This window comes from Arthrobacter sp. 135MFCol5.1 (genome assembly GCF_000374865.1).
In the GTDB taxonomy this organism is placed as follows: Bacteria; Actinomycetota; Actinomycetes; order Actinomycetales; family Micrococcaceae; genus Arthrobacter.
In genome coordinates, this window is the sequence record NZ_KB895462.1 from 1 (window position 1) to 115343 (window position 115343).

General features: G+C 67.4%; 81 protein-coding genes and 1 tRNA gene (1 of these 82 running past the window's edge). 45 read left to right on the forward strand and 37 right to left on the reverse strand.

Going from position 1 to position 115343, the window contains the following annotated elements:
• The first annotated feature begins 147 nt into the window (after window positions 1-147).
• The 3 genes from C563_RS23050 to C563_RS0115205 all read left to right on the forward strand — a co-directional run bounded on the left by C563_RS23050 (window position 148) and on the right by C563_RS0115205 (window position 3298).
• A complete protein-coding gene (locus C563_RS23050) occupies window positions 148-552 on the forward strand; it encodes a helix-turn-helix domain-containing protein (protein ID WP_442852938.1) in 405 nt (134 codons plus the stop codon).
• Window positions 549-1403, forward strand: coding sequence for an IS3 family transposase (locus C563_RS22640; protein ID WP_018761876.1), 855 nt, complete (start codon window positions 549-551; stop codon window positions 1401-1403). Before C563_RS23050 ends, C563_RS22640 begins: the two co-directional genes overlap by 4 nt.
• 851 nt (window positions 1404-2254) lie before the next feature.
• Window positions 2255-3298: a lipid II:glycine glycyltransferase FemX gene (locus C563_RS0115205; protein WP_018762927.1), complete on the forward strand. Its 1044-nt coding sequence runs from the start codon at window positions 2255-2257 to the stop codon at window positions 3296-3298.
• Here C563_RS0115205 and manA read toward each other — a convergent pair.
• The 4 genes from manA to C563_RS0115225 are packed head-to-tail and all read right to left on the reverse strand — an operon-like array spanning window position 3295 to window position 8004.
• Window positions 3295-4539, reverse strand: coding sequence for a mannose-6-phosphate isomerase, class I (gene manA / locus C563_RS0115210; protein WP_018762928.1), 1245 nt, complete (start codon window positions 4537-4539; stop codon window positions 3295-3297). The genes C563_RS0115205 and manA overlap by 4 nt on opposite strands.
• 33 nt (window positions 4540-4572) lie before the next feature.
• The gene (locus tag C563_RS0115215; RefSeq protein WP_018762929.1) at window positions 4573-6216 is read right to left on the reverse strand and encodes an LCP family protein; all 1644 of its coding nucleotides are present in this window, start codon (window positions 6214-6216) and stop codon (window positions 4573-4575) included.
• Window positions 6217-6226: 10 nt separating this feature from the next.
• Window positions 6227-6811, reverse strand: a complete 585-nt coding sequence (gene purE, locus C563_RS0115220; RefSeq protein WP_018762930.1) for a 5-(carboxyamino)imidazole ribonucleotide mutase — start codon at window positions 6809-6811, stop codon at window positions 6227-6229.
• Window positions 6808-8004, reverse strand: a complete 1197-nt coding sequence (locus C563_RS0115225; RefSeq protein ID WP_081624193.1) for a 5-(carboxyamino)imidazole ribonucleotide synthase — start codon at window positions 8002-8004, stop codon at window positions 6808-6810. Before C563_RS0115225 ends, purE begins: the two co-directional genes overlap by 4 nt.
• A gap of 171 nt (window positions 8005-8175) precedes the next feature.
• Here C563_RS0115225 and C563_RS0115230 point away from each other — a divergent pair, with 171 nt between their 5' ends.
• Window positions 8176-8733 (forward strand): GtrA family protein, encoded by a 558-nt coding sequence (locus C563_RS0115230; protein WP_018762932.1) that lies wholly within the window; start codon window positions 8176-8178, stop codon window positions 8731-8733.
• A gap of 12 nt (window positions 8734-8745) precedes the next feature.
• Here the strand turns inward: C563_RS0115230 and C563_RS0115235 are convergent, their stop codons facing one another.
• Entirely contained in the window at window positions 8746-9447 is a 702-nt protein-coding gene (locus C563_RS0115235) for a TIGR03089 family protein (protein ID WP_018762933.1), read from the reverse strand.
• A 390-nt stretch (window positions 9448-9837) separates the two neighbouring features.
• Between C563_RS0115235 and C563_RS22260 the strand changes: the two genes are divergently transcribed.
• Genes C563_RS22260 through C563_RS0115250 form a run of 3 tightly spaced genes read left to right on the forward strand, consistent with a single transcriptional unit; the run spans window position 9838 to window position 15441 of the window.
• Window positions 9838-10368: a WhiB family transcriptional regulator gene (locus C563_RS22260; RefSeq protein WP_018762934.1), complete on the forward strand. Its 531-nt coding sequence runs from the start codon at window positions 9838-9840 to the stop codon at window positions 10366-10368.
• 29 nt (window positions 10369-10397) lie between these two features.
• On the forward strand, window positions 10398-13754 hold the full coding sequence (locus C563_RS0115245; protein WP_018762935.1) for a glycosyltransferase: 3357 nt from the start codon (window positions 10398-10400) through the stop codon (window positions 13752-13754).
• On the forward strand, window positions 13747-15441 hold the full coding sequence (locus tag C563_RS0115250; RefSeq protein WP_018762936.1) for a DUF5719 family protein: 1695 nt from the start codon (window positions 13747-13749) through the stop codon (window positions 15439-15441). Before C563_RS0115245 ends, C563_RS0115250 begins: the two co-directional genes overlap by 8 nt.
• Before the next feature lie 68 nt (window positions 15442-15509).
• Here C563_RS0115250 and C563_RS0115255 read toward each other — a convergent pair whose 3' ends face one another.
• Window positions 15510-16022: a metallopeptidase family protein gene (locus tag C563_RS0115255; protein ID WP_026264921.1), complete on the reverse strand. Its 513-nt coding sequence runs from the start codon at window positions 16020-16022 to the stop codon at window positions 15510-15512.
• Between the two features lie 118 nt (window positions 16023-16140).
• Here C563_RS0115255 and C563_RS0115260 point away from each other — a divergent pair, with 118 nt between their 5' ends.
• The 4 genes from C563_RS0115260 to C563_RS0115275 all read left to right on the forward strand — a co-directional run bounded on the left by C563_RS0115260 (window position 16141) and on the right by C563_RS0115275 (window position 19679).
• Complete coding sequence (locus C563_RS0115260) at window positions 16141-16527, forward strand: DUF3499 domain-containing protein (RefSeq protein WP_026264922.1); 387 nt, start codon at window positions 16141-16143, stop codon at window positions 16525-16527.
• A 79-nt stretch (window positions 16528-16606) separates the two neighbouring features.
• Window positions 16607-16834, forward strand: coding sequence for a Trm112 family protein (locus tag C563_RS0115265; protein ID WP_026264923.1), 228 nt, complete (start codon window positions 16607-16609; stop codon window positions 16832-16834).
• Between the two features lie 75 nt (window positions 16835-16909).
• Window positions 16910-18376 (forward strand): adenosylhomocysteinase, encoded by a 1467-nt coding sequence (gene ahcY / locus C563_RS0115270; protein ID WP_018762939.1) that lies wholly within the window; start codon window positions 16910-16912, stop codon window positions 18374-18376.
• Window positions 18377-18440: 64 nt separating this feature from the next.
• On the forward strand, window positions 18441-19679 hold the full coding sequence (locus C563_RS0115275; protein WP_018762940.1) for a L,D-transpeptidase: 1239 nt from the start codon (window positions 18441-18443) through the stop codon (window positions 19677-19679).
• A 1-nt stretch (window position 19680) separates the two neighbouring features.
• Here C563_RS0115275 and C563_RS0115280 read toward each other — a convergent pair whose 3' ends face one another.
• Window positions 19681-20481: an RDD family protein gene (locus C563_RS0115280; protein ID WP_018762941.1), complete on the reverse strand. Its 801-nt coding sequence runs from the start codon at window positions 20479-20481 to the stop codon at window positions 19681-19683.
• Between the two features lie 87 nt (window positions 20482-20568).
• Here C563_RS0115280 and C563_RS0115285 point away from each other — a divergent pair, with 87 nt between their 5' ends.
• Both C563_RS0115285 and C563_RS21455 read left to right on the forward strand, forming a co-directional pair.
• The gene (locus C563_RS0115285) at window positions 20569-21561 is read left to right on the forward strand and encodes a stage II sporulation protein M (RefSeq protein WP_026264925.1); all 993 of its coding nucleotides are present in this window, start codon (window positions 20569-20571) and stop codon (window positions 21559-21561) included.
• 124 nt (window positions 21562-21685) lie between these two features.
• On the forward strand, window positions 21686-22798 hold the full coding sequence (locus C563_RS21455) for a TIGR01906 family membrane protein (protein WP_018762943.1): 1113 nt from the start codon (window positions 21686-21688) through the stop codon (window positions 22796-22798).
• Here C563_RS21455 and C563_RS0115295 read toward each other — a convergent pair.
• Together C563_RS0115295 and C563_RS0115300 are read right to left on the reverse strand one after the other, a co-directional pair.
• Complete coding sequence (locus tag C563_RS0115295) at window positions 22789-24618, reverse strand: AMP-dependent synthetase/ligase (RefSeq protein WP_018762944.1); 1830 nt, start codon at window positions 24616-24618, stop codon at window positions 22789-22791. The genes C563_RS21455 and C563_RS0115295 overlap by 10 nt on opposite strands.
• Window positions 24619-24685: 67 nt before the next feature.
• Window positions 24686-26410: a dolichyl-phosphate-mannose--protein mannosyltransferase gene (locus tag C563_RS0115300; protein ID WP_018762945.1), complete on the reverse strand. Its 1725-nt coding sequence runs from the start codon at window positions 26408-26410 to the stop codon at window positions 24686-24688.
• A gap of 45 nt (window positions 26411-26455) precedes the next feature.
• Between C563_RS0115300 and rsmI the strand changes: the two genes are divergently transcribed.
• Both rsmI and C563_RS0115310 read left to right on the forward strand, forming a co-directional pair.
• Window positions 26456-27331 (forward strand): 16S rRNA (cytidine(1402)-2'-O)-methyltransferase, encoded by an 876-nt coding sequence (rsmI, locus tag C563_RS0115305; protein ID WP_018762946.1) that lies wholly within the window; start codon window positions 26456-26458, stop codon window positions 27329-27331.
• Window positions 27332-27514: 183 nt separating this feature from the next.
• The gene (locus C563_RS0115310; protein WP_018762947.1) at window positions 27515-29014 is read left to right on the forward strand and encodes an NAD-dependent succinate-semialdehyde dehydrogenase; all 1500 of its coding nucleotides are present in this window, start codon (window positions 27515-27517) and stop codon (window positions 29012-29014) included.
• Window positions 29015-29075: 61 nt separating this feature from the next.
• On the opposite strand, the gene C563_RS0115315 is transcribed toward C563_RS0115310, so the two are convergent.
• The 3 genes from C563_RS0115315 to C563_RS0115325 are packed head-to-tail and all read right to left on the reverse strand — an operon-like array spanning window position 29076 to window position 34189.
• Complete coding sequence (locus C563_RS0115315) at window positions 29076-31619, reverse strand: transglutaminase family protein (RefSeq protein ID WP_018762948.1); 2544 nt, start codon at window positions 31617-31619, stop codon at window positions 29076-29078.
• Window positions 31616-33079: a DUF58 domain-containing protein gene (locus C563_RS0115320; protein WP_018762949.1), complete on the reverse strand. Its 1464-nt coding sequence runs from the start codon at window positions 33077-33079 to the stop codon at window positions 31616-31618. Before C563_RS0115320 ends, C563_RS0115315 begins: the two co-directional genes overlap by 4 nt.
• A gap of 9 nt (window positions 33080-33088) precedes the next feature.
• Window positions 33089-34189, reverse strand: coding sequence for an AAA family ATPase (locus C563_RS0115325; RefSeq protein WP_018762950.1), 1101 nt, complete (start codon window positions 34187-34189; stop codon window positions 33089-33091).
• Window positions 34190-34352: 163 nt separating this feature from the next.
• Between C563_RS0115325 and C563_RS0115330 the strand changes: the two genes are divergently transcribed.
• From C563_RS0115330 to C563_RS0115350, 5 genes are all read left to right on the forward strand, one after another.
• Window positions 34353-35255, forward strand: a complete 903-nt coding sequence (locus C563_RS0115330) for a TatD family hydrolase (RefSeq protein WP_026264927.1) — start codon at window positions 34353-34355, stop codon at window positions 35253-35255.
• A gap of 280 nt (window positions 35256-35535) precedes the next feature.
• Complete coding sequence (locus C563_RS0115335) at window positions 35536-36702, forward strand: resuscitation-promoting factor (RefSeq protein ID WP_018762952.1); 1167 nt, start codon at window positions 35536-35538, stop codon at window positions 36700-36702.
• 109 nt (window positions 36703-36811) lie between these two features.
• Entirely contained in the window at window positions 36812-37684 is an 873-nt protein-coding gene (gene rsmA, locus C563_RS0115340; RefSeq protein ID WP_018762953.1) for a 16S rRNA (adenine(1518)-N(6)/adenine(1519)-N(6))-dimethyltransferase RsmA, read from the forward strand.
• Window positions 37681-38643 carry a 4-(cytidine 5'-diphospho)-2-C-methyl-D-erythritol kinase gene (locus C563_RS0115345; RefSeq protein ID WP_018762954.1) on the forward strand — a complete coding sequence of 321 codons (963 nt, stop codon included), beginning with the start codon at window positions 37681-37683 and terminating at the stop codon, window positions 38641-38643. Before rsmA ends, C563_RS0115345 begins: the two co-directional genes overlap by 4 nt.
• A 35-nt stretch (window positions 38644-38678) precedes the next feature.
• Complete coding sequence (locus tag C563_RS0115350; protein ID WP_018762955.1) at window positions 38679-40511, forward strand: ABC-F family ATP-binding cassette domain-containing protein; 1833 nt, start codon at window positions 38679-38681, stop codon at window positions 40509-40511.
• 171 nt (window positions 40512-40682) lie between these two features.
• Here C563_RS0115350 and C563_RS0115355 read toward each other — a convergent pair whose 3' ends face one another.
• On the reverse strand, window positions 40683-41309 hold the full coding sequence (locus C563_RS0115355; protein WP_018762956.1) for a TetR/AcrR family transcriptional regulator: 627 nt from the start codon (window positions 41307-41309) through the stop codon (window positions 40683-40685).
• 134 nt (window positions 41310-41443) lie between these two features.
• Between C563_RS0115355 and C563_RS0115360 the strand changes: the two genes are divergently transcribed.
• From C563_RS0115360 to sufU, 9 genes are all read left to right on the forward strand, one after another.
• A tRNA-Gln gene (locus C563_RS0115360) sits at window positions 41444-41515 on the forward strand.
• 103 nt (window positions 41516-41618) lie between these two features.
• Entirely contained in the window at window positions 41619-43097 is a 1479-nt protein-coding gene (gene glmU / locus C563_RS0115365; protein WP_018762957.1) for a bifunctional UDP-N-acetylglucosamine diphosphorylase/glucosamine-1-phosphate N-acetyltransferase GlmU, read from the forward strand.
• A gap of 2 nt (window positions 43098-43099) precedes the next feature.
• Window positions 43100-44080 (forward strand): ribose-phosphate diphosphokinase, encoded by a 981-nt coding sequence (locus C563_RS0115370; protein WP_018762958.1) that lies wholly within the window; start codon window positions 43100-43102, stop codon window positions 44078-44080.
• A gap of 268 nt (window positions 44081-44348) precedes the next feature.
• Window positions 44349-44972: a 50S ribosomal protein L25/general stress protein Ctc gene (locus C563_RS0115375; protein WP_018762959.1), complete on the forward strand. Its 624-nt coding sequence runs from the start codon at window positions 44349-44351 to the stop codon at window positions 44970-44972.
• Between the two features lie 103 nt (window positions 44973-45075).
• The gene (gene pth, locus C563_RS0115380; protein ID WP_018762960.1) at window positions 45076-45681 is read left to right on the forward strand and encodes an aminoacyl-tRNA hydrolase; all 606 of its coding nucleotides are present in this window, start codon (window positions 45076-45078) and stop codon (window positions 45679-45681) included.
• 109 nt (window positions 45682-45790) lie between these two features.
• The gene (locus C563_RS0115385; protein ID WP_026264928.1) at window positions 45791-48526 is read left to right on the forward strand and encodes a helix-turn-helix transcriptional regulator; all 2736 of its coding nucleotides are present in this window, start codon (window positions 45791-45793) and stop codon (window positions 48524-48526) included.
• A gap of 52 nt (window positions 48527-48578) precedes the next feature.
• Window positions 48579-51170 (forward strand): LuxR family transcriptional regulator, encoded by a 2592-nt coding sequence (locus tag C563_RS22940; protein WP_018762962.1) that lies wholly within the window; start codon window positions 48579-48581, stop codon window positions 51168-51170.
• 535 nt (window positions 51171-51705) lie between these two features.
• Window positions 51706-53031: a SufS family cysteine desulfurase gene (locus tag C563_RS0115395; RefSeq protein WP_018762963.1), complete on the forward strand. Its 1326-nt coding sequence runs from the start codon at window positions 51706-51708 to the stop codon at window positions 53029-53031.
• 23 nt (window positions 53032-53054) lie between these two features.
• Entirely contained in the window at window positions 53055-53504 is a 450-nt protein-coding gene (gene sufU, locus C563_RS0115400) for a Fe-S cluster assembly sulfur transfer protein SufU (protein WP_018762964.1), read from the forward strand.
• An 89-nt stretch (window positions 53505-53593) separates the two neighbouring features.
• Here the strand turns inward: sufU and C563_RS0115405 are convergent, their stop codons facing one another.
• The 3 genes from C563_RS0115405 to C563_RS0115415 are packed head-to-tail and all read right to left on the reverse strand — an operon-like array spanning window position 53594 to window position 55866.
• Entirely contained in the window at window positions 53594-53815 is a 222-nt protein-coding gene (locus C563_RS0115405; RefSeq protein WP_018762965.1) for an SCO4848 family membrane protein, read from the reverse strand.
• A 3-nt stretch (window positions 53816-53818) separates the two neighbouring features.
• A complete protein-coding gene (locus C563_RS0115410; protein ID WP_018762966.1) occupies window positions 53819-54316 on the reverse strand; it encodes a DUF2505 domain-containing protein in 498 nt (165 codons plus the stop codon).
• A gap of 44 nt (window positions 54317-54360) precedes the next feature.
• On the reverse strand, window positions 54361-55866 hold the full coding sequence (locus C563_RS0115415) for an SDR family oxidoreductase (protein ID WP_018762967.1): 1506 nt from the start codon (window positions 55864-55866) through the stop codon (window positions 54361-54363).
• Between the two features lie 213 nt (window positions 55867-56079).
• On the opposite strand from C563_RS0115415, the gene mfd reads away from it, so the two are divergent.
• A complete protein-coding gene (mfd, locus tag C563_RS0115420; RefSeq protein WP_018762968.1) occupies window positions 56080-59775 on the forward strand; it encodes a transcription-repair coupling factor in 3696 nt (1231 codons plus the stop codon).
• A gap of 3 nt (window positions 59776-59778) precedes the next feature.
• Complete coding sequence (locus tag C563_RS0115425; RefSeq protein WP_018762969.1) at window positions 59779-60594, forward strand: metal-dependent hydrolase; 816 nt, start codon at window positions 59779-59781, stop codon at window positions 60592-60594.
• A 78-nt stretch (window positions 60595-60672) separates the two neighbouring features.
• Here C563_RS0115425 and C563_RS0115430 read toward each other — a convergent pair whose 3' ends face one another.
• The 6 genes from C563_RS0115430 to nirB form a co-directional block, all read right to left on the reverse strand.
• Entirely contained in the window at window positions 60673-60936 is a 264-nt protein-coding gene (locus tag C563_RS0115430; RefSeq protein WP_018762970.1) for a hypothetical protein, read from the reverse strand.
• Between the two features lie 53 nt (window positions 60937-60989).
• Entirely contained in the window at window positions 60990-61709 is a 720-nt protein-coding gene (gene deoC, locus C563_RS0115435; RefSeq protein ID WP_018762971.1) for a deoxyribose-phosphate aldolase, read from the reverse strand.
• 133 nt (window positions 61710-61842) lie between these two features.
• Window positions 61843-62736, reverse strand: a complete 894-nt coding sequence (locus tag C563_RS0115440) for an FAD-dependent oxidoreductase (RefSeq protein ID WP_018762972.1) — start codon at window positions 62734-62736, stop codon at window positions 61843-61845.
• A 201-nt stretch (window positions 62737-62937) separates the two neighbouring features.
• Window positions 62938-64086 (reverse strand): uroporphyrinogen-III synthase, encoded by a 1149-nt coding sequence (locus C563_RS0115445; RefSeq protein WP_018762973.1) that lies wholly within the window; start codon window positions 64084-64086, stop codon window positions 62938-62940.
• A 14-nt stretch (window positions 64087-64100) separates the two neighbouring features.
• Window positions 64101-65132: a uroporphyrinogen-III C-methyltransferase gene (gene cobA / locus C563_RS0115450; RefSeq protein ID WP_018762974.1), complete on the reverse strand. Its 1032-nt coding sequence runs from the start codon at window positions 65130-65132 to the stop codon at window positions 64101-64103.
• Window positions 65133-65134: 2 nt separating this feature from the next.
• Window positions 65135-67777, reverse strand: coding sequence for a nitrite reductase large subunit NirB (nirB, locus tag C563_RS0115455; RefSeq protein ID WP_018762975.1), 2643 nt, complete (start codon window positions 67775-67777; stop codon window positions 65135-65137).
• 258 nt (window positions 67778-68035) lie between these two features.
• Between nirB and nirD the strand changes: the two genes are divergently transcribed.
• Entirely contained in the window at window positions 68036-68416 is a 381-nt protein-coding gene (nirD, locus tag C563_RS0115460; protein WP_018762976.1) for a nitrite reductase small subunit NirD, read from the forward strand.
• Between the two features lie 49 nt (window positions 68417-68465).
• Here nirD and C563_RS0115465 read toward each other — a convergent pair whose 3' ends face one another.
• On the reverse strand, window positions 68466-70208 hold the full coding sequence (locus C563_RS0115465; protein WP_018762977.1) for a phospho-sugar mutase: 1743 nt from the start codon (window positions 70206-70208) through the stop codon (window positions 68466-68468).
• A gap of 58 nt (window positions 70209-70266) precedes the next feature.
• Complete coding sequence (locus C563_RS0115470) at window positions 70267-71085, reverse strand: purine-nucleoside phosphorylase (protein WP_018762978.1); 819 nt, start codon at window positions 71083-71085, stop codon at window positions 70267-70269.
• 104 nt (window positions 71086-71189) lie between these two features.
• On the opposite strand from C563_RS0115470, the gene C563_RS0115475 reads away from it, so the two are divergent.
• Window positions 71190-72605 carry an NAD(P)H-quinone dehydrogenase gene (locus C563_RS0115475; protein ID WP_026264929.1) on the forward strand — a complete coding sequence of 472 codons (1416 nt, stop codon included), beginning with the start codon at window positions 71190-71192 and terminating at the stop codon, window positions 72603-72605.
• A 33-nt stretch (window positions 72606-72638) separates the two neighbouring features.
• Here C563_RS0115475 and C563_RS0115480 read toward each other — a convergent pair whose 3' ends face one another.
• Genes C563_RS0115480 through C563_RS0115490 form a run of 3 tightly spaced genes read right to left on the reverse strand, consistent with a single transcriptional unit; the run spans window position 72639 to window position 77873 of the window.
• Complete coding sequence (locus tag C563_RS0115480) at window positions 72639-74192, reverse strand: FAD-dependent oxidoreductase (protein WP_018762980.1); 1554 nt, start codon at window positions 74190-74192, stop codon at window positions 72639-72641.
• Window positions 74189-76396, reverse strand: a complete 2208-nt coding sequence (locus C563_RS0115485; protein WP_018762981.1) for a molybdopterin oxidoreductase family protein — start codon at window positions 76394-76396, stop codon at window positions 74189-74191. Before C563_RS0115485 ends, C563_RS0115480 begins: the two co-directional genes overlap by 4 nt.
• A 1-nt stretch (window position 76397) precedes the next feature.
• Entirely contained in the window at window positions 76398-77873 is a 1476-nt protein-coding gene (locus C563_RS0115490) for an MFS transporter (RefSeq protein WP_018762982.1), read from the reverse strand.
• Between the two features lie 279 nt (window positions 77874-78152).
• Here C563_RS0115490 and C563_RS0115495 point away from each other — a divergent pair, with 279 nt between their 5' ends.
• Window positions 78153-79562, forward strand: a complete 1410-nt coding sequence (locus tag C563_RS0115495) for an MFS transporter (RefSeq protein WP_018762983.1) — start codon at window positions 78153-78155, stop codon at window positions 79560-79562.
• 57 nt (window positions 79563-79619) lie between these two features.
• On the opposite strand, the gene C563_RS0115500 is transcribed toward C563_RS0115495, so the two are convergent.
• From C563_RS0115500 to C563_RS0115525, 6 genes are all read right to left on the reverse strand, one after another.
• The gene (locus C563_RS0115500) at window positions 79620-80351 is read right to left on the reverse strand and encodes a glutamine amidotransferase (RefSeq protein WP_018762984.1); all 732 of its coding nucleotides are present in this window, start codon (window positions 80349-80351) and stop codon (window positions 79620-79622) included.
• A gap of 77 nt (window positions 80352-80428) precedes the next feature.
• On the reverse strand, window positions 80429-80866 hold the full coding sequence (locus tag C563_RS0115505; RefSeq protein ID WP_018762985.1) for a YybH family protein: 438 nt from the start codon (window positions 80864-80866) through the stop codon (window positions 80429-80431).
• 17 nt (window positions 80867-80883) lie between these two features.
• Window positions 80884-82704 (reverse strand): acetyl/propionyl/methylcrotonyl-CoA carboxylase subunit alpha, encoded by a 1821-nt coding sequence (locus C563_RS0115510; RefSeq protein WP_051083546.1) that lies wholly within the window; start codon window positions 82702-82704, stop codon window positions 80884-80886.
• A 129-nt stretch (window positions 82705-82833) separates the two neighbouring features.
• Complete coding sequence (locus C563_RS0115515; RefSeq protein WP_018762987.1) at window positions 82834-83478, reverse strand: Maf family protein; 645 nt, start codon at window positions 83476-83478, stop codon at window positions 82834-82836.
• 9 nt (window positions 83479-83487) lie between these two features.
• Window positions 83488-86010, reverse strand: coding sequence for an MMPL family transporter (locus C563_RS0115520; protein WP_018762988.1), 2523 nt, complete (start codon window positions 86008-86010; stop codon window positions 83488-83490).
• A 16-nt stretch (window positions 86011-86026) separates the two neighbouring features.
• Complete coding sequence (locus C563_RS0115525; RefSeq protein WP_018762989.1) at window positions 86027-86698, reverse strand: TetR/AcrR family transcriptional regulator; 672 nt, start codon at window positions 86696-86698, stop codon at window positions 86027-86029.
• Between the two features lie 175 nt (window positions 86699-86873).
• Here C563_RS0115525 and C563_RS0115530 point away from each other — a divergent pair, with 175 nt between their 5' ends.
• Entirely contained in the window at window positions 86874-87434 is a 561-nt protein-coding gene (locus C563_RS0115530) for a hypothetical protein (protein ID WP_018762990.1), read from the forward strand.
• Between the two features lie 145 nt (window positions 87435-87579).
• Here C563_RS0115530 and C563_RS0115535 read toward each other — a convergent pair whose 3' ends face one another.
• The 4 genes from C563_RS0115535 to C563_RS0115550 all read right to left on the reverse strand — a co-directional run bounded on the left by C563_RS0115535 (window position 87580) and on the right by C563_RS0115550 (window position 92874).
• Window positions 87580-89019: a dicarboxylate/amino acid:cation symporter gene (locus tag C563_RS0115535; RefSeq protein ID WP_026264930.1), complete on the reverse strand. Its 1440-nt coding sequence runs from the start codon at window positions 89017-89019 to the stop codon at window positions 87580-87582.
• Between the two features lie 251 nt (window positions 89020-89270).
• The gene (locus tag C563_RS0115540) at window positions 89271-90956 is read right to left on the reverse strand and encodes a DUF885 domain-containing protein (RefSeq protein WP_018762992.1); all 1686 of its coding nucleotides are present in this window, start codon (window positions 90954-90956) and stop codon (window positions 89271-89273) included.
• A gap of 95 nt (window positions 90957-91051) precedes the next feature.
• On the reverse strand, window positions 91052-91279 hold the full coding sequence (locus C563_RS0115545) for an acyl-CoA carboxylase epsilon subunit (RefSeq protein ID WP_043424302.1): 228 nt from the start codon (window positions 91277-91279) through the stop codon (window positions 91052-91054).
• Window positions 91280-91290: 11 nt separating this feature from the next.
• Window positions 91291-92874, reverse strand: coding sequence for an acyl-CoA carboxylase subunit beta (locus C563_RS0115550; protein WP_018762994.1), 1584 nt, complete (start codon window positions 92872-92874; stop codon window positions 91291-91293).
• Window positions 92875-93089: 215 nt separating this feature from the next.
• Here C563_RS0115550 and C563_RS0115555 point away from each other — a divergent pair, with 215 nt between their 5' ends.
• The 10 genes from C563_RS0115555 to C563_RS0115600 all read left to right on the forward strand — a co-directional run.
• Window positions 93090-93977: an SDR family oxidoreductase gene (locus C563_RS0115555; protein WP_026264931.1), complete on the forward strand. Its 888-nt coding sequence runs from the start codon at window positions 93090-93092 to the stop codon at window positions 93975-93977.
• A 119-nt stretch (window positions 93978-94096) separates the two neighbouring features.
• Window positions 94097-95005 (forward strand): biotin--[acetyl-CoA-carboxylase] ligase, encoded by a 909-nt coding sequence (locus tag C563_RS0115560; protein WP_018762996.1) that lies wholly within the window; start codon window positions 94097-94099, stop codon window positions 95003-95005.
• Window positions 94998-95594: a PH domain-containing protein gene (locus C563_RS0115565; RefSeq protein ID WP_018762997.1), complete on the forward strand. Its 597-nt coding sequence runs from the start codon at window positions 94998-95000 to the stop codon at window positions 95592-95594. Before C563_RS0115560 ends, C563_RS0115565 begins: the two co-directional genes overlap by 8 nt.
• Window positions 95584-96786 (forward strand): adenylate/guanylate cyclase domain-containing protein, encoded by a 1203-nt coding sequence (locus C563_RS0115570; protein WP_026264932.1) that lies wholly within the window; start codon window positions 95584-95586, stop codon window positions 96784-96786. The genes C563_RS0115565 and C563_RS0115570 overlap by 11 nt, the downstream gene beginning before the upstream one ends.
• Window positions 96787-96975: 189 nt before the next feature.
• Window positions 96976-103104, forward strand: coding sequence for an Ig-like domain-containing protein (locus C563_RS0115575; protein ID WP_051083548.1), 6129 nt, complete (start codon window positions 96976-96978; stop codon window positions 103102-103104).
• Window positions 103105-103273: 169 nt separating this feature from the next.
• Window positions 103274-109384, forward strand: a complete 6111-nt coding sequence (locus tag C563_RS0115580) for an Ig-like domain-containing protein (RefSeq protein ID WP_018763001.1) — start codon at window positions 103274-103276, stop codon at window positions 109382-109384.
• A 78-nt stretch (window positions 109385-109462) separates the two neighbouring features.
• Window positions 109463-110434 (forward strand): AAA family ATPase, encoded by a 972-nt coding sequence (locus tag C563_RS0115585; RefSeq protein ID WP_018763002.1) that lies wholly within the window; start codon window positions 109463-109465, stop codon window positions 110432-110434.
• Window positions 110435-110508: 74 nt separating this feature from the next.
• On the forward strand, window positions 110509-111852 hold the full coding sequence (locus C563_RS0115590) for a DUF58 domain-containing protein (protein WP_018763003.1): 1344 nt from the start codon (window positions 110509-110511) through the stop codon (window positions 111850-111852).
• Window positions 111849-114509 (forward strand): transglutaminase-like domain-containing protein, encoded by a 2661-nt coding sequence (locus C563_RS0115595; protein WP_018763004.1) that lies wholly within the window; start codon window positions 111849-111851, stop codon window positions 114507-114509. Before C563_RS0115590 ends, C563_RS0115595 begins: the two co-directional genes overlap by 4 nt.
• Window positions 114506-115343: the 5' portion of an RDD family protein gene (locus tag C563_RS0115600; RefSeq protein WP_331271253.1), read on the forward strand. It continues 1001 nt past the right edge of the window; the window shows 838 of its 1839 coding nt (coding positions 1-838); its start codon is at window positions 114506-114508; the stop codon falls past the right edge of the window. The genes C563_RS0115595 and C563_RS0115600 overlap by 4 nt, the downstream gene beginning before the upstream one ends.

Consider the following 115343-nt stretch of genomic DNA (forward strand, 5'->3'; position numbering starts at 1 on the left):
TGAACTGCTCCCCGAAAGTTGGACTGAAAATTCAGTTTCGACTTCCGGGGAGCAGTTTTGCGTTCAAGTAGTTCTTTGTCAGCCGATCAGCGCGCAACGGCTGTAGCGTGGTTTGAGAAGGGCCTTGCTTACACGGCGACCGCCACCATGCTCGGTGTGTCTCGTGACTCTCGTGGGCCTGTTAAGAGGCTGTATCGGCGGTGGAGGATCCATGGTCAAGGTGCGCTGGTGACGAAGCCTGCTCAGTCGTACACGTTCGAATTCAAGCTCGCCCTGGTGCAACGGTTCCTCGCGGGTGAGACTGCACCGGCCTTGGCTGAAGAGGCCGGCTTATCTTCGGCCCTGCTACTCAAGTCGTGGGTGCGTACCTACCGTCGTGAAGGCGTGGACGCCTTACGCCCCAAGCCCAAGGGCAGACCCCGGAAGCCTGACTCCCCACCGCCTGCCGAAGTATCCGAGCTAGAACGGCTACGGCGGGAGAACGAACGCCTGCGGGCCCAAGTCGCGTATCTGGGAAAATTGCGAGCCTTGAGGGCTCCAAAACAAAGGTGAAGGTCCAGGCCCTCATCGCCCTCAAGGCTGACTTCCCGCTGCCGCTTCTTCTTCAGGTCTCGGGCCTGGCACGATCCACGTTTTTCTACCACCAGGCGCGCCTTCAAGCCGCTGACCCGCAAGAGGAACTCAAGGCGTCCATCAGCGACATCTTTAAGAAGAACCATGGGCGGTACGGGCACCGGCGGGTGCACAGTGAACTGCTCAATCTTGGCTGGACGGTTGCCAAAAAGACCGTGCTGAAGTTGATGCGGACACTCGGCCTGCTCTGCAAGGTGCGGCGCAGGAAACGCTACAACTCATACCAAGGCGAGGCGGGCATGATCGCGCCGAACCTCCTGAACAGGAAGTTCGATGCCACTGCCCCAAACCAGAAGTGGGTCACGGACGTGACCGAGTTCAGCGTTGGAGACCGTAAGCTCTACCTCTCGCCTGTCATGGACCTCTTCGACCGGCAAATCATCTCCCACAGCATCAGCACATCCCCGAACCTGGATCTGACTAACAACTCGTTGCGTGGCGCCTTTGAACGCCTGGAGCCTGGGCAGCAGCCGCTCGTGCATTCCGACCAGGGGTTCCAGTACCAGCACATCTCGTGGCGCACTCTCTTGGGGCAGGCCGGTGCGGTCCAATCCATGTCCCGCAAAGCCAACTGCTACGACAACGCGGTGATGGAAAACTTCTTTGGGCACCTCAAGGAGGAACTCTTCCACCGTGTCCGCTTCCTCAGTACCGACGCACTCACCACGGCGCTGAACGAATACATCCACTGGTACAACACCGAAAGAATCTCCACCACGCTCAAAGGGAGGAGCCCGGTTCAGTACCGGGCTCAGATGCTTGCGTCATAGGTCCACTCGCAGCCATCGCTGACCCGACACTGACAGAATCGCTAAGCCCTGCAAACGCTTAGCCTGCTCTGGCTACTCTCTCCGACAGTGAGACCTTGCGTCACGGCTTCGGAGGGAGGAGGATCGCACCAGTGTCAGGATAGAGGCCTTCTGGGGAGGGGCACATGGATATTCCGCACGTCCGCGTTGCGCTGGTTACTGCTAGATGAACAGGTCAAAGCTCGTCCTCGGTCTTGCAGGACTGGTTACAACACTGAGCGGCCTTGGGCTGGTCTCGTGCTCATTAGTCGATACGACACCATCAAATGCCCCTGAGGTCTCCACTGATCAACAAGCGCAGGTGTGGCTTTGTGGCGAGGTCATCAGCAGAGGACGAGCAGTTCCCTCCATCCACCATGCCGAGCTCCCGGGCACCAAGCCTGTGGAGCACACCAGCATGTCGGGGAATGTCTATCTCCTGTTGACTGACGACTGCCGAAAGGGCACGGACTTTTCCGTAACTCCCTCGGAATCTGCAGCTGTTATTCAACAGGTCAATGACTCGTCGGGCGCTGCGGTGCTCGTGGTGCTAAAGCCTCTCGCTAAGGATTTCGACGTCAACTTTGGGGCCTCCACAGGTCGTCCCAGAACTGCCCTGGTCCGCCTCAGCGGTGATGACTCTGCCTGAGTCACGGCGGGCATGACTTTGACGACGAAGAAGTCCCCGTCCCGAGTGGGACGGGGACTTCCGTGAAAAGCCGACACTAGCCGCTAACGTGGAGTTCGCACATTTACGAGTCCAACTTTCGGGGACCAGTTCAATGCGCGCTGCCGGGGCTTTGGCGTTAACGCCTTGGTATAGGGTTTAAGCCATGATTCCTGCCGTTGTGCCCTGTATTGACCGCGCCCTCTGGGACGAATATGTCGACCGGTTCCAGGGCCACCCGCAGCAGCTGTGGGGCTGGGGAGAGACCAAGGCGATGCACGGCTGGTCCGTGGACCGGGTCCTCGTCAAGGCCGGTGACGAAACCATTGGCTGTGCCCAGCTCCTGGTCCGGAAGCTGCCTGCACCCTTCCGAGCCCTGGTCTACATCCCGCGCGGTCCGATGTGCACCGTGGAGAATGCGCAGGAGGTGCTCAACCGGCTGGCCGAGCACGCAGCCCTTCGGCACCGCGGCGTTGCCCTCAGCATCGAACCCGACTGGGACCGCGGCTCTGCCTTCGCCGGTGCCGTCGCCGCGGCCGGCTTCCGGGAATCGGCAAACACCGTCCTGATCCCCAGGACATTGATCCTGGACCTTACCCGGTCAGACGATGAACTGATGGCGGAGATGTCCAAGTCAACGCGGGCCAACATCCGCAAGGCGATGCGCAGCGACGTGGAATTCCGCAAGGTCAAGAACGACTCCGAGCTGGAGCAGGTGCTTGCGATCTACCACGACACGGCGGAACGTGCCGGGTTCGGCATCCACGAGGACCAGTACTATCGCGACATCTTCCGGAACCTGGGGGACGCCTCGCCCATCGTCGCAGCCTTCGACGGCGAACAGATGCTTGCGTTCACGTGGCTTTCCCGCAGCGGCACCACCGCGTTCGAACTTTATGGCGGCGTGTCCGCCGAGGGCCAGAAGCAGCGCGTGAACTACGGGGTCAAGTGGGCGGCATTGCAGTTGATGCGGGAAGACGGCTGCAGCCGGTATGACTTCAACGGCCTCCTCAACGACGGCATCTCCGACTTCAAGAAGCAGTTCGCCAAGCATGAGGACATGCTCCTGGGGACCTGGGAAAAGCCGTTGTCGCCGTTCTACCCCGCGTACTCCACAGCCATGCCGCTGGCCCGCAAAGGCCTCCAGGCGGCCCGCCGGCTGGTCAAGGGCGCGGCGGGCCGGGCGAAGGGGCTGATGAAGCGGCGCTAGAGTCCGGTAGTCACGGCGAAGGCCAGGGCAGGCTCGCTGCTGCCTGCTGCCCGGTGGACGTTGACCGGGGCCTCGGCAGCGGCCACGAACGCGCTGGAACCGCGGGACAGCTCCAGGTCGCCCTTGGGTGAGTCCAGGTAGACGGCACCGGCCACCACTATGACCACGGCGGCGCCGGACTGGGCCAACGGGACGGGGCCGGAGTCCGGGCCCAACTCGATGCGCTGAAGCTGAAACTCTCCGAACGGCGGCCGGTACACCTCCTGGTCCATCATGGTCCTCCCGGCGTGCAGCATCGGAACGGCCACCGGGTGGAAGTCGATGGTCTTCAGGAGCTCCGGCACATCGATGTGCTTGGGGGTCAGGCCGCCGCGCAGGACGTTGTCCGAGGACGCCATGACCTCCACGCCGAGGCCATGGAGGTACGCGTGGACGTTTCCTGCCGGCAGGTAGACGGCCTCGCCGGGCTGCAGGGAGATCCTGTTCAACAGCAGCGAGATCAGGACTCCGGGATCGCCGGGGTACTTCTCATTGAGGCTGATGACGGTTCCGAGCTCGGCCTCGTACGGCGCCAGGGGAGCTCCTGAAAGCAATGCTGCCACCACCAGGGCCGTAGCCTCGGCCGCGGCCTGCCCGCCGGTGATGAGCCGTTCGAATGCATCGTGCAGGCCGGCGCCTTCATCTTCCGCGGAGAGGTCGGACAAGAGGTCCTGCACCAGGACAGGGCACTCATCCGGTGACGGGAAGGTCCCGGCAACGTGGTCCAGGATCTTCCGGGTCTCGGCCGCCGGGCGGAACCCGCACAACGCCTCGAACGGCGTGAGGGCGAAGATCATTTCCGGCTTGTGGTTGTCGTCCTTGTAGTTCCGGTTGGCGGCATGGGGGTCGAGCCCTGCATCCTTTTCCCGCGCGAACCCGGCCCTTGCCTGCTCCAGGCTCGGATGGACCTGGAGGGACAGCGGCTGGGCTGCTGCCAGGATCTTGGCCAGGAAAGGCAGCCGCGGGCCAAATGCGGCCACTGATTCCGCACCGAGGAAATGCTCAGGGTCGGTGGCGATCAGGTCGTCGAGCGGGCGTCGTCCGCCGTCCTCGGAAATGTGGGCCACCGACGGCGAATCAGGGTGCGCGCCGATCCACAGTTCGGCCTCGGGCCGCCCGGATTCGGGGCGGCCGAGCAGCGAGGCGATCGCCGTCGTCGAGCCCCATGCGTAATCCCGAAGGACGTTCTCGATCTCGTACAAGGATGTTCCGTTTCCCTAGGTGTGATGGGACGGCTACAGTGCGGCGCACTGGCCGTTGGTGGCCACGAGGTTGCGGATGGCCTGCTCGTTGCCCTGGCGCTTGAAATCGTCCAGCATCTGCTCCGTGATCGGCTCGCCGTCGGGGGTGGTGGTCACCGGTGTGAAGTCCGACGGCGCCGTGGACTCCTGCGGCAGTCCTCCGGTCATGGCCCGGGAAAGCCCGGCCGGTCCTGCCGCCTGGACGTGCCCGGCACCGGCTGCCGGTGCGTTGATCGTGTCGTCGGACGCCCCTGTTGCCTGGGCTCCTGACGCCGACGCCAGCAGCTGGTCCACACGGTCGTGGATCTGGTCGAAATCGGGGTTGGTGGAGAATGCGGGGTCGAAGTCCGGCGGCCCGATGGTGAGCCGCTTGACCTCCTTGCCCTTGGCCTTGATGGCCAGGTCCACAAAACTGCCCAGCTGGGTGGAGGAAATGTTGGACTCCACAACCTTGGTGCCGGCGTTGGCAATGTCCTCGAATTTGGACAGCAGGGTGGCCGGGTCCAGCTGCTTGAGCATGGCCTGCTGCACGCACTGTTGGCGGGCGATGCGGGCGTAGTCGTCCACGAACTCGCGTGAGCGCCCGTACCAGAGGGCGTGGTAGCCGTCCAGGGTGTTGTCGCCGGCCGGTATCCAGCCCAAGGGCATGCCGTGGATACCGTTGGCTTCATCGATGGTTTCACCGCTGATGGGCACCCAGCCGCCCGCCTTGATCCTGATGCCGCCCATGGCATCGATCAACTTGGAAAAGCCGTCCATGTCCACCAGGACGTAAGCCTGGATGTCCATGCCAAGCGTGCCGGATACTGCCTCCAGGGTGGCCTGCGCCCCAGGGTCCGCCACGCCCGGGTAGAGATTGGCGTGCTCGTTGGTGACCTCGGTGTTGATGGCGTTGATCAGGCATTCGTCCCCGCAGTCGTAGCCGTCGGGGTAGATGGCGCGCATGGGCGAGTTTGCGCTGAATTGGGCGTTCTGGAAGTTCCGGGGGATGGAAATGATGGCTGTCTGGCCGGTCTTGGCGTCAACGCTCAGCACGGAAAGGCTGTCGGGGCGGCGACCGGTGCGGTCGTCTCCGGCGTCGCCGCCCATCATCAGGAAGTTGTACCTGCCGTCCACTGGCTCAATGGCGGGCCCGGACGAGAAAATGCTGCCGATCGCATTACGGCCCACGTTCAGAAGGTAGGCGGCGTAGCCCAGGGACCCGCTGCCAAGGACCAAGGCCAGCACCAGGGCGATCCCGACGGCGGGGCGGGCCGGCGGTGCCAGCAGGACCGGGCGGATGATTCGCAGGGTGTTGACGAACAGCAGGGCCCAGCCAACAGCCAGGGCCGTCAGCAGGATCACCAGGACCAGTGACGTGACGGGGTTGGTGAACACGTTGATCACCAGCGTCCGGTCCAGCATTAGGAGGACCACTGCCAGGACCAGGAGTGCCCAGACGCAGAGCGTGGTGCGCAGCGCGATCCTGCCCAGCTTCCGGTCGCCGGCCACGAGCTGGGCGCTCCCCGGTACCAGCAGCGTCAGGAGGACCAACACGAAGGCCCGTTTGGTGCGGACTGCCGGGGAAGCGCCGGCCGGGTAACGGACCGGATCAGTCAAAATCGCTCCGGTGCCCGGCTGCTGCGTGCTGCTGGCCATTCCCGCCGCCCTAACGGCTGCCCCGAAGTGAGCCGGACACGTCAGGGAAGACTTCGCTGACTTTCTGCCGCAGGTTGGCGCCCTTGCGCGAGGCGACGGCGTTGAGGTCGGCAGCGAAATCCAGGAGGTCGGCGCGCAGTGACGCAGCGAGTTCGTCCGTACCGGAGGCAAGCATCCGCACGGCCAGGAGGCCCGCGTTGCGTGCACCGCCGATGGATACCGTTGCCACCGGCACACCCGCGGGCATCTGGACGATGGACAGCAGGGAGTCCATGCCGTCAAGGGTCTTGAGCGGGACGGGGACGCCGATGACCGGCAGGGGAGTAACGCTGGCCAGCATGCCCGGCAGGTGCGCGGCGCCGCCGGCCCCGGCGATGATGACGCGCAGCCCCCGCTCGTGAGCCGTCTGGCCGTAGCGGATCATCTCGGTCGGCATCCGGTGGGCGGAGACGACGTCAGCTTCGAACGGGATGCCGAATTCGGCGAGGGCCTCGGCCGCCGCCTCCATGACGGGCCAGTCCGAGTCGGAGCCCATGACCAGGCCCACCAGGGGGCTGGCACCGGGACCGGCGGCTGGGGTGGCTTCGGCGCTCATGCGTTCTCCTCGAAGATAGGGGATGGTTCCTCGGCGCCGGCACGTCCATCACGGATGATGGCCGCCACCGCCGTTGCCCGGCGCCTGACCGAGTCAACGTCCGTCGTCGAACTTCCCACCAGGTTGACATGGCCGATCTTACGTCCGGGCCGCACGGATTTGCCGTAGCAATGGACCTTGGCGGCCGGCTCGCTGGCCAGGGCCATCGGGTAGGCGGAGAAGAGGTCCTGGTTTTCCCCGCCCAGGAAATTCTTCATCACGGTGACGGGGGCCAATGCGTCGGTGGCGCCGAGTGGAAGGTTGAGGACGGCGCGCAGATGCTGTTCGAACTGGCTGGTGATGGAGCCATCCTGGGTCCAGTGGCCGGTGTTGTGTGGCCTCATGGCCAGTTCGTTGACCAGGAAGCCGGCGCCCGAGCCCGGCGTCTCGAAAAGTTCAACAGCGAGGACGCCGGTGACGTTGAGCTCCGCTGCGATACGCAATGCGGCGTCCTCGGCGGCTGCGGCCACCTCCAGCGGGATGTCCAGCGCGGGTGCGATCACCTCGTCACAGACACCATCCACCTGGATGGTGTGGACCACCGGCCAGGCCCGGGCTTCGCCATCAGGTGTCCGCGCCACCAGGGCGGACAGTTCGCGGGTGAACTCCACCTTCGCTTCGGCCAGCAAGGGGCTCATGGCGTCGAACCATTCGGCGGCGCCGGCAGCTTCCTCTGCGGAGGCAATAATCCGGACGCCCTTGCCGTCGTAGCCTCCGCGCGGCATCTTCAGTACCACGGGCCAGCCCGTTTCCTCGCCGAAGCTGACCAGGTCTGCGACATTGGCCACTGACGCCCAGGCGGGGTTGGGCAGTTCCAACCGGTCGATGGCTGCGCGCATGACCAGTTTGTCCTGTGCATGGACCAAGGCGTCCGGTCCGGGCTGGACATTGACCCCCGCTTCCTGGAGCGCCCTGAGGTGCGCCGTGGGCACGTGCTCGTGGTCAAACGTCATCACGTCCAGGCCCCGGGAAAATTCCAGGAGGGTCTGCAGGTCCTTGTAATCGCCCACCGGCGTGGCCGGTACGGCAGAGACCGCGGAAACGTCCTCGCCTTCGGCGAGGACACGGAGTTCGAAGCCGAGTGCTGTAGCGGCAGGGGCCATCATTCGCGCAAGCTGGCCGCCGCCAACTACACCTATTACTGGAAAAGTCACGTATGCCAGCCTACCGAAGACGCACCGTATCGCGCTTTTACGGCCCGGCGGGAGCGTGACATTTTCTGCTGCGGGCCGGCAGCGGGGGCAGTCCGGGGCCAGTCCAAAGCTTTGGGGGCTAAAATGGGTCCTTGGCCGAGTGGCCCACAGTTCGGACGGCCATGGAGGGTCATGTTTAGCGCACTTGCAGATCGTATCCGGGGGCTTGCCTCGCTCTTCTGGCGGGAAGTGGCCAAATTCGGGGCCGTGGGCGGTGTGGCATTCGTCATCGACAACGGGCTGACGTACTACCTGATGCACGGCCCGATGTCGGACAGCGAAGCGAAGGCGCGCTTCGTGGGCGCCACCGTGGCCACGGTCTTCTCGTGGATCGCAAACCGTTTTTGGACTTTCCGGCACCGGCGCCAGGCCAATGTTCTTCGCGAGTTCGTCATGTTCGTCATCATCAATGGCATCGGGATCGGGATCTCCACCGGATTCACCGCGCTGGCCAAGTACGGGATGGGTATCGACGACAAGAACCTGCTCTTCCTGGCAGGGGTCGCGGGCATCCTCGTCGCCACTGTTGTCCGGTTCTTCGCGTACCGCTTCCTGGTGTTCAACCAGGAGCTGGACCAGGAGCCGGAGTTCTCGCACGACCACGAACTCATCGAAGCGCACCCGCACCGGGAGTCCGCGCGCGCCGAACGTCCCGCTTCCGCCCCTGTCGACGGTGGCCCGAAGGCCTAGGACCCGCGCCTGCTAGCTGCCGTGGATGCGTTCGTCGGCCAGCAGTTTGTCCGTGAGTTCAACATCCGGGTGGGTCAGGACCACGGAGCCGCCGTGCTGCCAGGCGCCCAGCGCGTTGGACAGCGCTGACTCGAGGCCGTTGCCCGCTGGAATGTGGAGGCGGACGCCCTCCCCATGGGATGCACCAAAGTCCGTGAGCAGGTCCTTGTGCTCCACCGGGCGCCCGTCGCCCGTCACGAGCGCGCGGGCTGAGGGATCAGGATCCGTGTGCGGCATGAACACGTCCGCGTGGGACCGTACCTCTGCCGCGTAGTCGATGCAGCCACCCGGAAGTTCCCCTGGCCAGCGCATGGCGAGGGCGGGCAGCGCGACGGCGATCACGGCGCCGTGCCCGATTGTCGCCTCACCAGGGGCGGCTGTCACCGTAAAGTCCACCGGTCCGCCGTCGAACACTGCTTCCAGGCCAAGCTGCCAGCCGGCCAGCGCCCAGACCAAGGCCTTCCAGTGCGCCGGCAGCGCAAGTCCGAGGCGCATGCCCGGCTCCGCGTCGAGCTCGTCCTGAAGCAGGTTGCTGGTCTTGGCCACCCAGTTGTCCAGGACCCGGCCCGACAATTCAACCCGTTCCGAATCCGGCCCGTACCAGGTCAGGCGCGGTGCCGTGGAGTTGCCGGAACGGAGGTTGCCCATCAGGGTGATGGCGGGGATCGATGTCATGGCTTCATCCTGCCATCCTGGCATCCCCTGGTCACCAGCAGCTGGACGCTGCGTCCCCAGTCCGCCGGCAGGAGTGATGTTTATCACGTGGCCTACTAAGGGTGCTTGCTATTTTGGCACTTAGCGGGTATTTTCCCCGTCGTGGCGCTGTTTTTGCGGCTTTCACGGCCGGAATATGCTGCTTCCGGCCCGCGCCACGCCGAAGCCGGCAAAAAACCCGGGCGTGGCGTGCGCAAAGTTCTTAGGTTTCACTGTCTATTATCCCGGCTACGGCTTGACTCACCCTAGTTACACGCGTGTAATTAGGTATCTAAAGCAATTGCGTAAATACCGGCACACAACCGAGTGTCCACGTATCAAGGCAGTGGCTGCAACGTCAGGAGGGTCGCCGTGGGGCAAGCAGAGCGTATCCAGGAAGATGCCGTCGTAGCCGGCCAGGCAACGGCAAAGTACCGTGCGCGGGGGGTGCCAAGCGATTGGTACGTTGACCCCGCCGATCCTGATGCTGCGGAACGGTACAAAAGGAACTCCGGCAGTGTCCTCGAGGATCAGGCCACGGCGTTCCTCGCGGCGCACGAGGCCCTGCTGGACGGCGCGGAACCGGAGGACGACCTGGATCCGCCCATGGAGTTGGCCGCCGGCGGAAGCGTGCAACCGGTGTGGATCGGACTGCCGCTCCAACAGGACTTCGATGACGAAGGCGAACTGGGCTGGCAGACTGACGCTTTGTGCGCCCAGACTGACCCGGAGGCGTTCTTCCCGGAAAAGGGCGGTTCCACCCGCGACGCCAAGAAGGTGTGCGGCGCCTGCAACGTACGGTCGCAATGCCTGGAGTACGCGCTGGCCAACGACGAACGGTTCGGCATCTGGGGAGGCCTTTCCGAGCGTGAGCGCCGGCGGCTTAGGAAGCGAGCGATCTAATTCTTCAGGATGTCCATGTCACTGCCGTTGTGGTCGCCCACAACGGCAGTGCCTATCTGCCCACAACCCTGTCAGCCCTGGCTGGCCAGACCCGGCCTGTCGACCGTGCCATCGGCGTTGATGCCGGTTCTGCCGACGACTCCCACAGCCTGCTTCGGGAATCCCTGGGCGACGCCAGCGTCCTGGCCTACCCCCGGACCAAGGGCGGTATGGGTGCGGCCATCTCCGCAGGCCTCGCCGGTTTGGTTCCTAAAGCCGGGTCGGGCGGCGACAGGACGGAATGGATCTGGCTGCTGCACGACGACGCGGCCCCGGCCCCGGATGCCCTCGCTGAACTCCTCGGCGCCGTGGAGCGTGCGCCTTCCGTGACCGTGGCCGGCTGCAAGCAGCTCGACTGGCACTCGCCGCGCCGGCTGATCGACGTCGGGCTTTCCACCAGCCGGTGGGCTGAGCGGCTCACCCTGATCGACGCCGATGAGCTGGACCAAGGCCAGTACGACGGCCGCACCGACACTTTCGCCGTCAATTCCGCGGGCATGCTGGTCCGCCGGGACGTTTGGGAGCAACTGGGCGGTTTCGATCCCGCCCTGCCTGGCAGCGGCGACGACGTTGACTTCTGCTGGCGGAACCGGCTGGCCGGCCACCGCGTCGTGGTAGTCCCCGCGGCCCGCATGTTCCACGTCGCGCACCGGCCCCACGCGTTGGGCAACCCCGCAGCAGCCCGCAAGGCACAGGTACACCTGCGGCTCAAGCACAGCCCCCTCTGGATGGTGCCGGTCCACGGCCTTGGAGCGTTGCTGGGCAGCCTCTTCAAACTAGTCCTGAGCATCGTGGTCAAGGATCCCGGCCACGGCATTTCACAGCTCCTGGCCACCTGTGCGGCCCTGGGCCGTCCACGGTCGGTGGCAAAAGCCCGAAGGGCGGCCAAACGGACCCGGCGGATCCGACGCTCGGTGATCCGCAAGCTGCAAACACCACGCCGTGAAGTGTGGAGCCACCGCCGGTCCCTGATGGAGGCGCTGGGATCGGACGGATCCGGCGCTGACCACCTGGTGCAGGATCCGCTCGCCCACCAGCCCACCGGTGACGCCGCTGATGACTTCGCCGCCCTCGCCACCGCCAAGAGGGGATGGGTGGGCAACGGCGCCCTCGCTGCCGTCATCATTGCGTCAATCGCCTCGCTCCTCGCCCTCACCGGATTGTTCCGGGCCAATGCCATCACCGGCGGCGGCCTGATCCCGGTATCGGCGGGTTTGGGCGACATCTGGCACAACGCCTCCGGCTGGTGGATCAGCCTGGGAGCCGGACTTCCCGGCCATGGCGACCCCTTTGACTATGTGCTGTGGATTATCGGTGTCCTGGGTGGCGGCGATGCCAACCCGGCCATGGCGTGGCTCCTCCTCCTGGGCGCCCCGCTCTCCGGCCTTACCGCCTGGTTTGCGGCAGGCGGCCTGACGGCCCGGCGCCGGCTCCGGCTCGCAGCCGCCATTTTCTGGGCGGCTGCCCCGGCACTGCAGGTTGCCCTCAACCAAGGCCGCGCCGGCGCACTCATAGCGCACATGATGATTCCGCTGGTGGTCCTGGGCCTGCTGCGGGCTACTGGTTCAGCCGTGGGCCATGGCAGCTTCAGCCTGGAATCCCCCGCTGATGCACGTCCGGCCGACCAAGCGCCTGCCAAACCCGGCGTCAACGGCATGCCATCCTGGACTGCCTCCGCCGCAGCCGGCCTGGCGCTGGCCGTCACGACGGCCTCCGCCCCTTCCCTGCTTGTCCCGGCCGTTGTGCTCATAGTCCTCTGCGGCGTCCTGTTGGGCCGGCGGGGGAGGACCGTGTGGTGGGCCCTGCTGCCCAGTGCGGCCCTGTTCGTGCCGTTCGGCCTTTCCACCATCGACCGGCCGCGCGCACTCCTGGCCGACCCCGGACTCCCGCTTGGCTTCGATGCCGCGCCTCTGTGGCAGCAAATTATCGGACAGCCCCTGGCGTTTGACCCTGCGGGCGGGCTGCAGGGGCTTGGACTGTTCTCCGGCGGACCGGTGCCGTGGGCGCTGCTGATGGCACTCCTGATCTCGGTCCCGGTCGTGGCCCTGGCCATCGTTGGCCTCTTCGTCGCGGGACGCCCGGTCCGGGCCGTTCGCTGGTTCTGGATCGTGGCACTGGTGTCACTGGCCAGCGGATGGCTGACCAGCCACGTGGCCACGGGCATCAACGCCGAGTCCCTGGTAACCCCCTTCCCGGGACCGGCGGTTTCGGCTGCCTCCTTCGCCCTGCTGTCCGCGGCAATCCTGGGCGCCGGCCAGGTCATGTCTGCCGTTGACCGCAGATCCGCTGCCGGGTCCAAGGCCACCACTGCGGCACGCGCCGGGCTGGCAGTGGGCCTGGTGATGCTTCTGGCCGGACCTTTGGCCGGGATGGCTGCGTGGTCCGCCCAAAACCTCCTGCGTCCGGCCGCCGCCCCCGCGCCTGCAGCACCGGCCGGCACTCCCGGCCCATCCGGCTCCGGGACCGACCGAGCACTGGGCTCCGCCCGGCTGGTGGAGGCCGCGAACGCACGGTCCCTGCCTGCTACGGCGATCGACCGCGGTACCGGACCCGAACAGACCCGCACCCTGATCATCAGCACCAATGAGGACGGCACCTATAAGGCTTCCCTGATGCGGGGGGCCGGTACCACCCTGGACAACCTCTCGGCCATTGCCTCCGCCCGCACCATCATCGGCGCCCCGGGCGCGGAAGAGGTCCGCGACGACGACGACGTCACCGGCTCCGTCCGCCGTGTCGTCGCCACGCTGGTTGCCGGCCAGGGAGTGGATCCCCGTGCCGACCTCGAACAACTGGGCGTCGGCTTCGTGGTGCTGCGGGCCGCAGACACGGCAGCCCAACTGACGGCCAGCCGCATGGATGCCGTACCCGGCCTGGTGGCAGTGGGTCAGACGGACGTCGGCTGGCTCTGGCGCATCAGCCCATCGAACCAGGCGGTCCTGCAGGCCGCGGACGTCGCCCACCGCGTCCGTATCGTGGATCCGCGCGGTGCCACCACAACCTCCGTCCCCTCCAACAAGGACGGCGTTGACGCTGCCGTCCCAACCGGTCCGGAGGGCCGTCTGGTGGTGCTTGCCGAGCGGGCGGACCCGGGCTGGAGCGCCTGGCTCGACGGCCGCAAGCTGACCTCCACCACGTCCGGCTGGGCCCAGGCCTTCACCCTTCCGGCCTCGGCCGGCCAGCTCACGGTCCGCTACGACAACCCGTGGGCTTTCTGGGCCGCTGCAGGCCAAATCACGGTGATCGGCCTGACCGTCATCCTCGCTGTCCCGATGCCGACGCAACGGCCGCGGACCGGCCTCTCACGCGACGAGGGCTCCCTGCGTAAGGAACACCAAAATGCATGAGCACACCCCGCCGGCGGATTCCGGGGCTCCCGCGCCGGTCCAGGCACCGGCTCCAGTCCAAAGCGAAAACGGTGGTAACGCCAAACGGACCGGCCGCGGTTCCACCCGGGTGCCTCGCGTCAGCGGGCGGGCAGCGGCGGTAGCCGGAGCAGCCGCAGGGGTGCTCATCCTCGCGGGTGGTGGAGCCGTAGTGGCTGCGGGGTCGCTGGTGCAGGGGCCGGCATCGAGCCGTGTCCTTCCGGTGGTGCGGGCAGCTGTTCCGGCAGGAGCCAGTGTTGGCGTGTGCCCGGGCCCGGCGAGGCTGCTGGAGGGTACGGGCACAGGCACCGACGCCCAGTTCCGGCCGGAGTCGGCCACCGCCGCAACCAAGGTCACCGCGGCCGTGCTGGGCGCCGGCGGCGTTCTGCCTGCGAGCCGCCTGACCCGCCTGGACGGGACGGCCGTCGTTGAGATCGCCAAGGACGCCGGGAAGCCTCCGGCGGCCGGCGCACCACAGGAGCTCCTCGCCGGAGTGGTGGCGGACCGGGCCGCAGACCAGGTCAACGTCCTCAGCGCCAACGCCGTGGCCAACCAGAACGCGTCCGCGGCCGGTGCCATGAAATACACCGCCACCGACGGCGACTTGCAGGGGAGTGCGGCAGCCACCTGCGGACAACCTTCCAACGACCAGTGGCTGGGAGGTGCCAGCACCACAGTGGGCCGCACTTCCGTCCTGGCATTGACCAACGCTTCCAGCACCCCTGCCACGGTAAGCCTGGAACTGTACGGTGGCGCAGGGCAGATCCAGGCGCCGGGCAGCCGAGGCCTGCTGGTGGCTCCCGGCACCACCCGCAGCGTCGTCCTTGCCGGCCTGGCCCCCAACGTTCCCCAGCTCAGCGTGCGCGTACGCAGCGCCGGCGGACCCGTGGCCGCCTCGATCCAGCAAAGCGTCCTGCGCGGCCTGACCCCGGGCGGCGTGGACTTCATTGCGCCCGGGGCGGCACCGGCCGTCCGCCAGGTCGTGCCAGGAGTGGATATCCAGGATCCGGCCGGGCTTGCCGCGCTGACGTCCCGCAACGGTTACGGGGATGCCGCCCCGGCGCTCCAACTGACGGTTCCGGGCGCTTCGGACGCCGTGGTGGAGATCAAGCTGTATGGACGGGACGGCCAAACCGCGCTCCCAGCCGGCGGAGTGGTCACCGCCAAGGCCGGCTCCGTCACGGAAGTGTCCCTGGCCGGGGTTCCGGCGGGCCAGTACACCATTGCCGCCTCATCGGACGTTTCCTTCGTGGCGGCCGCCCGAATGAGCCGCGGCCTTCAAGCCGGGCAACCCTCGGATGTGGCATGGGCGGGATCCGCCGTGCGGCTGGGCAGCCAGCATGTTGTTCCCGTCCCCAAGGGCGGCTTGCGCCAGCTGGTGTTCGGGGCCCTGGACACGCGGGCCACCATTACCTACGCGCCAATCACCGCCGATGGCAAGGTCAGGCCGGCCGCCACCGCGGACATCGCCGGCGGAACCACCGCCACCATTACCGTTCCGGACCAGGCTGACGGTGCCGACGTCGTCGGGTATGTGGTGTCGGCGTCGGGGGATGCCGCCTACGGTTCCGTGCTGTTGGGCCAGGACGGTCGCAACGACGTCTCAACCCTGGCTTTCCTGCCGGCTGCCGCCGGACAGGAAAGCGTCCCGGTTACCCTGGGCTACTAGGATTCCTGACAGCCGGCACGCCCGGTCAAAACCCGGGGCCTGCCGCGCGGCTGCCCCGGGTGGCGGGCTCAGTAGCGGCGGCGGTAGACCGGGTCCAGGGTCTCCGGGGCTACGCCGAGCATCTCCGCGGTGTGCTCCACCACGACATCGTGGACCAGGTCCTGGAGCTCCTCCACGCTGGAGCAGGCGTTCTCAACCACGCGGCGGTACACCGTAATCATGGGCCCCTCGCCACCAGCGGCGGGCGTATAGGCCCCCATGGGGGCAGTGCTGCCCTTGGCGGCCAACTGTTCGAGGTCCGGCGGGATTTCGTCGACGCCGAACCGGACGCCGTCAAGGGTCTTGCCCCAAATGTCATGGAGCCGCTGCGCTGAGTCCAGGACCAGATCGTCGAAGCGGTCGCCGCGGGTCCGGTAGCCGGGGTGGGTGGGGAGCATTACTTCGCCGCGAAGGCCGCGTCCGTGGCGGTTCCGGCGCCGCCGCAGGAAGCTCCTGCCGGTGGTTTCCACGCCCGGCGCAGCCGAGGCGTCCGGGTCAGCCAACCGGACCGAAAAACCTGATTCATGGTTCGATGACTGCATATACCGACTCTAAACCCGGGGGCGGATTTACGCGATATATTCCCCGGGCGGCCCGTCCGCGTCGGGGACCGCAGCCAATGCACGGCTTTCGAGGGATATAAGGGTAGTCTGTGATGTCGTGGGAGCTATCCGTCAATGTTCAAGGTCCGCCTGCCGCCAGTCGGCGGTAGCCACCCTGACGTACGTCTATGCGGACTCCACGGCCGTCCTCGGTCCACTGGCCACCTACGCCGAGCCGCACTGCTACGACCTCTGTGAACAGCATGCGGGCTCGTTGACCGTTCCGCGCGGTTGGGAAGTTTTGCGGCTGGCTATGCCGTCCACCCCACAGCAGCCCGGCCCGGACGACCTCCTGGCACTCGCCAACGCCGTCCGTGATGCCGCGGCGCGCCCGTCGGAGCCACAGCCGCCCACCCAGCGAGGGCACCATTCCGCCCTCGAAGCGCCGGCCGGAACCGAAGGAACCCGGCGGGGGCACCTGCGCGTCCTTCGGGAACCTTCCTGACCTGGATCTGGCGGTAGGCTGGTTGCTGCACATCTTTTCCGCTACCGGCGCGAGCGCGCCCGCCAGGGAGCAAGAACACATGCCAAAGATCAGTCCCGAGCTGTTGTCCGTCCTGCGCTGCCCCGTGACCGGCTCGCCCTTGGTCCAGGAAGGCGAAGAACTGGTGGCCACCACGGCAGATGAAGCAGGCGTCAAGAACCGGTACGCCATCGAAGACGGTATTCCGTTGCTCCTTCCGCCGGAACTGCTGGCGGCAGCGGCAACGGCGGGCTCGGACCAGCACGATCCTGCCGCGGCAGGGCAATAAGATCCACCTGCACCAGCCCGCACCGAGAAACAGCAGAACGGGGACCAGGACCCCGCCTCAAGCAAAGGACCATTCATGACTTTTGAGTACAAAGTTGCCGATATCTCCCTGGCGGAAGCCGGGCGGCACCAGATCCGCCTGGCGGAGCACGAAATGCCCGGCCTGATGTCCCTGCGCGAAGAATTCGGGTCAACGCAGCCGCTCAAGGGCGCCCGGATCGCAGGCTCCCTGCACATGACGGTGCAGACCGCGGTGCTGATCGAAACCCTCACCGCGCTGGGCGCCGAGGTCCGCTGGGCCTCCTGCAACATCTTCTCCACCCAGGACGAGGCCGCAGCGGCAGTTGTCGTGGGCAAGGGAACCGTCGAGGATCCGCAGGGCGTGCCCGTTTTCGCCTGGAAGGGCGAGACCCTCGAAGAATACTGGTGGACAGCCGAACAGATCCTCACCTGGCCCGGTGCCGAGTCCAACCCCGAACTGGGTCCCAACATGATCCTGGATGACGGCGGCGACGCCACCATGCTGGTCCACAAGGGTGTCGAGTTCGAGGCCGCGGGCAACGTCCCCTCCGCCGACCCCGAAGATTCCGAGGAGTACGGTATCTTCCTCGAGGTGCTCCGCCGCTCCCTCGCCGCGGACCCGCAGAAGTGGACCCGCACGGCGGCCACCATCAAGGGTGTCAGCGAAGAGACCACCACCGGTGTCCACCGCCTGTACCAGCTCGCGGACCAGGGCAAGCTGCTGTTCCCGGCCATCAACGTCAATGACTCCGTCACCAAGAGCAAGTTCGATAACAAGTACGGCATCCGACACTCCCTGCCCGACGGCATCAACCGTGCCACCGACGTGCTCATGGGCGGCAAGGTCGCCGTCGTCTGCGGGTACGGCGACGTCGGCAAGGGTGCCGCAGAGGCCCTCCGCGGCCAAGGCTCACGGGTGATCGTCACCGAGATCGATCCCATCTGCGCGCTTCAGGCAGCCATGGACGGCTACCAGGTGGCCAAGCTGGAATCAGTCCTGGCACAGGGCGACATCTTCATCACCACCACGGGCAACAAGGATGTCATCATGGCCGAGCACATGGCGGGCATGAAGAACAAGGCCATCGTGGGCAACATCGGCCACTTCGACAACGAAATCGACATTGCCGGCCTTGCCCGCGTTCCCGGCGTGAAGAAGGTTGAGATCAAGCCGCAGGTCCACGAGTGGGTCTTCGACGCCGGCAGCGACGCCGAGCGCTCCATCATCGTGCTGTCCGAGGGCCGGCTCCTCAACCTGGGCAACGCCACGGGCCACCCGTCCTTCGTGATGAGCAACTCGTTCGCGAACCAGACCATCGCGCAGATCGAGCTGTGGACCAAGAAGGACCAGGACGAGTACGAAAACAAGGTGTACGTCCTGCCCAAGGTCCTGGACGAAAAGGTCGCCCGCCTGCACCTGGACGCTCTGGGCGTGGAGCTCACCGAGCTGACCAAGGACCAGGCTGAATACCTGGACATCGACGCGGCCGGCCCCTACAAGCCTGAGCACTATCGTTACTGACACGTGAGGGCCCGGGCGCAGCAACGCGCCCGGGCCGTTATTTTCTGCACGTAGGATCGACACTATGGAGCCTGAGGAAAAGCCCCGCCGCCGGGGGAGCGTAAAGAAGATTCTCGCCGTAGCAGCCGTCTGTGTCCTGGCTGCCGTGGGCGGGGTTTTCGCCGCCGTCGCACCGGGCCTTGCTGGGGGTCCGCTCGAATCTGAAGCCTCCTCCGCACTGCGGACGTCCCCCGGAATCGCTTCCCCCATCGTGCCCCCGGTGACCCTGGATGCATCGCCGGCCAACGGCGCCAAGCAGGTCAACCCCGCGGCGCCGGTTTCCCTGAAAGTGGCCAACGGGACCATCCAGCGCGTCACCCTTACCAGTACTGCCGGGAAAATCGTCGAAGGCAGCATCGACCCCAACGGGACGGCATGGTCCGCCTCCGGCCCCCTGGAGTTCAACACGGACTACAGCTACACGTACGTGGTCAAGGACTCGGCCGGACGCGAAACCAGCACCACCCAGGCCTTCAACACAGTGTCCAGCTCGCATGAGGCAGATGCCGCCATCTACCCGCTCAACGGCATGAAGGTGGGCGTCGGGCAGCCCTTGCAGATCATCTTCAGCGAGCCGGTAGTCAACCGCGACGCCGTCGAAAAGGCCATCAAGGTCACCACCACGGCAGGCCAGAGTGGTGCGTTCCACTGGTACAGCGACACCATGGTCCGGTACCGGCCGGAAAACTTCTGGGCAGCCAATTCCACCATCACCATGGACATGCAGCTCTTTGGTGTCGACCTGGGCAACGGCCAGATCGCGAACTTCAACAAGAAGGTCAACGTCTCGATCGGAGACAAGAAGGTGGCGGTCGCGGATGCTACCGCGCACACGTTCACGCTCAGCGTCAACGACCAGCCGGTCAAGACGCTGCCGGTCAGCATGGGGGACAAACGGTTCCCTTCGGCCAAGGGATACGCGGTGCTGATGGAGAAGAACAGGTTTGACCATTTCCGGGCCTCGACCATCGGGCTGAAACCCGGTGACCCCGCCTACTACGGTGAAGCCGACGTCGAATACACCATCCGCCTCACCCTGAGCGGCGCCTACATCCACCAGGCGCTCGAATCCGCCTACCCTTACATCGGGAACACCAACGTCTCGCACGGCTGCATCGGATTCCTGCCCGATGGCGCAGCCTGGGTGTTCGACAACATGGGAACCGGAGACGTGGTCCAGATCATCAACACCGAGGGCGACTACGCGGCCAACACTGACGGCTACGGCGACTGGAACATCCCGTGGAACGAGTACGCCAACTGAGTCAGCCGTTGAACGGCAGCCGCTGGAGCCGTTGACCCACCGAGGAATTCCGGCGGCGCGATTCAGAAAGCCTGGTGAACTCCCGGTTCCGGCGCTCGGCGACGACGGCGGCCAGGAAGTGGTCAGGGCCGGTCCCCGGGGGCGGCGCGGGGGATACGTGCGACGACAGTTCGGAGGCGATCGCCGCGGCCATCTGCGCCCTGGACTGCGGCGCCATCCGGCCGGCCTGGCGAATGAACTGCGCCGCCCTGCGGGCCGTGGCGTCCGGAATCCGGCCGATGTCCGCGGCCGCTGCCCAGGGCTGCAGGTGCGGCGGCACGAACACGCGGATTGCTGCGTCGGCAGGCACCCGGCTGCGGACCGCGTAGGTGCCGGCCAACATATCGCCCAGGCGGCGGGATTTGTCGTTGAAGAGCGCCACCGCGCATGCCAGGCCGCCGAACGTCAGGTAGATTTCGAGGAATCCCGTCAGTCCCCGGATCAGCGCGTGCCGGAACCTGATACTGCCGCCGTCTTCGCGGACAACCCGGAGGCCGGTGGCTAACTTGCCCAGCGACCTGCCCCGGCTCAGGGTCTCGACCCCCACCGGGACGACGACGAGGCAGAACACCGCGGCGGTCAGGGCCAGCGCACGCGCGGCGGCCTCATCCAGGTCCCTGCCGGCGGCGGCCAGGCCAAACATGAATCCCACCAGCAGGACCACATGGAAGACGACGTCGATGACGAGGCCCAGAGCGCGGGCGGCGAAGGTGGCCGGCCGAAGTTCGAGGACGACTGCTTCGCCGGTGATGATTGGACTCACTGCGTCCCTGCCCTTCGCAGCTGGTGATGCGGACGACCGCATGGGTGCGGACGGTCAAAGTCTAATGCCGGGCGCTAGGCTGTAGCCGTGGATATGGACGCCTTCTCCGCCGTGAACGCGGACAAGTGGTCGCGGCTGAAGGAGCTCGCTGCCAAACGCAGGCTCACGGGTGCCGAGGCCGATGAACTGCTGGCCCTGTACCAATCCGTGTCCGGGCACCTGTCACTGGTTCGTTCCATTGCACCCGAGAGTGCATTGTCGGCCTCGCTCTCCGCCACGCTCGCCTCGGCCAGGACCCGCTTCACCGGTGCCCGGTCCAACGCGATGGCAGACCTTGCGAGGTTCTTCGTGGCGGCCCTGCCGGCTGCGCTGTACCGGCTGAGGTGGCTCACGATGGCCTGCGGGGCAGTCTTCGTCCTCGTCGCTGCCGCCTACGCGGCGTGGATCGGAACGTCCCCGGATGCCCTCCGTGCGGTGGCATCCGAATCCGCCGCCGCGCAGTATGTCGACCAGGACTTCATCAACTATTACTCGGAAAATCCGGCAGCATCCTTCGCCGGGGCTGTGTGGACCAACAACGCCTGGATCTGCGCCCAGGCGGTGGCCCTCGGAATTACCGGCGTCTGGGTGCCGATGATCCTGTTCAACAACGCACAGGGCGTGGGAATTGCGGCCGGGATCTTCGCATCTGCCGGCAAATCCGATGTTTTCTTCAGCTACATCCTGCCGCACGGCCTGATGGAGCTCACCGCCGTCTTTGTGGCCTCCGCTGCCGGCCTGCGCATCTTTTGGGCTATGGTCTCACCGGGTCCGCGGACCAGGAGCCGCGCCGTGGCGGAAGAGGGCAGGTCGCTGGTTACGGTGGCCCTGGGGTTGGTCCTGGTGCTGTTCGTCTCGGGCCTCGTGGAAGGTTTCGTGACGCCCAGCCCGCTGCCGGCTTGGGCCAGGATTGGCATCGGCGCGGCGGTTCTTGCTGCGTACTGGCTTTATGTCCTGGTGTGGGGCCGTCGGGCCTACCTGGCAGGGGAACGCTGCGACCTTCGCAGCGAAGACGCGGGCTATACGGAAATCGCTGCCTGAATCGTTGTAATCCAGACGGGGTGGTTCCTCGCCCAGCCGAAGTTCCGGACGGTAGGCTCGAGGGCAGAATGAATCGCGCCGGCAGACTTGGACCGGTGCGGAACCTGACGGAAGTGACGCTGCTGTGAACGACGAAACACCGGCCCGCGCCAAAAGCGAAGCGCCGCAGCCGGAACCGATCCTGGACACCTCCGGGGATTCCGACGAGCCCGCGTTTTCCTGGCTGACACCTGCCGGTGGTAAGACTTCCGGCCGGGAAGACGCTGTACAGGAAACCAAAGCACCGCAGGCGGACAGCAGGGCGGGCCGCCGGGCGGCGGAATCCGCCGTCGGCTCCTCCGGCACGGGATCTTCGGCCGACGGGTCCTCGCAGGCGGCGGCCGGGACATCCGTTAAGGAGCCCCGCGGCTCAGCCGGCCAGGTCTTCAAGGAACCGCTTCCCACCTCCGCCCTGCACGTCCGGCCGCCCGAGGAAGAAGTGGAGCGCCGCAACGCCCAGCGCGAAAGCGCCGCGAACGCCAAACCGGTTGCCCCCCGCGTCATGCAGGTCCTGCTGGCCGTCATCTACCCCTTCATCCTCCTCATCCTGGCCGTCCGGGCAGTGACCAGCCCGCTCTTCCTCTGGGTGGAATACAACCGTCCCGGTTTCCCCGGCGACGGATACGGCTTCAGCACTGACGACAGGATGACCTACGGCTCCTACGCCGTTGACTACCTGAGTAACTGGGCCGGCCCGCGGTACCTGGGAGACCTGGTGCAGCGCGGCGGCGAAAAGCTCTTCAAGGACGGCGAGGTCAGCCACATGGCTGACGTCAAGACGGTCATCCTCTCCACCTTCGGCGCCGGCACCGCGCTGCTCATCCTCGCCCTGATCGCCCTCGTGTACCTCCGCAGGCGCAGCACCGGCGGAATCCGGCGCGCCCTCTTCGCCGGTTCGATCATTACCCTCGTCCTGATCCTGGGCCTGGGCACGCTGGCAGCCTTGGGCTGGCAGCAGTTCTTCACCGAATTCCACCGGATCTTCTTTGCCGACGGGTCCTGGACCTTCAGCCTGGATGACACCCTGATCCGGCTGTTCCCGAGCCAGTTCTGGATCGACGCCGGCATCGGCATCGGCGGCATGGTGCTCCTGGCATCCATCATCACGCTGGTGCTCACCTGGCCCACGCGTCGCCGGCGCGGTATTGTCCGGGAGGACACGGACGCCGAGGAGCCGGTGCCGGCGGATCAGCCGTAAATCCTGGCGATCTCCGCCTCATACTGCTGGACCACGGCGGCCCGCTTGAGTTTCAGTGATGGCGTCAGGTGTCCTGACTCCACCGTGAACTCGGTGTTGAGAAGCGTAAAGGTGCGCACTGACTCGGCTTTGGACACCAGCTGGTTGGCCAGGTCCACCGCTTCCTGGACGGCGGCGAGGACCTGGGGATCGCTGGTTGCCTCGCTGAGGGGGAGCGGCGGGAGGCCACGCTCCTCCCGCCAGTTGGCCACGCCTTCCGGGTCAAGGGTAAGCAAAGCGGACACGAACGGCTTCCCGTCTCCCACCAGCACCGCATGCCCCACCAGCTGATGGGTCCGGATCTTCTCTTCCAGCGGGCCAGGCGCCACATTCTTGCCGCCCGCGGTGACCAGCAGGTCCTTTTTCCGGCCGGTGACGGTGAGGAAACCGTCCTTATCCAGCACACCAAGGTCCCCGGTCCGGAAGAAATTATCCACGAACGCCTCCGCGTTCGCGGCCGGGTTTGCGTGATAGCCACGGAAGACGCCAATTCCCTTGACCAGGATCTCTCCGTCTTCGGCCACCCGGATGGTGGTACCGGGAACGGGGATCCCCACCGTTCCCACCTTGGTGCGGGTCGGCGTGTTGGCCGTGCACGGTGCCGTGGTTTCGGTCAGCCCGTAGCCTTCCAGGACGGGAATGCCCACGCCCCGGAAGAAGTGTGCGTCCTCCAAAGCCAGGGGACTGGCCCCCGACACCGTGTATCCCACCTCGCCGCCCAGCGCCTGCCGCAGCCGGGGATAGACCAGCCGGTCAAACAGTCCGTGCCGCACGCGGTTGAGCAGGCCAGGGCCCGGTCCCTCGCCCCGGTTCTGCCGGTCTTGCTCCTTTGAGTATTCGATTGCTGCCGCCGAGGCCGCGTCGAACAGCCGGCCCTTGCCCGCAACCGCGGCCTTATGGGCCGCCGTTGCCCGGACCTTCTCGAAGATCCGCGGCACCACCAAAAGGAACGTCGGCCGGAACGAACCCAAGTCCTCCAGCAGCTGCGCCGCGCCCGGGGTGTGCCCCAGGGTTGCCCCTGCGGTGAGGCACACCACCTGCACAGCCCGAGCCAGCACATGGGCCAACGGAAGGAACATCAGTGTGCGAGGCTGGCCTTGCTGCAGGACTTCCGGCAGGAAAGCGACGATGTTCTTGGCCACCAGCGCGAAGTTCCCATGCGTGATCTCACATCCTTTGGGCTTGCCGGTGGTGCCCGACGTGTACACCAGGGACGCGAGATCGGCCAGGCCGGCATGGCTGCGCTGCCTTTCCAGCTCGGTGTCGCTGACGCCGGTACCGGCCGCGGCAAGGCTGGCAAGGTCCGGGGCCTCGCCGTCGTAATCCATCCGCACCACGTTGACCAGGCGGTCCCTGAGGACGTCGGAACCTGCCAGGACTCCGGCCACGAGCTGCACCGTCGCACGGTCGCCGGCGAACACGCGGCGGACCCCTGCGTCCTGGATGATCCACTCCACCTGGCTGGCGGATGACGTTTCGTAGATCGGCACCGTAACGCCGCCGGCGAACCAGATGGCGAAATCCACCAGGGTCCACTCGTAGGAGGTGCGGGCCATCACTGCCACCGTGTCGCCGGGTTCAAGGCCGCCGGCGATGAGCCCCTTGGCCAGCGCGCTGACGTCCTGGAGGAACTTCTGCGCGGAAACGTCCACCCAACCGTTTGGGCCCTTGCGCCGGTACAGCGCGTGGGCGGGGTTTGCGGCATGCTGCTCCAGCAGCAGGTCAGTCACGTTGCTGTTGGCATCAAGCTCAACCAGCAGTTCCGTGCTCGCTTCTCTCACAGCAGGTCTCCGTTTCCGCTGCCACGCCGCGGCGGCGGCTCCAACAGGTCTCTAGTGCCATCCTGCCCTAGATCCAGGACGGCATCCACATCCGGACTTTCCAGTCGACATAGGGGATGACCTCGGCGGTCCAGATCGGGTAGAAGAACGCCGACAGCAGGATTGCGGCGGCCAGGTAGAGCGCCACCAGGTACAGGCCCGAGCGCCGCCGCCAGGGCGGGTCCGTGGCGCGGCCCAGCACCAAGCCCAGGCAATACACCAGGGCAAGGATCAGGAACGGCTCAAAGGACACCGCGTAGAAGTAGAACATGGTGCGCTCGGGGTACATGAACCACGGCAGGTATCCGGCTGCCACGCCCGCCAGTACTGCGCCCGCGCGCCAGTCCCGGCGGCCCGCCCACCAGAACAGCAGGACCACCAGCGAGATGGCCGCCGCCCACCAGATCAGGGGGTTGCCCACAGACAGGATGGCCGAGGTGCATTTTTCCACAGTGCAGCCCGGGGTGCCCTGTGGCGGGGATTCATAGAAGAACGACGTCGGCCGTCCCATCACCAGCCAGCTCCAGGGACTCGCCTGGTACGGGTGCTCGGAGCTCAGGCCCTGATGGAACTTGTACGCTTCGAGGTGGTAGTGGATGAGGGACCTGACGGAGTCCGGGAGCCAGCCCCATTCGGTGGAAGGGTTGCTCTCGGCCCAATGGCGGAAGTAGGCGTTGTCCGAGAGGAACCAGCCCGTCCACGTGGCCGAGTAGACGATGCCGGCAACGGGTACCAACGCGCCGAAGGCCGGAATGCCGTCCCGGATGACACCGCCACTGATCCAGCCGCGGATGCCCGCGACCCGGCGTGCGTTCAGGTCCCACAGCACCGTGAGGATGCCGAACCCTGCGAGGAAGAAGAGGCCGGACCACTTGGTGCCCACTGCCAGGCCAAGGCAGATCCCGGCGGCGATCCGCCACCAGCGGACGCCAAGCCATGGCCCGGCCAGCAGTGCCCCGCCCGGCGGCTGTCCGCCGTGCGCGGCAGCAATCCGCGCCAGCCGGGCCGCCAGCCGGCGGCGCCCGTCGTCCCGGTCCATGAGCAGGGCGCCGAATGCTGCAAGGATCCAGAACGCCAGGAAGACGTCCAGCAGCGATGTGCGGGACATGACAAGGTGGTGGCCGTCGACGGCGAGGAGCAGTCCGGCCGCGCCCGCCAGCGGAAGCGAACGGAACAGTTTCAAGGCGATCAGCGAGACGAGCAACACCGTGAGGGTTCCCGTGAGCGCCGCGGCGAAGCGCCAGCCGAACGGATTCTCCGGCCCGAAGAGCCACATACCTGCCGCGATCATCCACTTGCCCACCGGCGGGTGCACCACGTATTCGGGCGTATTCAGCAGGACGTCCGGATTGCCGGTATTGAACGAGTCGTTGGCTTTGTCCGGCCAGCTGCGCTCATAGCCGCTGATGAGGTAGGAGTAGGCGTCCTTGACGTAGTAGGTCTCGTCGAAGACCAGCTTGTGCGGTACCTCGAGCCGCACGAACCGGAGGACCCCGCCGATGAGCGCCGTCAGGACCGGAACCAGGATGAACCACAGTCGCAGGGACGCCGGGTGGTCCCGCCAGGATGCGTGTGCGCCCAGGAGCCGTGCCGTCAGGGCCTGGACGGTGAACGCCTCCTCCGGCCGGCTGACCCACCGAAGGGCGTGTTCCCCGCGCTCCGTAACAGTTACCGCGGCTGCGGCCGGGGAGGGCGGCGGGGTGGGTTCACCGGCGCCGGCCGGCCGCGTCGAGGTCTGCGTCACGAGCCCCATGCTACCTTTTGGGGCTGGAAGACCCGGCAGCAGTAGGCTTGACGGGTGGACCCGAACCCCAGCCCCCTTCCTGATCCAGGCCCGTCAACGACGGGACGGATCGTCCTTGCCGCCACCCCGATCGGGAATACCGGTGATGCCTCTGCCCGGCTCGTGGAACTGCTGGGTACCGCCGACATCGTGGCGGCAGAGGACACCCGGCGCTTGCACCGCCTGGTCCAGAGCCTGGGCGTGGAAGTGTCCGGCCGCGTCATCAGCTACCACGAACACAATGAGGCGACCAGGACGGCAGAGCTCCTTGACCAGGTGCGAGCTGGCAGCACGCTGGTCATGGTGACCGACGCAGGCATGCCGGCCGTCTCGGACCCCGGCTTCCGGCTGGTGGAGGGCGCCATCGCGGCCGGGCTTCCAGTCACCGCCGTCCCGGGTCCCTCCGCGGTCCTCACGGCACTGGCCCTGTCCGGCCTGCCCACGGACAGGTTCTGCTTTGAAGGTTTCCTCCCACGTAAGGCCGGCGAACGCGCGTCGCGCCTGGCCGACCTCGCCGCGGAACGCCGCACCATGGTGTTCTTCGAAGCTCCGCACCGCCTCGAATCCATGCTCCGGGCGCTGCGCGAACGGTTCGGTCCGGACCGGCCCATCGCGGTGTGCCGGGAACTGACCAAGACGTACGAGGAAGTGATCCGGGGAACCACCGGCGAACTGCTCCAGTGGGCCGAAGAGAACGAGGTCCGCGGCGAGATCGCCGTTGTCCTCGGCGGGGCTCCGGAACAGGCGGCGGGCAAGCCGGAGGACCATGTGGCCGCCGTCAACGAGCTAGTGGCCCAAGGCATCAGGTTGAAGGAAGCGGTTGCCGCCGTGGCCGAGGACGTCCGGGTCAGCAAGCGCGAGCTCTACTCGGCAGTGCTCGCCGCCCGGTAGCAGCCTCTCCCGGCATGCCTTCGAATCTGTGCAGATGCACAGCGTGGGGCTGATGTGGCAGTGCGCAACGGCGTAGACCGGGGGAGGGGCCCGCAGTAGTCTGGCTGTTAATCAGCCCAATGATCCCGGTCACTCCGGCCGCGGCGCGGGGCTGCCAGAAACCCTACTGACGAGGGAGTCATCGTGACTGTCACTGCACAGCCGGCCGTTACCGCCGAGCGCGAAACCCGGCTTTTGGCCTCTGTTCCCACCGGGCTGCTTATCAACGGTGAGTGGCGCGACGCCGCCTCAGGCAAGACGTTCGACGTAGAGGATCCCGCCACCGGCAAGGTGCTGCTGAGCATTGCCGACGCCGGCGCGGACGATGCCGCTGCGGCCTTGGACGCTGCCGCTGCGGCCCAGGAATCCTGGGCCAAGGTGCCCCCGCGTGAACGCGGTGAAATCCTCCGCCGCGCTTTCGAGCTGGTCACCGAACGGGCCGAGGACTTTGCGCTGCTGATGACCCTGGAGATGGGCAAGCCGCTGGCAGAAGCCCGCGGTGAAGTCACCTACGGAGCCGAATTCCTGCGCTGGTTCTCCGAAGAAGCCGTCCGGGCCTTCGGCCGGTACTCGGTCTCCCCTGACGGCAAGTCCCGGCTGCTGGTGACCAAGAAGCCGGTAGGCCCCTGCCTGCTGATCACTCCGTGGAACTTCCCGCTGGCCATGGCCACCCGCAAGATCGCCCCGGCGGTGGCCGCAGGCTGCACCATGGTGCTGAAGTCCGCCAACCTGACGCCGCTGACGTCCCAGCTGTTCGCCGCCGTCATGCAGGAGGCCGGCCTGCCCGCCGGGGTCCTGAACCTCATCCCCACCTCCACGGCCGGAGAGACCACCGGGGCCCTGATCAAGGACTCCCGGCTGCGTAAGCTCTCCTTCACCGGTTCCACCGAGGTGGGCCGCCGGCTGCTCTCCGACGCCTCCGGAACTGTGCTGCGCACCTCCATGGAACTGGGTGGGAACGCCCCGTTCCTGGTTTTCGAGGACGCGGACCTGGACGCGGCCGTTACCGGTGCGATGCTGGCAAAGCTGCGCAACATGGGTGAGGCCTGCACCGCAGCCAACCGGTTCATCGTGCACGAATCCGTGGCCGCCGAATTCGCCGAGAAGTTCGCGGCGAAGATGAAGGACATGACCACCGCCCGCGGCACCGAACCCGAGTCCAAGGTGGGCCCGCTGATCGATGCCAAGAGCCGGGACAAGGTCCACGAACTGGTCTCCGACGCCGTCGCCTCCGGCGCCAAGGCGGTGCTGGGCGGGGCACCGGTCGAGGGCCCGGGCTACTTCTACCAGCCCACCATCCTGTCCGGCGTCTCCGAAGGCACCCGTATCCTCTCGGAGGAGATCTTCGGGCCCGTCGCCCCGATCATCACCTTCTCCACCGAGGACGAGGCCGTGCGGCTGGCCAACAACACCGAGTACGGCCTGGTGGCATACGTCTTCACCAAGGACCTGAACCGCGGCATCCGGATGGGTGAGCGGCTCGAGACGGGCATGCTCGGCTTGAACGCCGGCGTGATCTCCAACGCTGCCGCACCGTTCGGCGGCGTCAAGCAGTCCGGCCTGGGACGCGAAGGCGGACTCGAAGGCATCGAGGAGTACCTCTACACCCAGTACATCGGCATCGCCGACCCCTACGCGGGATAGCTTCGGCGGTTCCAATGACGCACGTGCCGGCCGGGATCCTTCCCGGCCGGCACTTTTGCGTTCAGCCCCTGCCCCGCCCGCGAACGCCGTCGTCCGCCGCTGCTTCCCGACGCCCCGCCACCGGTGCCCCGGACGTTGCGGCGGCACGGCTCTTTCGGGAATGGGCGGCCGCACGGGCGGCTTTCCGGATGCCGCTGCCGGCTGCCCGGAACGGCAAGCCCAGCAGCAGGCCCAAGCGGCGGATGACGGACGGCGGAAGCCACTCCGCCCGCAGGCGGCGCGGCAGGGTGGCGTTCTGCCGGAGGGAGTCCACGACCGCGGCGACCCCGGCCTGGATGTCCTGGCCGGCAGGGTGACCCCGTAGGCTGGTTGCCGGGGAGCTGTTGTCCGGCCGGCCGTACCGGTGGTGCTCGAAGGCGGATGTCAGGAACGCCACGGCCTGGTGCGCTTCATGGTCCAACCCGCCGGGTTCACCCAGCAGTGTTTGCCGGAACCTGGCGGAATACGCCCGTGGAGTCTCGCTGGGTGCGGCTCGAACGCCATAATCGATGCCCAGGTCCGTCAGCTCGTTCCACGCCAACGGGACGGACTGGCCCGGGGACCTCGGATTCAACCGGCGCGTCCTGGTTCCGGAACGGACCAGGTGCGGCGCGGCTGCCAGGAGCAAGGCGCCCAGCACGCCTGCGGTCCCAAGGAGCCACGGCAACACGCCGGCCGAACCGCCCTCGCCGCCGCCCGTCCCGCCGGGGACCGGCAAGGCCGTGCCGCTCGGGGTAGCGGAGGGCGCCGGGGCAGCGTCAGGGACGAGGCCGTCATTGTTGCCCAGGGTATCCGGGACGGCGGGCACCGGCGCGTCCGTGGCGTAGTCCGGGACCACGCCCCGCGACGGCGTAGGTTCGAACGGCACCCAGCCCAGGCCCTGGAAGTACAGCTCGGGCCACGCGTGGGCGTCACGGGCGTCCGCTTCGTATTCCGGGAGCGCACCCTGCCCGGCCACGGCTATGGTCGCCCCGGTCAACCGGCCCGGGGCATATCCCACGGCAATCCTGCTGGGGATTCCTTCCAGCCGCGCCATCACGGCCATGGCGGAGGCGTAGTGGATGCAGTATCCGCTCTTTTGCTGCAGGAAATCCGCCAGGACAGAGAGCCCGTTCCCGTCATAGCCGCCCTGGACCGGGGACTGGAGGGAATAGGTGAACTCGGACGAGCGCAGGTATCTCTGGAGGGCCATCGCTTTCTGGTACGGCGTCCCCGCAGTGCCGGCCACCGTCTTGGCGGTGGCCTTGACGATGTCCGGGACATTTCCCGGAATCCGGCTGAAATCGTCAGGGATTCCCCGGACGGGGCCGGACGCCTGGGCGAGGAGCGCGGCCGAGAGCTTTGGCTCGGTCGACGTCACGACGTACTCCTGGCGCCGGGTGGTGGTGTCGGTGCCCTTGATACTCAGGGTGGCGGGGTCCCAAGTCCACTCGCCGCCGAGGCCCCGGATGGTTTCGGGCGCATACGGGACCGGCAGGTAGGGGCTGGTGAAGGAACCGGTGTCGACGGCGGTGACCAGGCGCACCTGCTCGTCCGCGAGGACTGCGTAACCGGGATCGATCCGCCCGTCCAGCGGGACCCGGGACGCGGTGCGGTCATCCGGACCCCACGAGTCGCCGTCGAAATTGTCCACGGTGACAGAACGCAGGTAGAGCGGCGTGGGGGAATTCGTGGCATAGGTGATCCGACCGCTCCCGTCCGGTGCGCGCAGGCTGCTGCCCAGCGTGATCATCGGGTTCAGGCCGGTGGCGCCGCCCCACGGGTTGAGCCTGGACCCTTGCGGGAACGTGCCTTGGTCGAAACCGGGAATCGCCAGGGGCAGCAGCAGGGTGGCCACCATGGCCGCGGCTCCGGTCAGGGCTGCCCGCCTTGCCAGGCCGGGGCTGCGGGGCGCGCCGGACTGGAGCTGTCCGTCCGGGGCAAACCGCTGGCTGCAGGCCAGGATCAGCAGGTACCCGGCCGCCGTGGCAGCGAAGCTCCACACGCCCACGCTCTGGGGCTTGATCATGGCGGGAACCACCAGCAGTGCCAGCAGGCCAACCCCTGAGGCGGCGGGCATGCGGAGGGGCACGGCCAGGGCGTCGACCAGGATGACGGCGAGGCCCAGCACCGCACAGACCACCATCACGATTCCGGCGTTGGGAGCCACCGGCGCTGTCTCCGACAGGACGGTTTCGCTGGCCCGCCGCATCAACCGGTCAAGGTCGGGGAGCGTGGCGCCGGTCGGAATAACCCACAGGAAACTTGAGCCGCGGAAGAACGTCAGCGTGAGGACGGCAGCCAGTGAGATGAATCCGCCTGCCGTGACCAGGAGGGGCTGGGCTCGGACCGAACGCAGGGCCGCCAGGGCCACGCTGACCGTCAGCACGGTGGTCAGGACGGGCCAGAACCAGTTCCAGCCCCGAAGGACGCCGTTTAGAGACAAGGCCGCCCCGCAGACAGCCACCGAAATCGCCAACGCCATGGCCCACGGATAAGCGCCGGCCTGCGGACGCCGGGCCGGCGGTTCGGGCTGGTTGCGGGCTTCATTCCCGATGCCTGAAGGCCGCGCTGGTGCCATTGTCATGTGGCTACTCCTGCTCCACGGCGGACCTCGGACGCAGGGGCCACGGGCACGGCAGGGTCTTCGTCGAACTGTCCCCAGGCCGCCGCCAGAGCGGTACGCGGCGTCACGGCGGCAGCGCGCCAGCCGTTCTGCCGCAGCACGTCCAACACGCCGTGGAAGTCAGCCGGCTTGTCCACGGCCAGGAGGGCGAATGCGTTGGTTCCGTAGGCTGCGGCCGGTGCCAACGCCGTCGCCTCCTCGGCACTGATCCTTCCCAGCACGGCGATCAACGGTCCGCGCATCCTGTGTGCGCCCAGTTTGTCCATCAGGTGGTCGTCAAAGACCGGTGGCTCCTGGTCCGCGCCCGGAGGCTGCCCTCCGCCGGCGGCCCGGCGCCGGCTGCTCCGGCCCTGGGCGTCCCGGGCCGCACTGTCCCGCCGAGTGTGGGATGGCCCGGACAGATGGACCGCAGCGAGGCTCTCGGCTATGGACTGCAGCCCGGAGGTGCCACTGAACTCGTCGGCCCCAGGTTCCGGGGACGACGGTGAATGCAGGAAAGCCGGGTTGCCGCCGGCATCGAGGATCCGGAGGCTGTAGTTGCGTTCCGCCAAGTGGGCGCTGACGGACATGGCGGCGACGACCGACCATTCGAATGTCTCGCTGGTGGCCAGTCCGTGCCCGTGTCGCCCCGGCAGCCCTGGCATCGTCATCCCGGAGGGGCCGCCGAAGGCAGCGGAACGGTGATCCAGGATGATGGTGGCTTCCGGCGTGGTGACGGATTCCTCCTGGCGGACCATGAGCTCGCCGTGCCTCGCCGTGGCGGCCCAGTGGACCCGGCGCATGGGATCCCCGTGCCGGTATTCGCGGGTCATGACGTCGTCGTCGCTCGGATTTGCGCGGGTGCGCGTGGCGGTGACGCCGTCGTTGCCCCGCGCTCCGTCCAGCGCCGTGGCAGGCAGCACGACGGCGGCCGGCGTCACGGTGAGGATGTCGCCGTCGTCGATGGCCTGGCGGTGCAGCGACAGTCCGAACGGGTCGGTGAACTCCGCCGTGACCGGCCCGATCCGGAACAAGCCGCGGTAGCCGGACGTCAAGTGGTATTCGTAGCGGCTGGTGCCGCCAGTTGCGGAACGGGAAGGAAACCGGAAAGCCGGCGCCTGGCCGAAGTGCGGGGGCAGGCGCTCCTCCATGATCACCTGGCCGGTTCCCGGGCCTGTCCTGCCCACCGCCAAATGGACGATGGTTGGCGCGGATGTTTCCACGGGTGAGGGATTGAACTCGCGGTACACCCGGAATTTCGGTTTCACCAGCCGGATTCCTGCCAGGGACACCAGCGGCAGCACCAACAGCAGCAGCGCCAGCGTTAACAGGTCCCGGCGCCCCATGACCTGCGCGGCGGCCAGTGCGAACGCCCCGGCGGCAAGCATGCCCCAGCCACGCCTGGTGAACAGGTGCCGGGGAAGCTTGTCCAGGAACGCCATGGTCCGCCCCTAGCGGTTCCTGCCGCCGGCCGCCGCCGCGGGCCGCGTTGCCTGGCCCGGGGGCGCCTGCGGAACGGGCAGGCGCGAGAGGATTCCCTGCAGGACGCTGTGCGGGTTTTCGCCAGCGCCGGCAGCCTTGCGCTCGACGATGATCCGGTGTGCCAGCACGGCCTCGGCGACGCCTGCGACATCGTCCGGCAGGACAAAATCCCTTCCGTCCAACGCAGCCGTGGCTTTGGCCGCACGCAGCAGCTGGAGCATGGAACGGGGGCTCGCCCCCAAGCGGAGCAGCGGACTTTCCCGGGTGGCGCGGCCCAGTGACACCGTGTATTCCTTCACGGCTTCGGACACGAAGACCTGCTGGACGGTGGTGGTCATCGCCGCCACGTCAGATGCCGTCACCACCGGGCTGACGGCGGCCAGCGGCGATACCGCCTGGTGGGTCTCAAGCATTTCGATCTCGGCTTCCTTGTCCGGATAGCCCATGGAGATCCTGGCCATGAAGCGGTCCCGCTGGGCCTCGGGCAGGGGGTACGTCCCTTCCATCTCGATGGGATTCTGGGTGGCCACCACCATGAAGGGTTCATCAAGCTTGTACGTGTTGCCGTCCACCGTCACCTGGTGCTCCTCCATGCATTCCAGCAGGGCGGACTGGGTCTTGGCGGAGGCGCGGTTGATTTCATCGCCGATCACGATGTTCGCGAACACGGCGCCGGGCCGGAATTCAAAGAGCCGGGAGGCCTGGTTGTAAATGGACACCCCGGTGACGTCCGAGGGCAGCAGGTCGGGGGTGAACTGGATGCGGTTGACGGTGCAGTCGATGGTCCGGGCGAGCGTCTTGGCGAGGAGGGTTTTTCCGACGCCGGGCACGTCCTCAAGCAGCAGGTGGCCCTGTGCGAGCAGGACAGTCAGCGCCAGCTTGGCGGCATCCGATTTGCCGTCGATTACCGTGTTGACGGTGGTAAGGATGCGTTGGGCCGCTTCATGGAACGACTCCGGGTCCATGGCGGCGGCCCGGTGCCCGTTCAGCCGGCTGACGGCATCCGCGACGCCGGCCAGGTTGAGGTTCGGTGCGCTCCCATTGTTGGCAGTGCGTCGGTGGGGTTCCATCGGCAACCTTTCAGCCCGGGTTTCACCTGGACGGGACAGCAAGCCTGCCTTCGCCCGTCGGTGGGCGTGCGCGTGTGTTCGTTCCAGACTACTAACACAACTGCCGTGCCTGACAGAGAGTTCCGGCAAATATGCCACCGCTTTCGGCGGATAGGCTGGGTGGATGTGCAATCCGCTGACTCCCGCCGCCTATCGGGCACCTGACACAGGCCCCTTGGACCCGGAAGCTCCGCCCCGCAAGCAGTATCCGCCCGCGCCTGAACCGTTGCCTGTACCCGTGATGGACAACCACACCCACCTGGACTTTCCTGATGGAACGGCGCCGGTGGGAATCAAGGCCGCGCTTGATGCCGCAGCGGCCGTGGGGGTCCAGGGAGCGGTCCAGGTGGGCTGCGACCTGGCGTCGTCGCGGTTCACGGTGGAAGCCGTGGACCAGGACCACCGTCTCCTGGGCGCCGTGGCCCTCCATCCCAACGATGCTCCGCACTATGCCGCCAGGGGCGAACTTGAGGCGGCCCTGGCAGAGATCGAACGCCTCGCGGCGCATCCGCGGATCCGCGCGATCGGCGAGACGGGGCTGGACTTCTACCGCACGGAAGGCGAAGGACTGCGCCACCAGGAGCACTCGTTCCGGCGCCACATCGACATCGCCAAGCGCCTGGACCTCACCCTCCAGATCCACGACCGGGACGCACACGGCGACGTGGTGCGGGTGCTGAGGGAGGAAGGCGCCCCGGGGAGGGTGGTGTTCCACTGCTTCTCCGGCGACGAGGAGCTTGCCAGGACCTGCAACGACCAGGGCTGGTGGATGTCCTTCGCCGGGACCCTGACCTTCAAGAACGCCGCGAATCTTCGGGCCGCGCTCGCCGTCGCCGACCGCCAACTCATCATGGTGGAAACAGATGCGCCGTTCCTGACCCCGCATCCGCACCGGGGGCGGCCAAATGCCAGCTACATGGTCCCGTACACGGTCCGGGCCATGGCAGAATTGACAGGCTCCGACCTCGCCGGGCTGTGCAACACCATCAGTGAAAATACCGTGCGGGCATACGGATCCTGGACCTGAAATCCCACCCCGTCCCGTGATCCTGGGCAATACCTGGTATGCAAAAATGTTGGTCGCTTTATAACGCTACGGTTACAGTGGACAACTATTAGCCGGGGTCGGGGAAGGCCAACGGATAATTTCGCTCCATTCGCAGCCGCTCCGGGCACGTCAGTTCCCGGCCATGCCGCTGCGCGGAGTGTGGCGGTGCATCGATGCCCGGACGGTCTATTTGAGGTTGTTCCGGGCATTCCCTTGCGCGATTCCCCGTGCCCGGATGGACCTAGAGTTACGGGCAATCGTGATCAAGTTCTTCACAACGGACGGCAAGTTCAGCTATATCAAGGTTGGCGCCCAACTTCTGGTGCTCTGCGGCCTCGTCGCGGGCCTCGTGGCTTTCGTGGGCAATAACAAAACAATCACGCTCAACGTGGACGGCAAAGCCTCGTCCGTGCAGTCCTTTGGTGGAACAGTGGCGCAGGTGGTCAAGAGTGCCAACCTGGACCTCAAGCCCGGCGACCGCGTATCGCCGTCCTTGGATTCATCCGTGCAAAACGGCACCGTCATCAACGTCAACCAGGCCAAAGAGGTCAAGGTCAGCCTTGACGGGGCCGAAAAGACCGTCAACACCACCGCCCAGGACGTGGAAGGCCTCGTCAGCGAGCTCGGCGTTGCCAGCGCATCGGCCGTCTCGGCGCCCAAGGATGCCACGCTCGCACTGGCCGGCTCCTACGTCTCCATCTCCACACCCAAGACCGTCAGCATCGTGGCCGATGGCAAGGTGAACACCGCCACCACCACTGCCGCAACCGTAGGCAAGGTCCTTGAGGATTCCGGTGTCACCCTCGGCGCCAGCGACCGCTCCTCCCAGCCGGCCAACGCCAACGTGGTGAACAACATGGTCATCAAGGTCTCCCGGGTGGACACCAGCAAGACTGCCGTTACCAGCGAAGACGTGCCCTTCGACACGGTCACCGCCGAGAGCGCCGACATGCTCAAGGGTGACAAGCAGGTGACCCAGGCCGGGGCGGCCGGAAAGATCGAGCGCACCTTCAAGCTGGTCCTCGTTGACGGCCGGGAAGCGTCGCGCACCCTCGTGTCCGAGAACGTGGCGGTGCAGCCCGTAACCGAAAAGGTCACCGTGGGCACCAAGGCCAAGCCCGCCGTCCAGGCGGCGCCCGCGGCAGCAGCCGCCAACACCGGGGCAGCGGCGCCGGCCATGATGAACGAAGCCATGTGGGACAAGATCGCCCAGTGTGAATCCAGCGGAAACTGGAGCATCAACAGCGGCAACGGCTACTACGGCGGCCTCCAGTTCGACATCCGCACCTGGATCGGAGCTGGCGGCGGCGCGTACGCCCCGAACGCCAGCCTCGCCACCAAGGCGCAGCAAATCGACATCGCCAACCGCGTCTACGCCCAGCGCGGGCTCTCACCGTGGGGTTGCGGCTGGGCAGCCAGCAGCTGATTCAGCGGACGAACACGACGCCCACAGCGTGGCCGGGCCCGGATATCCGGGCCCGGCCACTGCCGTTAAGCCGACAGGGCGGAGCTGCCGCGCGGGATAGGATACCTAGGTGACTGAACCCATCCCTGCCGTGCCCGCACCGTTGTTCGGTGCCTCCGACATCCGCCGGCTGGCAGAGGAAATCGGGATCAGGCCGACTAAAACCTTGGGCCAGAACTTCGTTATCGACGGCAACACCATCCGGCGGATCGTCTCCGCCGCCGGAGTGGGGCCGGATGAAACCGTCCTCGAGGTAGGCCCGGGCCTCGGCTCCCTGACCTTGGGGCTGCTCGATGCGGCGGCGGCCGTTGTCGCCGTCGAAATCGACCCCGTCCTGGCCGCGAAGCTTCCGGAAACCGTCAAGGCATGGCGCCCTGCCGCCGCCAACGCGTTCCACCTGGTCAACGACGACGCCATGAAAGTCACCGAACTGCCGGTCCAACCCACCGCACTGGTGGCCAACCTGCCCTACAACGTGGCGGTTCCGGTGGTACTGCACCTGCTGCAGCATTTCCCCAGCCTGCGGCACGGGCTGGTGATGGTGCAGGACGAAGTAGCGGACCGGCTGGCCGCGGGCCCGGGGTCCAAGACCTACGGGGTGCCGTCGGTCAAGGCGGCGTGGTACAGCCAGATGCGCAAGGCAGGCGTCATCGGCATGAACGTCTTTTGGCCCGCCCCCAAAATCCACTCCGGCCTGGTGGCCTTCACCCGCCGCGAGCCGCCGGCCACCACTGCCACCCGTGAGCAAGTGTTTGCCGTGGTGGACGCCGCGTTCGCGCAGCGCCGCAAGACGCTGCGGGCAGCCCTCGCCGGCTGGGCAGGCGGAGCGCCGGAAGCGGAGCGCTGCCTCGTGGCTGCCGGCGTGGACCCCACTGCCCGTGGCGAGGTCATCGATATCCAAGCCTTCGCCAGGATCGCCGAAGCCAAGGAATCACGGTTGTGAACGCCCCGGCAGGACGCTTCGCGGCCAGGACGGTCCGGGTCAAAGCACCCGGCAAGGTCAACGTATCCCTGGCGGTGGGCCCGCTCCGCCGGGACGGCTACCACTCCGTTGCCAGCGTCTACCTCGCGGTATCCCTCTACGAGGAAGTTGCCGCCACCAGCACCGCGACGCCGGGAATCACGCTCAGCCTCAGCCCCGAAAGCACCCTGGACCTCGACGCCGTCGACATTCCCCTGGACAGCAACAACCTGGCCTACAAGGCAGCCGCCATCATGGCTGACGTCTCCGAGCACGCCACCGGCGTACACCTGGAAATCACCAAACGCGTCCCGGTCGCCGGCGGCATGGGCGGCGGGTCAGCCGACGCCGCCGCCACGCTCCTGGCCTGCGACGCCCTGTGGAACAGCGGACTTTCCCGCGAAGAATTGGCCCACCTTGCCGCGGAACTGGGCGCGGACGTGCCCTTCTCGCTGCTTGGCGGCACCGCCGTGGGCCTTGGCCTGGGCGACAAACTGTCCCCGGCCCTGGCCAAGGCCCAAACCCACTGGGTGCTGGTGGCGGCAGACTACGGACTGTCCACCCCGGAGGTGTACCGCACCCTGGACAGGCTGCGGGACGCCGAAGGCATCACCGCGGACGAGCCCACCGGCGTCGACCCGCACATTTTAACGGCCCTGCGCAGCGGCGACGCCGAATCCCTGAGCCGTGTCCTGGTCAACGACCTGCAGCGTGCCGCCATCTCCTTGGCCCCTGCATTGCGCGATACGCTGGGTATCGGCGAATCCCACGGCGCGATCGCTGGGATCGTTTCAGGTTCCGGCCCCACCGTGGCCTTGCTCGCCGACGATCCCGTGGCGGCCGAAGCACTGGCCGAGGACCTGCGGCACCAGGGACTGGCGGCCCTTCACGTGCACGGCCCCGTCCACGGCGCGCGCATCATCTCCGACACACATCTCTAGACCCCTTATATTTCGGCAGCAGAAAGCAGTTCCTTTTGGCACACCTTCTTGGCGGCGAGAACCTCACAGTTTCCTACGCGACCGGCACCGTCCTGGACGGCATCACCCTGGGCCTTGAGGAAGGCGACCGGATCGGCATGGTGGGCCGGAACGGCGACGGCAAATCCACCCTGATGCGCCTGCTGGCACTGCGTTCCACGCCCGACTCCGGCCGTGTCACCAAGCGTGGCGACGTCAACGTGGGGTACCTGGACCAAAGCGACGTGCTCGACGGCGACCTGACCGTCGGCGCCGCGATCGTGGGCGACCAGGCGGATTACGAATGGGCGCGCAACCCGCAAATCCGCGAGATCATGGGCGGGCTGGTGTCCGACGTCGACTGGCATGCCAACGTGCACGCCCTCTCCGGCGGCCAGAAGCGGCGGGTGGCCCTGGCAAAGCTCCTGATCGAGGACCACGACGTCATCATGCTCGACGAGCCCACCAACCACCTCGATGTCGAAGGAGTTGCCTGGCTTGCCCGGCACCTGAAGACCCGCTGGCGGGCCAACCAGGGCGCCTTCCTGGTGGTCACCCACGACCGCTGGTTCCTCGATGAAGTCTGCAACAAGACCTGGGAAGTGCACGACGGCATCGTGGACCCCTTCGAAGGTGGATACGCGGCGTACGTCCTGGCCCGTGCCGAGCGTGACCGGATGGCCTCCGTGGTCGAAGGCAAGCGCCAGCAGCTGGTCAAGAAGGAACTGGCCTGGCTTCGCCGCGGCGCCCCGGCCCGGACCTCGAAACCGAAGTTCCGGATCGAGGCCGCCAACGCCCTGATCGCCGATGTCCCCGAGCCCCGCGACTCCATGGCGTTGAACAAAATGGCCACTGCCCGCCAGGGCAAGGACGTCCTGGACCTGGAAAACATCTCCCTGAACTTCCGCGGCGGCGACGATGGCCGCAAGCTGTTCGACAACATCACCCTGCGCCTGGCCCCGGGAGAGCGGCTGGGGCTGGTGGGTGTCAACGGCGCCGGCAAGACCACCCTTCTGAAGCTGCTCAACGGCGAGATCACGCCCGACGCCGGGAAGCTGAAGCGGGGGAAGACCGTGGTCACCGCGGTTCTCACGCAGGAGGTCAAGGAGCTCGACGACGTCGCGGACTTGCGCGTCATCGAGGTGATCGAGCGGGAAAAGCGTTCCTTCAACGTGGGGGGCAAGGAGTTCACCGCCGGGCAACTGGTGGAGCAGCTCGGGTTCACCAACCAGAAGCAGTGGACCCCGGTCAAGGACCTCTCCGGCGGCGAACGGCGGCGGCTGCAGTTGCTGAGGCTGCTGGTGGGGGAGCCCAACGTCCTGATGCTCGACGAGCCCACAAACGACCTTGATACCGACACCCTCGCCGCCGTGGAGGACGTCCTGGACGGCTGGCCCGGCACGCTGGTGGTGGTCAGCCACGACCGCTACCTGCTCGAGCGCGTTACCGACCACCAGATGGCCCTCCTGGGCGACGGCAAGCTCCGCGGCCTGCCCGGCGGCGTGGACCAGTACCTTGAGCTGCGGGAGGCCGCCCTCGCCGGCTCCACGGTGTCCGGCGGCGGCAACCCCGTCACCAGCGCGGGCCAGGGCCCCGCGGCCCCAGCCACCGGCACAGGCCCCTCCGAGGCGGAGAAGCGGGAGGCCCGCAAGGCCCTCAACCGGATCGAACGGCAAATCAAGAAGCTCGATCAAGAGGAAAAGAAGCTTCACGACCTGATGCTGAAGACCACCGAGGCCGGCGATTTCGACAAGCTCGCGGACCAGAACAAACAGCTCAAGAACCTCACGGACGAAAAGGACGCCCTGGAAATGGAGTGGCTGGAGGCGTCGGAGCTCCTGGGGGACTGACAAAGGCGACGCGGGCAAGAGCGGAGCTGGGGGCCTTCGTGTAGTCGCGCATCGCGGCGCATCGTGGCGTGGAGGTCGCCCAGCGACCGGAACGTCACCTATGCGGCGTGTCTAAGCGACGGCGAAGGGCCCCTGCGCCGCGTAAGTGACCACGGCGAAGGCGGCCTGGGCTTACGCCTCAGACTGCAGTTCCGGCTCCTTCTTCAGGCCGGTGAGGCCGTTCCAGGCGAGGTTGACCAGGTGCGCAGCGACGGTTTGCTTGTCGGGCTGGCGGCTGTCCTGCCACCACTGGCCGGTCATGGCCACCATGCCAACCAGCATCTGGGCGTACATGGCGCCATCCTCGCCGCTGAAGCCGCGGCGCGAGAATTCGTCGGAGAGGATGTGTTCCACGCGGGCGGTGACCTGGGAGAGCAGGGTGGAGAAGGCGCCCTCGGGCTGGGACGGGGGAGCGTCGCGCATGAGGATCCGGAAGCCCTCGGTGCGCTCCTCGATGTAGGTCAGCAGGGCCAGGGCGGCGCGTTCGACGAGGACCCGGGGTTTGGCTTCCTCGGTGAGGGCGCTATTGATGGCGTCCAGCAGGATGTGGAACTCGCACTCCACCACCTGCGTGTACAACCCTTCCTTGGATCCGAAGTGCTCGTAGATGACCGGCTTGGACACGCCCGCGCTGGCGGCGATCTCCTCAATGGTGGTCCCGTCGAGCCCCCGGACGGCAAAAAGCGCCCGGCCGACGTCGATCAACTGGCTACGCCGCTGCAGGCCGGTCATCCGCATCCGCGGCAGGTTGTTGCTCACAATCCCATCATGCCCCACCGGCCACGGGCCCGATTCCGCCCGGCAGGCAGGGGAGAACCGGCCGGTGTCGCGCGGTGCCCCGAACCCATGGCAAAATAGGGACTTGTGCCCGGGCCTTGAGTCCTCCGGCACGGTCCGCTCTGGTGTAACGGCAGCACCCCGGCCTTTGGAGCCGTGGAGTATAGGTTCGAATCCTATGGGCGGAACTGCTGTGCGAGGAGCGTTCAGTAGGATGGCACCCGGTGCCGGGCGGACATGGACGCCGGACACCCCAATGCGCCAGCACAACCTAGCAAGGAGAGCCCGTACGTGATCCCCGAGAATGCCGGCCCGGCCGCTGTCATCGTTCTGGCAGCAGGCGCCGGTACCCGGATGAAGTCGCGTACACCCAAGATCCTCCACGAAATCGGCGGCCTCTCCCTGGTGGGCCACGCCCTCCGGGCGGCCCGCAGCATCAACCCGCAGCGGCTCGCCATCGTGGTGCGCCACGAACGTGACCTGGTTGCCCGGCATGTATCGGCACTGGATCCCGACGCCGTCATCGTGGACCAGGACGACGTGCCGGGCACCGGCCGCGCCGTGGAAGCCGCCCTCGAGGCACTCCACGCGGAACAAGGCCTGGCCGGTACCGTTGTGGTCACCTACGGCGACGTTCCGCTGCTCTCCGGGGAACTCCTGGGCGAACTCGTGGCCACCCACGAGCGTGACGGCAACGCGGTCACCGTCCTCACCGCCGTCCTCGACGACGCCACCGGTTACGGCCGCATCCTCCGGGGGGAGGACGGTTCCGTCACGGGCATCCGCGAGCACAAGGATTCATCCGAGGCCGAGCGGCTGATCCGCGAGGTCAACTCCGGTATCTACGCCTTCGACGCAGCCGTGCTCCGGGACGCCCTTGGCAAGGTCACCACCGACAACGCCCAGGGCGAGAAATACCTCACCGACGTCCTGTCCCTGGCGCGTGCCGCCGGCGGCCGGGTTGCCGCCGTCGTCACCGCCGACCGCTGGCAGGTGGAAGGCGCGAACGACCGCGTCCAACTGGCCGCCCTCGGCGCCGAACTGAACCGCCGCACCGTCGAGGGATGGATGCGCGCAGGCGTCACCGTGGTGGACCCGGCCACTACGTGGATCGACGCATCGGTCACCCTGGACGAGGACGTCCGGCTGCTGCCCAACACCCAACTGCACGGCGCCACCACCGTGGCCCGGGACGCCGTCGTCGGCCCCGACACCACGCTGACCGACGTCACGGTGGGCGAGGGCGCAACGGTGGTCCGCACCCACGGTTCCGGCTCGGTGATCGGGCCGCGCGCCGCCGTCGGCCCCTTCACCTACCTGCGGCCAGGCACCGTGCTCGGTGAAAAGGGCAAGATCGGTGCGTTCTACGAAACCAAGAACGTCACCATCGGCCGCGGCTCCAAGCTGTCCCACCTGGGCTACGCAGGCGACGCCGAAATCGGCGAAGACACCAACATCGGCTGTGGAAACATCACGGCAAACTACGACGGCGAGAAGAAGCACCGCACGGTGATCGGCTCGGGCGTGCGTACCGGCTCCAACACGGTCTTTGTTGCCCCGGTCACCGTGGGGGACGGTGCCTACAGCGGCGCCGGCGCGGTGATCCGCAAGGACGTACCCGCAGGCGCGCTCGCACTAAGCGTCGCTGCCCAGCGCAACGCCGAAGGCTGGGTCCCCGCGAACCGTCCGGGAACCCGCTCCGCCGAACTGGCCCAGGCGGCCACCCAGAACTCCTCCAGTACCCCGGCATCTACAGAAGAGGGCAAGTAAGAATGAGCGAAATTACGGCGCACGGCGAAAAGAAGCTGGTGCTCGCCACCGGGCGGGCCCATCCGGAGCTGGCCCGGGAAATCGCCAAGGAACTCGGCACTGACCTGCTGCCCGTCGATGCCTACGACTTCGCCAACGGCGAAATCTACGTCCGCGCCGGTGAAAGCGTCCGCGGCACCGATGCCTTCGTGATCCAGGCCCACCCGGCACCGCTGAACAACCACCTGATGGAACAGCTGATCATGATCGATTCGCTGAAGCGGGCTTCCGCCAAGCGCATCACCGTGGTTTCCCCGTTCTACCCCTATGCGCGGCAGGACAAGAAGGGCCGCGGCCGCGAGCCCATCTCCGCCCGCCTGGTGGCAGACCTCTACAAGACTGCCGGCGCGGACCGCATCATGAGCGTTGACCTGCACACCTCCCAGATCCAGGGCTTCTTCGACGGTCCGGTGGACCACTTGATGGCCATCCCGCTGCTGGCCGACTACATCCGCACCCGGGTGGACGCCGAAAACATCACCGTTGTCTCCCCTGACACCGGCCGCGTCCGCGTGGCCGAACAGTGGGCCGAACGCCTGGGCGGGGCACCCCTCGCCTTCGTGCACAAGAGCCGGGACCTCACAGTCCCCAACCAGGCTGTCTCCAAGACGGTGGTGGGCCAGATCGAGGGCCGGACCTGCGTGCTGATCGATGACATGATCGACACCGGCGGAACCATCTCCGGAGCCGTGACCGTGCTGAAGAACGCCGGGGCCAAGGACGTCATCATCGCGGCCACGCACGCCGTATTCTCCGAGCCGGCCGCCCGCCGCCTCTCCGAATCCGGTGCCCGCGAAGTGGTGGTCACCAACACCCTGCCGCTGACCGCCTCGCAGCGGTTCCCGCAGCTGACGGTGCTGTCCATCGCGCCGTTGATCGCCCGTGCCATCCGCGAAGTGTTCGACGACGGTTCGGTCACCAGCCTCTTCGACGGCAAGGCGTAGCGGCTGGTTGCCTGTCGAAACCCGGGATTGCGGTTTCGGCAGGCAACCACCGCCGCCTCACCGTTTTCAATATTCGGCTCCGGCGCTGGTAGGCTTGACCCCGATACCTTGGCGAGGGAGAGCAAAGTCTCCGTTATCGACTGGGTCTGCTTGTCCCTTGATGAGAGGGACTGCCTTCTTGAAGGGCCGCCTACCGGCCGCCCGGCGTTGAAGGTCACACCAGACCTCCGCCCTTGCTGAACACCGTTTCATCTTCAAGGAGATTTCCATGTCTGAGCAGAAGCTCGCAGCAGAACTGCGCACCGAATTCGGCAAGGGCTACGCCCGCCGCGCACGGATGGCCAACCTGATCCCGGCCGTCATCTACGGCCACGGCGCAGAGCCCATCCACGTCACCCTCCCGGCCAAGGCCACCACCCTGGCTGTCCGCACCCCCAACGCCCTGCTGTCCCTGGACATCAACGGCGAAGGCCACCTGGCCCTGGTCAAGGACATCCAGCGTGATCCCGTAAAGCAGATCATCGAGCACATCGACCTCCTGACCGTCCGCAAGGGCGAGAAGGTCACCGTCGACGTTCCCGTGCACGTTGAGGGCGAATCCGCTCCCGGCACCGTCCACAACCTGGAACTGACGGTCGTGTCCCTCGAAGCCGAGGCCACCCACCTGCCCGAGTCCGTCGTCGTGAGCATCGAAGGCCGCGGCGCCGGCGAGCACATCCACGGCTCCGACCTGGTCCTGCCCAAGGGCACCGTCCTGCTGACCGACGCCGAGGCACTGGTCGTCAACATCTCCGAGGCCGTTGAAATCGCCGAGGAAGAGGAAACCGAAGGTGCGTCCGAGGGAGCCGCCGAGGAAGCTTCCGAGGCAGCCGAAGAAGCAGCCGCAGAGTAAGCACTCCGCACTCCCTGACAGTGGCCGGACCCCGCACGGGGCCGGCCACTGTCGTGTCCGCACAGCGCCGTTCCCGCCCCAACCGCCCCCATAGGATTGATCCATGACTGATACCTGGCTGATCGTCGGCCTCGGCAACCCCGGGGCGCAGTACCAAGGCAACAGGCACAACATTGGCCAGATGGTCCTCGATGAACTCGCCTCCCGGATGGGCGCGGGCTTCAAGGCCCACAAAGCCAGGGCCCAGGTCGTGGAGGGCCGCTTGGGAATCGGGGGCCCGCGGGTAGTCCTGGCCAAACCGATGACGTACATGAACGTCTCCGGCGGGCCCGTGTCTGCCCTCGCCAACTTCTACGGGATCGCCGCCGACCACGTGGTGGCCGTCCACGATGAGATCGACATCCCCTTCAACACGGTGAAACTCAAGCTCGGCGGCGGCGAAGGCGGCCACAACGGCCTGCGCGACATTTCCAAAGCACTCGACACCAAGGACTACCTGCGCGTCCGGGTGGGAGTTGGCCGGCCGCCCGGGCGGATGGATACGGCAGACTACGTCCTGCGCGACTTCGGCACCGCGGAACGGAAGGAACTGCCCTTCCTGCTCGACGACGCAGCGGACGCCGTTGAGTCCTTGCTCCGGGAAGGACTCACTGCCACGCAGCAGAAATTCCACCCCGCCAAGTCCGGATCACGCCAAGCAGAATCGTAAAAGTTCCCTTGTGCCCTGTTTCCTTGTCAGTGGCAAGGGGTACTCTTCTTCCTATGCGGGGGAGCAATGGGGCTACATCCCGCTATTGCAGGATGTAGGGGACAAGTTCATGTCAATCGAGCCACTCAGCTGGGGACGTGGGTCAACACCTCAGGGTGATGGGCTGGCCACGGGATCCTCCGCAGTGCCGGAGGGCCGGCAATGGTCCGTGCCGGCACGAAGTGCCAACCTTGACGCCGTCCGCACAGCGTTGACAAGCGAAAACTCCTTCGGAGCGGTCATCACAGGCGCCCGCGGGGTGGGAAAGTCCTCCCTGGCCAGGGCGGCAGTCGCCGACTTGGGCCCGGACATCTGGTCGCTGCAGCTCCGGAGCGCACCCTCGGGCTCCAACACCCCGTATGGCTGCCTCTCCTTCCTCCTGGCCCGGTTGCCGCAGGCCTACATGGGTTCACCCACTGCCATCCTGCGCGGGATCACCTCCCTGATCCGCAGCGATGCGGCCGGCAGGCCCTGCATCATCACGCTGGACACCTCCGGCACTGTCGACGACATGAGCGCCGGCGTGCTGTTGAACGTGTTGCTGACCGGCACGGCAAGGATCATCGCCGTCGCCCCCAAAGCCAGTGACCTGCCGGCGGATTTCCACTGGCTCCTGACGGACCGCAAGCTCACCGAAGTCAGGCTCAGCAACCTCAACGAATTGCAGACCCGGCAGGTCCTGCTGTCCCTGCTGGGGCACCGCGTCGCATCGTCCCTGGTCACCACCTACCACCAGATGGTGGGCGGCAACCCCCTGCTGCTCAAAGCCCTGGTTACCGAGCAACAGCTTTCCGGGAACCTCGTGCTGTCCGATTCCGTCTGGACGCTCCGGGACAAGGTGGTGCTCGACGGCGCCGCGAGCCTGGATGACATCGTCAGGTCGCGCTGGACAAGGGAAACACCGGAGACCCGCGAAGTCATTGAAATGTTGTCCTGCGCCCGCCGGGTGGAACTGTCCCGGCTGACTGCCATCTATGGCGCCGACGTCGTGGCGGACATGGAGGACGCCGGGCTGCTCGAGATCGACGACTCCGAGTACCGCTGGGTGTCACTGCGGGAGAAGTACATTGGCGACGTCGTCAGGACCTGGCTGAGCATTTCCCGGCGGCGGGAGCTCCGCTCCGTGCTGCTGGGCGGCGAGGAGCCCGACCCCGCGGCCATGACCGTCGATGAACTGATGTCGTTCGCCGCGTGGACCCATGAATGCGAGGCGGAACTCAGCCCGGCACTGGCGCTTGCGGCCGCCCAGGCCGCCGTCCAGCTCTTCGACCCCCGGTTCGCGTTGACCTATGCTGAGATGATCCAGCGGACGGATGCCCTGTGGGCATCCGCGCAGCGGCAAAAGGCCGCCGCGTACCTGCAGCTGGACATGGCGGTCCAGGCCCTGGCCGCCCTTGAGGACATTACCCAACCTGAACTGGAGGCCCTCGACCTCGAAGAGTACGCCCAGGTGGTGGCCGCCAAGGCGCGGGTGATGCTCTGCCTTCCGGAACGGTCCGGCTCGGTTGGGGAGCTCTTCGCCTCCGCCCGCGAACGCCTGGCCACTGCGGGAGACCATCCGGACTGGCCTGCTCCTGCCGCGGTGGCGGCCAACCGCATTTCGCTGAGCGAATTCGAGTACCAGGCGCACGCGGGAAGGTACGCCGCCATGATTCCGGCCCTTGAGCGGGCCGTTGATCCAGCCGCCAACCCTGACACCGGCTACCGGCTCCAGTGCGCGATCATCCTGATGAGCTCCCTGGCCATGACGGGCCGGGAGATGGACGCCTTGGGCCTCGTGCGCCAGATCGGCGGCCAACTCAGCGATGCCTCGCACATTGTGGGCCTGCGTGAACGGTACACGCGGGAGGCCTACTTCGTCCTTTTGATGGCCGGCCAGTGGCGGCGCTGCATTGACCTCATGGCCCCGTTCAGCGCCGGCCAGCCCTTCCGGCTTCCTTACCGCAGCGCGGCCACGGAAATCGCTGCCGGAATAGCTTTCGCGTTTTCCGGCCGGGGCGAAGCTGCCCTGGAACCCCTGATTTCTGCCGCAGCGCAGCTGGAGCTGCAACCGGTCCAGGGTGCGCTGCGCACCGCGTACGCGGCCACGGCCCTGGCCTACGCCCAGACCGGAAACGCCGCGCTGTCACGCAAGTACCTGACGAAAGTCCAGCGGATGCCCGGCAGGTCAGGGTTTGCCGTGGAGAGCATCATCGAGTTCTGCACACTCGTGGCCGGACGGTGGCTGGGCGACTCCGACGCCGTCACCAGCCTCAAGCAGGGGGCCCGCGCGAACGCAGAAGCGGGCCGGTATGCCATGGCCGGGATCTACCTGCTGGCGGCAACGGTGAACGGCAGCGATGCCGACTTCCGCTTCCTGGAGGAGATCGCGGGCCACCGGCAAGGCCCGCTGGCCGAAGTATCCCGGCTGATCGCCGTGGGAAGCCGGACAAAGGACGCCAAGGCGCTGCTCGCCGGCGGCGAACTCGCGGCCACCCTGGAACTCGACGCCGTCGAAGCCCGCTGCATGGCACTGGCGGTGGACTTTGCGCGCCAGGACGGGGATGCCCTGTCGGCCCGGACCGCGCAGGCACGGCTGGACATCCTGGCCGCCACGGTAGCCAACCTCCCCATCGTGCCCAGCAGCGGCAGCCCGCTGTTGACCAGCCGTGAGCGGCAGATTGCACGAATGGCCGGCAGGGGTGCCTCAAACCGTGACATCGCCCTGGAAATGGGTGTCTCAGTCCGCACCGTCGAAGGCCACCTGTACCAGGTGTTCACCAAGCTGGGCGTAACTTCAAGGGGTGATCTGACTGGACTCGTCTAATGGCCACAAACCCACATCTGCCCATCGGCTCCTGACCGGACGGCGGGAGCCCGTGGACCGGATCTGCAACCTGGTGCGCAATGGCACCAGCCATGCGGTCTTCGTCATGGCAGGCCCGGGGATTGGAAAATCGGCGGTGACCGACGCCGTCACCGAACGGCTCGCCGGGCACCTGAACGTGGTGCGCATCCATGCCAGTTCCGCGCTCTCCGGGGTGCCCTTCGGGGTCCTGACCCCCTATACCGGGGAACTTACGGCTGAGGAGTCGGTCTCGCCGGTGGCCGTGTTGCGGTCAATGTGGTCCTACTTTGAAAAGCTGAAAGCCGGTAACGGCTCGGCAGTCCTGCTCGCGGTGGACGACGCACATCACCTGGACGAGGCCTCGGCAGGGGTACTGGCTGAGCTGATTTCGGCGGGCTGGGCAACCGTGCTGGCGGCCGCGCGGCCCCGGCCCGGCCTTCCGCAGCCGCTGGAGCAGCTCTGGTACGACGGCCTTGCCGAGCGCGTCGATCTTCGGCCCCTGAACCGCGAGCAGATAGAGGAAGTCCTGGCCCACGTCCTGGACGGGACCGTTCCGGCTGCCACGGTGGATGCCATGTGGAGCGCTTCGAGCGGAAATCCACGGATCCTTGACGCCTTGTTGCATGACTCCGCGGAAGCCGGGGTACTGGCCAAACGCAACGGCATCTGGATCCTGCTCGGGGACCTTCCTGCCGACGGGCCCCGGCTGGCAGCGGTGGTTGCCAAGGACCACCTGCGCCGCGGACCCGAGGAACAGGAAGCCCTGAAGCTTATTGCCCTGGCCGGCCCGGTGGGCCGCAAGGTCATCGAAGACATCAGTGGGGCAGCGGTGGTCCGGTCCCTGCTGGACCAGCAGATGATCGTGGAGACCCCCGGCGTTCCCGCGGAACTTTACCTCTGGAACGCGCTCTTCGCCGGCGCCATCAGGAACACGGTATCGGTCTCCCGGAGCCTCCAGCTCTTGGAGAAGGTCAAGGCACACCAGGACCCCGGATTGCTGCAGGGGGAAGGCCGGCTCCGTTCGGTGGAATGGGCGCTGGAGTGTGGCCTCCGGGTCGGCGACGACGAGTTGCTGGCCGCCGCCAAAGTGGCGTTGCTCGCGTACCGCAACCACAGCGCGCGGTCCATCGCGGCCAAGATCCGCAACCCCGCCTTGATCCCCTTGGCCCAGGCGGTCCAGGCCCGGGCCCTGTATAACGAGGGCTCCTACCAGGAAGCAGCAGCCCTCCTGGACGAGTGCTGGCTCCCGCTGGCCGGGGACCCGCAAGGGCCGGCAGCCCTGGTGCTCCGGGTTTCGGCACACCAGGCCAATGGCCGGCTGCTGGCAGATGTAGCGGAGGACGTGGAGCGGGCCATCGCCCAATTCGGCCAGGATGGCAGCTGGCAGGCGGAGCTTCTGCAAGTGCTGCAGCTTGGGGCCGAGGTCAACGTCCAGGCACTTGGCGAGGAAGTCGACAGGATCAGGAAACGCGGCGCAGCGGGCTCCGGGGGAGAGCCGCTGCGTGCCCTGGCTGAGGCGCTCCTGGCCCATGCCCTGGCCGCTGCAGGGCGTCCCGTCCAGGGCTTGGATGCTGCCATGATGGCGGCGTCGGAGCTTCCTCCGCTCGAAGGCAGCCTGTTCTTCTTCCCTGAGTTCGTGCTGGGACGGCTGGTCTCCAACTACCTGGCCATGGGCGAATGGGAATCGGCCGAGCGGGAACTGAACGGCTACGCGGCAGGCCACGGCGCCAGTGCGGCCATTTTCGACGGGAGCCTGAACGTACTCCGCGGCTACTCCCTGCTTCGCCAGGGCCGGATGGAGCGGGCCTACCAGGTCCTGCTGCCCGCCGTGGAAGCCCTGAGGCTCAACGATCCGTTGCAGCTGTACCGGTTCGGTACAGCGCTGGGCTATTACGTGGCGGCCCGTCTCGGGGATGCTGAACAGGCAAGACGGCTGGAACAGGATCACAAGGACGCCTTCGCCGGCGGCCCCGCACATGACCTCCTGGCCGAGGCGTACGTGGCAGCGGGGGCAGAGTACACCGCCCGTGACGGCAAGGGGCTGGCTGCGTTGCAGACGCTCATGACGACGCCGGAGGCAGCCGCAAGGGCCGGCAACCTCCTCGAAGTCCTGGCCATGTGCTGGGACCTCGGGGACCCCTCGGTGATCCCCATGGTCCAGACGGTTGCCCGCGGCGTGGAAGGCCGCTGGGCGGAGGCGCTGCTGACCCTGGCCACGGCGTGGGAAAACGCCGACGGCGACACCCTGATGGCAACGGCTGCCTCGCTGGAGGAAGCAGCCTTTGTCAACCTGGCCCGGGAGGCTTATGCCCGTGCCAGCACGGTGCTGGAACAGGCAGGCGAACGCCGCCGGTCCCGGCAGGCGGTGGCCCAACGGGAAAAGTGCGACCACGAACTCGGCGAGCGCTTCCGCGAGGGACGCTTCATCGCCGCCGCACCCGCGGTCCACCTCACCCGCCGGGAGCAGGACATCGTCGAACTTGCCGTCCAGGGACTGACCGACCGGGAGATCGCCCAGCGCCTGATGGTGTCGGTGCGCACGGTGGAAGGGCACCTGTACCGTACTTACGTCAAGCTTGGCGTCCGCAGCCGCGATGAGCTGGAGACGGCCCTGCCCAAGTAGTCCCGGCCGCCCTTCCCCGGTACCTGCCCGCGACGGCCGCCGTCGGCCGCCCCCTCGCCGTTGGTGCCCTGCGGCGCCGTTTCCACGCGCCGTACGTCACCGCGCCGCGGGTGCCCTGTGACCGCCGTTCCGCTCGCGGCGGAACCACACCCCGGCCGCAGCATGCGCCTGTGCATGGCTACCTGGCCGCGGCCCGGTAGTGCACCCCCGAGGATTCGAGTACACCCTACTCGTGTACGGGAGGGCGCTACCGGATTTACTTAAGGAGGCAAAGCAAAGCGGCAGGCTGGAAGCCGCGGAGCAGCCGATCAGGACATTGAGGCCCCCCATATTTCCGGTCCCCACGGACCGGGCACAGACGGGGCCGGCGACGTCAGAGTCTTCTGAGACCGAGACTCTCCCCCCAGCCGTCGCCGGCCCTCTGCTCCCTCGGCCGAAGCCCGGGGCAGCGGTGGCGGCAGCCCCTCCGGGCGGCCGCCACAGCCGTGTTGTGGGACAATTGGGTGTCAAACATTGGCAGCCCAAGGAGTTCGTTTTGGCCGTAGTATCAACGCCAGCCACGCTGGAACGTGCCCTGCCGGCCATGGACAACGCGGAAGTGCTGCGCATCCGCAACGACTTCCCCGTGCTGAACCAGCTGGTCAACGGCCAGCCGCTGGTCTACCTTGACTCCGGCGCCACCTCGCAGAACCCGGTCAGCGTCATCGAAGCCGAACAGGAGTTCTACGAACAGCGCAATGCTGCCGTGCACCGCGGCGCACACCATCTTGCGGTGGAGGCCACCGAAGTCTTTGAGGATGCCCGGCAAACCATCGCCGACTTCATCGGGGCCGGCTATGAAGAGACCATCTGGACCTCGAACGCCACTGAGGGGCTGAACCTCATCAGCTACGCCCTGTCCAACGCCGCCCTTTGGGCTGCCCAAGGCCGCGGCGATCGCGGCCTGCGGGAACTGGCGCTGGGGCCCGGCGACGAGATCGTGGTGACGGAGATGGAGCACCACGCCAACCTTATTCCGTGGCAGGAGCTGGCTTTCCGTACCGGGGCGACGCTCCGGCATATTCCCATCGATGACGACGGCAGCCTGCGCATGGACGCTGCGGCCTCAGTCATCGGACCCCGGACAAAGGTCCTGGCCTTCACCCATGCCTCCAACGTGCTGGGCATCATCAACCCGGTGCAGGAATTGACGGCCCTGGGCCGCGCCGCCGGCGCCCTCGTGGTCCTGGACGCCTGCCAGTCCGCCCCGCACCTGCCCTTGAACGTCAAGAAACTGGACGTGGACTTCGCGGTCCTCTCGGGCCACAAAATGCTCGCCCCCACGGGCATCGGCGTGCTGTACGGACGGCAGGAACTGCTGGACATCCTGCCGCCGTTCCTGACCGGCGGATCCATGATCACCACCGTCACCATGGAGCGGGCAGAGTACCTGCCGGCACCACAACGCTTCGAAGCCGGTACCCAGCGCATCTCCCAGGCCGTGGCATTGGCCGCCGCGGCCAACTACCTCACCGAGACCGGGCTGGACCGGATCCACGCCTGGGAGTCCGAACTCGGCCAGCGCATGGTGGTGGGCCTTGAGGCCATTCCCGGTGTCAGGGTCCTTGGCCCGGCCGCAGGCAGGGAGCGGATCGGCCTTGCCGCGTTCGACGTCGAAGGCGTCCACGCCCACGACGTCGGGCAATTCCTGGACTCCCGCGGGATCGCCGTGCGCGTCGGGCACCACTGCGCCCAGCCGTTGCACCGGCGGCTGGGACTGACCGCCACCACCCGCGCCAGCGCCTACCTGTACAACACCACCGACGACGTGGACCGCTTCCTTGAAGCCGTAGCCGGCGTCAGGGCCTACTTCCGCGCCTAGCGGAGAACACGAAGGGTGACACCATGAGCCTCGACCAGTTGTACCAGCAGATCATCCTGGACCATTCCAAGGCCCGCCACGGCAGCGGGCTGGCCGCCACCGATGCCCCGGCCGGCGCGGCAACAGGCCAGTCCCACCAGCTCAACCCGGTATGCGGAGACGAAGTCACCCTGCGGCTGGCGGTGCAGGACGGCAAGGTGGTCCAGGTGGCGTGGGACGGAGCCGGTTGCTCCATTTCCATGGCCTCGGCGTCGGTTCTCTCCGAACTCGCCGACGGCATGACCGTTGCCGAACTGCACCAGGTGATCGAGAGCTTCCGCGAGGTGCTCCGCTCACGCGGCAAGGTCCAGGCCGATCCCGAACTGCTGGGGGACGCCGCTGCCTTCGAGGGGGTTGCCCGCTACGCGGCCCGGGTCAAGTGCGCCATGATCTCCTGGGTGGCGGCGGAGGACGCGCTCAACCAGGCGGCATAACCGCAGGGAACAGAACAGCCCGGGCCTTCCTCGTTCCGGAGGAAGGCCCGGGCTGTGTCATGCCGGAGCCGTGCTGCCGCGCGGAAGGGTCAGCCCAGCAGTCCCAGGACGCCGATGACTGCGGTGGCGAGTCCCAGCACCATGGAGATGCTGACCAGCACCACGTGCACGGTCAGGAATTTGGTGGCCTTGCCGGCAGTGTCGCGGGCACGGGGATCGTTCATGACCCGGCGCAGGAACTGCGGCCAGACCACCAGCGACCAGACGCCGGCGACAATCAGGACCAGCGCAGCGAAAACGGGCAGCTCCATGTACTAGTGGCTTTCCAGCCAGGCCTGCGCCTGCGTGGCCTGCAGGTTCAAGGCCTTGGCCACCATGGGCTCGGCGGCATCGGCGATCTTGCCGCCCAGGAACGGAACGGAGGACTTCACGGCGCCCTCAAGCTCCACCCGGGTTCCACCGGCGTCGGCCACCAGCCGCTGCACGGCCGTGACATCCACCGGGGCGCCGGCGATCTTCAGCGAGATGTTGCTCTGGCGGGAGCCATCAGCGGCGGGGGCGTCCCAGTTTTCCACCTGGGTCACTTTGAGGTGCTCACCGACAAACTTGCGGGCAATCTCGGGCAGCCGGGTGGTGGGCAACGTCCGCACCGACGTGGCGCTGAACGCCCCGGCGGTGTCGCCGTCGACCTTGAAGGACTCCAGTTCGCCGCCCACCAGCCGGCTGACGTGGCGCTGGAAATCCTCGTTCACCAGCACAGCGGCAACGCTGTCAACGGAGTGCGGAAGGGTGGTGGTTGCGCTCAGCGCCATGGGTCCTCCTGGGACGTCGGGAAAGGATTTACGCCTCCAACATCCTACGGGGTCACCTCTGCGCGCTCCGCATCGGCCAGTTTTTGGGCTGCCGCGGTGATGTTCCGGGCCATGGCCGGGAAGATCAGGCTGTGGAAGGGAAGTACGGCCAGCCAGTAGAGCCGTCCGCTCAAACCCTTCGGGAAGAAAATGGCCCGCTGCCGGTACCGGCTGCCTCCGCCGTCCGGCTCCACGGAGAGCTCCAGCCAGGCACGGCCGGGCGCGCGCATTTCTGCCCGCAGCCGGAGCAGCCTGCCGCGGTCGATCCGCTCCACCCGCCACCAGTCCACCACCTCGCCGGCGGCCAAGGAGTGCGGGTGCCGGCGGCCCCGCAGCAGCCCGGCGCCGCCGGTCAATTTATCCAGCCAGCCCCGCACCTGCCAGGCCAAGGGCAGCGAGTACCAGCCGTTGCGGCCGCCGATCCCCTCGATGATGGTCCAGACGTGCGCCGGGTCCACGTCTCCGTGGAACGTCCGTTCGTCGATGTAGACCTTGTGCCCGGCCCACTCGGGGTCGCTGGGCAGCGGGTCTGAATCCGCGCCGGCGTTCGCCCACGTGGTCTCCACCTGGCCGTCCCGTTCCTTGCCCAGCGCCAAGGCCACCGCGGTGCGGTAGGGCGTGAGGCCGCCGTCGGGCTGCGGAATGAACTGGTCGATGTCGTGCTCGTTGGACACGGCGTCATGTTGCAACGACTGGACCAGGGGGACCGCCATGGACCATGGGATGGGGGTTGTCAGGGCCACCCACATGCCGGCCAGCTTGGGCGCCGGCACAGGCAGCGCCAACACCACCCGGTAAGGCAGGCCGGCCACGGCTGAATACTCCTGCATCATCTTGGCGTAGGTCAGCACCTGCCGGCAGCCTATGTCGAAGGTCCGGTTGATGGGACCCTCCAGCGACGCCGCAGCCACCAGGTAATAGAGCACATCGCGGACGGCGATGGCTTCGATCCGGTTGCGCACCCAGCTTGGTGCGGGCATGAGGGGCAGCGTCTCGGACAGGTGCCGGATCATTTCGAAGGAAGCGGAGCCGGAACCGATCACCACGCCCGCCTGGTACACGATCGAATCCACCGGGCTGTCCAGGAAGACCTTGCCCACGGCCTCGCGTGAGCGCATGTGGGTGGACAGCTCCACCCCCTTCGGGTGCAGGCCGCCCAGGTAGACAATCCGGTGGACGCCCGCCGCCGTGGCAGCATCCGCCGCCGTCCGGGCCATCGCCTTTTCCTTCGCCTCGAAACCGGCCCCTGCCGCCATGGAGTGCACCAGGTAGTAGAAGACGTCGACGCCGGTAAGGGCTGCGCGGAGGGCGTCGCCGTCGTCAAGGCTGCTTTCCACCACGTCCACCTCGGTGCGCCAGGGCACACCGGCGATCTTGTTGGGGGAGCGGACCAGGACCTTGACCGTATGGCCCGCTTCCAGCAGCCGTGGCACGAGCCGGCCGCCGATGTACCCGGTGGCACCGGTGACAAGGACGGTCTTTGATGTAGGCCGGGCAGTCATTTCGCTCATACTGGCTCCTGTTCGTCCCTTGTGGTTCGGAGCGGCGGCTTGTCCGGACGGCTGCTCCGACGCCGAATGCGATGGCACTGCCAGCCTAGGCCCGCAATCGCGGGACTGCCATGTCGGTCCCGCGCGGTAGGCTGGAAGTTCCCCGGGATTCGCAGCGAATTTCGGGTTTTCGCGTTGCCTGCGATTTTGATGAACAGCACAGGAGCTACTGCCATGAGTCTTTCCGGCCAGTCCGCCGCCGGCACGTCCAGCACCGGCAAAACCCGCGCCGGCACGTCCGGCGCGGTCCCCACGCTGGATGGCCTGCGCCGTGCCTTGGAGCCGGACCGGACATTCGGCCGGGTCCGGGCCGAGGCCGCACGGGGCTTCGAGGTCCGTGGACAGGATTACCAGATCAGCGCCCCTGCGGGCTTGAGGCCCGTGCTGCTGGCGGAGATGGCAGACGGCCTGGCAGCAGCGGCGGACAGCGGTGAACCGGGCGTTGTGCTTGCCGTGACCGCCACGGGCAGGGAAGCCGAGGACCTCGCCGCGGCCCTGCGCGCGTACCTGCCGGCGGACACCGTGGCCGAGTTCCCCAGCTGGGAGACCCTTCCGCACGAGCGGCTCTCGCCGCGCTCGGATACCGTGGGCCGCCGGCTCTCGGTCCTTCGCCGCCTGGCCCATCCGGAAAGTTCGACGACGGCCCGGCTGCGCGTCGTCGTCGCGCCCGTCCGCGCCGTGGTCCAGCCGGTGGTGGCCGGCCTGGGGGACCTGGTTCCGGTCACGTTGAAAGTGGGCCAGGAGGTACCGTTTTCCGATGTGGTGAAGAGCCTCGCGGACGCTGCCTACGCCCGCGTGGACATGGTGACGCACCGGGGCGAATTTGCGGTCCGCGGTGGCATTATCGACGTCTTTCCGCCCACCGAGGACCACCCCATCCGGGTGGAGTTCTTCGGGGACGAAGTGGACCAGATGCGCTGGTTCGCCGTTGCCGACCAGCGATCGCTGTCTGCCCCGGGCATCCACCACCCCGCGGAACTGCATGCGCCGCCGTGCCGGGAAATCCTCATCACGCCGTCCGTGATGTCCCGCGCCGCCACGCTGAAGGCCCAGCTGCCGGCCGCGGCGGACATGCTCGAAAAGATTGCCGGCGGCATCGCCGTGGAAGGCATGGAATCCCTGGCCCCGGTGCTGGTGGACGCGATGGTGCCGTTCGTGGACCAGCTGCCCGCCGATTCCATCGCGGTGGTCATCGAGCCCGAGAAGGTGCGCACCCGCGCCCACGACCTCGCCGCCACCAACGAGGAGTTCCTCGAGGCGGCCTGGTCCACGGCTTCGGACGGCGGGACGGCCCCCCTTGACCTCAGCTCCCAGGCCAGTGCGGCGCTGCACTCGGCGAGCTTCCGGTCGCTGGCCGAAACCCGCGCGTCCGCCCTGGGGCACGGGGTCTCCTGGTGGTCAATCACCTCCCTGGCCCAGGACGCGGAGTTGCTCCCCGAGATCGACGTATTGAACCTGCATGCCCGCGAACCCCGCGGCTACCAGGGCGATGTGGCGGAAATGATGGAGTTCATCGGCTCACATGTCCGCGACCAGTGGCGCATCGTGGTGGCTACCGAAGGTCCCGGCCCGGCCCAGCGCCTGGCCGAGCTCTTCCATGACGCGGACATTCCGTGCGCCCGGGTGGACAGCCTGGACCACGAACCCCAGGCGGGCATCATCGAAGTGACCACCGCCGCCGTCGGCCGCGGTTTTGTCCTTGACGGGCTTAAACTGGGCCTGCTGACGGAGGCCGACCTCCTGGGCCGGACTTCTGCCGGGTCCACCAAGGACATGCGGCGGATGCCCTCCAAACGGCGCAATGCGGTTGACCCGCTGCAGCTGGTGGCCGGGGACCATGTGGTGCACGAACAGCATGGCATCGGCCGGTTCGTGGAACTGATCCAGCGGAAGGTGGCCGGCGGCGGCGACGGGGTGCGGGAGTACCTGGTCCTGGAGTACGCGCCGGCCAAGCGCGGGGCGCCCGGCGACCGCTTGTTCGTCCCCACGGACCAGCTGGACCAGGTGACCCGCTACGTGGGCGGTGACGCTCCGGTGCTAAGCAAGATGGGCGGCGCCGACTGGGCCAGCACCAAGTCCAAGGCCCGGAAGGCCGTCAAGGAGATCGCCGGTGAACTGATCCGGCTCTACTCGGCCCGGATGGCCTCCCGCGGCCACGCGTTCGCCCCGGATACGCCCTGGCAGCGGGAACTGGAGGAGGCCTTCCCGTACGTGGAGACTCCCGACCAGCTCACCACCATCAACGAGGTCAAGGCGGACATGGAACGGGAGATCCCCATGGACCGCCTGGTCTCCGGCGACGTCGGCTACGGCAAGACCGAGATTGCGGTGCGGGCGGCGTTCAAGGCTGTCCAGGACGGCAAGCAGGTGGCCGTGCTGGTGCCCACCACCCTGCTCGCGCAGCAGCACTATGAGACGTTCACCGAACGGTTCTCCGGCTTCCCGCTGCGGGTCAAGCCGCTGTCCCGCTTCCAGGCTGCCAAGGAGGCCAAGGAGACGGCCGAGGGCGTGAAGAACGGCACGGTGGACGTGGTGATCGGCACGCACCGGCTGCTCTCCAAGGATTTCGAGTTCAAGGACCTTGGCCTGGTGATCGTGGACGAGGAGCAGCGGTTCGGCGTCGAGCACAAGGAAGCGCTGAAGAAGATGCGCACCAACGTGGACGTCCTGGCCATGAGCGCCACCCCGATTCCGCGCACCCTGGAGATGTCCCTGACCGGCATCCGGGAAACGTCCACCCTGGCCACCCCGCCGGAGGAACGGCACCCGGTGCTGACCTATGTGGGCCCGTACACGGACAAGCAGACCTCCGCCGCGATCCGCCGCGAACTGATGCGCGAAGGACAGGTGTTCTTCGTCCACAACCGGGTCTCCACGATTGAACGCACCGCCGCGAAGATCCGCGAACTTGTGCCGGAGGCGCGCGTGGAGGTGGCGCACGGCAAGATGTCCGAGAGCCGGCTGGAGCAGATCATCGTGGACTTCTGGGAGAAGCGGTTCGATGTCCTGGTCTGCACCACCATCATCGAGACCGGGCTGGACATCTCCAACGCCAACACCCTGATCGTCGATGGCGCGGACAAGTACGGCCTGTCCCAGCTGCATCAGCTCCGCGGCCGGGTGGGCCGTGGCCGGGAGCGCGCCTACGCCTACTTCCTCTACCCCTCGGAAAAGCCGCTGGGCGAGGTGGCCCTGGAGCGGCTCAAAGCTGTGGCCGCGCACAACGAACTGGGCGCCGGCATGCAGCTGGCCATGAAGGACCTGGAGATCCGTGGCGCCGGCAACCTGCTGGGCGGTGAACAGTCCGGGCACATCCAGGGGGTGGGCTTCGACCTGTACATCCGCCTGGTGGGCGAGGCCGTGGCGGACTTCCGCGGCGAAGCCGAAGAGAAGGCTGCGGAGATGAAGATCGAACTGCCTGTCAACGCGCACCTGCCGCACGACTACGTCCCCGGCGAGCGGCTGCGCCTGGAGGCCTACCGGAAGCTCGCCTCCGCGGTCACCAACGAGGCCATCGACGAGGTCATGGCGGAACTCGTGGACCGTTACGGCGAACTGCCGCTCCCGGCGCAGAACCTTGTGGCCGTGGCCAGGTTCCGGGTGGGTGCACGCGAGGCCGGCCTGACCGACGTCGCGCTGCAGGGCAACTTCATCAAGTTCTCCCCGGCCACCCTGCCGGAATCCAAGGTGATGCGACTGAACCGCATGTACCCGGGCGCCCAATCCAAGCCCGCCCTGGACGCCGTCCTCATCCCCAAACCGAAAACCGCACGGATCGGCGGCCGGGACCTGCAGGACGCCGAGATCCTCGACTGGGCCAACGGCGTGATCCGGAACATCTTCTCCGATGCTCCCCTGACCGTCGGTTAGGGGATGATGGGAGGACACCACGCCGCGTCGGGAGCCGCGGCGTGGGTTGCTGTTGCGTCCACGGGACCGTACACGCTGGGCTGGTATCCGCTGGATCCCACCGGCATCCTCATCGGCGGGATGGCGACGGCGGGCACGGCCCTGGTGTGCGACTGGGACCACCGCTCCAGCACGGTGGCGCACTCGCTCCCGCCGCTGTCCAATGTGATCGCGCGTGGCATCGAGAACGCCAGCGGCGGCCACCGGCAGGGCACGCATTCCATTGTGGGCGCCGCCCTGTTCGTGTTCCTGGCCGGCCTGGCATCGCAGGTCCATATGGACACCCCGTGGGGCCGCCTGTCCGTCGGCGCCGGGCTGCTGTGCATGTTCCTGATCAACATCGCGGCCAAGGCGCTGAAACTTTTTCCCAAGAGTGGATTCATCTCGAACTGGATCTTCGCCCTGGCGATGGCCAGCCTGGTCACGTTCTTCGCGCCGGACCAATGGACCTGGCTGCCCACCTCGATGCTGATCGGAGTGGCGGTCCATATTGTCGGCGACCTGGTCACCACCGGGGGAGTGCCACTGCTGTGGCCGCTGGTCATCAGGCCACCCCGGCTGCTGCGCCGGCTGCCCCTGCTGCGGAACGTCTGGCGCCCCAACGGCGCCCTCTCGGTGCCCCTGCTGGGACGGGCGGGATCCAAGCGGGAGTGGCTGGTGCTGATCCCGGTCAGCGCCTACGCCATGGTGGGCATGTCCATGGCCGGCTGGGCCATCGCCAGGGACCACTGGGGCCCGGTGGCCGCCGCCGCGGGGGCTTGGATCAGGCTGTGGTTCTAGCAGCAGGAAGGCCTCGGGCAGCAGACAGCAAAGGACCCCGGACGGCGTGTCCGGGGTCCTTTGCTGTCTGCGTGGGGATCAGTGCTCGCCTGCGGAGTCAGACCGTCCGAGGATGGTCTGCGGGATCCAGAACGCCAGGGCGAACAGGACCAGGCACACCGCCATCGGCCAGGGGTTGTCCAGGCTGAGGAAGGACAGGGAGTAGATGGCGCCCAGGAACAGGGCGAAGCTGACCACGAAAAGGACAGCGCTGGTGGCCGTGTTGTTCTCGTTCTGCGGGGTGCGGACCATGTCCTGGTTCGACGTCGTGTCCCGGCTGGACGCGTTGATCTTGCTGGACATGTGTTCCTCCTCGGCCCCGCGGGGCTTGGTCTGTGGCGGCCGTCCGGTCCCGGTCAGTAAGCGGCTGAACCCTGTTCACCCTTGACGATGGCAATCCCGGAGCTGGCGCCGATTCGTGTTGCACCTGCAGCAATCATAGCCTGAGCGTCGGCCAGGGACCGTATACCGCCGGAGGCCTTGACCCCCACGTTCGGGCCCACGGCCTTGCGCATCAGCGCCACGTCTTCAACGGTGGCGCCGCCACCGTTGAAGCCTGTGGACGTCTTGACGAAGTCCGCGCCGGCCTCCACTGCCGCCTGGCACGCCAGGACCTTTTGTTCGTCGGTCAGGAGCGCGGTTTCGATGATGACCTTCAGGATGGCGCCACCGGCGTGCACGGTCTCGGCCACGGCGGCGATGTCATCGGCCAGGGCGCCCTTGTCGCCTGCCCGGGCAGCGGCGATGTTGATCACCATATCCACCTCGTCAGCGCCGTCCAGTACCGCGCCGCGGGCCTCGAAGGACTTCACGTCCGTGGGGGTCGCCCCCAGCGGGAAGCCGACCACGGAGCAGGTGAGGACCCCTGAGCCCTTCAGCGCGGTGGTGACGGTCTTGACCCAGACAGGGTTGACGCAGACCGACTTGAACCCGTACTCGGCGGCCTCGGCGCAGACTTTCAGCACCTCGGCTTCCGAGGCTTCGGGCTTGAGCAGCGTGTGGTCGATGTAGGAGGCGATGTTCCCGTCACCGGCCGGTGTGGCGGTGCCTGCGTGAACGGTGGCTTCATTGCTCATGGATGGTCCTCTCGAGGGGCTTCGTGGGCCCGGCGCGTCGGTGACTCGTTGCTGAAACCATCTTGTCACAGCGCGCCGGGGCCGCACCGGCGGCCCGGTGGCGGACGCCGCGGGACAACCCCGGCCGGGCCGGTCAGGCGGCCACCTGCAGTGCCGGCCCGGGAGCGGCGGACGGAACTGCGGTGGCAACGGCGGTCAGCAACTGGGTGGCGCAGGCCCCCGCCGCGGACGCGGCCGCCACCAGCAGGCCCAGCCGCACGCCGTCGAACGCCGCAGCATCACCGATGGCCCAAATGCCGGGGACCGACGTGCGGAAGTCGCGGCTGATCACGATGCCGCCGCCGGCGGCCGTCCGCACCCCGGCCGTGGCGGCGAGGCTGTCACGGGAGACCCGTTCCTCGGCCAGGACCACCAGGTCTCCGGTCATGCTGCTGCCGTCCTCGAAGACGACGGCGGAGGAGGCCAGGCCGGAAGCGGATCCGCCCGGAACAACGGAAGGAACGACGGCGGCGGGCCGGGCCGTTGTGCGGATGGGCCGCACGCCTTTGGCCCGGAGGACGGCTTCGGCTTGTCCGGCGGCCGCGCCCGTGCCGACAAGGATGCCGACGGGCCTGCGTCCCAGTTCACGGGTGACTTCCTGGACGCCTTCGGCGATGCGCGGGGCGTCGTCGATGGTGGAGTAGCTCAGGCACTGGGCGGCGCCGTCCACGGGGCTGGCAGCGGGGGCGGAGCCGGTGGCGATGACCAGCTGGTCGTAGGCGAACTCCATGCCGTCGGCGGTGGCCACGGTGCGGTTGGCGGCGTCGATGTGGCTTGCGGGCTGGCCGAAGCGCACGGAAACCTGGGGCAGCATGGCCAGTTCCAGCAGTTCGGCGGGAGTGTCGTCCCGGTTGCTCAGTACGGTAATGCTTCCGGTGAAACGGGCGCGGTCCAGCTGCGCAACCAGGGCTTGGGCGGCCGGTCCGGCCCCGGCGATGACGATGCGGGTTGCCTCGGAGGTGGACGGGGAGGGTGCCGGAGCGGACATGTGCTGGCCCTTTCGCTGGTGGCCGTTAACCGGCCGGAACTTCGTGATGCACCCCAGCGTAGGGGCCTGCTTTTTCGGTTGTGTTACCCGTCCATTGCTGTTTCGGAGGGTGCTGTTCGCCAGTATTTACCGGCCGGTAACAGAACCCGTGACGCACCTCTCATCCGGGAGCCGGCGGACACATTCGGCCGCCCCCGGACCTCAAACGCGGATCCGGTAGCCCCGCTTCACCACGGTTTCGATGAGCTTGCCGTCCGGCAGCGACGACCGCAGCCGGCTCACGGTCATGTCCAGCGCGTGGACGGAACCACGGAGCTCCAGCAGGTCCGAAAGGGACTCGCGGGACAGGACCGCGCCCCCGGCACCGAGCAGCGCCCGCAGGAGCAGCAGCGGGGCGGGGGCCAGTTCCACCTGCCGGCCATCGATGCGAAGGCTGCGGCCCCGGAGCTCGATGTTTCCGGAGCGGGTGTCGAGCCGCCGGACGTGGTTCAATGCCAGGTGCTCGCACACCAGGCGGATGAGGGCTCCCATCCGGAACCGTTCCGGGATCAGCGGGGTCACCCCGGCGTCCAGCAGGGGCTGCGCCGTGACGGGACCCACCACCGCGGTAGTGACATTCAGTTTCAGGCTCTCCACCAGCTGCTTGTACAGGCCCATCTCGTGGGCCGTGCTCCACATCGCGTCCACCGCGGGGGCACTGGTGAACGTGAGGACATCCAGGTTTCCGTTGCAGGCAGCCTCGATCAGCCGCGGCAGCTTGTCCTCGCCGTCGGGCTTGACCCAGCGGTAGGGCGTCACGGTCAGGACCGTGGCGCCGGACATCCGGAGCCGTTCGATCTGGCGGACGTCGGTGTAGCCGTGCAGCTGCATGGCGACGGTCTTGCCCCGGACGCCTTCGGTGAGCAGCATGTCCACCAGCGTGGCAGTGGTTTCGTCGCTGCTGATCCCGACGTCGGCGAGGCCGGCCGCACGCACGGCCCCGCGGGCCTTGGGTCCCCGGACGAACATCCGGCAGCTTCCCAGCGTTTCCAGCAGTTCGTCGCCGATTCCGAAGGAGTCAGCGGCCTCGCACCACCGGCGCATGCCGTAGGCGGTGGTGGCGATGCACAGGTCCGGTTTGGCGGCAATGATGGCCCGGGTGTCTTCGATCAGGCGCATGTCCTCCTGGACGGGGGCGATCTTCAGCGCCGGAGCATGCAGCACTTCGGCACCCCGTCGCTCCAGGGCCTCGATCAGGTCGCGTGACCGCCGGTCCGAGGTGACGCCGATGCGGAACCCCTCAAGCGGCGATTCCGCGGCATCTGTTGTTTCTTCAGCCTGCGTGGGTTCGGCCGGTGCAAGTGCAGTCATGGGGGTCAATCCTTTCATGATCCCAGCAGCGAGGCCGCCAGCATGTCCAGGTCGGCGGCGGCTCCGGCGTGCTGCCGGTTGGCTTCGGCCACCCGGACCACCTCACCGATCACCAGTACTGCGGGATTGCTGCAGCCGGCAGCGGCGGAGGTGATGGTGCCCAGGTTTGCGATGGTGGTGCGCTGGCCCGGCCGGTAGCCGCGTTCCACCACGGCCATGGGCATGTCCGGGCGCATTCCGGCGCGGCGCAAGCCCGCTGCCAGCTGGTGCAGGGTGCCAATGCCCATGAGCACCACGATGGTCCCGCCCAGGCCGGCCAGGTGGTGGTGCTCCTTCTCAGTCAGCGGCGCGTGTCCGGAGACCACGGTGAACATGTGGCTGACCTCGCGGTGGGTGACCGGGATGCCTGCCGCGGCCGGGACCGAGATGGCGCTGGTAACGCCGGAGATGACGTGCACTTTGACACCGGCGGCCACGCACGCGGCAACTTCCTCCCCGCCCCGGCCGAAGACGTAGGGGTCCCCGCCCTTGAGGCGCACCACGTTGTTGCCGGCCAGGGCGCTTTCGACCATCAGTTTTTCAATGTCCGACTGGCTGACTTTGTGGTGGCCCGGTTTCTTTCCGACGTCCACCAGCTCCGCGGAGGTCAGCAGCGGCAGCTCCTGGTACGGGGCCAGCCGGTCGTAGAAGACGACGTCGGCGTCCCGGAGCGCCTTGACGGCAGCCACGGTGAGCAGGTCGCCCGTGCCGGGGCCGCCGCCCACCAGGGTGACGTGGCCGGCCGGGCCGGCGGCGGGCTCGGCAGCGACCGGGATGCCGGCGTTCCGGCAGCGGTCAAGGAAAGCGCCCCAGCCGTTCTGTCCGTCCTCGACGGCGGCGACCAGGAACAGCCGCTCCGGCACGTGGACGAGCCGCGCCTCTTCGGGGCTGCCAACGCGGTGGACGACGGCGCCCGCGGCTTCGTACCGCCGCACCGCCTGCCGCGCGGCATCCGGGGCGCCGGCCACCAGGACGTTCCGGCCGGTGAGGTCGATACTGAGCTGCATGGCTATGCCTCGTTTCCAGGGGTTTCCGTGGTGGCGGCGCGGACCGGGATGGAAGCCCCGATCAGGACCTTGCCTTTTTCCTCCGGGGTGGCGGGGCGCATCTGGCCGCGCTCGTCCGGGACGAAGGTGATGGAGTCGTCCTTCTGGTCGGGGGCATTGACGAAGGAGCGGAACCGGCGCAGGCGTTCGGGGTCCTTGAGGGTGTCTGCCCATTCATCCACGTACGTGTCCACGTGCTTGGCCATGGCGGCCTCAAGGTCCTCGGCGATACCCAGGGTGTCCTTCACCACCACGTCCTCAACGTGCTTGATGCCGCCGTCGAGCTCCTCCTGCCAGCGGGCCGTGCGCTGCAGGCGGTCCGCCGTGCGGATGTAGTACATGAAGTAGCGGTCGATGTACTTGATCAGGGTTTCGTCGTCCAGGTCCTTGGCCAGCAGCTGGGCGTGGGCCGGGGTGGCTCCGCCGTTGCCGCCGACGTACAGGTTCCAGCCGTCGGCGGTGGCGATCACGCCCACGTCCTTGCCGCGTGCTTCGGCACACTCACGGGCGCAGCCGGAGACGCCCATCTTCAGCTTGTGCGGGCTGCGCAGGCCGCGGTAGCGCAGCTCCAGCTGGATGGCCATGGCCACCGAGTCCTGGACACCGAACCGGCACCAGGTGGACCCGACGCACGACTTCACCGTGCGCAGGCTCTTGCCGTACGCCTGGCCGGACTCGAAGCCGGCGTCCACCAGTTCCTTCCAGATCTCCGGCAGCTGCTCCAGCCGGGCACCGAACATGTCGATCCGCTGGCCGCCGGTGATCTTGGTGTACAGGCCGTACTTTTCGGCGACGGCGGCGATCACGCCGAGCTTCCTGGGGGTGATCTCCCCGCCGGCGATGCGGGGGACCACCGAGTAGGTGCCATCCTTTTGCATGTTGGCCAGGGCGCGGTCGTTGGTGTCCTGCAGGGTGCCGCGGCCGGCGTCCAGCACGTAGGCGCTGTTCTGGCTGGCAAGGATGTTGGCGATGGTGGGCTTGCAGATGTCGCAGCCGGCCCCGGTGCCGTACTTGGCCATGATCTCCTCGAAGGAGGTCAGTCCCAGGACGCGGATGGCGTCGAAAAGTTCCTGGCGGGACAGTTCGATGTGCTCGCACAGGGCCTTGGAGACCTCGACGCCGGACTTGGTGAGTTCGGTTTCCAGCAGCTTCTTCAGCATGGGCACGCACGAACCGCACTGGGTGCCGGCACGGGTGCAGCCCTTCAGTTCGCCCAGTTCCTGGACCGGGGCGTTGCCGTCGCAGGCGCCGCAGCCGTTGATGGCGTCGCGGATGGTACCTGCCGTGACGTTGTTGCAGGAGCACAGGGTGGCGTCGTCCGGGAGCTCGGTTTCGGGAGCTTCGCCGCCGCCGGCCGCGGTCAGGAATGCGCCGGGCTCTGCGGGGAGTTCACGGCCCAGGAGAGGCCGCAGGCTCATGTAGGGAGAGGCATCGCCGACGAAGATGCCGCCCAGGAGGGTCTTGGCGTCGTCCGTGGTGACGATCTTCTGGTAGACGCCGCGGGCGGGGTCCGCGTAGACGATTTCGAGGGCGTGCTCGGTGCGGGCAAAAGCGTCACCGAAGCTGGCCACGTCCACGCCGGAGAGTTTCAGCTTGGTGGCGGTGTCGAAGCCGGGGAACGTGGCGTCGCCGCCGTGCAGCCGGTCGGCGACGATCTCGGCCATGGTGTTGGCGGGCGCCACCAGGCCAAGGCACATGCCCCCGAAGTTGGCTACCTCGCCAATGGCCCAGATGCCGGGGACTTCGGTGGCGCAGTAGTCGTTGATGACCACGCCGCCGCGCGGGCCCAGGCTGAAAAGCTGCTCTTCGCCGTCGGCGGCGCGGAAGAGTTCGTCACGGGGCTTGACGCCGACCGCGACGATGACCAGGTCGGCCGGGATGATCCTGTTGTCGGCCATCAGCACTCCGGTGACCTGGCCGTCGTCGTCCGCCAAAATCTCCGACGGGAAGACACCGCCGTGGACCTCGAAGCCCTTGGCTTCGATCAGGCGGCCCAAGGCCTGGCCCGCGCCCTCGTCCAGCTGGGTGTTCATGAGCCAGGGGGCGCCGTTGATGACCACAGGGGTGGCGCCGAGCTGTTCCGTGCCGGCTGCGGATTCCAGTCCCAGGAGCCCGCCGCCAATGGTGACCGCGTTGATCTTGCGGCCGAGTTTCGCGGTGAGGTCGGCGACGGCCTTGTTGATGGCCCACACGTCCTCCAGCGTCCGGTAGACGTGGGCGTGCCCGGCGCCGGGGATGGGCAGGCGGACGGCGTCCGAACCCGTGGCCACGACCAGTTCGTCATATTCGTAGGTGTTGCCGGCGGCCGTCTCCACGGTCTTGGCCTCAGCGTTGACCTTCACGACGCGCTCGCCGGTCTTCAGGGTCAAGGAGCCGTGCTCCCACATGGAGGTCGTTCCCAGCGTCAGGTCCACACCGGTGTCCGTGAGGGCCTTCGAGAGGGCCACGCGGTCGTAGGGGAGGTGGGCTTCCTCGGTGAGGACCGTGACATCCCAGCCGTCGAGGCCGCGGGCATGCATGGCGTCCGCGAAACGGTGGGCCGCAGGGCCGCCGCCGGCGACGACGATGCGGCGCGGAGTCTCGGTGCTTGAAGTCTGTTCGGTCACTGTGGGCCTTTCGCATGGGCCGCAGACGGTGCTCTGCAGCTTGTGCTCCCAGCCTAGGGAGGGGCAGTTTCGCCTCAGTTTCCCTTTTGTTTCGTCAACTTAACTTCTGCATCACGAGCGCATTTCCGGCCGCGTGAGGTCTCTTTTACCCGCCGGACACATTCACCGCACTCCTTTGAAACACCCGGAACCTAGCGTTGGACACGACATCACAAGCAGCCGCTTGCAGGGATGACAGGCACAGGAGAGGAGCCGGACATGACGGCAACACTGGAACTTGGGGCGTTCGCCGCCGAATCAGACACCGCCGGATCCGGGACCGGTTGGCACCGCGTCTGCGCGGTGGAGGACCTTGAGCCCGCCTGGGGCGAGGCAGCGCTGCTTGCCGGCCGCCAGGTGGCGCTGTTCCGCACCGGTCCACGCGAAGTCTTCGCCGTGGCGCATGAGGATCCGGCCACCGGAGCCCACGTCATGGCCCGCGGCATCCTGGGTTCCAAGGGCACGCGCCCCACGATCGCCTCGCCGCTGCATAAAGAGGTCTACGACCTCGAGACCGGTCAATGCTTCACCACTCCGGGCCTGCGCCTGGCCGCCTTCAACACCCGGATCACCGACGGGTTCGTCGAGGTGGAACTCTAGGACTTCCCGCACACAGGAAAGGGGCGCCAGGCGGCGCCCCTTTCCGCGGTTAAAGTCCCAGTGCCTCGCTGACGTCGTGCAGGACCTCGTCCAGGGAGGCACGCGCCGCCTGGCGCGCCTCCGGCAGTTCGGCGGCGGATCCCACGTGGTGGATCACTTCGAGGTAGCACTTGAGCTTGGGCTCCGTGCCGCTGGGCCGGATGATCACGCGGGTCAGGTCCCTGGTGATGTACAGCAGGCCCTCCGTGGGCGGCAGCTGGCCGCTTCCCTCTGCCAGGTCGGTGAAGACTTCCACCGCGGACTGCCCGAACGATTCCGGCGGCGAAACCCGCAACCGGTTCATCATGGCGTCCAGGAGGCCCAGGTCTGCGACCCGGATGCTCAGCTGGTCGCTGGCGTGCAGGCCGTGCTGGAGGTACAGCTCATCGAGGGTGTCGAAGACGGTCTTGCCGGCGGCCTTGGCGGCGGCAGCAAGTTCGGCGATCAGCACGGCGGCGGAAATGCCGTCCTTGTCCTTCACCAGGTCCGGCGCGACGCAATAACCCAGCGCTTCCTCGTAGCCGTAGGTGAGGCCGGGAACCCGGGAGATCCATTTGAACCCGGTCAGGGTTACTTCATGGGCGAAGCCCGCGGCAGCGGCGACGCGCGCCAGCAGGCGGGAGGACACGATCGAGTTGGCAAAGACACCCTGGTGGTCCGCTTCGGTGCCGGCGTCCGCGAGCCGGGCGGCGATGTGGGCCCCCAGGAGGGCGCCGACTTCGTCTCCGCGGAGCATCCGCCAGGCGCCGGTGTCCGGGTCCTTGGCGGCGACGGCAGCCCTGTCGGCGTCGGGATCGTTTGCGATGACCAGGTCGGCGTCGAGCCGTTCGGCCGCTTCGAGGGCGAGGTCGAGTGCCCCGGGTTCTTCCGGGTTGGGGAAGCTGACGGTGGGGAATTCGGGGTCCGGTTCGGCCTGTTCGGCCACCATGGTGACATCCGTGAAACCTGCCGCGTTCAGGACCTCCAGTGCCGTCCCGCCACCCACGCCGTGCAGCGGGGTCAGGACGATCCGCAGGTCGCGGGCGGGGAAGCGGTCCGGCATGGCCAGTGCAGCAATCGCCCGCTGGTAGTCGGCGGCCAGCGAGCCGTCCAGCACGGTCCACCCGCCGTCCGCCAGTTCGATGGAGCCGACGGGGCCCACGGCGCTGATCCGCGCGGCGATGCGGGCGTCGTAGGGGGCCACGATCTGGGCGCCGTCGCCGTCGGCGGACACTGCGTGCCGGCCCAGGTAGACCTTGTACCCGTTGTCCTGCGGCGGGTTGTGGCTGGCGGTGACCATGACGCCGCCGTCGCATTCCAGGGCGCGGACGGCGTAGGCCAGCAGGGGAGTGGGGAGGGCTGCCGGGAGCAGGAAAGTCTCGATGCCGGCAGCGGTGAAGATGGCGGCCGTTTCGGCCGCGAAGACATCCGAGTTGTGCCGGGCGTCATAGCCGACGACGGCGCGCGGCCGGGTGCCGGACGCAGCTTCGGCCACGGCGTCCACCAGGAAGGCCGCCAGTCCGGCTGCGGCGCGGCGGACCACCACCCGGTTCATCCGGTTCGGCCCGGGTCCGAGGGCGGCGCGCAGGCCCGCCGTGCCAAACTGCAGCGTGCCGCGGAAGCTGTCTTCCAGCTCCTGCCGTGCCGCGGGGTCGCCCTCTTCAACGAGCCCCACAAGCCCAAGCAGCGATGCTTGTGTTGCGGGATCCGGATCCAGGGCGGCCCATTCCCGGGCCTCGGCAAGCAGGCGAAGTTCGGCATCGGAAGACGTCATGGGCCTAACGCTATCGTCATTGCAGGTCCGTTGCCCGCACCCCGGCGGTCAGGGGCGTTCAGAGCCGGGCGATGATGTCAGCCAGCAACCGGGAGATGCGCGGGCCCGCGGCCTGGCCGGATTCGATGACTTCCTGGTGGCTGAGCGGCTGGGGGCTGATGCCCGCTGCCAGGTTGGTGACCAGGGAGATGCCGAACACTTCCATTCCGGCGTGGCGGCCGGCAATGGCCTCCAGTGCCGTCGACATGCCGATCAGGTCCGCCCCGATCCGCTTGGCGTACTGCACTTCAGCCGGGGTTTCGTAGTGCGGGCCGGGGAACTGGGCGTAGATGCCCTCGTCCAGGGTGGGATCCACCTCGCGGGCCAGTCCACGGATGCGCGGTGAGTACAGGTCCGTCAGGTCCACGAACGTTGCGCCCTCCAGCGGGGACGCAGCGGTGAGGTTGATGTGGTCGCTGATCAACACGGGGGTGCCGGGCGTCCACGCCTCGTTGAGTCCGCCGCAGCCGTTGGTGAGTACCAGGGTCTTGCACCCGGCGGCCGCAGCGGCCCGGATCCCGTGCACCACTGCCCGGACGCCCCTGCCTTCGTAGTAGTGGGTCCGCGCACCCAGGACCAGGGCGCGTTTTCCGTCCTTGGCCAGTACGGACCGGATGGTTCCCACATGGCCTTCCACAGCGGGGGCATGGAAGCCGGGGACCTCCTCCGCGGAGAGGGTGGCGGTGGTCTCGCCGATCAGGTCGGCGGCCTCGCCCCAGCCGGAACCGAGGACCAGGGCGACGTCGTGGCGGTCCACCCCGGTCTCCTCGGCGATGTAGTCAGCGGCGGCCCGGGCGGCGGCAAACGGGTCAGTGTTCAGGAAGTCTGTTGTACTCACCAGTACAAGTTATCCTGCCGCCACTGTTGCCCTCATCACGGCCGGCCCGGAAAACGCCCTGTTTTCTTGGTGGTCAGGCCGGAGATGGGCGAGAATGGATGACTGTGACTACGCATCCAGATTTCAGTTCCCCCCGAATCGCGATCCTGGGAGGCGGTCCCGGCGGATACGAGGCGGCCATGGTCGCCGCCTCGCTGGGGGCAACGGTCACCATCATCGAACGTGCCGGGCTCGGCGGCTCCGCGGTGCTGACCGACGTCGTTCCCTCCAAGACCCTCATCGCCACGGCAGACCTCATGGCCCGGGTGGCCGAGGCGGGCGAGCTCGGCGTGAAATTCGACGTCGACGGCGGCGATTTCGTGCCGGTGATGCACGCTGACCTTAAGCACATCAATGACCGCCTCCTCACCCTGGCCCGCACCCAGTCCCATGACATCCGCGAGGGCCTGGAGAAGGTGGGTGTGCGGATCATTGCCGGGTCCGGCCGCCTCGTGGATAACCACACCATCGAGGTCCTGACCGCTGACGGCACCGAGACGGTGGAAGCCGACACCATCCTGCTGGCTGTTGGCGCGCACCCCCGCGAACTGGAAACTGCCCGCCCGGACGGTGAGCGGATCCTCAACTGGACCCAGATCTACGACCTTGACGAACTTCCCGAGGAACTGATCGTCGTCGGCTCCGGCGTGACGGGTGCCGAATTCGCCTCCGCCTACAACGGCTTGGGATCAAAGGTCACCCTGGTCTCCAGCCGCGACCGCGTGCTGCCGGGCTCCGACGTCGACGCCGCGGTGGTACTGGAAGAAGTCTTCGAGCGCCGTGGGGTCCGGGTCCTGTCCCGCTCCCGCGCCCAGTCCGTGGAGCGTACGGACGACGGCGTCGTGGTGACCCTCGCCGATGGCTCCACCGTGACCGGCAGCCACTGCCTGCTCTGCCTGGGCTCCATCCCCAACACCGCCGGACTGGGCCTTGAAGAAGCCGGCGTGGCCGTCAGCGACAGCGGCCACATCAAGGTTGACGGGGTATCCCGCACCACGGCCCCGAACATCTACGCCGCCGGCGACTGCACCGGCGTCCTGCCGCTGGCCTCCGTGGCCGCCATGCAGGGCCGCATCGCTGTGGCGCACTTCATGGGCGACGGCGTGACCCCGCTCAAGCTCCACCAGGTGGCGTCGAACATCTTCACGTCCCCGGAAATCGCCAACGTGGGAGTGTCCGAGGCGGAGATCGAGTCCGGCAAATACCAGGCGGACATCATCAAGCTTTCGCTGCGCAGCAACGCCCGCGCCAAGATGCGCAACGCCAAGGACGGCTTCGTGAAGATCTTTGCCCGGAAGGGCTCCGGAACCGTCATCGGCGGCGTGGTGGTGGGGCCCAACGCGTCCGAGCTGATCTTCCCGATCGCCATCGCGGTCAAGCAGAAGCTGCACGTGGACGACCTCGCCAGCACCTTCACCGTGTACCCGTCGCTGACCGGCTCCATCTCCGAGGCCGCCCGCCGCCTGCACGTCCACATGTAGGGCAAGGCCGGGGCCCCGTGTGGCCTTGCGGGCTTAGGGGAGGGCCGGGGAGAAGTGCTTCTCGATAAGCCCCTTGATGTCCTCGTGACAGCCGCCGCAGCCGGTGCCTGCCCGGGTGGCCTTGGCCACGTCCGCCACCGTTGAGCAGCCGCCCTCCACAGCGCCCTGGATCGCCGCTCCGCTGACACCGGCGCACCGGCAGACGGTGCCTGCGGGGTCGGCGGCGCCGGGGACCAGGTCCGGCCCGTCCAGGCGCAGGAGCAGGGAACGGTCGGCGGGCAGTTCGGCGCCGCGTTCAAAAAGGCCCACCAGTTCGGCCGCGGTCCGCGGCATTCCCACTGACACCAGGCCCTCCAGGACGCCGCCGCGGGTGGTCATCTTGACGTAGCGGCCGTGCTCCGGATCGGCCCACTGGGCGATTTGCAGGCGCGGCCTGCCGTTGACGGCACCTGCGGTGAGCGCTTCTTCGTCCCAGGGGTCGGCGCCGTTGTTCCCGGCCACCGCCATGTTCAGGCCACGGGCCTTCAGCACCACGACGGCCGGTTGTTCCGGTGGCAGGGCCGGCAGCAGGTCCGCCTCCGCCGCTGCCCCTTCGGCCAGCAGGGTGAGGTAGCCGCCCAACCATTCGGCCTGGCGCCAGCCGGGCCCTACCAGCCCGGACGGGCCCATGGCGTTCCTGCATGCGGCGCAGCCCGGATCCGGGCAGCGAACCTCCGCGCAGTCGCCGATGGCAAAGATGTGCGGTTCGTGGTGCGCCCGCAGCCGGTGGTCCACCAGGATCCCGGTGCCGGTGGACAGTCCGCAGCCTTCGGCCAGTTCGGTTCGGGGACGGACCCCGCACGAGATGACCAGAAGGTCGCCGTCGATCGCGGACCCGTCGTCGAGCAGCAACGCCGAGAAGCCGCCGTCGGGCGCGTTGTGCTCAACGCCGGTGGAGCGGGCGTTGCCTGCCACCCTCACGCCGCACCGGCGCAGTCCGGCGGCCAGGACGGCGCCGCCGCCGCGGTCGATGTTGCGGCCCAAGGGGTGCGGCCCGTTGTGGACCACGGTGACCGTAGCTCCTTCTTCCGCGGCCGCGAGTGCCGTCTCCAGCCCGAGGACGCCGCCGCCCAGGACCACCACCCGTTTGCCGCCGTCCACCGCCTGCCGGAGCACGTCCGCGTCACGGAGGTCGCGCAAGGCCGTGACCCCGGCGGGAAGCACGGGGGAGGCCGGGTCGGGGTTGATGCCGGTGAGGTTGGGGATGACGGGCCGGGATCCGGTGGCAAACACCAGCCTGTCGTAGTGCACGGCGGTTCCGTCGGACAGCAGGACCTGCTGCCGCGCCCGGTCCACCCGTTTGACCCGCACGGACAGGCGGACATCCACCCCCTGGGCTGCCAGGTCGGCGGCGTCGGCGAGGGCCAGGGCGCCGGCGGTGGTGCGGCCGACGCCGAGGTCCGCCACCAGGACGCGGTTGTAGGCGGCCTCGGACTCCTCACCCACCACTGTGAGCCGGGCGTGCCCGCCGCGGACGGCGGGCAGGAGCTCGTCCACCAGCCTGGCGGCCACGGGGCCGAATCCCACGATCACAATCTGCTCGCTCATGAGGCCTCCGTCTTTTGCAGCATAAGGGCGGAATCGGGGGCGGCCACGGGCCGGACCCACACGGTGTTGAACTTGAATTCAGGCATCCCGGAGATGGGGTCGGTGGCGGCTTCGGTCAGCCGGTTGGCGCTTTCTGATCCCGGGAAGTGGAAGGGCAGGAAGACCGTTTCGGGCCGGATGGCGCTGGTGAGTTCCGCCCGGCAGACCACCTCGCCGCGTGCGTTGGCCACGGAGAGCAGCGAGCCGGCGGTGATGCCGAGTGCCTCGGCGGCCGCGGGGTGGATCTGGGCCTTCGCTTCCGGCTGGGCGGCGAGAAGTTCCTGGACCCGCCGGGTCTGCGCGCCGGACTGGTAGTGCTCCAGGAGGCGCCCGGTGATGAGGGTCATTTCCTTGGCGCCGGCCGCCGCGTTTGCGCCGGGGTCCGCAGTGGAGGGGCGACGGCGGCGTGGAACCACCGGGACCATGACCGCCTTGCCGCCGGGGTGCGCGAAGCCGTCCCGGAAGAGCCGCGGCGTGCCGGTGCTGCCGGCAGGGTAGGGCCAGTAGGCGGCTTCGCCCCGGTCCAGCATGGCGTAGTCGATGCCCGAGTAGTCGGCAAGCCCGCCCGCGGAGGCAAGCCGCAGTTCCTCGAAGACCGTCTCAGGGTCCTCGCTGTAGGTGGAGGGGGCGTCCAACCGCTCAGCCAGCCGGGCCATGATCCACAGTTCGCTGCGGGCACCGGCGGGCGGGGAGATGGCGCGGCGCCGGCGCAGGACGCGACCTTCCAGGTTGGTCAGGGTGCCTTCCTCCTCGGCCCACTGGAGGACCGGAAGGATGAGGTCGGCCTCCGCAGCGGTTTCCGACATGAAGAAGTCGCACACCACCAGGAAGTCCAGGCTGCGCAGGCCCTTGATGACAGTGTTGGCGTCGGGGGCGGCCACGGCGATGTTGGAAGCGTGTACGAAAAGGCACCGTACGCCGTCGGGCTGTCCCAGCGACTTCAGCAACTGGACGGCGGGCAGGCCGGGCCCGGGGATCAGCGCTTCGGGCACGCCCCAGACAGTGGCGACGTGGGCCCGGGCGGCAGGGTCGGTGATCTTCCGGTAGCCGGGGAGCTGGTCCGCCTTCTGGCCGTGCTCGCGGCCGCCCTGGCCGTTGCCCTGGCCGGTGAGGGTTCCGTAGCCGCTGCGGGCAGAGCCCGGCAGGCCCAGCAGGAGGCTGAGGTTGATGGCGGCCGTCGCGGTGTCGGTGCCGTCCACATGCTGTTCCACGCCGCGGCCGGTCAGGATGTAGCTGCCGCCTGCCTGCGCCCCGGCGGCCAGCCTGCGGGCGGTTTCCCGGATCAGGTCCGCGGGCACGCCGGTGAGGGATTGCACGCGCTCGGGCCAGAAGGCGTTGACGCTGCGGGCTACGGCGTCGTAGCCCGTGGTGCGCTCCCGCAGGTATACAGCGTCCGCCAGGCCTTCGTGGATGACCACGTGGGAGAGCCCGAGCAGCAGGGCCAGGTCAGTGCCCGGCAGTGGCTGGAGATGGATGCCGCCGCCGTCGGCTGTGAAGGCTGCCGTGGCGGAGCGGCGCGGATCCACCACGATCAGTCCGCCGGCATTGCGGGCACCCTGCAGGTGCTGGACGAAAGGCGGCATGGTCTCGGCGACGTTCGAACCCAGCATGAGGATGGTGCCGGCGGCATCCAGGGCCTCGAGCGGGAAGGGCAGGCCGCGGTCCACGCCGAAGGCGCGCATGCCGGCGGCCGCTGCCGAGGACATGCAGAACCTGCCGTTGTAGTCGATCCGGGAGGTCCCCAGTGCCAGCCGGGCGAACTTGCCCAGCTGGTAGGCCTTCTCGTTGGTGAGTCCGCCGCCCCCGAAAACACCTATGGAGTCGGCCCCGTGGCGGGCGCGGGCATCCCGGACTGCCGAGGCGGCCAGGTCCAGGGCCTGGTCCCAGCCGATCGGCCGGTGGACGCCGTCGGGACCCTTCAGGAGCGGCTCGGTGATCCTGCCCGCGTGGTTCAGGAGCGTGGGGGAGGTCCACCCCTTGCGGCAGAGTCCGCCGCGGTTGGTGGGGAAGTCCCGGCCGGCAACTTCCAGGGCTGCCGCGGGGTTCAGGGCAGGCACGGGGCCTGGCCCCGGCTGTTCAGCCGGGGCCAGGTCCGCGGGGGACGTGAGCGTCATGGCGCACTGCAGGGCGCAGTAGGGGCAGTGCGTGTCGGCGCTTTTGGTCATGTTAGACGTGCCCCATCGCGTTCCGGCCGGCGTTGCGGATGTAGCAGGTCCAGCAGACCACCAGCATGAGGACATACGCGCCGACGAATCCGTAGAAGGCCGGAGTGTAGGAGCCGCTGGCGGTGCTGGAGGCATTCAGCACCTGGGGGATCACGAAGCCCCCGTAGGCTCCGATCGCGGAGATCAGTCCGAGGGCCGAGGACGCCAGGCGCTGGGTGGCCACCGGGTTGGCACCGTTGCGGGCAGCCCGGCTGGAGGTGGCGAAGATGACCGGGATCATCCGGTAGGTGGCGCCGTTGCCGAAGCCGCTGGCGGTGAACAGCATCAGGAAAAGGACCAGAAAGAGCAGGAAGTTCTTCAGCGGGAGGGTCCAAACCATGGTCAGCGTGATCACGGCCATGGAGGCGAAGGCGGCAACGGTCATCCGGGCGCCGCCCATCCGGTCCGCCATGCGTCCGCCGTACGGGCGGGCCAGCGAACCCACCAGGGGGCCCAGGAAGGCCAGGGACAGGGCCACGGTCCCCACTCCGATGGAGGAGAACGCGGGGAAGTAGTCCTTGATGAGCTTGGGGAACACGCCGGCGAAGCCGATGAAGGAGCCAAAGGTGCCGATGTACAGCAGGGCCATGATCCACAGGTGCGGTTCCTTCAGCGCCGCGACCGAGCCGGCCACGTCGCCCTTGGCGCTGGTGAGGTTGTTCATGTACTTGAAGGCGCCGAATGCTGCCAGCAGGATGAACGGGACCCACATCCACCCGGCCATAGGCAGGTTGACGGTGCCGGCTGCGAGGAGGGTGATGACGATCGGGACGGCAAGCTGTGCGACGGCGGCGCCCAGGTTTCCGCCGGCGGCGTTCAGGCCCAGCGCCCAGCCCTTTTCCCTCGCCGGGTAGAAGAACGTGATGTTGGCCATGGAGCTGGCGAAGTTGCCGCCGCCGAAGCCGGCGAGGGCAGCCACCAGGAGCATGACGCCGAACGGCGTGTCCGGGTTGGAGACACACAGCGCCAGTCCGGTGGAGGGGATCAGGAGCAGCAGTGCGGAGACGATGGTCCAGTTCCGTCCGCCGAAGCGGGGGACCATGAACGTGTAGGGAATGCGGAGGGTGGCGCCCACGAGGCTGGGCATCGAGATGAGCCAGAAGATCTCCGAGGTGGAGAAGGTGAAGCCGGCGGCGGGAAGCTGGACCACCACGATGGACCACAGCTGCCACACCACGAAGCCGAGGAACTCGGCGAAGATGGACCAGTTCAGGTTGCGGCGGGCGATGGCGCGGCCGGCGGTTTCCCACTGCTCCTTGTTCTCGGCATCCCAGTTGGCGATCCAGCGGCCGGGGCGGAATTCAAGGGCAGGGGCGTCTGTGGTGCGGGTACGGCCGGGCTGTGCGCTGGCGGATGCGGCAACGGCTGCCGGTCCAGTGGCCTCTTCGAGGTCAAGGGTATTTCCGGCGCCGGCATCAACGGTGCGGTCAACAGTCACGGGTTACCTCCTTCAGGGGATGTTGTTCCTCCAAGGTAGGGACGGCTCGTTTCGCGAACGGACGATGTTTGTTAACGCGCTGTGACTTTTGCCTATCCGGGCCTGTACGCCGGCGTGAGGCCCGGTGTGGAGGCCCGCATGGTGAGACACACAACACGTGTCCGCATGATGGACGATTCGTCCATTGACTGGACGCAGCGAAGTAAGATCGAACTCTAATTATTCGAGCCGGGAGGCGGCCCCGCCTGTGCCCGGCCGGTCTCACGAAAGCGCTTACCTATGTCATCCCCCGATACCACCACGGTGCCCGGTTCGCACCAGCCGGTGAACTCCCGCGGCCGCGTCATCGTGGCGAGCCTGATCGGCACCACCGTGGAGTTCTACGACTTCTACGTCTACGCCACTGCCGCCGTGCTCGTCTTCCCGAAGCTCTTCTTCCCGGGCCAGAACGAGACCACCCAGCTGCTGAGCTCCTTCGCCGTCTTTGGCGTGGCGTTCGTCGCACGTCCACTTGGCTCCATCGTGTTCGGCCACTTCGGTGACAAGTTTGGCCGCAAGGGAACCCTTGTGGCGTCATTGCTCACCATGGGCATTGCGACCTTCCTGATCGGTTGCCTCCCCACCGCCCTGGTACCGGGCTGGGAATTCTGGGCACCGGCCCTGCTCGTCATCATGCGCTTTGCCCAAGGCCTGGCCCTGGGCGGCGAATGGAGCGGCGCGGCCCTGCTGGCCACGGAAAACGCGCCCGCCAACAAGCGCGCCATCTACGGCACCTTCCCGCAACTGGGCGCCCCCATTGGCTTCATCATCGCCAACGTCATCTTCCTCGTGGCCAGCTACACGCTCTCGCCGGAGGCCTTCGCGGCCTGGGGCTGGCGCGTACCGTTCCTGCTCAGCGCCGTCATGGTCATCCTGGGCCTGTACGTCCGGCTCAAGCTGATCGAAACCCCCGCCTTTACCAAGGTGGTGCAATCCAACGAAGTGGCGAAACTTCCGCTGGGCCGCGTCTTCAAGACCAGCTGGCGCCAGCTGATCCTGGGCACCTTCATCATGCTGGCCACCTACGTGCTCTTCTACCTGATGACCACGTTCACCCTCACCTACGGCACCAAGCCCACGCTGGCCGGTGCGCAGGCGGCCGCCGAAAAGGCAGGAAAGCCCATGACGGAGGCGGCCGCTGCCGCGTTCGTCCCCGGCCTGGGCTACACCCGCAACGACTTCCTCTGGATGCTGATCGCCGGCGTCGTCTTCTTCGGCATCTTCACCCTGGTCTCCGGCCCGCTCGCCGAGAAGTACGGCCGCCGCAAGATGCTGATGGCCGTCACCGCCGGCATCTTCGTGTTCGGCCTGCTGTTCGTCCCGCTGTTCAGCGGCGGGTTCGTGGGCACCATGGGCCTGCTGATCCTTGGTTTCTCCCTGATGGGCCTGACCTTCGGGCCCATGGGGGCGCTGCTGCCGGAACTGTTCCCCACAAACGTCCGCTACACCGGCTCTGCCATCAGCTACAACTTCTCCAGCATCCTGGGCGCAGCCGTGGCGCCGTTCATCGCCGTCGCGCTGTGGGAAGCGGCCAAGGGCAGCCCCGTCCTGGTGGGCCTGTACCTGACGTCCATGGCCGTGCTGACACTGATCGCGCTGTTCCTCACGCGCGAAACCCGCGACCTTGACTACGAGAACAACGTGGCCTGATTTCTCCAACGCCACGATGCCCGGCGCGGCCATCCGGCCCGCCGGGCATTGTCATGCTCAGCGGGCGTAGCGTGCCACGAAGTTCTTCAGGACGGTCATGGGCTCGGTCACGGTGGACCGGCGTGCCGCCGCCATCAGTTCCCCGGCGGATTCCGGCGCGAAGTACCCGGCGTGCCGGTAGATGTCGATCCGGGTCACCAGCCCCTCCGCGTCCAGTTCGGGATGGAACTGGGTGGCGTAGAGGTTGGTCTTGACCCGGAACATGTGGACCGGGCAGGTGGCGGAGCGCGCCAGCAGCACCGCGTGCGGTGGCAGGGAACTGACCGCTTCCTTATGGCCGGTCAGGGCCTTGAAGGTCCGGGGCAGGCCGTGGAGGAGAGGATCTTGCATTCCCGCCTCCGTCAGCTCGATTTCTACGGCGCCCAGCGGCTCGCCGTAGGTCCGGTCGATCACCGCGCCCTGGTGTGTGCCCAGGGTTCCCACCCCGTAGCAGGCACCCAGGAACGGAAAGTCGAGCGACACGAGCTGGTCCAGGAGGCCCGAAAGTTCCCGTTCCACCCGGTGCTGCACCGCGCTCTTGTTCCCGGGCGGATCGCTGGAGGTGAACGGGCTGCCGCCGACGATCACCCCGGAGTACCGCGAAAGGTCCAGTGCGGGCAGCGGTGCGGCCTCCAGCCGGACCCGGTGAAGTTCGCGCTCTTCCAGTCCGCCGTACCGCAGGTAGGCCGCATATTCGTCGTCGGCGGCGGCATCCTCGGCCCGGGATGCGAGAAGCAGGAAAGGCAGCATCTGCTAAGTCTGCCTGCTGGCGGCGCGCCCTGCCAGCACCCGGACCGTCCCGACGGCGAACCGGGTGCGGCGGCAGGTCAGGCGGCGGGCTGGGTCAGGGAGCGCCGGGACTGGGGCCGGGCGGCGGGGTCCGCGTGCCGGTGCACCAGCTTCCAGTAGCCTTCCTCGCGGCGGAAGATGCTGGTGACGCGCAGGGCAAATTCCTCCGTGGCGGACGCGGCGTCCAGCCGCGCCCGGAAGTGCTCGGTTTCCACCAGGTAGGCGGTGTCACGGGCGGTGTAGGAGGTGACGGTGTCGAAGCCCAGCATTTCGCCGTCGCGGAACTGCCGGGCCGCCTGGTCAAGGCGGGCCTCCACCTGGGCCCAGCCGCGGGCGATGCCGCCGAAAGGGTTGGCCAGGGTGACATCGTCCTGCCGGGAGTACAGGTCCTTGATCGGGGCCGGGTTGCCCCGGGTGATTTCGGGAACCGCCTGGTGGTAGCGGTCCACTTCTTCCTGGAAGCTTGGTGCGAGCATGTCCGGCGCAGCGCTTTCTAGTCTTCGATCGTGGCGATGATCGCGCCGGCGGACACAGTTTCGCCCGCCGTTGCCGTCAGTCCCGTGATGGTGCCGGAACGGTGCGCCGTCAGCGGCTGTTCCATCTTCATGGCCTCCAGGACCACCACCAGGTCGCCCTCGGATACCACGTCACCGTGCGAAACGGCGACCTTCACGATGGTTCCCTGCATTGGGGAAGTGAGGGCATTGCCCGTGGCTGCGGCGGGACCTGCTGATCGTGAGCGCTTCTTGGACTTGCCGGACTTGCCGGGCTTGCCGGCGGCTGCGGCGGTGCCGGGGACGCCGAGGGATGCGGGGAGCACCACTTCCAGGCGCTTGCCGCCCACCTCGACGACGACGCGCTGGCGTTCGCCGGCCTCCGACTCTTCTTCCGCGGTGCCGCTGGGTGTCCAGGCGGGGATGTCGTTGACGAAGGCGGTCTCGATCCAGCGGGTGTGGACCTTGAACGGGCCCTCCGCGGGGGCGAAGTCGGGGTTGCTGACCACGGCGAGATCAAACGGGATGACGGTGGGAATGCCCTCGACCACCATTTCCTCCAGGGCACGCCGGGAGCGCTGCAGTGCCTGGGTGCGGGTGGCGCCGGTGACGATTAGCTTGGAGAGCATCGAATCGAAGTTGCCGCTGATGACATCGCCCTGCTCCACGCCGGAATCGATCCGCACGCCGGGCCCGGTGGGGTTCTTGAGGGCACTGATGGTGCCGGGGGAGGGCAGGAAGTTGCGGCCCGGGTCCTCGCCGGTGATGCGGAATTCAAAGGAGTGGCCGCGGACCTCGGGGTCGCCGTAGCCGAGTTCCTCGCCGCGGGCCAGCCGGAACTGTTCGCGGACCAGGTCGATTCCGGTGACTTCCTCGGAGACGCAGTGCTCCACCTGGAGGCGGGTGTTGACCTCAAGGAAGGAAATGGTGCCGTCCTGGCCCACCAGGAACTCGCAGGTCCCCGCGCCCAGGTAACCGGCTTCCTTCAGGATGGCCTTGGAGGATTCGTAGAGCCGCTGGTTCTGTTCCGGGGTGAGGAACGGGGCGGGCGCCTCTTCGACCAGTTTCTGGTTGCGGCGCTGCAGGGAGCAGTCGCGGGTCGAGACCACCACAACGTTGCCGTGTGCGTCGGCGAGGCATTGGGTCTCCACGTGCCGGGGAGCGTCCAGGAAGCGCTCGATGAAGCACTCGCCGCGGCCGAAGGCGGCGGTGGCTTCGCGGACGGCGGACTCGAAGAGTTCGGGGATTTCCTCGCGGGTGCGGGCCACCTTGATGCCGCGTCCACCGCCGCCGAAAGCCGCCTTGATGGCCACGGGCAGGCCGAACTTGTCCACGAATTCCAGGATTTCCTCGGCGGATTCCACGGGGTCGGCGGTGCCGGGGACCTGCGGGGCGCCGACCTTCTCGGCGATGTGGCGGGCCTGGACCTTGTCGCCCAGGGCGGAGATGGCCTCGGGGGAGGGGCCGATCCAGGTGATGCCGGCGGCGATGACCTTGGCGGCGAAGTCGGCGTTCTCGGCCAGGAACCCATAGCCGGGGTGGATGGCGTCGGCGCCGGACTGGCGGGCGGCGTCAAGAATCTTGTCCATCACCAGGTACGACTCGGCGGCCGTGGTGCCACCCAGGGCATAGGCCTCGTCGGCGAGTTTGACGTGCAGGGCGTCCCGGTCGGGGTCGGCGTAGACGGCCACCGAGGCGATGCCTTCGTCCCGGGCCGCACGGATGATGCGGACGGCGATTTCCCCGCGGTTGGCGATCAGCACCTTGGTGAGGGTCGTCGACTGCGTGGGACCTGCGGACTGCTCCAAATTTGCTGACAAGGCGTCTCCTTCTTTCCTTCAGGGAGCCTAGCGCGGTTTTGAGGGTTCCGCCGATATTACTTGCGGAATCCGCGTGTAAACCAGGCTTCCTTTGTAGGGAAGCTACAAGGCGTCCCGAAAATGGAGGACTTACCGCGCGGGCCAGAGATCCGTGATGCGCACATTGGCGGCGGCCAGGAGGCCACGGAGGGTGGAGACGGACAGGCCGACGACGGCGTGCGGGTCGCCGTCGACCTTCCGGATGAAGGCCCCACCCAGGCCGTCGATGGTGAACGAACCGGCGCAGTGCAGCGGCTCGCCGGTGGCGATGTAGGCGTCGATTTCCGCCGGCTCCATGTCCATGAAGGTGACCTCGGCAGAGGCGACCGCCCCGAGCGTGGCGCCCGAACCGCGGCCGCCCGGGCCGTCGTCGTCCGTGTCCCTGCAGTCCACCAGCCAGTGTCCCGTGTGCAGCACCCCCGCGCTGCCGCTCATCCGGAGCATCCGGTCCCGGGCGACGTCGGCCGTGTAGGGCTTGCCGTGCGCCTCGCCGTCGAACTCGAAGACCGAATCGCAGCCCAGTACCAGGGCACCCTCCGCTTCCGGCAGGGACGCCACGGCCTCGGCCTTGGCCCTGGCGAGCAGCAGCGCGGTGTCATGCGGGTCGGTGACGCCGTACCGCTCCTGGACGGCTTCCTCGTCGACGTCGGACACCAGGACCGTGTGCCGGATGCCGGCCTCGGCCAGGAGCTTGGTGCGGGCGGGGGACTGGGACGCGAGAATCAGGTGGTGCACGGTTCCAGCCTAGTGGACCAGTTCGCCCGGGGTGGGGGCGGCCTGCCCGCGGTTGAGCTTGGCCCCTTCGACGTCCACGTCCGGCAGGATCCGGTCCAGCCAGCGCGGCAGCCACCAGGACTTGGCGCCCAGCAGGTACATCACGGCCGGGACAATGGTCATGCGGACCACGAAGGCGTCGAACAGGACGCCGAAGGCCATGGCAAAGCCCAGCGGCCGGACCATGGTGAGGTGGCTGAAGATGAAGCCGGAGAACACGCTGACCATGATGATCGCGGCGGCCGTCACCACGGCGGCTGCGTGCCGGAAGCCCACCCGGACAGCTTCCTTGGCCTCGGAGCCGTGCATGTACGCCTCACGCATCCCGGAGGCGATGAACACTTGGTAGTCCATGGCCAGACCGAACAACACGCCGATCAGGATGATGGGCAGGAAGCTGAGCACGGCTCCCGGGTTGGCGACGTCGAACACGCCACCCAGCCAGCCCCACTGGTACACCGCCACCACCGCGCCGAAGGCCGCGGACAGGGACAGCAGGAAGCCGCCGGTGGCCAGCAGCGGGACAACGATGGAGCGGAAGACCAGCAACAGCAGGATCAGGGAAAGCCCGACGACGATCGCCAGGTAGGGCGGCAGGGCGGCGCCGAGCTTGGTGGAGACATCCACGTTGCCGGCCGTCTGCCCGGTCAGGCCCATGGCCACGCCGTAGTCCGACTGGATTTCGCCGTTGAGTCCGCGCAGTTCGGCGACCACTTTGACGGTGCTCGCGCTGGCGGGGCCTTCCTTGGGGATGACCTGGAACACGGCGGTCCGGCGGTCATCGCTGAGGGCTACCGGCACGGCGGCCACCACGTTGTCAACGGCGCGGAGCTTGTCCGCGATGTCGTACTGCAGCTTCTGTGCTTGGGCCGCGTCGAGGTTCGCCGGGAATTCGCCCACCGCCACGATCGGACCTGTCACGCCCTCGCCGAAGCTGCGCGCCGTCAGGTCGTAGGCCTGGTAGGCCTCCGAGTCGACGGGCTCGGAGCCGCCGTCCGGCAGGGCCAGTTGCAGTTGGGTTGCCGGCAGCGCCAGGGTGCCGAGTACCAGGACGCCGGCCACCAGTGCCACCCACGGGTGCCGGGTGACGAGTCCGCCCCAGCCGCGGGTGCTGCGCTGGCGGTCGGTGGCGAGGTCCGCGGCTTCATGGCCCGGCTCGGCGTTGTGCGCCTCGGCCTTGGCCCACGCCCGCCGGGAGATGATGCGGCGGCCGATCAGGGACAGCATGGCGGGGGTCAGCGTGATGGCCACGAGCACGGCCACGGCTACGGTCCCTGCTGCGGCAAGGCCCATGACGGTGAGGAACGGCAGCCCGGGGACCACCAGGGCGGCCAGGGCGATGATCACGGTGAGGCCGGCGAAGACCACCGCGTTGCCCGAGGTGCCGTTGGCCCGGGCCACCGATTCCTCGGCGTCCATCCCGGCGAGGAGCTGGGTCCGGTGCCGATTGACGATGAACAGCGAGTAGTCGATGCCGACGGCGAGGCCGAGCATGAGGGCCAGCATGGGGGAGATGGAGCTCATGTCGAACAGGCCGGAGAGTGCGAAGGTGATGCCGACGCCAACTCCGACGCCGATGATGGCCATCAGCAGCGGGAGGCCGGCGGCGATCAGGGTACCCAGCATGAGGATCAGGACCAGCGCGGCGACGGCGATGCCCACGATCTCCGCCGTGCCGAACAGGGCCGAGATGTCCTCCGTAATCTCCTTGCTGGCCAGTGCCGTGACGCCGGCTGAGGACGTTTCATGGGCGATGTCCTGGACCTGTTTCCGGACCGCCGGGGAGAGCCCGTTGATGGAGGTGTTGAACTGGACCTGGGCGACGGCGGCCTGGTTGTCCTCCGAGACAAAGCGGATGGCGGAGGCCGCCTGGGCCTGGCGTTTGCCGAGCTCCAGCTTGGCCTTGCTGGCCTCCAGGTCCCGGGTTCCGGCGTCGAGCTTGGCCTGGCCTGCTGCCAGTGCCGCCTTCTGCTGGCCCAGTTGCGCGTCGATCACCGCAGCCGGTGCCCCTGCGGCCGTGAGCTGCTGCTCGGCCGCGGCCAGCTGGGCCTTGCCTGCCTCCAGCTGTGCCCGTGAGGAGTCCAGCTGGGCCTGGCCGGCGGCCAATTGCTGTTCACCGTCGGTGATCGCCTTGGCTGCCTGGTCCACCTGGGCCTGGGTGGCGAACGGGTCAACCGTGCCGCGGACCTCGGGCAGGGCCTGGAGCTTCTTCAGCGCGTCCGTGACGGCTGCGCGGCCCTGGTCCGTGAACCCGCCGGGCGGGGCTTCGAATACGATCGTGGCGCTGCCGCCGGAAGCCGACGGCAGGTCCTGCTTGAGCTTGTCAGCGATCCGCTGGGTCTCTGTGCCCGGGATCTGGAAGTTGTTGGACAAGGTGCCGTGGAACGCTGCGGCCGAGCCGCCAACGGCCACCAGCACGGCGAGCCACAAGGAGATGACAAGCCAGCGCCGGCGGTAGGAGAACTTGCCAAGGCGGTAGAGGAGGAGTGCCATGCGGGAACCGATCTGATCAGGAGGAGCGGACAGCGGAAGGTGAAGCAGGGGGAGCGAAGCCTGTGCCCAGCAGGGCAATCGAATCAATTAACAGTTGGCGCAGCTCGGTCAGGGACCCTGTCGTGAGGTCGGGGCCGCGCCGGCTGAACCAGACCTCCATGGCAGCTTTGCCGCAGGAGATGATGGAGCCGGCCAAGGCATGGACATAGAGTTCGTCCTGCCCGCCCGGGGTGCCGGCGAGGCGCTCGCGGGCGACGGCGAAGACCTGCGCCCGGCAGTGGTCCCATGCCTCCAGTTCGGAGTGGGCCATCAGGGAGCTTTGCTGGGTCAGGGTAAACAGTTCCGCCAGTGGAGCGACGGCCTCGGGATCGGCCAGGGCCGACAGGGCTGCCTGGGCCGATTCGAGCATGGGCTCCTCTGCCGGGCGGAGCCGGAACTGTTGGATGGCAGTGTCCAGGAAGCCGTGCACGATGGACGCCAGCGCGGCGTCGGTGCTGCTGAAGTAGTTGAAGAAGGTGCGGCGCGAGATCCCGGCGGCGTCGGCAATATCCTCCACTGTGAAGTTTCCCGGACCTTTTGTGCGCAGCAGTTCCAGGGCGGCGTCCGTGATGGCCTGCCTGGTGGCTGCCTTGTTCAGTTCCCGCCGTGATGGGGGTGCCTGCTGGTCGTGGGGGGAGGTGTTTGGCACAGGATTACACTACGTGCAACTTTGCACTACATGCAAGTATTTTTCACGTGCATTCACAGGAGATCGAAAGGTTCCCAACAGCCTTTCCTGAAGCTCGCGGTGGATGCTTGGTGTGTCTCAGTGAGAGAGGCATAAACCTACAGCCGTCGCAGGACGGCGAATCAGGAGACGGAAGATGTCACGTACCAAGAAGATGACCCTGGGCCTGTCAGCGGCTGCGCTGGTCCTCGGCGCCGGGATCGGGGTGGCCGGCATGGCCTCCGCAACCACCACGACACCCGCGCCCGCGCCCAGCGCGAGCTCAAGCGCCCCGGCTGACTCAGGTAATGGCGGGGCCCCCGACGGCATGGGCCGGCATGGTGGCCGTGGCGGACACGGCGAGGACCGGGCTGCTGCGCTGGCCGCGAAGCTCGGCGTGGACCAAACCAAAGTCCAGGACGCGCTGAAGGCCTTCCGCGATGCCAACAAGCCCACTGCCCCGGCCGAGGGGCAGAAACCGGACCCGGCCGCCAGGGAAGCGGCGCTGGCGAAGTCGCTGGCCGGCGCGTTGGGCATCGACGAAGCGAAGGTGACGGCGGCCCTCCAGGAGATCCGCAGCGATGAGCAGTCTGAGCACGCTGCTGAGCTCAAGACCCGCCTGGACAAGGCTGTGACGGACGGGAAGCTGACGCAGGCTGAAGCCGATGCCGTGACCAAGGCGGTCCAGAATGGTGTGATCGGTGGCGGCGGGCGCTGACTGATTCCTCCGGTCGGGCGGGCCTGCGTTTCCCTTGGCCGGTGGACGCCCCGGGCAGTAGGAAGCCCTTAACAGCATGAAGCCCTTAACGGCATGAAGTCCCCCGGGAAGTTTTCCCGGGGGACTTCATGCTGTGCGGCTGCCCTTACGCCTTGGCGTCCTGCAGCTCGCGCGGTGCCGTGTCGGCAGTGGTGCCGTCGGTGGGCTCACCGGCTGCGGTTTCGTGGTCGTCCACGAACGGGGTGCCGTTGCGCGGTGCGTTGTACAGCGACTCGTCGAGGATGCCCTGGCGCTTGGCCACGATGGTGGGAACCAGCGCCTGGCCCGCCACGTTCACCGCGGTCCGGCCCATGTCCAGGATGGGGTCGATGGCGAGGAGGAGTCCGACGCCGGCCAGCGGGAGTCCCAGCGTGGAGAGCGTCAGCGTGAGCATCACTACGGCGCCGGTGGTGCCTGCAGTCGCTGCGGAACCCAGCACGGAGACCAGGGCGATCAGCACGTACTGGCTGAAGTCCAGGTGGATGCCGAAGAACTGTGCCACGAAGATCGCGGAAACGGCCGGGTAGATGGCGGCGCAGCCGTCCATCTTGGTGGTGGCGCCCAGCGGCACTGCGAAGGAAGCGTAGGCCCGGGGGACGCCCAGGCTGCGTTCGGTGACGCGCTGGGTCAGCGGCAGGGTACCCACCGAGGAGCGGGACACGAAGGCCAGCTGCACGGCCGGCCATACACCGGAGAAGTACTGCTTGATGGACAGGCCGTGGCTGCGGACCAGGATGGGGTAGACCACGAACAGGACCAGGGCCAGGCCCACGTAGATCGCGACGGCGAATTTGCCCAGGGAACCGATGGTGTCCCAGCCGTAGACTGCGACGGCGTTGCCGATCAGGCCGATGGTGCCAAGCGGGGCGATGCGGATGATCCACCACAGCACCTTCTGGATGACGGCAAGGGCCGAAGCGTTCAGGTTCAGGAAGGGTTCAGCGGCCTTGCCCACCTTGAGGGCCGCAACGCCCACGGCGATCGCGATCACCAGGATTTGGAGGACATTGAAGCTGACCGACGTGGTGACTGCGCCGGAGTCGGCAACCGTGGAGCTGGCGCCGAGGCCAAGGAAGTTCTTCGGGAAGAGGCCCACGAGGAATGCCCACCAGTCACCGGATTTGCCGGTGTATTTGGCTTCCTCGGTGATGCCGGTGTTGGCGCCGGGCTGCAGCAGCACGCCCAGGCCGATTCCGATCAGCACGGCGATCAGGGACGTGATGGCGAACCACAGGAGCGTGTTCCATGCCAGCCTTGCCGCGTTGGATACCTGGCGCAGGTTGGAGATGGAGCTGACGACGGCGGTGAAGATCAGCGGAACAACGGCGGTCTGCAGCAGCGAGACGTAGCTCGAGCCGATGGTCTGCAGCGTGGCGCCGAGGGCGTTCGGGTTGGTCTTGGTGCTGCCGGTGTACTTGGCGAGCAGGCCGAGGCCCAAGCCCACGATGAGGGCGGCGATGATCTGGAAGCCGAAGGAGGAAGCCCACTTGGGCAACTGGAATCCGGTCTTCCCCGCGGAGGATGGGGTGCTTGTCTGAGTGGTCACCAGAACAAGCTAGACCTGCACCGCATACCACGTCGAAAGAATATTGAGAAATATTACGCGGCAACAATTGTGCTATGCGCTGGAAACACCCGTGAACACAAGGCAGGCAGCGGTATTTGTTACTTATTCCCACGATGGGTGTGCTTAATGTCTCCCGCGGAGCCAGCAAGCGGCCCATCCGGCAGCGCGTGTCAAAGCGAGGAACGAGCAGCGCGCAGAGGATGGGCCCCTTGGGGCCGCGCAGTTCAGGGTCAAGACAAGAGCGCCCGGCGGAGGGTGTCCAGTCCTACGGAGCCGATGTTGAGGGCCTTGGTGTGGAACTCCTTCAGGTCGAACCCTGGGCGGGCTTCGAGCTCGGCGCGGATTTGTTCCCAGAGCCGCTGGCCCACCTTGTAGGAGGGTGCCTGGCCGGGCCAGCCAAGGTAGCGGGTGAACTCGAAGTTGAGCTGGCCCTCACTGATGGGGAGGTTTTCCTTGAGGAAGCCGTAGCCCGTCTCTGCTGTCCAGGTGCCGGATCCCCAGCGCCCGGGCATGTCCAGTTCGAGGTGGACGCCGATGTCGAAGACGACGCGGGCAGCCCGCATGCGCTGCATGTCCAGCATTCCCAGGTGGTCGCCGGGATCGGTGAGGTACCCCAGCTCCTGCATCAGTTTCTCCGCGTAGAGGGCCCAGCCTTCCCCGTGGCCCGAGGTCCAGCAGACGTTGCGCCGCCATTTGTTGAGCAGTTCGCGGCGGTAGGTGGCAGTGGCTACCTGGAGGTGGTGGCCGGGGACGCCCTCGTGGTAGACGGTGGTGGTCTCGGCCCAGGTGGTGAAGGTGTCCTCGCCGGCCGGGACGGACCACCACATGCGGCCGGGGCGGCTGAAGTCATCTGACGGGCCGGTGTAGTAGATGCCGCCCTCGTCCGTGGGGGCGATCCGGCATTCGAGGGTCTTCATGGCCTCGGGGATGTCGAAGTGGACGCCGGCGAGCCCGGCCATGGCCTTGTCCGAAAGATCCTGCATCCAGGCCTGCAGGGCATCGGTCCCCTTGAGCTGCCGGGCGGGATCGTTGTTGAGGATTTCCTTGGCCTCCGCGATGGTGGCACCGGGCTTGATGCTGTCGGCGACGCGTTCCTGTTCGGCGATGAGGCGCTCCAGTTCCTGGACGCCCCAGGCGTAGGTTTCTTCCAGGTCCACTTCGGCGCCGAGGAATGCACGCGAAGCCAGCGCGTACCGCGCCCTGCCCACTGCGTCCTTTTCGGGTGCTGCCGGGAGCAGTTCGGCGCGCAGGAACTCTGCCAGCCCCACGTAGGCGCTCCGGGCCGCGCCGGTTCCGGCGTCGAGCTTTTCCTGGAGCGGCGCGGGCAGGGGGCCGCCGGCGGTGGCTGCACCGGCGGCCAGCTTGGCGAAGAATCCGTCGTCGGCGGCGTACTTGGTGACCTGTTCAATGACGATCCGGACCTGCCTCGCGGCGGCCACTTTGCCGGCGTCCCTGGCGACGCGGAGGGATTCGATGTAGCCGCTGATGGCCGCCGGCACGTTGCCGGCGCGGCCCGCGATGTGCTCCCAGTCCTGCGCGGTGGCGGTGGGCATGAGGTCGAAGATGGCCCGGATGTCCTGGGCGGGGGAGGCGATGTTGTTGAGCTCGGCATACTCCCAGCCGGAGGCGTGGATCAGCAGTTGCAGCCCGAGCCGCTCCCGCATCGCGTCCAGGGTGACGGCGTCGACGTCGTCTTCCGGCTGCAGGCCCTCCAGTGCGGCCAGCGCGTCTCGCGCGGCCTCGGCGAAACCTGCGATGCCGGCAGGAGAGAAGTCCTGGTATTCCGTCTCGTGGCCCGGCAGGCCGAGAGTCGTGGCGAAGGTCGGGTTGAGCCTGATGAGGGTGTCGGTGTAGTCATCGGCGACGGCGTCGATGCGGGTATGCGGGCGCGCGGCGGGTGCAGTGTCTGTAGTCACATTCCGAGACTACCCGGCCGGGCGGACAGGGCGGGCCCACGCGGCCGCGGGTTCCCTGGCCGAGCGAAGCGAGGTGAGGGAGGCGCTGGGGAGCGTCAGCCGTGGCTGCGCTTCCACGCGCCGGGGCCGGGCGACGGCGCGAGCCGCAACTGCTGCCGGCGCACCCAGTGCCGCACGCTGGGTGCGGCAGGCTTGGCAGGCGCCGGGCCGCCGAGGGTCAGGACGACGGCGGCCAGCGCGGCGAGTTCCTCGGCGTTCGGTTGTCCTTTGACGACAGAGAACAGCGGCGCGGTCGGGGTTTCGGCAGGCTCAACCACCGGCATCTGGTCGGGCGTCACAGCGGGATGTTCCCATGCTTCTTGGCCGGGAGGCTGGCGCGTTTGTCGCGCAGTGCCCGCAGTCCCTTGATGATCTGGACCCGGGTGTCGGAGGGGGCGATCACGGCGTCCACGTAGCCCAGCTCTGCCGCCTGGTAGGGGTTGAGGAGTTCTTCCTCATACTGGCGGATGACCTCGGCGCGGCGCGCTTCGACGTCCCCGCCGTTTTCCGCAACGGCGGCAAGGTCGCGGCGGTAGAGGATGTTGACGGCACCCTGGGCGCCCATGACGCCGATTTGCGCGGTGGGCCATGCAAGGTTCAGGTCGGCGCCGAGCTTCTTGGAGCCCATCACGATGTAGGCGCCGCCGTAGGCCTTGCGCGTAATCACCGTGAGCTTGGGGACGGTCGCCTCGGCGTAGGCGTAGAGGAGCTTGGCGCCGCGGCGGATGATCCCCTGGAACTCCTGGTCCTTGCCCGGAAGGAAGCCGGGAACGTCCACCAGGGTGATGATGGGAATGTTGAAGGCGTCGCAGTGGCGCACGAACCGGGCCGCCTTTTCGGAGGCGGCGATGTCCAGGGTGCCGGCGAACTGGAGCGGCTGGTTGGCCACGATGCCCACCGTGTGGCCCTCGACGCGGCCGTAGCCGATCATCACGTTGGGGGCGTACAGGGCCTGCATCTCCAGGAAGTGCCCGTCGTCCACGATCTGTTCGACGACGGCCCGCATGTCGTAGGGCTGGTTGGCGGAATCCGGAACCAGCGCATCCAGGGCGAGGTCGTCGTCGTCGACCTCCAACTCCTGCTGGTGTCCCAGCACGGGTGCCTCGGACAGGTTGTTGGAGGGCAGGAAGTCCAGCAGTTCGCGCACGAACTCGATGGCGTCGGTTTCGTCGGAGGCCAGGTAGGTGGACGTTCCTGTGGTGGCGTTGTGCTGCCGGGCACCGCCCAGCGTTTCCATGTCCACGTCCTCCCCGGTGACGGTCTTGATGACGTCCGGGCCGGTGATGAACATATGGGACGTCTTGTCCACCATCACCACATAGTCGGTGAGGGCGGGGGAGTAGGCGGCACCGCCGGCGGAGGGGCCCATGATGAGCGAGATCTGCGGCACGACGCCTGAGGCGTGCACGTTGTTGCGGAAGATGTCCGCGAACATGGCAAGGGATGCCACGCCTTCCTGGATGCGTGCGCCGCCGCCGTCCAGGATCCCCACCACGGGGCAGCCGTTGCGGAGGGCAAATTCCTGGACCTTGACGATCTTTTCGCCGTTGACCTGGCTCAGCGAGCCGCCGTAGACGCTGAAGTCCTGGCTGTAGACGGCCACCAGCCGGCCGTCCACGGTGCCGTAGCCAGAGACCAGGCCGTCGCCCAGCGGTTTCTTCTTTTCCATGCCGAATGCCGTGGAGCGGTGCACGGCGAGGGCATCGAATTCAACAAACGAGTCTTCGTCCAGCAGCAGCTCGATGCGTTCGCGGGCCGTGTTCTTGCCGCGGGCATGCTGCTTTTCGATGGCCTCGGGGCCGGAGGGCTGTGCGGCACGCGCCTGGCGGTCGCGGAAATCTGCGATCTTTCCCGCTGTCGTTGTCAGATCGTGGCTCATCAAGTGTCTCCGGCTCTGTAGCAAGTCAGTTCTGTTGGCAGTCGGTCCGCATTCGCAGGAGCTTTAAGTAGCATCCACACAAAAGAAGGACCCTGGTGGCAAGTCTAATGACGGTTTGTGCACCCGCAGCTGTAGGGAACCTACAATTTTCTGCGGTTCCAGCACCCTCTCCGTTATGTTACCCGCCAGTAACTTAGTTGGGCTACAGTGTTTCCATGACTTCAAGCGACGAGGCTTTGCAGGCACCCCGGAGCCCCTACCGGGCAGCCGGTTCCCTGGCAGGACGCACCATCCTCATCTCCGGCGGAAGCCGCGGAATCGGCCTGGCCATCGCCAAGAGGGCGGCCCGGGACGGCGCCAATATCGTGCTCCTGGCCAAGACCGGCACGCCCCACCCCAAACTGGCGGGCACGGTCTTTACCGCCGCCGAAGAACTGGTGGAGGCCGGCGGCCAGGCGCTGCCCCTGGTGGGCGACGTCCGCCGGGACGAGGACGTGGCCGGAGCCGTCGCTGCCGCCACGGAGCGCTTCGGCGGCATCGACGTCGTCATCAACAACGCCTCTGCCATCGACCTGTCCACCACGGACGCCGTCGACATGAAAAAGTACGACCTCATGCAGGACATCAACGTCCGCGGTACCTTCCTGCTCTCCAAGCTGGCGCTCCCCGCGCTCCGGGCCTCGGCGCACGGGCACATCCTGACGCTGTCCCCGCCGCTGAACCTCCACCCCTCATGGGCGGGAAAGCACCTCGCCTACACCATGGCCAAGTACGGGATGAGCCTGACCACGCTGGGCCTGGCCGAGGAATTGAAGGCCGACGGTGTCCGGGTGAACTCGCTCTGGCCGTGCACCCTGATCGACACGGCCGCCATCCGCAACATGCCCCACGGCTCAACGATGGTGCTGGCCGCGCGGGGCCCGCAGATCATGGCCGATGCTGCCCACGCCGTCCTGACCGGAAGCCACCTTGCCGCAGGAGATGCGGAATCGGGCAATTTCTACACGGACGAGCAGGTCCTGGCGGGCGCCGGCGTCACTGATTTCCGGCCCTACAGCCTCGGTGCGGCCGAGGACCAATTGGTTCCGGACATCTTCCTCTAGGGCCGGTTGGGTCCCGCCCGGACCGCCCGGCCACCTCCCTGTTGTTGCGGGTGGTGGACGGTCCCGGGAGGAATCCGTGCTGATGGGTAGTCTCCAGCTTCGCTCGGTAGGATTCAGGTATGGATGACACGCACGTACCGGGCACCCCCCTGAACCGAGTGGACCTGGCCGACCAGCGTTTCCTCTCCGCCACAGGCATTTCCCGGATCGACGTCGTGGACTCGACGGGCTCCACCAACGCTGACCTTCTTCGTGCCGTCACGGTGGACCCTTCGGCCTGGCCGGACCTTTCAGTCCTGACGGCCGAATACCAGACCGCCGCCAGGGGCCGGCTGGACAGGCGCTGGGAAGCGCCGCCGCTGAGCTCGGTGTCCGTCTCCGTGGTGCTGCGTCCCGTCAACGCGGAGGGCCGGCCGCTCCCCACCCAGAGCTACTCCTGGTTGTCCCTCATCGCCGCCCTCGCACTGCGCGAGACGCTGCTGGATACCGCCGGCATCCCGGCCGAGCTCAAATGGCCCAACGACGTCCTGGTGCGCGGCCGGAAGATCGCCGGCATCCTGGCCCAGCTTGGTCCGATGGCTGACGGCAAGGTGCCCGCGGTGGTCCTGGGCACCGGCCTGAACGTCACCCTCCGCGAACGCGAACTCCCGGTCCCCACCGCAACATCGGTGGCACTTGAAGGCGCCCGGACCACCGACCGCACCGTCCTGCTCAAGAGCTACCTCACCCACTTCGCCACCTTGTACCGCAGTTTCTGCAACGCCGACGGCGACCCCACGGCCGGGATGGCCGGCGGCCCTTCCCTGCACAAGCGGATAGAGGCGGTGATGGTCACGCTGGGCAAGCAGGTTCGTGCACAGCTGCCCGGCGACCACGAGATCATTGGACACGCTTCCCGGCTGGATGACTACGGCTCCCTGCTGGTGGTGGACCGCGATGGGCGGGAGCATGTGGTGACGGCCGGCGACGTGGTGCACCTGAGGCCGTGGACAGCACCGGAAGACTCCGGCCAAGGCGGTTATGCGTAAGAGCCTCCTTCCCGGGGAACAAGTCATCGTCACCACCCGCCCGCAGCCTAGGAAGCTCGCCGGTGCCGCCGCAGCCTTCGTGCTCGCCCCCGCGCTGGCAGCCTTTGCCAGCGCCTGGATCATCCGCGGCGGCGCTGCCCGGGTGGCGCCGGTCCTGAACCGGCAATGGACATCATGGCTCGTGGCCGGCTGCGTCCTTGCTGTCGCCGCCGTGTGGCTGGGCTACTGCCTGCCGCGGCTCCTCCGCTGGCAGGGAACCCGGTACACCCTGACCAGCCAGCGGATGGTGGCCCGGTACGGCATGCTGAACAGGCGTGACCAACAAGTGAACCTGGTATCCGTGCGTAACCTGACCGTCCATGAATCGCTCCTTCAGCGGTTGGTGCGCTCCGGGAATATATCCTTGGAAACCGGGTACCAGGGCGTGGTGACCTTTCCGGACGTGCCCGAGGTTGCCCGGTTCCGCGACTTTATCCTCGACGCCATCGGGGAACTGCCGGACCAGGCCGATGCCCTGCCGGATGCGACGTTTTATCCCGCCGGTGCTTTTCCGGAGGACATGAGAGAAGGTGGACGGGATGACCGATGAGGACCAGCAGGAACGCGTCAACAGCATCGATCCCGGCATCGGCGCCATCGACACCGCCGCCGCCGTCGACGCGGCCGCGCCCGGCACCTCCGCACCCGGCACCTCCGCTCCCGACACTGGCGCAGACAGGCACCCGCCCACCGGTGCCATGTCCGCCGAGCGCCTCGCCATGAAGGCCCTGGAAGCACGGCTCCTTGGCGGGGAACGCAAGCTCCGTCGTCGTGAAGTGGCCGCCGGCGCCGGTCTTTCCCTCCTCTCCGCCCGCAAACTTTGGCGCGCCCTTGGCTTCCCGAACTTTGGCGACGAAGACGTTGCCTTCACCGAACGCGACCAGGCGGCTCTGTCCACCGTGGTGGACCTGGTCCGCGCCGGCAAACTCACCGAGGAAGCGGCGATTTCAGTCACCCGGGCAATCGGCCAAATGACGGATCGCATGGTCGTGTGGCAGATCGAGGCGCTGGTGGAGGACATGGTCCACGAACAGGGGGTCACGGACGCCGTGGCCCGCAAGCGCCTGGTCAACGAACTGCCGGCCCTCGTGGACGCGCTCGAGGAAGTGCTCGTGTACTCATGGCGCCGCCAGCTCAACGCAGGCGTCCAGCGGCTCGCCGTGCGCGCCGAGGCCGGCCTCCAGGCCAGCGAGGAAGGCCGGGAAGGCGACGAGGACGATGCGCCGCTGCCGCTGGCACGCGCGGTTGGCTTCGCCGACCTGGTGTCCTACACCAGCCTGTCCCGGCGGATGAACGAAAAAACCCTGGCCCGGCTGGTCCAGCGGTTCGAAAACAAATGCGCTGAAATCATCTCGGTGGGCGGCGGCCGGCTGGTCAAGACCGTGGGCGATGAAGTCCTGTACATTGCCGAAACACCCGCCGCTGGTGCAGAGATCTCCCTGGCGCTTGCCGAAGCCTTCACCGCGGACGAAATCCTCCCGGAAGCCCGGGTGGCCATGGTGTGGGGAAGGATCCTGTCCCGCCTCGGTGACATCTACGGCCCCACCGTCAACCTGGCAGCCAGACTGACCACGCTCGCGGACCCGGGAACCGTGCTGGTGGACTCGATGACCGCCTCCGCCCTGGAGCACGACGAGCGGTTCGTCATGATTCCCCAGGATCCGGAAAATGTCCGCGGTTTCGGCGAAATCAAACCCGTCCGCCTCACGCGCGGACGCGGCCAGGGTCTGGTCCTGGACTAGGGGCGCCACCCGGCGACGGGTGACCCGGGGCTGCCCGAAAACAATTTGTCCACTTGTTGGCGGATAGCGGTATGGTTGTGATGCCCGGGGTCCTGTGCCACCGGCTGCCGGCAGGGGCAGAGAGCTATCGGGGGATAACACTTCATGGAACGTCGCGACCAATCGCGCGCTGAAAACCTTGGTTCCGCCATGCCCTCGAAACGCCGGCTGCTGCGCTCGCGGTGGTCCGCCGGGGCTGCGTTTGGTGTGGTGGTGGCTGTGGTGGTGACGGGTGCGGTGTTGTATCCGGGGTTTAAGACCACTGAGGTTGAGTTGAATGATGGTGGCGTGTGGGTGGTGTCGAAGTCCAAGAATGCTGTTGGGCGGTTGAATTATCCTTCGCGGGTGCTTGATGGTGCGGTGACGCCGGCGTCGACGACGTTTGATGTGTTGCAGCATGCGGGTGAGGTGTTTGTTGATGATGCGACTGGTTCGACGCTGAACCAGGTGTCGCCGGCGAATATGCGCCTGGGTGGGGATAAGCGGTTGCCGGGTTCTGCTGCGGTGAGTTTTGGGGCGCAGACGATTTCGGTGACGGATCCGGCGTCGGGCAAGGTGTGGGCGGTGTCGCCGTCGACGGTGAATGGTTTTGATGAGGAAGCGTCGGAGCCTGTCATGGTGGGTTCTGAGGGGATTGTTTCCGCGGTGGGGTCTGATGACCGGATTTATTCGGCGGATCCGAAGTCCGGGGTGGTGTCCGTGACGGGGGTGGATGCCAATGGTGCGGTGATGTCCTCGGAGTCCAGTACCTGGGAGGGGTTGAAGGGTTCCGGGGATCTGCAGATGACGGTGGTGGGGGATAAGCCGGTGGTGTTGGATGCTGCGGCGGGGAACCTGTTCTTGCCCGGCGGTAAGCGGCTGGTGTTGGAGAATGCGCGGGATGCGAAGTTGCAGCAGGCGGGGCCGGGCAGTGATTTTGTTGCCGTTGCGACGCGGAAGGCGTTGTTGAAGCAGCCCCTGGACGGGGCGGCGGCGAAGACGGTCTCGTTTGATGGTGAGGGCGTGCCTGCGGCTCCGGTGCAGTTGGGCGGGTGTGTGCATGCGGCGTGGTCGGGTGCGAACAAGTACATCCGGGACTGCACCAATGATGCGGATGATAAGAATGTTGCGGTGCCGAAGGCGAGTGCGTCGCCGTCGTATGTGTTCCGGGTGAACCGGGACCTGGTGGTCCTGAATGATGTGAATTCGGGCAATGTGTGGCTGGTGAACCAGAACATGCAGCTGGTCAACAACTGGGACGACGTCATCCCGCCGCAACAGACCTCGGACGACGCCGACAAGGACTCGGCCGATGAGGTGCAGCAGACCGTCCTGCCGGACCGCACCAAACCCAACAACGCCCCCGTGGCCAAACCGGACACCTTTGGCGTGCGCGCCGGCAAGACCACCGTCCTTCCCGTGCTGGACAACGACTCGGACCCCGACGGCGACGTCCTCACCGTTCGCACGCCCGACCCCCTGAAGTCAGGCCTGCTCGCGCCGATCTACGGCGCCACCGGGTTCCAGGTCAGCGTCGGCGCCGACAAAACGGGCTCTGAGGCGTTCAAATACACGGTGGACGACGGCCGCGGCCTTTCCGGTTCCGCCGATGTCACGTTGAACGTCGTCCCGCCGGGGGAGAACTCGGCACCGCGGCAAAAGCCCAACCGCAACACCACCCTGGTGGTGCAGGCAGGCAAGGTCGTCAGCCAAAACATCCTCACCGATTGGATCGACCCCGACGGCGACGACCTCTTCGTGGTCGGTGCCAGCGGCAGCGACCCCCGCGACCAAGTCCGGGTCCGGCCTGACGGCCTGCTCAGCTTTCAGGATTCCGGTGCTGAACCGGGACGCAAAACCGTCACCGTCACCGTCTCGGATGGCCGGGCCACCACCGAGGGAAAGGTCACCGTCGACGTCCGCGCGCCCGGGGCGCTGCCGCCGATCGCCAACGCGGACCACGTCGTCGCCGTCGCCGGGGTGGACACGGTGATCGCGCCGCTGAAGAACGACTCAGACCCGCAAGGCGGGGCGCTGCGCCTGGCCCAGGCCACCCCGGACGGTAATTCCACCGCCACCATGGGCGCCGACCAACAAACCTTCACGTTCAATTCCACCGCCGAGGGCGCGCACTACGTCACCTACCTGGCCACCAACGGACCGGCCAGCGCCCAGCAACTGGTGCGTGTCGACGTCGTGCCCGGGAACGGCGACGGCGCCCCCGTCGCCGTGCGCGACACCGCACTGCTGCCCAGTGGCGGCAACGTGCTGGTGGACGTGCTCGGCAATGACTCCGACCCCTCCGGCGGCGTGCTGGTGGTCCAGTCCGTGACGGCCGCGGACGGCCTGCCCATCAGCGTCTCCGTGCTGGACCATTCCGTTGTCCGGATCACCGACATCCGCGCCCAGGGCCAGCTCACCGTCAAATACACCATCTCCAACGGCAAAGCCTCGGCCACCGGCGAGATCGCCGTGCTGGTGGTCCCCGCACCGGCGAAACTCCAGGCCCCCCAGGCCAAGCCGGATGAGGCCACCGTCCGTGCCGGCGACGTCGTCACCATCCCCGTGCTGGCCAACGACACCGATCCCAACGGCGGCGCCCTCACCCTTGACCCGCAGCTGGCCCAGCAGCCGGACCCGGCGGACGGGCGCATCTTCACGGCAGGCGGAACTGTGCGGTTCATCGCCGGCGACGTACCCAAAACCGTCTACGCGATCTACAAGGTCACCAACGAATCAGGCCAGTCCGACTCACAGCAGGTCACGATCCGGATCCGGGCCCGCGACGACCAACTCAATACCCGGCCAGAACCAAGAAACCTCACCGCCCGGGTGGTGGCGGGCATGACCGTCCGCATCCCGGTACCCCTCGATGGCGTGGACAGCGACGGCGACTCCGTCCAGCTGACCGGGGTGGACAAGGCTCCCGCCATGGGCACGGCCGTTGTCAAGGACGGCTACCTCGAATTCACCGCAGCGGGCAATGCAGCCGGCACTGACACCTTCACCTACCGGGTCCGCGACCGGGTCGGGGCCGAGAACACCGGAACTGTGATCGTCGGCATCGCACCCGCGGAAGCCACCAACCAGAAGCCCATCGCAGTCGACGACGCCATTGAAGTCCGGCCCGGACGCAAGATCGCCGTTGAAGCCCTCGCCAACGATTCAGATCCGGACGGTGACCCGATCACCCTGGTGTCCAACGGCTTCGAGGCCCGCCCGGACCTCGCCGTGGAGGCAGCCGAAGGCGGCAAGGTGCTGCTCACGGCCCCGAACGCTGCCGGCAATGACAGCGTCAGCTACAAGATCCAGGACGACAAGAAAGCCCAGTCCGGTGCAGTGATCCGGGTTAAGGCCAGCCCTGATGCCGCACTGAAGGCCCCGGTTGCCAAAGACGATGTGGTCACCCCCGCAGAGACGCTGGGCAAGTCCGCCGTGGACGTGCCGGTCCTCAAGAACGACTCAGACCCCGACGGCGTGGCCTCCGAACTGAAGATCGGCCTGCCGGACGGGAACCCCAACGCCCGCGTCACCGGCGACGGCACCGTGCGCGTCAGGCTTGGGCCGGCCGACCAGCTGGTTCCCTACACTGTCACCGATGTTGACGGCCAAAGCGCGACGGCGGTCATCTGGGTGCCCGGGCAGGGGGAGCAACACCCCACGCTGGCCAAGACCGAGACCGTGGAAGTCATGTCCGGGAAGGACATTACCCTCAACCTGGCGGACTACGTCCGGGTGCGGGAAGGCCGCACGCCCCGGATCACCCAGGTGGACAGGGTCCGCATCCTGGGCGGGGAACCGGACAACGTGGTGGCCGGAAACGGCAATGCCCTGCGTTATGCCGCCCTCAAGGACTACGTGGGTCCAGGCTCCATCACCTTCGAGGTGACGGACGGCACCGGGCCGGACGACCCCGCCGGCCTCAAGTCAACGCTGAGCATCATTACCAAAGTCATCCCGGACCCCAACGCCAACCATCCGCCCACCTTCAGCGGAGCCACCCTCGACGTTCCCGCCGGCGAGTCGGCCACCCTGGACCTGAGCGACCTGGCCAAGGACGTTGACGCCGGCGACCAGGACAAGCTCGCCTTCGCTCTCGACGGCGCGCTCCCCGAGGGCTTCAACGCAACAGTGGACAAGGCAACCCTCAAGGTCACCCCCGATTCAGCCCGGGCAGCCGGCTGGAAAGGCAGCATCCCGCTCAAAGTCACCGACGGCCGCTCAGATCCGGTCCGCGCCACCATCACCGCCACCGTGGTGGCCTCCAACCGGCCGCTTCCCACAGCCAACGAGGACGTGGTGGACAAAGCGAACGCCGGCACGTCCGAGACCGTCAACGTCCTCGCCAACGACTACAACCCCTTCCCGGAGACGCCCCTCAGGATCACCTCCGCCACCGTGGAGACCGGATCGGCCGCAGGGCAGCCCGCCGTGGCGGGGGACTCGATCACCGTCACACCGGCCAGCGGGTTCAAAGGCGTGATGGTGGTGCGCTACACCATCATGGACAAGACCGGAGACGTATCCCGGCAGACCGACGGACGGGTCCGGATCACCGTCCGTGACCGGCCCGACGCGCCCTCCGCGCCCACGGCCACGGATGTCCGGAGCCGGACGGCCGTGCTCAAGTGGACACCGCCGTCGGATAACGGCGCGGCCATCACCAAATACACCGTGCACTCCACCAGCGGCTTCAGCCAGGAGTGTGCCACCACCACCTGCACGCTGACCGGCCTGACCAACGACGTCAAGTACGTCTTCACCGTCACCGCCACGAACGAGGTCAGGGAATCCGACCCGTCGCCGGCCTCCAATGAGATCCGGCCGGACGAAAAGCCGTCGCCGCCGGACGCGCCTGCCGTCAAGGCCGGCGACAAGACCATGGAAATCACGTGGCCGACAGCCAAAACCGAGGGTTCGGCCGTCAAGAACTACAACCTTGAGATCTCACCGCCGCCCGCGAATGGGGCGGCGGTCAAGAACGGCGTGACCGGGCTGAACTACACCTGGCCCGGGCTGACCAACGGCGTCCGGTACAAGGTGCGCGCCCAGGCAGTCAACGAACTGGGCCCCTCAGACTGGAGCCCGTACTCCGCCGAGGACAATCCTGCCGGTGTCCCCGCCGCACCCGCCGCTCCGACGTCGTCCGTGGCATCTTCCGTGGGAACCTCGAACCAGCTCAAGGTGGACTGGAACGAGCCAAACACCAACGGTGACGCCATCAGGAACTACTACGTCACCATGAGCGGCGGCGGCGGGGCAGCCCAAACCCAGATGGTGGCCGGCACCGTCCGGACAGCCAACTTCACCGCCAACAACTCCGAAGCGGCCTACACCTTCACCGTGCAGGCCGAGAACAAGGCCGGGAAGGGCGCGGTCAGTGCGGCGTCCGCCCCGCGCCGCGCCACCGGCAAGCTCGCGCAAGTCTCCGGCGTGAGCGCCACGGAAGCCAACACCGGCGGAGCCGGGCGCTCCGTCACCATCGACTTCCGCGAACTTACCGCCGCCGAACGCAACGGCTCAACGTACGCCGAAGTCAGCTACACCTACCGGGCCAGCACGGGACAGGCCGGTCCGATCAGGCCAGGGCAAACCGTCGGAGGATTCGCCAACGGCAGTTCCACGGCCATCACCGTCATCGCCAACTCTTCGGTGGCCCCCAGTTCCGACGCCAGCACGCCGGCCACCGCCAACCCGTACGGTTCTCCTGGCACGCCGTCGGCCGCCGGGCAGGACGGCGCGGAGAACCAGAAGAACCTCACCTTGAGCTGGGCATCCCCGGCGGCGGGCAGCCACGACATCGCCTACACCCAGATCAGGATCGACGGCGGGGGCTGGGAACGGGTGGCTGCCTCCGGCAACCGCACCATCAACACCGCCGGATTCAACGAGCGGCATTCGATCGACGTACAAACGGTCAATTCGCGCGGCACCGGTGGCCCGGTCGCGTCTGCCTCCGCGCAGTCGGGTGCCGCGAAAACCCGTTGGACCACGCGGCTTGGTCCCGGCATGGACCGCAGCTGCACCGACCTGCCCGGCGCCACGTCATATGACCCGTCGAGGAATACCTGCGATGGCCAAGGCGGCTACGACCGGCCCTGGATGTCGCACCTGGACACGTTCGATGTCATGTGCTGGAAGCCGCACGGCACCACATACAGCGGAGACGGACAGTGGTACTACATCATGCGCGGCTCGCCCAACGCCACCCGCTGGATCCAGTCGCTGCACACCACCCTGGGCTCTCCCGCGCAAAGCGGTGTACCGCTGTGCACCTTCCCGACAGGGGCAACGCCATAGCCGCCGCGGCGCCGGGCAAGTGCCCCGGAATGAGCGGTACACGGGATAGAGGTCCCCATCGCGGGGTCTTGCGGGGCTTCGGTAGGCTTGGCCCGGGGAAAGAAAGCCTACTGCCTGTCCCGCGAACAGGACCGTATCTGGCAACACAATCTGAGGGAAAAGTAACGCTGTGACAACTCTGCTGGGGAAGCTTGGGCTGAAGAAGCGACACAAGAAGGCCGCCGCCGGGACTGCGTTTGGTGTGGCGGTGGCAGTGGTGGTGACCGGTGCGGTGTTGTACCCGGGGTTCAAGACCACTGAGGTTGAGCTGAACGATGGCGGCGTGTGGGTGGTGTCAAAGTCCAAGAACGCTGTTGGGCGGTTGAATTATCCTTCGCGGGTGCTTGATGGTGCTGTGACGCCGGCGTCCACCACGTTTGATGTGTTGCAGCATGCAGGCGAGGTGTTTGTTGACGACGCGACCGGTTCGACGCTGAACCAGGTGTCCCCGGCGAATATGCGCCTGGGTGGAGACAAGCAGCTGCCGGGTTCTGCTGCGGTGAGTTTTGGTGCGCAGACAATTTCGGTGACGGATCCGGCGTCGGGCAAGGTCTGGGCCGTGTCGCCATCGACGGTGAATGGTTTTGATGAGGAAGCATCGGAGCCCGTCATGGTGGGTTCTGAGGGGATTGTTTCCGCGGTGGGGTCTGATGACCGGATTTATTCGGCGGACCCGAAGTCCGGCGTGGTGTCCGTGACGGGGGTGGATGCCAATGGCGCGGTGACGTCGTCGGAGTCCAGTACCTGGGAGGGGCTTAAGGGTTCCGGCGATCTGCAGATGACGGTGGTGGGGGATAAGCCGGTGGTGTTGGATGCTGCGGCGGGGAACCTGTTCTTGCCCGGCGGTAAGCGGCTGGTGTTGGAGAATGCGCGGGATGCGAAGTTGCAGCAGTCAGGGCCGGGCAGTGATTTTGTTGCCGTTGCGACGCGGAAGGCGTTGTTGAAGCAGCCCCTGGACGGGGCGACGGCGAAGACGGTCTCGTTCGATGGTGAGGGCGTGCCTGCGGCTCCGGTGCAGTTGGGCGGGTGTGTGCACGCGGCGTGGTCGGGAGCCAACAAGTACATCCGGGACTGCACCAATGATGCGGATGACAAGAATGTTGCGGTGCCGAAGGCGAGTGCGTCGCCGTCGTATGTGTTCCGGGTGAACCGGGACCTGGTGGTCCTGAATGATGTGAATTCGGGCAACGTGTGGCTGGTGAACCAGAACATGCAGCTGGTCAACAACTGGGACGACGTCGTCCCGCCCAAGAACCAGTCCGATGACCAGGACCAGGAATCGGCGGACAACAACACCATCAACGTCCTGCCTGACCGCACTAAACCCAACCGGCCACCGGAAACCAAGCCCGACGCCATCGGCGTCCGGCCTGGACGCACTACGATCCTCAGCGTCCTGGACAACGACTCGGACCCCGACGGCGACGTCCTGACCGCTGCCGTGGCGCCGGAAGCCGCACCCAAATCGGGCACCCTCGAAAGCATCTACGGCGGCACTGCCTTCCAGATCACCGTTCCGGCGGATGCCAAACCAGGCACTGAGACCTTTAACTACAGCGCCTCCGACGGCCGCGGGCTCTCCGCCACCGGGCAGGTCACGCTCAGCGTTGTGGGGCCTGACGAAAACAAGCCGCCCAAGTTCAAGCGCGGCGAGGACACCACCATGCTGGTGGAGCAGGGCAAGACGGTCAGCCAGAACATCCTGACGGACTGGATCGACCCCGACGGCGATGATCTGGTCCTCCTCGACGCGAAGGCCGACAACGACCAGGACCAGGTCAAGGTCCGGCGCGACGGCCTGCTCACCTTCCAGGATTCCGGTGCGACCGCCGGCAAGAAGAACGTCCAGGTCACCATCTGGGACGGCCGCGCCACGGTCACCGGCAAGGTGGTGGTCAACGTCCAGCCCCCCGGCGCCCTGGCGCCGGTGGTCAACGCGGACCATGTCACCGCCGTCGTGGGCCAGGACCTGGTCATCTCGCCGTTGAAGAACGACGTCGACCCGAACGGCGGTGCCCTCCGGCTGGCCCAGGTGGAAGCCAACGGACCGGCCGAACTCGGGCCCGTCACGGACGGCGGCACCTTCACGTTCCGCAGCAGCACCCCCGGGCCGGTGTACCTGACGTACATTGCCAGCAACGGGCCGCAGAGCAGCCAGGGGCTGATCCGTGTCGACGTCGAATCCGGCAACGACGGCGGCGATCCCGTCGCGGTCCACGACGTGGCACTGATGCCCACCGGCGGCAGTGTCCTGCTGGACCCCCTGGCCAATGACTCCGACCCCTCCGGCGGCGTCCTGGTGCTGCAGTCCGTCAAAATCCCGGACAACGCCCCGGTATCGGTCAGCGTGATCAACCACAGCGTCCTGCGGATCACCGACATCCTGGGTACCAAGGACCCCCTGATGTTCGAATACACCATGTCCAACGGCAAGAAATCCGCCACGGGCAGTGTCTCGGTCGTGCCCGTGCCGGCGCCGGCCGTGCTCGAAGCACCCCAGCCCAAACCGGACGAGGTGAACGTCCGGGTCAACGACGTCGTCACCATTCCCGTCCTTGACAACGACACCCACCCGCAGGGGCAGGAACTGACCGTGGACCCCGTCCTGCCGCAGGCCGTGGACCCGGCTGACGGCAAGAGCTTCGTTTCCGAGAACACCGTCCGCTTTATTGCCGGCAGCCAGCCCAAGACGGTGCGCGCCATCTACAACGCCGTCGATCCGCAGGGCCAGAAGAGTGCCGCCGCGGTGACCATCCACATCCTTCCCCTGGAAGGTGCGGAGAATTCCCGGCCCCAGCCGCGGAACCTTACCGCCCGGGTGGTGGCTGCCGGGACGGTCCGGATCCCGGTTCCCCTCGACGGCATCGACCCCGACGGCGACTCCGTCCAGCTCACGGGCATCGACAGCACCCCCGCCATGGGCACCGCGACGGTAGGCAGCAACTTCATCGACTTCACGGCGGCCGGCGACGGCGCCGGTACGGACACGTTCCGCTACAAGGTGGTTGACCGCCAGGGTGCCGTGAACACAGGCACCGTAACAGTTGGCATCGCCCCGCGCGGAGAGGTGAACCAGAAGCCCACGCCCGTGGACGACGAAGTCCGGGTCCGTCCCGGCCGCCAGATCGCCGTCGACGCCACCGCTAACGACACCGATCCCGACGGCGACCGCATCCGCATCCTCACCGACGGCATCGAAGCCGATCCCGCACTCCAGGCGACAGTCAGCAGGAACAGCGGCCGCATCATCCTCCTGGCCCCGAACGAGGCAGGAACCGTCAACGTGCGCTACACCATCGCCGATGACCGGGACGCCACCGCCCAGGCCACCATCCGCCTGGTCGTCGATAACAACGTGCCCCTGAAGGCGCCGATCGCCCGTGACGACAGGGTGACCTCAGCCCAGGCAATGGGCAAGACCGCCGTCGACGTCCCGGTCCTGAAGAATGACGAGGACCCGGACGGCGTGGGCGAGAACCTCAAGATCAGCACGGAGGCCACCACCGCCAGGCCCGGCGGCAACGGCAATGTCCTGGTAGACCTGACCAAGGATCCCCAGCTCATCCCGTACACCGTGGAAGACGTGGACGGACTGCAGTCCACCGCGGTCATCTGGGTACCGGGCCTCGGCCAGCAGGTTCCCACCCTGGCCAAGGACGACGTCATCGAGGTGGTAGCGGGCCAGTCCGTCGACGTAAACCTCAACGAATGGGTAAAGGTCCGCGAGGGCAGGTCGCCCCGGCTGACCCAGGCGGACCGGATCAAGCTCATCGGCGCCGACGGCGGCAACCCCGTCATTGGCGACGGCACCGGCCTGAAATACACCGCGGGAACAGACTACGTGGGCCCCGGGTCCCTGACGTTCGAGGTGACGGACGGAACCGGACCGGACGATCCCGCCGGCCTGAAGTCCACCCTCAGCATCCGCACCAAGGTGCTTCCGGACCCCAACAAGAACAACCCGCCCGAGCTGCTTGGCTCGGACGTGGACGTTCCCAAGGGCGACACTGCCAGCACGGACCTGGGCAAGCTGACTTCCGATCCGGACCAGGGCGACCTCGAAAAGATGAAGTATGAACTGGTGGGCGGAGCGCCCGGCGGCTTCAACGTCAGCATCGACGGCAAGACCCTGAAGGCTTCGGCGGCGGACTCCACCGCCACCGGGACCAGGGCCGCCGTCCAGGTCAAGGCCAGGGATCCGCGCGGGCTTGAGGCAACGGCCACGTACCAGCTTTCGGTGACCGCCTCGAACCGGCCCAAGCCGGTGGCCAACGACGACGTCGAAGCGAACGCCGCCGCGGGCAAGCCCGTCACCATCAACGTGCTCGCCAACGACGCCAACCCGTTCCCGGAGACCCCGCTGAAGATCATTGCCGCAAACACCGAAACGGGCACCGGCAACGTAGGCGTCAATGGCGACTCGGTGACCGTCACTCCGGCGCCCGGTTTTACCGGGACCATGGTGGTGGCCTACACCGTGGAGGACAAGACCGGTGACGCGTCCCGGCATGCCACGGCGCGCATCCGCTTGACCGTCAAGGACAAGCCCGCGGCCCCCACCACGGCGCAGGCACAGAGCGTGGGTGACCGCACGGCGCTGCTAAACTGGACCGCCCCGGCCGACAGGGGCTCGCCCATCACCAAGTACACGGTGTATGGCGAGGGCGGGTTCCGCCAGGATTGCCCGGCCAACACCTGCACCCTTAATGGCCTGACCAACAACACCACCTACCACTTCCAGGTGACGGCCACGAACGAGTTCGGCGAGTCCGACCGCTCGCCGGCCTCGGCCGATGTCCGGCCGGACGTGAAGCCGGATACCCCTTTGGCGCCCTCGCTGAAATTTGGCGACAAGCAGCTGACCGTCAACTGGACCCAGCCCGCCAGCAAGGGATCGCCGGTGAAGTCCTACGACCTGGAAATCTCGCCGGCACCGGCAGGCCAGAACGCACAGATCCAGGGCCTGACGTCGGTCAGCTATGTCTGGAAGGGGCTGCAGAACGGCGTTTCCTACAAGGTCCGGGTCCTGGCACGCAACGACGCCAAGGAACCCTCCGAATGGAGCCCGTACTCGGCAGCGGAGGTGCCCGCGGGTGTTCCCGCGACGCCCACCGCGCCGAGCGTGTCGCAGGCAACTCCGGTGGGCTCGCAGAGCCAGCTGCGGGTGGTCTGGTCCGCGCCGAACAACAATGGTGACCCTGTCTCGTCCTACACCTTGACCACCCTCCGCGGCGGTGCGGCGGTGGCCAGCCAGCAGGTATCCGGAACGTCGCAGAACGTCACCGTGGATAATTCGGAAACGAACTACACCTTCACGGTCTCGGCCACCAACAAGGCCGGAACAGGCGGCACGAGTGCCCAGTCCGCCCCCATCCGGGCAGCAGGCAAACCGGGCCAGGTGAGCAGCGGGACAGTCGCGGAAACGGGAACCAGCGGACAGCTGAAAGTGACGTTCACGCCGCTGAGCGAGGCGCAGCGGAACGGGTCCACCGCGAGTGAAATGACCTATTCGTACAACGCTGACGGCAAGAGCGGCCCGATCCCAGCCGGCGGTGGAACCATCGGCGGCATGACCAACGGCAGGGACATCACGGTGACCATCATCGCGACGTCCACGAAAAACACCATGTCCGGCGATGCCAAGGCGATCGGGACAGCCAACCCGTATGGGCCGGCAAGCGCCCCCAACGTCAACGGCACCACGTCAACGAAGGGCGACGGCCAGGTGCACTGGACCTGGAACGATCCGAGCACGAACGGCCGGCCCCTGAGCTACTACGAGGTCAGTTACGAGGGCGGTGGCTGGGTCAACGTTGGAAAGGCCAACCGCTTTGACCGCGACGCTGGTGGCTGGAACCAAAGCCGTCAGTTGCGGGTTCGGGCGGTCACGGTGACCGACGGCGCGATCGGGTCGGCCACCTCCAAGTCCGGTGCAGACCCAACCCCGCCGCCGCCCACGGAGTGGAACGTCACGGCCAGCCCCACACGCAGCTGCACGGAGCCTCGCAAGGGGACGGACAGCTTCGTTGACGGCAACCCGTCCCAATGCACGGGCGCGGGCAAATGGCTCGACGCCGGTGCCCCGTCCACGGCCGACCGCTACCAGGTCTGGTACAAGACCTCGAACAACCCCAGCGGTATCTGGTACCACCTGAACTCGGGTATGGCCTCGGGCAACTGGCTCCGCTGTGACACGTCCAACGTCGGCTGCAACCCGCCGAACGGCATGCCGAACCGCTAGCAACCGCATCCATCTTGTGGGCCCGGGTTTCCCGGGCCCACAAGGCAACTTTCGATCCATCTAAAGGAAGCACATTTCATGACCATGACCATGGAGCAGGCCGAATGGTTTGCCGGTACGTTCGAAAAGCTGGTTGCCAACGTGGGGCAGGCGGTGCTGGGCAAGGAACACGTCATCAGGCTGACCTTCACGGCCATGCTGGCCGAGGGCCACGTCTTGTTCGAGGACGCGCCCGGAACCGGCAAGACCTCCCTGGCCCGGGCCCTCGCGGCCACCGTGCAGGGGTCCAACAACCGCATCCAGTTCACCCCTGACTTGCTTCCTTCCGACGTCACCGGCGTGACCATCTACGACCAGAAGACGCAGAAGTTCGAGTTCCACAAGGGCCCGATCTTCAACAACATCGTCCTGGCCGACGAAATCAACCGTGCCTCGCCCAAGACCCAGTCCGCGCTGCTTGAGGTCATGGAAGAGTCACGGGTCACCGTGGACGGCGTGACCTACTCCGCCGGCCGGCCGTTCATGGTCATGGCAACCCAGAACCCGATCGAGCAGGCGGGTACCTACCGCCTCCCCGAAGCCCAGCTGGACCGGTTCCTGATCAAGACCTCCATCGGGTATCCGGACCACGCCTCCACGGTCCGTCTGCTCGGCGGCAACAACCTGAAGGACCGCTCCAAGGAACTCTCCGCCGTCATCACCACCCAGGCCGTGGCGGACATGGCAGACCTCGCCGCCACCGCGCACGTGGACACCGCGGTGCTGGAGTACATTTCGCGGCTGTGCGAGGAAACCCGCAGCGCCCCCGAGACCCGGCTGGGCGTGTCCGTGCGCGGCGCGCTGGCCATGGTCCGGGCCGCCAAGGTCTGGGCTGCCTCGCAGGGACGGAACTTCGTCCTGCCGGATGACATCAAGGAACTGGCACCCGTGGTGTGGACGCACCGGTTCGTGATGGACCCTGAGGCGGAATTCTCCGGCGCCACCGCAGAGGCCGTCCTGGCCAGGATCCTGGCCGACGTCGCCGCCCCGCAGCAGCGCACCAACGCCTGACCGGTCCGGCGCGCAACCAACGGCTGCACGCCGGCCCCTTTTCCTTTCCACCGCAACAACGAAGGCACACCCACATGTCCGACGGCACGTCCACCGGCACCCCGTTGACCCGGTTCGCGGAGCGGTTCCGGCTCCTTTTCCACCGGAACGGCCGCCCCACCCGCCTGCACCCTGCAGCGGTGTGGTCTGAAGCCAGCAACACGGCCCTCCTTGCCCTTACCCCGGCCTGGCGGACCATCCGGACCACCTGGCTGACGTACGTTTGGCCGGTGCTGTCCGTGGTCAGCATCCTGGGCTGGTCCGTCCTCGCCGCCTCGGTCCTGCTGTGGATTACCGGCCAGGCGTTCGGCTGGCAGGAAGCCACGGCAGCCGCCATCGCCGCCTTCGCCATGTTCGTGATCGCGGTCGCCTTCATCCTCGGCCGGTCCTCCTATGGCGTGGTCCTGGACCTTGCCCGGACCCGCGTGGCGGTGGGGGACAGCGCCGTCGGAAGCATCGCCGTCTCCAATACTTCCGCCCGGCCGCTGCTGCCAGCCGCGCTGGAACTTCCGGTGGGCAGCACCACCGCCGTGTTCCACCTGCCCAGGATGAAGCCAGGCCAGGTCCACGAGGACCTCTTCACCATCCCCACCGCCCGGCGCGCCGTCATCGTGGTGGGACCGGTCCGCTCCGTCCGGGCCGACCCGCTGCACCTCCTGCGCCGGCAGGTCCTCTGGACCGAGCCGGAAGACCTGTTCGTGCATCCCCGGACCGTAGCCCTGGCCGGTTCGGCGGCGGGCTTCATCCGCGACCTGGAGGGCATGCCAACCACGGACCTGTCCAGCGCCGACGTCTCCTTCCACGCCCTGCGCGACTACGTGCCCGGGGACGACCGCAGGCACATCCACTGGAAGACCACCGCCCGGACCAACAAGCTGATGGTACGCCAGTTCGAGGAAACCCGCCGCGCCCACCTGGCCATATCGCTGTCCATCAACACGGAGGAATACGCCTCCGAGAACGAATTCGAGCTGGCTATCTCGGTGGCAGGGTCCATCGGCCGGCAGGCCATCCGCGAACAGCGGGAACTGGACGTCCTCACCCAGAAAGGCCCGCTGCGCTGCGAAACCGGCCGCAACCTGTTGGATGACATGACCCGGATCGTCGGCGCCCCGATGCGCCGCACCGCCGTCGACCTTGCCCGGACCCTGGCGGACACCGTCCCCAACGCGTCCGTGGTGTTCTTCGTGGTGGGAAGCAACGTGACCGCCACCCAGCTCCGCTCCGCAGCCGCTTCCGTCCCGCCGGGAGTCCGCAGCCTGGCCGTCCGGGTGGAAGCCGGCGCAGCGCCCACCCGGGCCAACATCGCAGACCTGACCGTCCTGACCCTCGGCGACCTGGCCGACCTTGCCATCGTGCTGAGAAAGGCCGCCGCATGAGCACCGCACCGGGCCAGATCCCGCAAACCCGTACACGCCGCAAAGCCCCCAGCCCGGAGTCCGCCTTCGCCCACGGCCGGCCGTGGCACTTCCTGCTCGACGCCGGCGCCCTGGTTGTCCTCCTGGGGCTGGGCCTGCTCGGCTTCGGTTTGAGCTTCGGCGGCGATCCCTACTACCTGCTGTCCGGATTCGGCGGCATCATCCTTGGCCTGGGCATTGGCGCCGCCAACGCGCACCTGCGCCTGGGCCTGCTGATCACCACGGCCCTGGCGCTGGCAGCTTACCTGGTCTTCGGGACTTGGCTGGCGGTGCCGGACTCGGCCATCGCCGGTTTCGTCCCCTCCCTGGATTCCCTGCGGACCCTGCTCCTGGGCGTCGTGTTCGCCTGGAAGGACATGCTCACCGTCGGGGTGCCGGTGGGAACTGCCGGCGGCGTGCTCATCGTGCCCTTCCTCAGCTCGCTTATCACCGCACTCGTGGCCGCGCTCCTGACGTGGCGCGCGCGGAGCCCCTACCTGCCCCTGCTGCCGGTCCTGGTCCTGTTCGTCGCCGGCATTGCCTTCAGCACCAACGCGGCGTTCCTGACCCTGGAACGCGGCATCGGCCTGACAGTCCTCGGCATAGCCTGGGCCACGTTCCGCCGGGACATCCTGCGGCGGGACAGCACCCGAAGGGTTGCCGTTAACACCCCGCAGGCCGACAGCGGCACGGCCCGGCGTGCCCAAATCCGGCGGCTGGGAATGGCAGCGGGCGTGATTGCCCTCAGCGTGGGCGTCACCGCCGTGGCTGCGCCCCTGGTCAACGCCGGCGAGGACCGCAAAGTCCTCCGCAACGTGGTGGTCCCGCCGTTCGACCCCAAGGACTATGTCACGCCGCTGGCGAGTTTCCGGACCTACGTCAAAGACAAGAAGGACGACACCCTGTTCGTGGTCAAGGGGCTGCCGCGGGACGGCCGGGTACGGCTGGGTGCCTTGGACGCCTTCAACGGGACCAACTACAACATGGATCCCAACGGCTCCGGTAACTTCAGCAAGGTGGGCGACGCCAAGTCCATCAACACCCTTGCCGATTCGGCCGGGGTAGTGCCCACCAACGACTACTCGATCAGCATCAACATCGAGGACTACCAGGGCTTCTTCGTCCCCGGCGGGCGGAAGACCACCGGCATCAGTTTTGACCAGTCCGGTTCCGCCGCGGCTGCAGGCCTCTACTTCAACCCCGGGACGGACACCGCCGTCACCACCAACGGCCTCACCCGCGGCGATTCGTACAGCGTGCAGGTTTCGGATCCCGTCAAGCTTGAGCACGGCCAGCTGACCCAGTACGACTTCGCGAAAGTCTCCCTCCCGGATCCACTGGAGGTGCCGCCCGTCGTAGGCTCCCAGGCCAACGACCTTTCCGCGGACGCCCCCACGGCGATCGACCGGGTCCGCCAGATCGAGGCCCATTTCCAGAAGACAGGTGCGTTCAGTAACGGCCTGGTCAGCGAAGGACAGCTGCCCAGCGTTTCCGGCCACGGCTCGGCCCGGATCCGGAACCTGCTCACCGCCAAGCAGATGCTCGGCGACGACGAGCAGTACGCCGTGGCGATGTCCCTGATGCTCCGGCACCTGGGCATCCCGTCCCGGGTGGTGATGGGCTTCTATCCTGAGCCCACCAGCCCGGAAAACGGTGCCGGCGAAGTGAAGATCACCGGAAAGGACGTCCACGCCTGGGTGGAGGTTGCGTTCGAGCGCGTCGGCTGGGTCAGCTTCGATCCCACCCCGCCCAAGGACAACATCCCCATTCCGCCGGACCCGGAAAGCAAGTCAAAGCCCAAACCGCAGGTGCTGCAGCCGCCGCCCCCGCCACAGGAGCCCGCGGACCTGCCGCCGGACTCGTCGCCGGACGCGCTGGACGCTGACCAGAAGAAGAACAATCCGTGGTTGTTCTGGGGCGCACTGCTGGGTGCCCTGGGCGTCGTCGCCATCCCCGTGGTGATCCTTGCGCTCCCGTTGCTGCTGATCGCCTTGCTGAAGACACGACGCCGGAAACAGCGTTTCCGGGACGGCCATCCGGCCCAGCGCGTCGGCGGAGGCTGGAGCGAAGTGGTGAGCCTGGCAACGGACATGGGCGCCGCCGTCGACACCCGGTCGACACGCCGGGAAAGCGCCGCCGTGCTGGCCGAGGCGTTCCCTGCCAGCCAGGGAACCACAACGCTCCTGGCCCGCCGGGCCGATGCCTCCATCTTCGGCGCCGGCCAGCCCACGGAAGAGGAGGTCAAAGAGTACTGGACCATCGTGGACGGCTCGCTCAAGGAGATGACCGCCACCGTGGGGTTCTGGCGCCGGCAACAGGCACGTTTCTCGCCCCGTTCCCTGCTCAGCGACGCCCGGACCGCGATGAACTCCGGCGGCGGGCTTTCCCTTCGCCGCCTCCGGGCGGGACTGCCTGCGCTGGCAGCCCTGTCCGCCGCCGGCCGTCGCCGCCCCGGCACCGGAGGTACTGACACGCCCGGCACGCCGGCAGGTGACCAACAAGGCCCCGGGGCGCCCGCAAGCGAACCGCAGGGCCCCGGCGCGCCGGAGGCCAACCAGCAGGAAACCAGCCAGCAAGGAACGAACCAGCAGGGAACCAGCCAGCAAGGAACGAACCAGCAAGGACCAAGCCAGCAGTGACCTCCGACGTCGACCGTTGCCCGCGCTGCCAACAAACCGTCCGCGCGGGAGCCACCTTTTGCGCGGCCTGCGGTGCGCCGCTTCCCAACCGGGCGGCGCGCCGCAACCGCGGCCAGGGCCCTGGCCCGCACGATGACCAGGCCGGCGCCCGGGACGGGCATGCCGCGCATGCGCCGGGGATTCCCGGTACTATCCCGGTAGTAGAAAGGCCTCCGGCAGCACAGCCGGCGGGCATCGCATATCCGGGTACCGCTCCTGCGGGCACCGATCCGGGCAGTGCCGGCGGTTCCACCAGGGTGGGGGCCGCTCCAGGGGGAGGAACGGGAATGGCAGTAAACCTCGAGCTTGTTCCGGCTGCGGCGGGCAAGCGGTTGGGCGCTGCCGTCATCGACTGGCTGCCCGGCGTGGCAGTGCTGGTGGTGACGTTCGCCATCGGCTTCGCCGGGATCACCCGTTCCCGAAGCGGCGGCTTCATTGTCTACGACACCTCGTCCCTGGTGCTGTTCGGCGGCATCGGCCTCGGGCTGACCCTTGCCTACCTTTTTGTGGTGCTGGGCCTGGAAGCCCGTACCGGCAGGACCCCCGGCAACCTGCTCATGGGCATCCGCAGCGCGGACCAGGACGGCTACGCGCCCGGGGCCGGAGGTGTCTTCCTTCGGGGCGCGATCACCGGCGCGGGCATCCTGCTGTCCCTGGTGGCTGCGGTCCTGGTGGTGGTGTTCAAGTGGTTTGATGCCGCCATGTTCATCCTCGGCCCGCTGCTCCTGCTGGGTGCTGTGTGGGCGGTGCTGGTAGTGGTTTCGAGCCAGTGGGACAAAAACGGCGGGCTGCGGG

Coding starts and splice junctions, on each gene's coding strand:
- C563_RS23050 (WP_442852938.1), top strand. CDS start 148: ATGCTCGGTGTGTCTCGTGACTCTCGTGGGCCTGTTAAGAGGCTGTAT.
- C563_RS0115205 (WP_018762927.1), top strand. CDS start 2,255: ATGATTCCTGCCGTTGTGCCCTGTATTGACCGCGCCCTCTGGGACGAA.
- C563_RS0115215 (WP_018762929.1), bottom strand. CDS start 6,216: ATGGCCAGCAGCACGCAGCAGCCGGGCACCGGAGCGATTTTGACTGAT.
- purE (WP_018762930.1), bottom strand. CDS start 6,811: ATGAGCGCCGAAGCCACCCCAGCCGCCGGTCCCGGTGCCAGCCCCCTG.
- C563_RS0115230 (WP_018762932.1), top strand. CDS start 8,176: ATGTTTAGCGCACTTGCAGATCGTATCCGGGGGCTTGCCTCGCTCTTC.
- C563_RS0115235 (WP_018762933.1), bottom strand. CDS start 9,447: ATGACATCGATCCCCGCCATCACCCTGATGGGCAACCTCCGTTCCGGC.
- C563_RS0115250 (WP_018762936.1), top strand. CDS start 13,747: ATGCATGAGCACACCCCGCCGGCGGATTCCGGGGCTCCCGCGCCGGTC.
- C563_RS0115255 (WP_026264921.1), bottom strand. CDS start 16,022: ATGCAGTCATCGAACCATGAATCAGGTTTTTCGGTCCGGTTGGCTGAC.
- C563_RS0115265 (WP_026264923.1), top strand. CDS start 16,607: ATGCCAAAGATCAGTCCCGAGCTGTTGTCCGTCCTGCGCTGCCCCGTG.
- ahcY (WP_018762939.1), top strand. CDS start 16,910: ATGACTTTTGAGTACAAAGTTGCCGATATCTCCCTGGCGGAAGCCGGG.
- C563_RS0115275 (WP_018762940.1), top strand. CDS start 18,441: ATGGAGCCTGAGGAAAAGCCCCGCCGCCGGGGGAGCGTAAAGAAGATT.
- C563_RS0115300 (WP_018762945.1), bottom strand. CDS start 26,410: ATGGGGCTCGTGACGCAGACCTCGACGCGGCCGGCCGGCGCCGGTGAA.
- C563_RS0115315 (WP_018762948.1), bottom strand. CDS start 31,619: ATGACAATGGCACCAGCGCGGCCTTCAGGCATCGGGAATGAAGCCCGC.
- C563_RS0115320 (WP_018762949.1), bottom strand. CDS start 33,079: ATGGCGTTCCTGGACAAGCTTCCCCGGCACCTGTTCACCAGGCGTGGC.
- C563_RS0115325 (WP_018762950.1), bottom strand. CDS start 34,189: ATGGAACCCCACCGACGCACTGCCAACAATGGGAGCGCACCGAACCTC.
- C563_RS0115330 (WP_026264927.1), top strand. CDS start 34,353: ATGTGCAATCCGCTGACTCCCGCCGCCTATCGGGCACCTGACACAGGC.
- C563_RS0115370 (WP_018762958.1), top strand. CDS start 43,100: ATGAGCGAAATTACGGCGCACGGCGAAAAGAAGCTGGTGCTCGCCACC.
- C563_RS0115375 (WP_018762959.1), top strand. CDS start 44,349: ATGTCTGAGCAGAAGCTCGCAGCAGAACTGCGCACCGAATTCGGCAAG.
- pth (WP_018762960.1), top strand. CDS start 45,076: ATGACTGATACCTGGCTGATCGTCGGCCTCGGCAACCCCGGGGCGCAG.
- C563_RS0115385 (WP_026264928.1), top strand. CDS start 45,791: ATGTCAATCGAGCCACTCAGCTGGGGACGTGGGTCAACACCTCAGGGT.
- sufU (WP_018762964.1), top strand. CDS start 53,055: ATGAGCCTCGACCAGTTGTACCAGCAGATCATCCTGGACCATTCCAAG.
- C563_RS0115405 (WP_018762965.1), bottom strand. CDS start 53,815: ATGGAGCTGCCCGTTTTCGCTGCGCTGGTCCTGATTGTCGCCGGCGTC.
- C563_RS0115410 (WP_018762966.1), bottom strand. CDS start 54,316: ATGGCGCTGAGCGCAACCACCACCCTTCCGCACTCCGTTGACAGCGTT.
- C563_RS0115415 (WP_018762967.1), bottom strand. CDS start 55,866: ATGAGCGAAATGACTGCCCGGCCTACATCAAAGACCGTCCTTGTCACC.
- mfd (WP_018762968.1), top strand. CDS start 56,080: ATGAGTCTTTCCGGCCAGTCCGCCGCCGGCACGTCCAGCACCGGCAAA.
- C563_RS0115425 (WP_018762969.1), top strand. CDS start 59,779: ATGATGGGAGGACACCACGCCGCGTCGGGAGCCGCGGCGTGGGTTGCT.
- C563_RS0115430 (WP_018762970.1), bottom strand. CDS start 60,936: ATGTCCAGCAAGATCAACGCGTCCAGCCGGGACACGACGTCGAACCAG.
- deoC (WP_018762971.1), bottom strand. CDS start 61,709: ATGAGCAATGAAGCCACCGTTCACGCAGGCACCGCCACACCGGCCGGT.
- C563_RS0115440 (WP_018762972.1), bottom strand. CDS start 62,736: ATGTCCGCTCCGGCACCCTCCCCGTCCACCTCCGAGGCAACCCGCATC.
- C563_RS0115445 (WP_018762973.1), bottom strand. CDS start 64,086: ATGACTGCACTTGCACCGGCCGAACCCACGCAGGCTGAAGAAACAACA.
- cobA (WP_018762974.1), bottom strand. CDS start 65,132: ATGCAGCTCAGTATCGACCTCACCGGCCGGAACGTCCTGGTGGCCGGC.
- nirD (WP_018762976.1), top strand. CDS start 68,036: ATGACGGCAACACTGGAACTTGGGGCGTTCGCCGCCGAATCAGACACC.
- C563_RS0115465 (WP_018762977.1), bottom strand. CDS start 70,208: ATGACGTCTTCCGATGCCGAACTTCGCCTGCTTGCCGAGGCCCGGGAA.
- C563_RS0115480 (WP_018762980.1), bottom strand. CDS start 74,192: ATGAGCGAGCAGATTGTGATCGTGGGATTCGGCCCCGTGGCCGCCAGG.
- C563_RS0115485 (WP_018762981.1), bottom strand. CDS start 76,396: ATGACCAAAAGCGCCGACACGCACTGCCCCTACTGCGCCCTGCAGTGC.
- C563_RS0115495 (WP_018762983.1), top strand. CDS start 78,153: ATGTCATCCCCCGATACCACCACGGTGCCCGGTTCGCACCAGCCGGTG.
- C563_RS0115500 (WP_018762984.1), bottom strand. CDS start 80,351: ATGCTGCCTTTCCTGCTTCTCGCATCCCGGGCCGAGGATGCCGCCGCC.
- C563_RS0115505 (WP_018762985.1), bottom strand. CDS start 80,866: ATGCTCGCACCAAGCTTCCAGGAAGAAGTGGACCGCTACCACCAGGCG.
- C563_RS0115520 (WP_018762988.1), bottom strand. CDS start 86,010: ATGGCACTCCTCCTCTACCGCCTTGGCAAGTTCTCCTACCGCCGGCGC.
- C563_RS0115530 (WP_018762990.1), top strand. CDS start 86,874: ATGTCACGTACCAAGAAGATGACCCTGGGCCTGTCAGCGGCTGCGCTG.
- C563_RS0115545 (WP_043424302.1), bottom strand. CDS start 91,279: ATGCCGGTGGTTGAGCCTGCCGAAACCCCGACCGCGCCGCTGTTCTCT.
- C563_RS0115550 (WP_018762994.1), bottom strand. CDS start 92,874: ATGAGCCACGATCTGACAACGACAGCGGGAAAGATCGCAGATTTCCGC.
- C563_RS0115555 (WP_026264931.1), top strand. CDS start 93,090: ATGACTTCAAGCGACGAGGCTTTGCAGGCACCCCGGAGCCCCTACCGG.
- C563_RS0115560 (WP_018762996.1), top strand. CDS start 94,097: ATGGATGACACGCACGTACCGGGCACCCCCCTGAACCGAGTGGACCTG.
- C563_RS0115565 (WP_018762997.1), top strand. CDS start 94,998: ATGCGTAAGAGCCTCCTTCCCGGGGAACAAGTCATCGTCACCACCCGC.
- C563_RS0115570 (WP_026264932.1), top strand. CDS start 95,584: ATGACCGATGAGGACCAGCAGGAACGCGTCAACAGCATCGATCCCGGC.
- C563_RS0115575 (WP_051083548.1), top strand. CDS start 96,976: ATGCCCTCGAAACGCCGGCTGCTGCGCTCGCGGTGGTCCGCCGGGGCT.
- C563_RS0115585 (WP_018763002.1), top strand. CDS start 109,463: ATGACCATGACCATGGAGCAGGCCGAATGGTTTGCCGGTACGTTCGAA.
- C563_RS0115590 (WP_018763003.1), top strand. CDS start 110,509: ATGTCCGACGGCACGTCCACCGGCACCCCGTTGACCCGGTTCGCGGAG.
- C563_RS0115595 (WP_018763004.1), top strand. CDS start 111,849: ATGAGCACCGCACCGGGCCAGATCCCGCAAACCCGTACACGCCGCAAA.